The 87,716-nt window shown below is 44.9% G+C and carries 79 protein-coding genes; 37 read left to right on the top strand and 42 right to left on the bottom strand.

Annotated elements, in window-relative coordinates:
* Nucleotides 1-5: 5 nt before the first annotated feature.
* Nucleotides 6-704: a polysaccharide deacetylase family protein gene (locus NIES208_RS03810; protein ID WP_084176525.1), complete on the bottom strand. Its 699-nt coding sequence runs from the start codon at nucleotides 702-704 to the stop codon at nucleotides 6-8.
* Nucleotides 705-955: 251 nt separating this feature from the next.
* On the opposite strand from NIES208_RS03810, the gene NIES208_RS03815 reads away from it, so the two are divergent.
* Both NIES208_RS03815 and NIES208_RS03820 read left to right on the top strand, forming a co-directional pair.
* The gene (locus tag NIES208_RS03815; protein ID WP_075889901.1) at nucleotides 956-1,798 is read left to right on the top strand and encodes a hypothetical protein; all 843 of its coding nucleotides are present in this window, start codon (nucleotides 956-958) and stop codon (nucleotides 1,796-1,798) included.
* A gap of 608 nt (nucleotides 1,799-2,406) precedes the next feature.
* Nucleotides 2,407-3,183, top strand: a complete 777-nt coding sequence (locus tag NIES208_RS03820; protein WP_075889903.1) for a cyclic di-GMP-binding domain-containing protein, MshE-related — start codon at nucleotides 2,407-2,409, stop codon at nucleotides 3,181-3,183.
* A 441-nt stretch (nucleotides 3,184-3,624) separates the two neighbouring features.
* On the opposite strand, the gene NIES208_RS03825 is transcribed toward NIES208_RS03820, so the two are convergent.
* Complete coding sequence (locus tag NIES208_RS03825; protein WP_075889905.1) at nucleotides 3,625-4,386, bottom strand: pentapeptide repeat-containing protein; 762 nt, start codon at nucleotides 4,384-4,386, stop codon at nucleotides 3,625-3,627.
* A 237-nt stretch (nucleotides 4,387-4,623) separates the two neighbouring features.
* Here NIES208_RS03825 and sbcC point away from each other — a divergent pair, with 237 nt between their 5' ends.
* Nucleotides 4,624-7,650, top strand: coding sequence for an exonuclease subunit SbcC (sbcC, locus tag NIES208_RS03830; RefSeq protein WP_075889907.1), 3,027 nt, complete (start codon nucleotides 4,624-4,626; stop codon nucleotides 7,648-7,650).
* Nucleotides 7,651-7,657: 7 nt separating this feature from the next.
* Here the strand turns inward: sbcC and NIES208_RS03835 are convergent, their stop codons facing one another.
* On the bottom strand, nucleotides 7,658-8,956 hold the full coding sequence (locus NIES208_RS03835; RefSeq protein WP_075889909.1) for a sensor histidine kinase: 1,299 nt from the start codon (nucleotides 8,954-8,956) through the stop codon (nucleotides 7,658-7,660).
* Between the two features lie 303 nt (nucleotides 8,957-9,259).
* Here NIES208_RS03835 and NIES208_RS03840 point away from each other — a divergent pair, with 303 nt between their 5' ends.
* Complete coding sequence (locus tag NIES208_RS03840) at nucleotides 9,260-9,592, top strand: DUF3155 domain-containing protein (protein ID WP_075889911.1); 333 nt, start codon at nucleotides 9,260-9,262, stop codon at nucleotides 9,590-9,592.
* 221 nt (nucleotides 9,593-9,813) lie between these two features.
* Here NIES208_RS03840 and NIES208_RS03845 read toward each other — a convergent pair whose 3' ends face one another.
* The gene (locus NIES208_RS03845; protein ID WP_235641334.1) at nucleotides 9,814-10,353 is read right to left on the bottom strand and encodes a cofactor assembly of complex C subunit B; all 540 of its coding nucleotides are present in this window, start codon (nucleotides 10,351-10,353) and stop codon (nucleotides 9,814-9,816) included.
* Between the two features lie 96 nt (nucleotides 10,354-10,449).
* Here NIES208_RS03845 and NIES208_RS03850 point away from each other — a divergent pair, with 96 nt between their 5' ends.
* The 4 genes from NIES208_RS03850 to queG all read left to right on the top strand — a co-directional run bounded on the left by NIES208_RS03850 (nucleotide 10,450) and on the right by queG (nucleotide 14,324).
* Nucleotides 10,450-11,160 carry a response regulator transcription factor gene (locus tag NIES208_RS03850; RefSeq protein WP_075889915.1) on the top strand — a complete coding sequence of 237 codons (711 nt, stop codon included), beginning with the start codon at nucleotides 10,450-10,452 and terminating at the stop codon, nucleotides 11,158-11,160.
* Between the two features lie 102 nt (nucleotides 11,161-11,262).
* Nucleotides 11,263-12,909: a SpoIIE family protein phosphatase gene (locus NIES208_RS03855; protein WP_075889917.1), complete on the top strand. Its 1,647-nt coding sequence runs from the start codon at nucleotides 11,263-11,265 to the stop codon at nucleotides 12,907-12,909.
* Nucleotides 12,910-12,912: 3 nt separating this feature from the next.
* Nucleotides 12,913-13,353: an ATP-binding protein gene (locus NIES208_RS03860; protein ID WP_075889919.1), complete on the top strand. Its 441-nt coding sequence runs from the start codon at nucleotides 12,913-12,915 to the stop codon at nucleotides 13,351-13,353.
* Nucleotides 13,354-13,364: 11 nt separating this feature from the next.
* The gene (gene queG / locus NIES208_RS03865; protein WP_075890088.1) at nucleotides 13,365-14,324 is read left to right on the top strand and encodes a tRNA epoxyqueuosine(34) reductase QueG; all 960 of its coding nucleotides are present in this window, start codon (nucleotides 13,365-13,367) and stop codon (nucleotides 14,322-14,324) included.
* Nucleotides 14,325-14,371: 47 nt separating this feature from the next.
* On the opposite strand, the gene tsf is transcribed toward queG, so the two are convergent.
* The 4 genes from tsf to NIES208_RS03885 all read right to left on the bottom strand — a co-directional run bounded on the left by tsf (nucleotide 14,372) and on the right by NIES208_RS03885 (nucleotide 17,449).
* Nucleotides 14,372-15,028 carry a translation elongation factor Ts gene (tsf, locus tag NIES208_RS03870; RefSeq protein WP_075889921.1) on the bottom strand — a complete coding sequence of 219 codons (657 nt, stop codon included), beginning with the start codon at nucleotides 15,026-15,028 and terminating at the stop codon, nucleotides 14,372-14,374.
* Between the two features lie 57 nt (nucleotides 15,029-15,085).
* A complete protein-coding gene (gene rpsB / locus NIES208_RS03875) occupies nucleotides 15,086-15,877 on the bottom strand; it encodes a 30S ribosomal protein S2 (protein ID WP_075889923.1) in 792 nt (263 codons plus the stop codon).
* A 272-nt stretch (nucleotides 15,878-16,149) separates the two neighbouring features.
* A complete protein-coding gene (locus NIES208_RS03880; protein ID WP_075889925.1) occupies nucleotides 16,150-16,845 on the bottom strand; it encodes a M41 family metallopeptidase in 696 nt (231 codons plus the stop codon).
* Nucleotides 16,846-16,855: 10 nt separating this feature from the next.
* The gene (locus NIES208_RS03885; RefSeq protein WP_075889927.1) at nucleotides 16,856-17,449 is read right to left on the bottom strand and encodes a molybdenum cofactor guanylyltransferase; all 594 of its coding nucleotides are present in this window, start codon (nucleotides 17,447-17,449) and stop codon (nucleotides 16,856-16,858) included.
* 161 nt (nucleotides 17,450-17,610) lie between these two features.
* On the opposite strand from NIES208_RS03885, the gene NIES208_RS18480 reads away from it, so the two are divergent.
* From NIES208_RS18480 to NIES208_RS03905, 5 genes are all read left to right on the top strand, one after another.
* On the top strand, nucleotides 17,611-18,036 hold the full coding sequence (locus NIES208_RS18480; RefSeq protein ID WP_139324980.1) for a hypothetical protein: 426 nt from the start codon (nucleotides 17,611-17,613) through the stop codon (nucleotides 18,034-18,036).
* Complete coding sequence (locus NIES208_RS03890) at nucleotides 17,969-18,682, top strand: ABC transporter ATP-binding protein (protein ID WP_075889929.1); 714 nt, start codon at nucleotides 17,969-17,971, stop codon at nucleotides 18,680-18,682. Before NIES208_RS18480 ends, NIES208_RS03890 begins: the two co-directional genes overlap by 68 nt.
* 256 nt (nucleotides 18,683-18,938) lie before the next feature.
* Complete coding sequence (locus NIES208_RS03895; RefSeq protein WP_075889931.1) at nucleotides 18,939-20,207, top strand: hypothetical protein; 1,269 nt, start codon at nucleotides 18,939-18,941, stop codon at nucleotides 20,205-20,207.
* Nucleotides 20,208-20,351: 144 nt separating this feature from the next.
* Nucleotides 20,352-20,828 (top strand): SufE family protein, encoded by a 477-nt coding sequence (locus tag NIES208_RS03900; RefSeq protein ID WP_075889933.1) that lies wholly within the window; start codon nucleotides 20,352-20,354, stop codon nucleotides 20,826-20,828.
* Between the two features lie 76 nt (nucleotides 20,829-20,904).
* The gene (locus NIES208_RS03905; RefSeq protein ID WP_075889935.1) at nucleotides 20,905-21,411 is read left to right on the top strand and encodes a hypothetical protein; all 507 of its coding nucleotides are present in this window, start codon (nucleotides 20,905-20,907) and stop codon (nucleotides 21,409-21,411) included.
* 123 nt (nucleotides 21,412-21,534) lie between these two features.
* Here NIES208_RS03905 and NIES208_RS03910 read toward each other — a convergent pair whose 3' ends face one another.
* The 3 genes from NIES208_RS03910 to NIES208_RS03920 all read right to left on the bottom strand — a co-directional run bounded on the left by NIES208_RS03910 (nucleotide 21,535) and on the right by NIES208_RS03920 (nucleotide 24,595).
* The gene (locus NIES208_RS03910; RefSeq protein ID WP_075889937.1) at nucleotides 21,535-22,587 is read right to left on the bottom strand and encodes an Mrp/NBP35 family ATP-binding protein; all 1,053 of its coding nucleotides are present in this window, start codon (nucleotides 22,585-22,587) and stop codon (nucleotides 21,535-21,537) included.
* A gap of 53 nt (nucleotides 22,588-22,640) precedes the next feature.
* A complete protein-coding gene (gene crtR / locus NIES208_RS03915) occupies nucleotides 22,641-23,531 on the bottom strand; it encodes a beta-carotene hydroxylase (protein WP_075889939.1) in 891 nt (296 codons plus the stop codon).
* A 263-nt stretch (nucleotides 23,532-23,794) separates the two neighbouring features.
* Nucleotides 23,795-24,595 (bottom strand): glutathione S-transferase, encoded by an 801-nt coding sequence (locus NIES208_RS03920; RefSeq protein ID WP_075889941.1) that lies wholly within the window; start codon nucleotides 24,593-24,595, stop codon nucleotides 23,795-23,797.
* A 114-nt stretch (nucleotides 24,596-24,709) separates the two neighbouring features.
* Here NIES208_RS03920 and NIES208_RS03925 point away from each other — a divergent pair, with 114 nt between their 5' ends.
* Complete coding sequence (locus tag NIES208_RS03925) at nucleotides 24,710-25,072, top strand: single-stranded DNA-binding protein (protein ID WP_075889943.1); 363 nt, start codon at nucleotides 24,710-24,712, stop codon at nucleotides 25,070-25,072.
* Between the two features lie 401 nt (nucleotides 25,073-25,473).
* Nucleotides 25,474-27,204 (top strand): diflavin flavoprotein, encoded by a 1,731-nt coding sequence (locus tag NIES208_RS03935; RefSeq protein ID WP_075889947.1) that lies wholly within the window; start codon nucleotides 25,474-25,476, stop codon nucleotides 27,202-27,204.
* A 16-nt stretch (nucleotides 27,205-27,220) separates the two neighbouring features.
* On the opposite strand, the gene NIES208_RS03940 is transcribed toward NIES208_RS03935, so the two are convergent.
* The gene (locus NIES208_RS03940) at nucleotides 27,221-28,324 is read right to left on the bottom strand and encodes a N2,N2-dimethylguanosine tRNA methyltransferase (protein WP_075889949.1); all 1,104 of its coding nucleotides are present in this window, start codon (nucleotides 28,322-28,324) and stop codon (nucleotides 27,221-27,223) included.
* Entirely contained in the window at nucleotides 28,321-29,826 is a 1,506-nt protein-coding gene (locus tag NIES208_RS03945; protein ID WP_075889951.1) for a M16 family metallopeptidase, read from the bottom strand. Before NIES208_RS03945 ends, NIES208_RS03940 begins: the two co-directional genes overlap by 4 nt.
* A gap of 134 nt (nucleotides 29,827-29,960) precedes the next feature.
* On the opposite strand from NIES208_RS03945, the gene NIES208_RS18850 reads away from it, so the two are divergent.
* Together NIES208_RS18850 and NIES208_RS19590 are read left to right on the top strand one after the other, a co-directional pair.
* Nucleotides 29,961-30,134 carry a hypothetical protein gene (locus NIES208_RS18850; protein WP_171971711.1) on the top strand — a complete coding sequence of 58 codons (174 nt, stop codon included), beginning with the start codon at nucleotides 29,961-29,963 and terminating at the stop codon, nucleotides 30,132-30,134.
* A 23-nt stretch (nucleotides 30,135-30,157) separates the two neighbouring features.
* On the top strand, nucleotides 30,158-30,292 hold the full coding sequence (locus NIES208_RS19590; RefSeq protein WP_282956279.1) for a hypothetical protein: 135 nt from the start codon (nucleotides 30,158-30,160) through the stop codon (nucleotides 30,290-30,292).
* A 156-nt stretch (nucleotides 30,293-30,448) separates the two neighbouring features.
* On the opposite strand, the gene NIES208_RS19595 is transcribed toward NIES208_RS19590, so the two are convergent.
* The 6 genes from NIES208_RS19595 to NIES208_RS03965 all read right to left on the bottom strand — a co-directional run bounded on the left by NIES208_RS19595 (nucleotide 30,449) and on the right by NIES208_RS03965 (nucleotide 34,566).
* Nucleotides 30,449-30,571 (bottom strand): hypothetical protein, encoded by a 123-nt coding sequence (locus tag NIES208_RS19595; RefSeq protein WP_282956280.1) that lies wholly within the window; start codon nucleotides 30,569-30,571, stop codon nucleotides 30,449-30,451.
* Between the two features lie 255 nt (nucleotides 30,572-30,826).
* The gene (locus tag NIES208_RS03950; protein WP_225875242.1) at nucleotides 30,827-32,182 is read right to left on the bottom strand and encodes an ABC transporter ATP-binding protein; all 1,356 of its coding nucleotides are present in this window, start codon (nucleotides 32,180-32,182) and stop codon (nucleotides 30,827-30,829) included.
* Between the two features lie 15 nt (nucleotides 32,183-32,197).
* A complete protein-coding gene (locus NIES208_RS19320) occupies nucleotides 32,198-32,650 on the bottom strand; it encodes a hypothetical protein (protein WP_225875243.1) in 453 nt (150 codons plus the stop codon).
* Between the two features lie 249 nt (nucleotides 32,651-32,899).
* Nucleotides 32,900-33,535: a phosphoribosylanthranilate isomerase gene (locus tag NIES208_RS03955; protein WP_075889953.1), complete on the bottom strand. Its 636-nt coding sequence runs from the start codon at nucleotides 33,533-33,535 to the stop codon at nucleotides 32,900-32,902.
* Nucleotides 33,536-33,674: 139 nt separating this feature from the next.
* Entirely contained in the window at nucleotides 33,675-34,061 is a 387-nt protein-coding gene (locus tag NIES208_RS03960) for an alr0857 family protein (RefSeq protein ID WP_075889955.1), read from the bottom strand.
* 202 nt (nucleotides 34,062-34,263) lie between these two features.
* Entirely contained in the window at nucleotides 34,264-34,566 is a 303-nt protein-coding gene (locus NIES208_RS03965) for a hypothetical protein (protein WP_139324981.1), read from the bottom strand.
* Nucleotides 34,567-34,648: 82 nt separating this feature from the next.
* Here NIES208_RS03965 and NIES208_RS03970 point away from each other — a divergent pair, with 82 nt between their 5' ends.
* Nucleotides 34,649-34,981, top strand: a complete 333-nt coding sequence (locus NIES208_RS03970; protein ID WP_075889959.1) for a ribbon-helix-helix domain-containing protein — start codon at nucleotides 34,649-34,651, stop codon at nucleotides 34,979-34,981.
* Nucleotides 34,982-35,156: 175 nt separating this feature from the next.
* Here the strand turns inward: NIES208_RS03970 and NIES208_RS03975 are convergent, their stop codons facing one another.
* The 3 genes from NIES208_RS03975 to NIES208_RS03985 form a co-directional block, all read right to left on the bottom strand.
* Nucleotides 35,157-35,930 carry an alpha/beta hydrolase gene (locus NIES208_RS03975; protein WP_225875244.1) on the bottom strand — a complete coding sequence of 258 codons (774 nt, stop codon included), beginning with the start codon at nucleotides 35,928-35,930 and terminating at the stop codon, nucleotides 35,157-35,159.
* Between the two features lie 131 nt (nucleotides 35,931-36,061).
* Entirely contained in the window at nucleotides 36,062-36,301 is a 240-nt protein-coding gene (gene sipA, locus NIES208_RS03980) for a regulatory protein SipA (RefSeq protein ID WP_075890090.1), read from the bottom strand.
* 151 nt (nucleotides 36,302-36,452) lie between these two features.
* Nucleotides 36,453-38,615 carry a lytic transglycosylase domain-containing protein gene (locus NIES208_RS03985; RefSeq protein ID WP_075889963.1) on the bottom strand — a complete coding sequence of 721 codons (2,163 nt, stop codon included), beginning with the start codon at nucleotides 38,613-38,615 and terminating at the stop codon, nucleotides 36,453-36,455.
* A 354-nt stretch (nucleotides 38,616-38,969) separates the two neighbouring features.
* Here NIES208_RS03985 and NIES208_RS18485 point away from each other — a divergent pair, with 354 nt between their 5' ends.
* On the top strand, nucleotides 38,970-39,212 hold the full coding sequence (locus tag NIES208_RS18485; RefSeq protein WP_139324982.1) for a hypothetical protein: 243 nt from the start codon (nucleotides 38,970-38,972) through the stop codon (nucleotides 39,210-39,212).
* 37 nt (nucleotides 39,213-39,249) lie between these two features.
* On the opposite strand, the gene NIES208_RS03995 is transcribed toward NIES208_RS18485, so the two are convergent.
* A complete protein-coding gene (locus NIES208_RS03995; protein WP_139324983.1) occupies nucleotides 39,250-39,444 on the bottom strand; it encodes a hypothetical protein in 195 nt (64 codons plus the stop codon).
* 353 nt (nucleotides 39,445-39,797) lie between these two features.
* Here NIES208_RS03995 and NIES208_RS04000 point away from each other — a divergent pair, with 353 nt between their 5' ends.
* Complete coding sequence (locus NIES208_RS04000) at nucleotides 39,798-40,775, top strand: protochlorophyllide reductase (protein WP_075889969.1); 978 nt, start codon at nucleotides 39,798-39,800, stop codon at nucleotides 40,773-40,775.
* A 363-nt stretch (nucleotides 40,776-41,138) separates the two neighbouring features.
* Here the strand turns inward: NIES208_RS04000 and NIES208_RS04005 are convergent, their stop codons facing one another.
* Nucleotides 41,139-42,134, bottom strand: a complete 996-nt coding sequence (locus NIES208_RS04005; protein WP_075889971.1) for an SPFH domain-containing protein — start codon at nucleotides 42,132-42,134, stop codon at nucleotides 41,139-41,141.
* 361 nt (nucleotides 42,135-42,495) lie between these two features.
* Here NIES208_RS04005 and rnc point away from each other — a divergent pair, with 361 nt between their 5' ends.
* A complete protein-coding gene (gene rnc, locus NIES208_RS04010) occupies nucleotides 42,496-43,218 on the top strand; it encodes a ribonuclease III (RefSeq protein ID WP_075889973.1) in 723 nt (240 codons plus the stop codon).
* Nucleotides 43,219-43,239: 21 nt separating this feature from the next.
* On the opposite strand, the gene NIES208_RS04015 is transcribed toward rnc, so the two are convergent.
* From NIES208_RS04015 to NIES208_RS04050, 8 genes are all read right to left on the bottom strand, one after another.
* Nucleotides 43,240-45,663: an ATP-binding protein gene (locus NIES208_RS04015; RefSeq protein ID WP_075889975.1), complete on the bottom strand. Its 2,424-nt coding sequence runs from the start codon at nucleotides 45,661-45,663 to the stop codon at nucleotides 43,240-43,242.
* Complete coding sequence (locus tag NIES208_RS04020; RefSeq protein ID WP_075889977.1) at nucleotides 45,663-46,649, bottom strand: phosphate/phosphite/phosphonate ABC transporter substrate-binding protein; 987 nt, start codon at nucleotides 46,647-46,649, stop codon at nucleotides 45,663-45,665. Before NIES208_RS04020 ends, NIES208_RS04015 begins: the two co-directional genes overlap by 1 nt.
* A 24-nt stretch (nucleotides 46,650-46,673) precedes the next feature.
* Nucleotides 46,674-48,419 carry a putative bifunctional diguanylate cyclase/phosphodiesterase gene (locus NIES208_RS04025; RefSeq protein ID WP_075889979.1) on the bottom strand — a complete coding sequence of 582 codons (1,746 nt, stop codon included), beginning with the start codon at nucleotides 48,417-48,419 and terminating at the stop codon, nucleotides 46,674-46,676.
* 65 nt (nucleotides 48,420-48,484) lie between these two features.
* Entirely contained in the window at nucleotides 48,485-50,104 is a 1,620-nt protein-coding gene (locus NIES208_RS04030) for a hybrid sensor histidine kinase/response regulator (RefSeq protein WP_075889981.1), read from the bottom strand.
* 442 nt (nucleotides 50,105-50,546) lie between these two features.
* The gene (locus tag NIES208_RS04035) at nucleotides 50,547-51,347 is read right to left on the bottom strand and encodes an MOSC domain-containing protein (protein ID WP_075890092.1); all 801 of its coding nucleotides are present in this window, start codon (nucleotides 51,345-51,347) and stop codon (nucleotides 50,547-50,549) included.
* Between the two features lie 106 nt (nucleotides 51,348-51,453).
* A complete protein-coding gene (locus NIES208_RS04040; protein ID WP_075889983.1) occupies nucleotides 51,454-52,131 on the bottom strand; it encodes a Mo-dependent nitrogenase C-terminal domain-containing protein in 678 nt (225 codons plus the stop codon).
* 109 nt (nucleotides 52,132-52,240) lie between these two features.
* Nucleotides 52,241-52,525 (bottom strand): DUF427 domain-containing protein, encoded by a 285-nt coding sequence (locus NIES208_RS04045; RefSeq protein WP_075889985.1) that lies wholly within the window; start codon nucleotides 52,523-52,525, stop codon nucleotides 52,241-52,243.
* A gap of 88 nt (nucleotides 52,526-52,613) precedes the next feature.
* Entirely contained in the window at nucleotides 52,614-53,777 is a 1,164-nt protein-coding gene (locus NIES208_RS04050) for a C-type lectin domain-containing protein (protein WP_084176527.1), read from the bottom strand.
* Between the two features lie 236 nt (nucleotides 53,778-54,013).
* Here NIES208_RS04050 and NIES208_RS04055 point away from each other — a divergent pair, with 236 nt between their 5' ends.
* The 7 genes from NIES208_RS04055 (at nucleotide 54,014) to NIES208_RS04085 (ending at nucleotide 63,164) form a co-directional block, all read left to right on the top strand.
* Nucleotides 54,014-56,332 (top strand): hybrid sensor histidine kinase/response regulator, encoded by a 2,319-nt coding sequence (locus tag NIES208_RS04055; protein ID WP_075889989.1) that lies wholly within the window; start codon nucleotides 54,014-54,016, stop codon nucleotides 56,330-56,332.
* A gap of 631 nt (nucleotides 56,333-56,963) precedes the next feature.
* Nucleotides 56,964-57,917: a prolyl aminopeptidase gene (pip, locus tag NIES208_RS04060; RefSeq protein WP_075889991.1), complete on the top strand. Its 954-nt coding sequence runs from the start codon at nucleotides 56,964-56,966 to the stop codon at nucleotides 57,915-57,917.
* A 60-nt stretch (nucleotides 57,918-57,977) separates the two neighbouring features.
* Nucleotides 57,978-58,568 (top strand): precorrin-6Y C5,15-methyltransferase subunit CbiT, encoded by a 591-nt coding sequence (cbiT, locus tag NIES208_RS04065; RefSeq protein WP_075889993.1) that lies wholly within the window; start codon nucleotides 57,978-57,980, stop codon nucleotides 58,566-58,568.
* A 99-nt stretch (nucleotides 58,569-58,667) separates the two neighbouring features.
* Nucleotides 58,668-60,305, top strand: a complete 1,638-nt coding sequence (locus NIES208_RS04070) for an ABC transporter permease (protein WP_075889995.1) — start codon at nucleotides 58,668-58,670, stop codon at nucleotides 60,303-60,305.
* An 89-nt stretch (nucleotides 60,306-60,394) separates the two neighbouring features.
* Nucleotides 60,395-62,458 (top strand): DNA phosphorothioation-associated putative methyltransferase, encoded by a 2,064-nt coding sequence (locus tag NIES208_RS04075; RefSeq protein ID WP_075889997.1) that lies wholly within the window; start codon nucleotides 60,395-60,397, stop codon nucleotides 62,456-62,458.
* 63 nt (nucleotides 62,459-62,521) lie between these two features.
* The gene (locus NIES208_RS04080; protein WP_075889999.1) at nucleotides 62,522-62,827 is read left to right on the top strand and encodes a nucleotidyltransferase family protein; all 306 of its coding nucleotides are present in this window, start codon (nucleotides 62,522-62,524) and stop codon (nucleotides 62,825-62,827) included.
* A complete protein-coding gene (locus NIES208_RS04085) occupies nucleotides 62,814-63,164 on the top strand; it encodes a HepT-like ribonuclease domain-containing protein (protein WP_075890001.1) in 351 nt (116 codons plus the stop codon). The genes NIES208_RS04080 and NIES208_RS04085 overlap by 14 nt, the downstream gene beginning before the upstream one ends.
* 174 nt (nucleotides 63,165-63,338) lie before the next feature.
* Here NIES208_RS04085 and NIES208_RS04090 read toward each other — a convergent pair whose 3' ends face one another.
* From NIES208_RS04090 to NIES208_RS04100, 3 genes are all read right to left on the bottom strand, one after another.
* Nucleotides 63,339-63,713, bottom strand: a complete 375-nt coding sequence (locus tag NIES208_RS04090; RefSeq protein ID WP_075890003.1) for a putative toxin-antitoxin system toxin component, PIN family — start codon at nucleotides 63,711-63,713, stop codon at nucleotides 63,339-63,341.
* Nucleotides 63,706-63,930, bottom strand: coding sequence for a type II toxin-antitoxin system VapB15 family antitoxin (gene vap15, locus NIES208_RS04095; RefSeq protein ID WP_075890005.1), 225 nt, complete (start codon nucleotides 63,928-63,930; stop codon nucleotides 63,706-63,708). The genes NIES208_RS04090 and vap15 overlap by 8 nt, the downstream gene beginning before the upstream one ends.
* 65 nt (nucleotides 63,931-63,995) lie before the next feature.
* A complete protein-coding gene (locus NIES208_RS04100; RefSeq protein WP_075890007.1) occupies nucleotides 63,996-64,355 on the bottom strand; it encodes a hypothetical protein in 360 nt (119 codons plus the stop codon).
* A gap of 43 nt (nucleotides 64,356-64,398) precedes the next feature.
* On the opposite strand from NIES208_RS04100, the gene NIES208_RS04105 reads away from it, so the two are divergent.
* Nucleotides 64,399-65,379, top strand: a complete 981-nt coding sequence (locus tag NIES208_RS04105; RefSeq protein ID WP_075890009.1) for an HNH endonuclease — start codon at nucleotides 64,399-64,401, stop codon at nucleotides 65,377-65,379.
* Here NIES208_RS04105 and NIES208_RS04110 read toward each other — a convergent pair.
* On the bottom strand, nucleotides 65,365-65,598 hold the full coding sequence (locus NIES208_RS04110) for a helix-turn-helix domain-containing protein (RefSeq protein ID WP_075890094.1): 234 nt from the start codon (nucleotides 65,596-65,598) through the stop codon (nucleotides 65,365-65,367). The genes NIES208_RS04105 and NIES208_RS04110 overlap by 15 nt on opposite strands.
* A 101-nt stretch (nucleotides 65,599-65,699) precedes the next feature.
* On the opposite strand from NIES208_RS04110, the gene NIES208_RS04115 reads away from it, so the two are divergent.
* The 5 genes from NIES208_RS04115 to NIES208_RS04135 all read left to right on the top strand — a co-directional run bounded on the left by NIES208_RS04115 (nucleotide 65,700) and on the right by NIES208_RS04135 (nucleotide 72,573).
* The gene (locus tag NIES208_RS04115; protein WP_075890011.1) at nucleotides 65,700-66,674 is read left to right on the top strand and encodes a hypothetical protein; all 975 of its coding nucleotides are present in this window, start codon (nucleotides 65,700-65,702) and stop codon (nucleotides 66,672-66,674) included.
* A complete protein-coding gene (gene dndC, locus NIES208_RS04120; protein ID WP_075890013.1) occupies nucleotides 66,671-68,251 on the top strand; it encodes a DNA phosphorothioation system sulfurtransferase DndC in 1,581 nt (526 codons plus the stop codon). The genes NIES208_RS04115 and dndC overlap by 4 nt, the downstream gene beginning before the upstream one ends.
* Before the next feature lie 30 nt (nucleotides 68,252-68,281).
* A complete protein-coding gene (gene dndD / locus NIES208_RS04125) occupies nucleotides 68,282-70,273 on the top strand; it encodes a DNA sulfur modification protein DndD (RefSeq protein ID WP_075890015.1) in 1,992 nt (663 codons plus the stop codon).
* Nucleotides 70,274-70,282: 9 nt separating this feature from the next.
* Entirely contained in the window at nucleotides 70,283-70,663 is a 381-nt protein-coding gene (gene dndE, locus NIES208_RS04130) for a DNA sulfur modification protein DndE (RefSeq protein ID WP_075890017.1), read from the top strand.
* Nucleotides 70,664-70,845: 182 nt separating this feature from the next.
* The gene (locus NIES208_RS04135) at nucleotides 70,846-72,573 is read left to right on the top strand and encodes a succinate dehydrogenase/fumarate reductase flavoprotein subunit (RefSeq protein ID WP_075890019.1); all 1,728 of its coding nucleotides are present in this window, start codon (nucleotides 70,846-70,848) and stop codon (nucleotides 72,571-72,573) included.
* Nucleotides 72,574-72,643: 70 nt separating this feature from the next.
* Here NIES208_RS04135 and NIES208_RS04140 read toward each other — a convergent pair whose 3' ends face one another.
* Nucleotides 72,644-74,443, bottom strand: a complete 1,800-nt coding sequence (locus NIES208_RS04140; RefSeq protein ID WP_075890021.1) for a phosphodiester glycosidase family protein — start codon at nucleotides 74,441-74,443, stop codon at nucleotides 72,644-72,646.
* Nucleotides 74,444-74,892: 449 nt separating this feature from the next.
* Here NIES208_RS04140 and NIES208_RS04145 point away from each other — a divergent pair, with 449 nt between their 5' ends.
* A complete protein-coding gene (locus NIES208_RS04145) occupies nucleotides 74,893-79,518 on the top strand; it encodes a glutamate synthase-related protein (RefSeq protein WP_075890023.1) in 4,626 nt (1,541 codons plus the stop codon).
* Between the two features lie 120 nt (nucleotides 79,519-79,638).
* Here the strand turns inward: NIES208_RS04145 and NIES208_RS04150 are convergent, their stop codons facing one another.
* The gene (locus NIES208_RS04150; protein WP_075890025.1) at nucleotides 79,639-81,522 is read right to left on the bottom strand and encodes a lipoxygenase family protein; all 1,884 of its coding nucleotides are present in this window, start codon (nucleotides 81,520-81,522) and stop codon (nucleotides 79,639-79,641) included.
* A 579-nt stretch (nucleotides 81,523-82,101) separates the two neighbouring features.
* Here NIES208_RS04150 and NIES208_RS04155 point away from each other — a divergent pair.
* Entirely contained in the window at nucleotides 82,102-82,785 is a 684-nt protein-coding gene (locus NIES208_RS04155) for an FkbM family methyltransferase (RefSeq protein ID WP_084176528.1), read from the top strand.
* Nucleotides 82,786-83,302: 517 nt separating this feature from the next.
* On the opposite strand, the gene NIES208_RS04160 is transcribed toward NIES208_RS04155, so the two are convergent.
* The 4 genes from NIES208_RS04160 to NIES208_RS18855 form a co-directional block, all read right to left on the bottom strand.
* Nucleotides 83,303-84,013 carry a sulfotransferase family protein gene (locus NIES208_RS04160; RefSeq protein WP_075890029.1) on the bottom strand — a complete coding sequence of 237 codons (711 nt, stop codon included), beginning with the start codon at nucleotides 84,011-84,013 and terminating at the stop codon, nucleotides 83,303-83,305.
* 127 nt (nucleotides 84,014-84,140) lie between these two features.
* Nucleotides 84,141-85,298 (bottom strand): DUF2827 family protein, encoded by a 1,158-nt coding sequence (locus tag NIES208_RS04165; RefSeq protein ID WP_075890031.1) that lies wholly within the window; start codon nucleotides 85,296-85,298, stop codon nucleotides 84,141-84,143.
* A 152-nt stretch (nucleotides 85,299-85,450) separates the two neighbouring features.
* Nucleotides 85,451-86,602 carry a DUF2827 family protein gene (locus NIES208_RS04170; RefSeq protein WP_075890033.1) on the bottom strand — a complete coding sequence of 384 codons (1,152 nt, stop codon included), beginning with the start codon at nucleotides 86,600-86,602 and terminating at the stop codon, nucleotides 85,451-85,453.
* 449 nt (nucleotides 86,603-87,051) lie between these two features.
* Nucleotides 87,052-87,333, bottom strand: a complete 282-nt coding sequence (locus NIES208_RS18855) for a YadA-like family protein (RefSeq protein WP_075890035.1) — start codon at nucleotides 87,331-87,333, stop codon at nucleotides 87,052-87,054.
* 163 nt (nucleotides 87,334-87,496) lie between these two features.
* Here NIES208_RS18855 and NIES208_RS18860 point away from each other — a divergent pair.
* Nucleotides 87,497-87,716: hypothetical protein (locus tag NIES208_RS18860; RefSeq protein WP_171971712.1), on the top strand; the 220-nt coding region annotated here is incomplete at its 3' end.

Genomic DNA, 87,716 nt, shown 5'->3' on the forward strand with positions numbered 1-87,716 from the left:
CTGGGTTAGTAATGGAACCATCGTTTCAACGACATTGCTTTTACTACTTCAGCATACTCATTCCCGGAGAGCCGAATTTTTGCGGTTCTTTTCCCTCTCTCTCCACCGTCATGCAAGACAACAATTGACCCCGGACAAACATTCCATAAAATGTGATTTACCGCAAAATTCACTGACCGAATATGCGTGTCATAGGGAAACACATCCCCAAGGGCGATCGCCAAACCCTGTTTTTTCGCCGTTTTGATCATCTGGCGACTGTACCAACCCGATGCCGGACGAAACCATCGCACAGGCGCAAACTTCGAGATGATTTTTTGAGCTGCTAATAAATTCGTTTCAAACTCTGCTGCACTGAGGAAAATACTCGGTCGATCCTCCATCATGTGATTGCCCAGCTCATGACCTGCAGCGGCGATCGCCTCCACAATATCCTCATTATTTTTAACCTGATCCGCAATGATAAAAAATGTCGCTTTCACATGATGTTTTGCCAAAACCTCAAGGATTAATGGCGTGGTTTCACGGTCTGGCACATCATCAATCGTCAGGGCGATCGCCTTTTCATTTGTATTCACAAAATAAACAACCCCCCACGAAACCGACTGAATGATTCGCAATAACCACCGCGGCTGCGCCCACAAAATTCCAGCAATAAATAAAAGAATCCCAAAACTCAAAAAAGCCAGTATTACCCAACTCATCACAATCACCTTTATAGTTCAACAGCATTATGAATCTTGGAAAAACAAAAAGGCGATCGCCCCTCCACGCCATATCCCCTAAAAAATCCAACTAAAGCACTAGCTATTTCCACCTCAAGTTTGTAGAAAAGTCCCAACACTACGAATAAAATAAACAAGTGTTATCTGCTACGTAGCATTTTTGATTAGAGCAATCCCTTGATGTAGCAGCACCAAATTGTTTTACTACGGACGAGATCCCCTGTGAGGATATGAGCGCATCACCCGAAGAATCCAAAAACGACGCAAACGAGTCTTACGAAATAAACAATAACCAAACAACCGAGAACCAAGCCCCCGACAATCTACAAGACGCGGGGGAACCCATACAGCCAGTTTATTTCCCACCAGAGCCGATCATCGAACCAAAGACCCCCCAAACACCGCCCCCAGAAACAACTCCAACAATCATTCGCGCAACCGAAACCAGCCAGAACAACGACGACAATATCGGAAATATTTTATCCAACGTCATTACTCCCTCTTTCCTCGGCGGTGTTGGTGCAGTTGGTCTGATCGCCATTGGTTTAAATGCCCCTCGCAAACAGGTACAGATCACCCCAGAAGACGGCACGACGACCGTCTCCCAAGATTATTTACCCTCTGTAAACCTAGGAGTGGGAACAGAATTCTTTTTGTATAGTTGCATCGTCGTCATGCTAGCAACCTTAATCGGCTCCACGGGTGTTTTATCTTTAAATGGTGTACCGAAAAAAGAAGAGCGAGCCAAAACATGGCAAATCGGCATTATCTGCGCATTATTCTTCCCCACTGCGATTTCTGCCATCATCCAAAATCAATTTTTAGGAGGTCAGCAAGCCTCGGTCGAAACTTTAATTGCCGAGCAGGAAGAAAATTTAGTCCTGCAAAATGCGACCATTGAAGAGATTCAACTAGAACTTCAGCAAGCCCACCGGCAGTTGCGTCTCAGCACAGAAATTATTGCTGCACCAGAACTGTATTCTTTTCCCCAACAAAATCTTGTCATTGGCAACCAGCAGTCGATCGCCGAACTTGATCGCTTACGGATTGAGCTAGAAGAAATGAAAAAGTAACCTATAGTAACCGAACAAATAAATAATAAATGAACGGCGTTATAAATTCGCCACCATCTAATGCATCACTATCTAATTTGTCACTATCGAAAAACCCATTCACAAGGATGATATTTCCGTAGTCACTGGTGGATATGTCTTGCTTAATAAAATACCAATTCGTAAAATAAATTGTGCGCCACCTTAAGACTGCTTTAATTTGTCCCGCCCAGTTTAACGAAGGCTCACACACGCATGGGAATGAATCTAACGGTACACATTACTAGGACGGCGATCGCCCCCCTCATGCAAACTTATAGATTTAAACTCACAAACCCAAACTCACAAACCCAAACTCACAAACCCAAACTCATAAATTTCACAAAAAACATAAAAGATAAATTCTTGTATTAACCAAAATTTGAATTGCTAGGATCTGCTTTTAAAATAATGATATGCCCATGTTAGGCTAACCATGAACAAAAATTTCAGGGTCATATTGTTAGGTTTGGTAGCATGGCAAAAAATAGACAATAAGATCTACCATTACGGCAATCTCAGGTTCAGGATTTCCGAAACTTAATAACAACCTAGATTTTGGCGATCGCTCAAACGCAAATATTCTACCTATGAGCAACGTTACAGACACATTAATTAAAGCGGGACTGCTCAATGAAGTGCAGGTACAAGTTGCTCTGCATGACCAAACGCTCCATCCCGACATGCGCATCAGTGAGATTTTAGCGTTACGGGGTTGGATTGCCGAAGAAACAGTGGATTTCTTTGACCTCGTCTGGGCGATGCGCATTAAACAGACAGAGCGACAACCCATTGGCCAATATTTCATCGAAGCGAGATTAATTACCGAAGCACAGGTAGATGATGTCCTCGCTGAACAAAAAATCAGTAATTTGCGTTTCGGTGAAGTCGCTATCTTGAAGGGTTATCTCAAGGAAGAAACGGTTCGTTTTTTTGTGCAACATCTTTTCCCAGAAAATCTCAAGGTTAAAAAAGTTTCACCTTTATCACGCATTACCCAGTCCACCCATAGTCAAGCGCAACGGCGTACGATAACGAATGAGGACACCATGCAGCAGACGGAGGGAGCCGTAGCCGAAACGAAGCAGCAATATCAGCAGCAGCGTCCGCGACCTTTTCCTCCTAAGCCAGCCAAGCGCAAACTTGCGACCCGCAATTTACTTAATCGACTCAAACAGCAGGTACAAAGCAAAATTACGGAAGTGAATAAGTCCATCCAGACTCCTGAAACGCCTCAAAAATCTAGTAATCGACCTGCGCCACGCCCTAAAAAACCGGCTCTTCCCGATAACTCGTTTTCGACATCTTTTGATTTGTCTGATGCGGATGATTTAGATACCGATGATTTGGATCTCGATAATTTGTAGTCCGGATTTTTTGGTCATGTCTTAGGGATGAGTGGGTGCTTTACGCTTCAAATTTGGGTCTTAGGTTTAACGTGAGTTTTGCTTAAGCATGCTCGGAAGTACGACGCGGTGAATGGGAGAGCGAAAGATCGGGAGATGTTTCTATGCAAACAATCCTCGCTTTCAAAAAATGCAAATTTTCGTTGCTTCCCCGTGTCTCTCCCTCTCCGTGTCTCCTTTTCTCTAAAGAATTTTGGCTACATTCTTATCCATAACTGACGTTAGGTTTAGGTCAACTCGTAGTGATGGCCAAGGCTAGGGAGATTAGTACAAAGGTCTTGGGGTTCAAAAGTCAGGGATTTTTCCTAAGGTTTTGTTTACGTTGCGAGAGTTGCAGCAATCCTCAAGTTTTTAGTTCTAAGCTTATTGGCTTTGACGATGGCTTTGGCGATGATGGGAGTCTTAGAAGAAGAGTCGTAGCAACATTGTTGTAATGGTGCCGACGACATTGCCAAAGCTGTTACCGGAGCCTGTGTCTGGGTTGAGGGCGAGTTCTATTTGTTCGGTGAGGCGATCGCTGGCCTCGACACCGACGGTGGAGCCACTGGCGGCAAATAGGGTACGGGCAAAGTTTACATCTTGTTGTGCTCGATAATAGTCTTTGAGCTTGAAGTTGGCGATCGCCCGTGAGAGATAAATAGCACCATTGTCGGGGGCGAATTTAGCAGCCTGATTGTAGTAGGCGATCGCCATGCGGTGGTTACTACTTTCTGACTCGATAAAACCCCATTGGTAAAGGCGTTCAGCGGATGTCGTAGAATCCATCAGACCCACAGCACGGGTAATGTAATAGGTATTTAAAGAAGTATTTTTAAAGTTAGCGCCAGCAAGATAAGCACCCCGTAGATCTGCGCCGTCGAGATTTGCGCCTTCGAGGTTTGCTCCGGCTAAATTTGCCCCAGCGAGGGAAGCTCCAGTCAGATCTGCGCCGCTAAGGTTTGCCATGCTGAGGTCGGCACGACTGAGATTGGCCTGCCGTAAATCTGAGCCACTGATGTCTGCGCCCCCTAATTTGGCATTGACCAGACCTGTAGAAATAAGGCTACAGTTGTTGCACCGTCTGGTGGACAGGAGTTGGCTGAGATGGGTTAGGTTCTCCGCTCGGGTCACAGGGGCGATCGCCAACATACCGATTAGGGAAGAGAGAAGTAGGGATTTTTTCATAGCAATCTCAAGGAATGTGACCTAGGCATCGTAGACGGTATCGCTGTTAAAAACGTTTCCAAAACAGCACAATGCTTTCGCTCATCATAGCAGTCGTTTTTCATCGTCTTCTAAATTGCCCAAAACTCATTAGGTTTCAGTGCATTACAGAGGCTGATGCTACGCCAAGATCGAGATAACATAGAGCTTTGAGCGTGACGATAGACGCTTCCACGCAACGACCCAGGCGATCGCTTCATGACTCCCCTTAAACTGACCCTCCAAAATTTCCTAAGTTATCGTGATGCCACGCTAGATTTTACCGGCTTTCACACCGCTTGTATTTGTGGCGTTAACGGTGCGGGCAAATCCTCATTATTAGAAGCTGTCACCTGGGCGATCTGGGGCAAAAGTCGTGTGGGTTCAGCAGACGATGTGATCCATAGTGGCGAAACCGATGTGCGGGTGGATTTTGAGTTTGAAAACAATCAACAAATTTACAAAATTATTCGGATGCGATCGCGGGGTAAAGCGGCAGCATTGCAATTTCAGGTGCGCTCCGAGTCTGGGAATTTTAAAGCGCTCTCCACTAAAGGCATTAAGGATACAGAAGAGTTTATCGAGCGGGAATTAAAGCTTGATTACGATACCTTTGTGAATTCCGCCTATTTGCGTCAGGGAAGAGCCGACGAGTTCATGTTGGCAAAACCTGCTAAACGTAAGGAAATTTTGGGTAATCTCCTGAAATTAGAGCAATACGAAACCCTTTCCCAGCAGGCAAAGGAGCGGGCAAAGGAATTTAAAATCCAAGGGGATGTCCTCGAACAAAGCCTCGAACCCAAGCAGATCAAGCTAGCGACGAGACCATCGGTAGAAACGGAGCTGGAAAATGCCAATCAGGCGATCGCCCAACTAAAAACCCAGCAGGAACAAACCCGCAACAAACTCAAAGAACTCCAAAAAATTGCCCATCAGCGGCAGACATGGAAGCAGCAACTCTCGTTGCAACAGCAGGATTTACAACGGCGTGAGGCAGAGCTAGCCAGATTAGGTCAAGATTTAGGGCGATCGCAGGCAGAATTAACGAACAATCAAGCTTTACTCGACCAAGCTGAAACGATTAATCAACAATTTGACCATTGGCAAGCTTTGCAAACCGCAGAAGATGCCTTCGCTGCCAAATTTCGCCAGTACCAAGAACTCCAGCAGCAATATCAACAAACGGAGCAACAGCTCCAGCAACAGGAAGGCACGTTGCAAATTAATATTCGGCGGACGCAGGCACGCTTAGAGGATTTAGGGCAGCGACAACGCGAAGAAGAAAAAATCATTGCTGAAGCACCAAAAATTGAAAAAGCTCTCGTTTCACTGGAAAAAGCGCGGGTAGAGTTAAATCGCCTCGATAGTTTGCAACACCAAGTTTCGCCGTTATTACAGCGCCGTTTAACCCTTGAGAACCAAATCGTGCAAGCCTCAGAAAAACTCAAAGTTCGCCTAGAGTCTTTATCCAATGACCGGGAAAATCTGGGTCAGCAAATTGCCCAAATCCCCGAACAGCGGGAAAAGTTGCAACATTTAGACGCGCAACTGGTGGAGCTGGACAAAAAGAAAACCTACCAGGATCGCGTCCGTAACAAGCGTTTAGAGCAGGCACAACTAAAAGAGCGGTTGCAAGCGAGTCAGCAAAATTGCCACCAGCAGCTAGAGGAATTGCAACAAAAACTCAGTCTGCTACAAACGCCAGATGCCACCTGTCCCCTCTGCGATCAAGATCTTGACCATAACCATCGCGAGCATGTCATCCAGAAGACTCAGGACAAGCAAACGGCCACTGAAGCCGAAATTTGGCGGTTAAAAGAACAACTTTTGCGGTGTGATCAAGATTTAAGCAAGTTTGAAACTGAGCTGGGCGAACTAAAAATTGAGCTGGATAATTACGCTGCTTGTGAACAGCAATTTTTCAAAATTGAGGCGGAGCTAGAGCGGAACAACAATATTCAAAAAACCCTGCAAAGCCTAGAAGTCGAAATCAATCAACTAGGGCGATCGCTGAACCTTGAGGCCTATGCCGAGGATTTGCGGGCAGAACTGAGTGAAGTTAAAACTCAATTAGAAACTCTGCGCTACGACGAACGGAGCCATGCGATCGCCCGCGAAGATGAAAAAAAATGGCGCTGGGCAGAAATCCGTAAAAGCAAAATTGATGATGCCACCCACCGCCTAGCAAAAATTCAGCAGCAACAACCGGAATTGCAAGCACAACTCCAGCAAACGGAACAAGAGTTAGCGCAACTGCGTGCCCATTCCCCTCTGCAAACGCAACTAGAACACATTGCTGCCCAGATTACCGCCCTCGATTACAACCCAGAACAGCACCAAGCCTTAACCCAACAAATTCGTAATGCCCAAGTGTGGCAACTGCGTCACCAAGAACTACAGCAGGCGATCGCCCGCCACCCTCAACTAGAAACGCGCCTTGCAGAACTCCAACAAGCCCAACAAGCTTGTCACAAAGATTTCGAGCACATCGAAACGCAAATACAAACAACACGAGAGGCGATCGCCAAATTTGCGGATCATGGTAGTGAAATCGAACAGTTGGAAGCCCAAATCCAGCACCGCCGCCAAGAACTTGATCATTTATTGGCTCACCAAGGTCAACTGCAACAATCCCTACAACAACTCCAAACCCTTGCCGATGAATACGAAGACAGCAAACTAGAACTCGCCGAAATTCGCCGTCAACACCGCATCTATAAAGAGCTAGGCAGCGCTTTCGGGAAAAATGGCATTCAAACTTTATTAATTGAAAATGCCCTCCCGCAATTGGAAGCAGAAACCAATCAAATCCTGTCGCGCCTGACGGGTAATCAGTTTCATGTGCAATTTCTCACCCAAAAAGCTCGCAAAGGAACCCGCAAAAAAATCACGTCGAAAATGATTGATACCCTCGATATCGTCATCGCCGATGCACGGGGAACTCGCCCCTACGAAACCTATTCCGGTGGCGAAGCTTTTCGGATTAATTTTTCCATTCGCCTCGCCCTCGCCAAACTCCTAGCCCAACGCTCTGGCATGGCATTACAAATGTTAGTCATCGACGAAGGTTTTGGCACACAAGATGCCGAAGGTTGCGCCCGACTCATTGCAGCCATCAATGCGATCGCCGACGATTTTGCCTGTATTCTCGCCGTGACTCACATTCCCCAATTTAAAGAAGCCTTCCAGAGCCGCATCGAAGTCTTTAAAAGTAAACAAGGCTCCCTCCTTCGCATCAGCAACTAAACGTTAATTAACTGGCAGCTTTAAGCCACAACGTAAAGGTACTGCCCGGCAGTTCATCTGTTGTGGGTAATCCTAAACAGGGACTATCTACCTCTAAATCCCCATCCATTTTGTGGACGAATTCTGCGGCGATCGCCAAGCCCAGACCCGTGCCCGGAATTTCACTTTCAGCCTGCACACCACGGTAGTGCCGCTCAAAGATCTGATCTAAATCCTGAGCCGGAATCCCGTAGCCAGTATCATGTACAGACAATTGCACCGCCTCACCCATCCGCTGTAACTGCAACAGAATCACACCATTGGAAGGCGTATATTTAATGGCATTTTCAACAAGATTTGAAATCACCTCCGTTAGCGCCTGGGCATTACCCCACACTTGAAACACATCCGAGGCAATGGCTGTCTGTAAAGTGATATTCTGCTCAGCGGCGATCGCCGCCATGGACTCAATAATGGGTTGGAGGAGCTGTACAAGGTCAATCATCGTCAGCGGAATCGACTGCGCCAAATTTAAAGTGCCAGTCTTTGCCATAGACCCAGAGGACAACTTATCCGGTGGTAAAGCCAAAAGCGAACCCGACGGCAACCTTTGAATTTGCGCATCAAGGAAATTAACCTCCTCCCCAAACTGATGCAACATGTCCTTCAGGCGATCGCTCTCCCGCACCACTCCCGCCGCCGCCGCATAATTACGATCATCCATCTCTAGGCGCTTGAGCAATAATTTTCCGAACGTACCAATGGCCATGGTGGGATTTCGCAGTTGGTGCAATAAATCATGGAAATGCTCCTGCTCCACCTCCTGTAAATGTCGCTGTTGCGTTAGCTGCTGGGTTGTCCAACTTTTTTGCTGATCGATTACACAAGCCCAGCTCAAACTTTTCGTAATCATCTCAATCTGAGCAATTTCCGGCGATCGCCAACCACGATCCGCACGTCCCGTCGCCAAAATCCCTAAAATCAAATCCTCATGCAATAACGGAAACGCCGTGGAAGAATCCGTGATCGCCTCAGTCCTCTCTGGCGCAAACCCCGTACCTGCCAGCTCCCCCGCCGTCAATGTTTGATCAATAAGAGTCGCCACATCATTGGTGCCAGCAAACACCGTTTCATGATCAGCCTTCAAGACACGCTCCGGATAAGAACTCACCACCTGCAACTCTATTTCTTGATCATTGTGGTTGGGCTGCGCCAAATACAACACACTCCAGTCCGCACCCAAACTCATTGTCAACAGCTGAAGCTGTTGCTGACAAAGGGCTGTAAACTCGACACCCACCGGCAATAATTGGGGAAATGTGGTCATAGGCGATCGCCGAAAATCTATCCAATCGTAATCAGTTGCGAATTACATCATAATTCGGACTTATCTTTTTCCGCATCCAACACAATTGATGCAGATCGCAGAGAAACTTAACATTCTATTTATACCCTGCACCAAAACTCCATGGTGTCGGACAAGCAAGCAAAACCCCTACCATATAAATGTCACTTTTTTACGACTTTTTTCAAATTTAACTTGCTTTTAAAAATTGTTCCGGATATACTTTGCTCGAAATTCTGTGACCTTTGTTACAGTCGAATTTAAGCAAGACTAGGAGGTATCGGGTTGGCAAGAAAACGTAAACGTAAAAGTCGCCGTCGTCAGGAAGGAAGAAAGATTCTAGAGAGTGTCCCTCAGTACAATATCGAGAGTGGCGAAGACAAACCAGTAACCGCAGCACGCAAACACATTGCGGCTAACGGCATTGTTCCCCCCGCCGTTGTCATTGTCAAACGTAACGAGCACACCACAGACCGCTATTTTTGGGCGGAAAAAGGATTATTTGGTGCCCAGTACGTTGAGGAGAATCATTTCCTATTCCCCAGTCTGCGAGTGCTTTGTAATACCGACGACAACGAAGTATCTGAAGCCAAAGTCGCAGCTTCCAGCAAAGCCTAAGTCAGGGCATTGTTCATTTATCTTTCACTATTTTTTTATTGCATTTCCCTGTAAGTACCCACCCATGACCCAGATTCAGTGACATAAATCTGGTCAGGGAATATTTCCCAGAGAACGCAAACAAAAAGAAACCCTTGGTAAAGCAATCCTAGTTGTATAAACTAGGATTTTTTATTGTGCCGGCAAACAATTACTCCGCGGAGTAGGAAAAACAACATTGCCTAGGCTTCATGCAGGCGATAAGGCACAACTTGACGCAGGAGAATCAGCTCATCACGGTGGGCTGTCACAAGGATGCGTTGGGTCGGTGTCTCTGTAATGGGTGTTTCTTTTGTAATTTGTAAAACAACCTTTTCCATTTTGCCAGCCCGTTTCCAATAGAAGAAGCCCGCAGCCGGTGCCAATAGGGTAATACCAAGAAAACCAAATCCGACCGGGGGATATAGCAAGGCCAAAACCAAGGCCACACAGGTTAGACCTAGAGCTGTCAATAGCGAGAGAAAGACGGCGAGAAATCCACTGGGCGGGACAAAACCTTGATAGGTAACGACATTATTCACGCCATCTATATCTGTAATTTGATAGGCGCGTTTTTCAAAATAGGTTTGGAGTCTTTCAAAGACTGATTCTTCCGGCTCCGTCGCGATAAACTCCATTTGTTCGGTACGGTCTTTTAGGGAGGCGCGAATAAAGAAAAACAGACCAACCATGAGTAGGAGGGTCAACATTAGGGTTGAAGTAATTGCAGATTGTTCAAGCACGGTTTTCAGGAAAAATCACGACAAGATCCGTCTAAGGTATCCCTATCAATGTATATCGATCATGTTATATTTTGGGGAAATAGTTCTGATATACCCATGGGAAAAATTCGCGTTGTTTTAGTCGAAGATCATGATCTAACACGGATTGGTTTGCGGACATCTCTGATGCAATGTGCTGATATTGAGCTATTGGCAGAAGCGAACAATGGTGCTGATGGGCTGAAGTTGTTACGTGATTTAAAACCGGATTTGGCGATCGTTGATATTGGTTTGCCAGAGCTTGATGGGGTTGAAGTGACGCGACAGCTTAAGGAAGAATTAGAAAAAAGCCCTGGTGGTAGCGATACAACTAAAATTTTGATTTTGACTTTGCAAGATGATCGCGAAGCGGTGTTGGCGGCCTTTGCGGCGGGTGCGGATTCGTACTGTATGAAGGATGTCACTTTTGATCATCTCGTGGAAGCGGTGAAAACGACTTATTCGGGTAATAGTTGGATCGACCCGGCGATCGCCCGCATTGTCCTCAATCAAGTACAACTGCCCGGTAACGGCACGGAAGCAACCATTGCCATTCAGGCAACATCCCCTGAGGATCAGCAGCTGCTGGAAAGTTCACCATTGACGGAGCGGGAACTGGAAGTTTTACAGCTCATTGTTGATGGCTGTAGTAATTCAGAAATTGCAGAACGTTTGTTTATTACTGTCGGTACTGTGAAAACCCATGTTCGTAATATCTTGAACAAACTTTGTGCCGATGACCGTACCCAAGCCGCGGTTAGGGCGCTACGTTCTGGCTTAGTTGGTTAATTTATTTAGTCGGTTTATTCATTTTGTGAGAAGAAAGATACGATTGGTAGCAAAGGAAAGTGACTAAGACTTGATGCGATCAATTGTTAAGATTTGGAATCTATGAGCGTCTCGAATACCAATAAACTTAAATTAATGGTCGTAGACGACGAAACCGACAATCTTGATCTGCTGTATCGTACTTTTCGTCGCGAATTTAAGGTTTACCGTGCCACCAGTGCTTTAAAAGCTCTAGAGGTTCTAGAGCAAGAAGGGGAGATGGCGATTATCATCTCGGATCAGCGCATGCCTGTCATGAATGGCACTGAGTTTCTCAGTCGCACGGTGGAGACTTATCCTGATACGATTCGGATTTTACTGACTGGTTATACGGATGTTGAGGATCTCGTTGGCGCGATCAACTCCGGCAAGGTATTTAAGTACATTACGAAGCCTTGGAAGCCCGATGATTTGATGTCAACGATTCATCAGGCGGCAGAGACTTATGAGGTCGTGAAGCAGCGCACAAATCAGCTGGAACGCTCATTGCGGCAAGAAGAGCTGGTTAATTCTTTAATTCGAGCAATTCGGGAATCGTTAGATTATGAAAGTACGCTACAAACGATTGTGGCAAGACTTAGTGAAAGTTTTGGTGCTGATTATGGTGTTCTCTATCCAGTGATGGAAGGTCAACCGCCTCAATTGTCGCCAGAAAAGTTTGCCCACCCCCAGCCAGAGCCGCCTTTAGATGAAGATACTGGCTTAACGGAAAAAGCGTTATCTAGTGGCGATCGCCAACTAGAATTATGCGTGACGGATCAGTCGTGGTTACAACTGGCAGTACCGCTGATTTGGAAGCAGAAAACCTACGCAGTCCTCACCTTTTGGCACAATATCGAAAAGCAACCTTGGACTGATAATGATCTCCAACTTCTCAATGCCGTCATTGAACAGTCGGCTCTGGCGATCGCCCAAGCCAAGCTATACCAAAAAATTCAGCAACAAACCCAGCAGATCCACCGCGAACTAGAAGTTGCCCGCCAGATCCAACATAATCTTTTACCCCAAACCCTCCCCAAATCCGATGTCGCAAAAGTGCAAGGCTATTGCCTACCCGCACGCCAAGTCGGGGGAGACTTCTTTGAAGCCTGTCAAGACAACCATGGTAACCTTTGGCTAGCCGTTGGTGATGTTTCCGGCAAAGGGGTTCCCGCTGCCCTATTTATGGCGAGCGCCCTATCAACCCTACGGCAGCAACTGAATCAAACAACGCCCCCTGCCCCAGAACAAATTTTGGCGAATCTCAATCGGGCAATGGCAGATGATTTATTTAATAGCAACTGTTTTATTACAATGGTCGTGGCTTGCTACCAAGCAGAAACACAAAAACTGATCTACGCCAACGCTGGGCACATTTATCCGATGCTATGGTCTCACCAAGAGCTTTCTTCTGATAGCCAACCCACCTATCTCAAACGGCGGGGCATTCCCATCGGTATTTTGCCGGAATGGCAGGCAGAAGCTGGTGTCCTCAATTTACGACCCCACGATGTTTTATTGATTACGAGTGATGGCATTACAGAAGCGACGGTCACGAAGCCAGAACTCCGCCAAGAGCGTAATAATATGCTCAATCAAGAAGGTCTATGGCGTTTAATCCAGCAAAATCCTGAGCATTTTGATCTGTATGAGCTGCTCGAACGATTTAATGAATCGACCTACACTGAGCAGGAAGACGACCAAACCATTATTTCTTTGGAGGTCATGTAAGGTATGCGTACTGAACTCCAAATTCCTAGTGATTTAAAATTTTTGACTGTCGTTGAGACATGGCTTTTAGATTGTCTACAGGCAGAATTAGGCGATCGCATTGATTGGACAAAACAATCAAATCGCCTTCGCCTTGCCCTTGTGGAAGCCTACTCTAATGTGGTGCGCCACGCCCATAAGGAACAGCCAGAAGTTCCTATTTTGCTACGTTTAGAACTCAAAGGTGAAGATTGCACCCTAGAGATTTGGGATTCTGGCAACGGTTTTGATTTATCGACCTATCTACCTCCAGAGCCGGGGACTTGTCAGGAGGGCGGCTACGGTTGGTTAATTATGAAACGGTTAATGGATCGGGTGGAATATCAGCTCCAAGTGAATGGCAAAAATTGCTTAAAGCTGGAAACGCGTTTGCCGTCAAAAGGCAGTGATGCGGCAGGCAAGTGAAAAGGAATGCGATTGATAAACAGACCCAACGGATTAAGGCGCAAGGGTTGGCGTTGGGATTTCATAAAATTGGGATTGCGGCGATCGCCCCGGTCGATACAGAAAATCTAGAACGCCTCAACCGTTGGTTAGACAAAGGTTTCCAAGCAGACATGGCGTGGATGGCTAGCCCAAAACGACAGGACATCCGTCGATGTTTACCTGAAGTGAAATCAGTCATTGCGGTCGCATTAAACTACTACACCGATCATCAACATTCAGCAGATCCGGCGATCGCCAAAATTTCTCGCTACGGCTGGGGGCGTGATTATCACCGCGTTTTAACGAAGCGCCTCAAGGCTTTTTGCCATTGGCTCAGTATTGAATTTCCAGCAGATCAACACCGCTTTTATGTCGATACAGGACCCGTTCAAGACAAAATTTGGGCGGAGCGAGCGGGCTTAGGTTGGCAGGCAAAAAATAGCAATGTCATTACCCGTGAATATGGCAGTTGGGTCTTTCTGGGGGAAATTTTAACGACCCTAGAATTAACGCCCGATAAACCCCACACAAACCATTGTGGCACTTGCACCCGCTGCCTTGACGCTTGTCCGACGGGGGCGATCGCCAAACCCTATGTGGTAGATGCCAACCGCTGCATTGCCTACCACACCATCGAAAATCGCGCCGAAGATCTCCCCGAAACCATCAAACCTCATCTGCAAAATTGGGTAGCAGGCTGTGATATTTGCCAAGATGTCTGTCCATGGAACCAGCGTTTTGCCAAAGAAACAGACATTCCAGATTTCCAACCCTACCCGAAAAACTTAGCCCCAAAACTTACTGAGTTAGCCGAGATAACCGACGAAGAATGGGGCGATCGCCTGATTGGTTCAGCACTGCGACGCATCAAACCCTCAATGTGGCGACGTAACGCCAAAGCAAACCTTGAAGCCCAACAAAAAACCTCCCCCAGAGATGGAGAAGGCTAAATATATTTCAATTAATAGAATGTTGAATTAATAACTCGATTGGCAAGTTACTTACCCATTTGAGCTGCAACTTCAGCCGCAAAATCCTCTTCCTTTTTCTCGATTCCTTCACCAAGCACAAAGCGTTGGAAACGACGAATTTGGATATTTTCACCAATAGTTGCAATCGTGTTCTTAACAAGCTCACCCACCGTAAGATTTTGATCACGAATATAGGGTTGATCCAACAAAGAAAGCTCTTTAAGACGCTTGGCAATACGACCCTCAACAATCTTTTCCTTGATGTTTTCAGGCTTACCATCGAGGTCATCACGACCCATTTCGATTTCGCGCTCTTTATCAGCAATCTCAGCAGGAATGTCTTCAACCTTTACATATTGAACATTAGGACATGCCGCAATTTGCATCGCAATGCCCTTCGCTAGATCCTTGAAGATATCACCACGAGCAACAAAGTCAGTCTCGCAGTTCACTTCAACAATGACACCGATGCTACCACCAGTGTGGATATAGCTCTCAATTAAGCCCTCAGCAGCAACACGACCTGCCTTTTTCTCAGCAGAGGTAATGCCCTTCTGACGAAGCCACTCGATTGACTTAGAGACATCGCCATCAGTTTCTGATAGAGCTTTTTTACAGTCCATCATGCCTGCGCCAGTTTTATCGCGCAGTTCTTTTACAAGCTTTGCAGAAATTTTTGCCATTTGCTGTTTACCAAAAAATGTTGGGGCAATCCAAAAGGATATTACGCTGATTTGAAATTATTCTTCACTGGAAGTATCAGCAACTTCTTCAGTAACTTCTGCTGGAGTCTCAGCGATTTCTTCGATGGCTTCATCGAATTCCTCGTAGGTCTCATCCTGTACAGGCTGACCATGACGGCCGGTGTAAATTGCATCAGCAAGCTTACCAACGATCAATTTAATGGAACGAATCGCGTCGTCGTTTGCGGGAATGGGCAAATCAACGGTTTGGGGATCACAGTTTGTATCTAGCAAAGATACAATCGGGATGTTGAGTTTACGGCATTCTTGAATCGCATTGTGCTCACGACGTTGGTCGATAACAACAACGATGTCAGGAATCTTGCGCATATTTTTGATGCCGCCAAGGTACTTCTGGAGCTTGTCGAGTTCACGACGGAGCATGGAAGCTTCTTTCTTGGGACGACGGTCAAGGTTACCGCTATCTTGGAGGGCTTCTAGTTCTTTGAGGCGCTCAACACGGGTTTTAATTGTTTCCCAGTTGGTGAGCATACCACCAAGCCAACGTTGGTTAATGTAGAAGGCTCCGCAGCGCTTCGCTTCTTGGGCAATGATGCCTGCTGCTTGACGCTTGGTACCGACGAATAAAACACGTTTGCCGCTTTCGGAAGCTTTTTGCATGTATGCATAGGCTTCTTCAACGAGCTGGGCGGTTTGAACGAGGTCAATGATGTGTACGCCGTTACGGGAAGTGTAGATGTATGGGGACATCTTAGGGTTCCAACGACGGGTCTGGTGGCCGAAGTGAACACCGGATTCTAATAGTTCTGCAAGAGAAACTACGGGCATATTCTTTTAACTCCTTTTCGGGTTAAACCTCCATCTGGGGACATTTCTTTGGCGAAACACCCGAAGGATCCCAGATGTGCGTTTTTTTAGACAACTTTAAAAGGGTAGCATAATCGATTCATGATTCTTTCTCTTTTTATGGCGATTTTATGGCATCGTCTTGTGACATCTCCGAGTAATATTCGGAATGATTAATTAAGAATGGTTTTGAGATGATGCCAATTTGAATGGCGCAATTTTAAATATTTAAATACTTATAATACTTGTAGGGTTTATGGGGCGATCTCCTCTAGTTCGGAAGAGGTTTCGCTAATGACTTGATAGCATTCTTCTAGGGATTTACGTGCCGCCATTGCCTGAACGAGGTTTTGATAACTTGCTTGATTACGCTCTAGCAAATTTGTCGCCTGTAATGTTGCCCATTTTTCCCGCTGCTCGTGGACGGTAGAAGGGACACCAGCTTTGACAAGCATCTGCCGCAATTGTCGTCGATCTTCAAAGCCACCTTGATCTTGCTCGAATACTAAGTTTTCGGCGGCGATCCCAGCCATTAAAGTTGTGCTAACCCGTTCTACTAAAAGATTAATTTGCTGCTTTTTTTGTAGGGACTTTTCAATCGTTTCGAGGTCAAAGTTTACGCCCCCCAAACCGCCTTGGCCTTGTTTGATGGCTTCCCAAGGGGTCAAGCTATAGCCAGTAATGGGAATTCCCAGTAGGTAGCCAGCTAAAAAGTGTCCTGCCTCGTGCTGAATAACGCGTTTACGCTCTGCTTCTGGGGTGAATAAATCGAGAAAAACCATCATGCCCCGCCCTTGCAATTGAAAGGTATCTACGGATGCAATGCCCATAATGAAAACGGTGATGCCTGCTGGCACAAAGGGTGAAATGTGGAAAATGCCACCAAGGAGGCTTGTCATGGTCATCAAAAATACGCCAATGGCAATGAGATTTAGGGCAGTTTGTTGCATGGGAAAGCGTTTAAGACTGGGCTTTCAGGGTAGCGAAATCTTCTGGGGTGTTGCAATTAAACAGCATATTTTTTGTGTCTAAGGTCAGCTCGTAAATGTTTTCGGTGATGAGCCATTTCTGAAAGGAGCGATCGCCTGTTTCTTGATATTTTTCTAATGATTTCGCCACTGTGCCGCGATAGAAACCGCATAACGGCTCATAAAATCCCGCTGTATTTTTGACCAATGCAACATCATAGGTTTTTGGAATTTGAGGGAGCTGCTGCGCCCATTTTTGCAACTGTTCAAGTTGTAGATAGGGTAAATCACAGGCTAATAATAAAACCCAATTATTGGTTGGTTTGGTCTTAAGAAATTCCGTAAAGGCCACTAAGCCGCCTTGTTGCTGGGTATCGTCACACCATCGGATTTTTTTAGAAAATAAATAGTCATATTCTTGCCGCCACGGAGTGTTTATCCAAACAGTGTGGGAAAGTGGGGCGGCGATCGCCACCGTTTTTTCGAGTAATGGCACATCGTTAACCATGAGCAAGGCTTTATCCCGACCCATACGACGGCTTTGTCCACCCGCCAAAATCAAACTTGTTATTTTAGAGCTTGTCATCAGAAATATTATTTATTTAAGTTTTGCCTAATCTGGGTCTATTTAATTTGTTATTGGTAGCGTTACAGAGCGGTTAATATCATGCAATTTTTCATTGGCATTGTCCTCATTTTTCGGTGCGCCTCCTGCACCATCACCAAAATGTAATTTTTACCAAAGGTATGGTTTTTATTAAAGGAATTCTTTGGGAGAGTTGGTCGCCAATTTCCCAGCACTTTAACGGCGATCGCCCCATGTGCGAATTGGATTGCTTTCGTTTGCTAACATCAGAGGTAAATTCAACAGAAGCTGCCACCCATAGTGGTGTAACAGGCTCTAATTCCCTAGTAAATGCCTTGTCGGTGTCTAATCTCGCCCAAGCGAGCATGCTCCATCGGAAAACGGTAAAAACACTGCGATACAGACAAAAGCCATTGGTGGAAAAAGTCACTTGCATCGGGGCAGTGGCCAACTCGATACAATATCTTTATAGCCAAACTTTGCTTCTTTACTCGGTAGCCGACTGGGCGATCGCCACCCATGATAAAAATCCAAGACCTTTTCAAAATCTATGGCTCCGGAGAAACCACAGTTTACGCTCTCCGTAATCTCAATATCACCATTGCCACCGGGGAATATTGCTCAATTATGGGAGCTTCTGGTTCCGGCAAATCGACGCTAATGAATATTATTGGCTGCCTTGACCAACCGACATCAGGTAGTTATTTCCTGAATAATGAAAATGTTGCCACCCTCAGCGATCGCCAACTCGCCCTCATCCGCAACCAAAATATCGGCTTTGTTTTCCAGCAATTTCATCTATTGCCCCAAATGAGCGCCCTCGAAAACGTTATCCTGCCGATGATTTATGGCAATGTCCCTAGCCAAGAACGTCGAGATCGTGCCGTTGCAGCCCTTACCAAGGTAGGCCTCGCAAATCGCCTCCATAACCGACCGAATCAGCTTTCCGGTGGACAACAACAGCGCGTGGCGATCGCCCGGGCGATCGTCAATGAACCCTTACTTCTCCTCGCCGATGAACCAACAGGCGCATTAGACTCCCGTACAACCCACGAAATCCTCGAACTTTTTGGAGAACTCCACAACACAGGCATGGGAGTTGTGATGGTTACCCACGAAAACGAAGTTGCAGTGCAAACAAAACGTATTATTTGGCTCAAGGACGGTGAAATCCAATACTCCAATCTCACCCCCGACGAACTGCGAGACGTTGCCCTTGCCCAAACCTTCTAGCCCAGAAGCGAAAACCATTTCGACACAAATGAAGAACAGGATCATCGCACACTTAATCAATCACGAAAATAAACAGGCACTTCTCAGAATCCTTTGTACAATCGTAAAATAGCTTTAGAATTCAAGAAATTACCGGAAAAACTGACAAAAAACAGTTAAAATTTGTCGAATTTTTTTCCATCCCTTGATACACTTCAAGCAGCCTATCCTCTTAAATCTTTAGTCTGTGTCGCCTCACGTCTAGATTCACGAAACTATGAGCCACCAAAATCCCGATTCACAACAGCCGAATCCCCTCGAAACCGAGGCTTTTTTAGAAGACACCTCTTCCCAAACTATTGATGTCTCCGCAACGGCTGCTGGCTCCGAATCTGATGCTATAGCCTCTGATGACATAACCATAGAAAATTCCAACAACACGGCGATCGCCCCCCCAAGCCCCGATCTCGACATCGAAAACGACGGCTTTTTGCTAGCCCGTAAACTCAGACAACACAATCGCGAACTTGTAAAAACCGTTGTCCAGCTCGAACAAGCCCTCGCCGAATCCCAAGAACGACTACAGACACAAATTGCCCGCTCTCGTAACGCCGACAACCTCCTTGACCAGCAAGCCGATAACCTCACAGGTAACCAAAGTGAAATCGACCGTCTTACCCAAGATCTACAATTAGCAAAAGCAGACGTTCGTGAGCACCGCAACATGATGAACGAACTCAATCAGACTTTAAAAAGAAGCCAAACCCAACTGGCTCAAGTCGAGCGTGAATGCACATTACTACGGGAATCCTACGACGAACAGCAGCAAAAATTAGTCGCCGCAGAGCAAGAAATCCACGACCTACAAGCCCGCCTCCAACGCCAACAACGCTACGCCATTCAATACAAAACAGCCTTAGAAAAACAAGGGGTAAAAGTCGAAGACATCACCAATCCCCCCATTACCAAGACCCCCATCCCAAAGGTCAGTCGCATCAAACCTTGGTCTGAGCAAACATTACAACCCAAGCCTTCATTTTCCTCTAGTACTCCCACCGTAAATCTCGACGAAATGGAGTCCGTCGAGATGGCAACCGAAGAGCTCCCAGCAGAACCGATTAAAGCAGAGCCGATTCAAAACGAACGAGAGACCTCACCGAATGTAGAACAGTCTTCACTTGTCTTGCCACCGGATGTAAACGAAGATTTAGAACAACAACTCAAAGCCCTAGAAGCTGAAATGGCAGTAATGTCCCAAGAGGCAGCGACTCCGCCACAGACAAACAATTTACCTAAAGATATTTTGCAATTTCCCCAGTTCCAAGACATGCCCCAGCAAAATATTTCACCTAATATTTCACCTAGAATCAGTAGCCCATCACCAGTATCGTCCACCATCCAGCGACCAACACAACAGATGGCCAGTGCATCCTTGCCAAAACCGGCACAACAAAAAAATTGGCCTTCTCCCACCTTAAACCCCCTACGTACAGCAAAGAAGCGTGCATCCCTTGCTGCTGTTGAGTTACCCTCCTTTAGTCGCTAAATATAGTCGCTAAATAATAGTTTTATTCGGCGTTGTTCCGTCTTAAATTTACCTTCTCGGTGTTCCCTACCATGGCGATCGCCGAGTTTTTTTTGTCACAATACTACGTAGAATAGTTATCATTTGACTCTCACTATTGTCGCTATGTCATCAGCTTTACCTGCAAATCTTGCCAAAATCGTTAGTCGTTTTAAACGCAAAACCGATCCCAAGCAAAAATATCAACAGCTATTGTGGTATGCCAACAAGCTTGAGCCGATGCCAGAAGCAGATAAAAATCCCAACAACAAAGTGCATGGATGTGTGTCCCAAGTCTTTATTACCGCCGACTATGCCAACGATAAAGTCACTTACCATGGCGATTCCGATGCCCAGTTAGTGAAAGGATTAGTTGGCCTTTTGATCAACGGCCTCAACGGCCTTTCTCCAGCAGAAATTATTGCAGTTAAGCCAGACTTCATTGAGGAGACAGGTTTGAGCGTTAGCTTAACGCCGTCCCGTGCCAATGGCTTTCTCAATATTTTAAAAATGATGCAAAAAAAAGCCAATGGATTTGCCGTCGCGACAAACACCGACGAAACACCTGCAAATGCAGCGGAGACAAACTTCTCAAATGTTTAGCAATATACTTAAATGAGAAGATTTTTGATATCATTTACACAAAGTAATGTTGTTTGTTGAAAATTAATTTAAATTTATGGCACTCTTCGGATTATTTGGCGGCAATAAAAACGAACCCCAAAAAGGCGACTTCTTCCTTGACTTTGAAGAAGCTCAAACCTTGGGCGATACCGAGTATATGAAACAGCCTAAGACAATCAAGCGCACATTCCCTAAGATCAAGGGACAAGAGGGGAAAACTATCATTTCCCAGGTTTCCTCGGACAAAATGCGCAATGTAGATCCCAACCAAGTTCCTTCTCGTTCTACATCCTCTAGCAGTTCCTTCTCTTCTAGCTTTGGCAGCGCTAGCTCTTTTTCGTCCTCTAGTAGCTTCGGTAGCACTTCTTCCTCTAGCTTTAGTTCATCAACTCCTGCTCCTAAGCCTGCAGCTCCTGCTCCCACTGTCCAAGAAACAAAGGCACCTGAGCCTGTAGTAGAAGAAAAGAAATTTGAGCCTCCAGCACCGGCACCTAAAGCTTCTAATCAAGTGGATACCAGTATGGATATGTTCCGCAGCATGGCGAAAAAGATTAAGCGTTAATTTTGGCTCAAATCAAGTTGAACCTTAAAAACAATTAAGTAAAATTTCCGTCTATGGAAATATGAGAAGGGAAGAGCCACATGGCTCTTTCTTTTTTTCGAATACCTGTGTGTGATGTGAGTTTTAGGCGACGGCTACAACAGAAACTTTAGCGGCGATCGCCTCAGCGATAGAAACTAAGGCTTTTGCAGAAGCAGACTCCGGCTGAGCTACAACAATTGGTTGGCCGTTATCTCCACCTTCACGCAGGGCAATCTCTAGAGGCACACAGCCCAGTAGGGGTACATCTAATTCTTTTGCAGTCTTTTCGCCGCCACCAGAACCAAACAAATCGTATTGCTTCTCCGGCATATCAGGTGGAATAAAATAGCTCATATTCTCGACAATACCAAGGAGATTCACCCCCATCTGCTGGAACATCTTCAGACCACGGCGAGAATCCAATAACGAGACGGTTTGGGGCGTTGTCACAATAATCGCTCCCGCCATCGGTACAGCCTGAGCCATGGTCAACTGAGCATCACCTGTGCCGGGGGGCATATCAACCAATAAATAATCCAATTCACCCCAATTGACTTGATACAAAAACTGCCGCACCATGCTGTTGATCATTGGGCCGCGCCACATCACAGGCTGGTCAGGGTCGATCAAAAATGCCATCGAAACAAACTTTACGCCATGGTTAAACTCTGGCTGTAAAACATCTTGTCCGCCACTTTTATCCACTTTTAGCTCGACTTCACCGACACCCATCATATTGGGGACATTCGGCCCATAGATATCGGCATCTAAAAGACCAACCTTTGCACCGCTCTGGGCAAGGGCGATCGCCACATTAACAGCAACACTGCTCTTCCCGACACCACCTTTACCACTAGAAATCGCAATAATATTTTGGACATCCTCAATACCCTGGGGACTCGGCAGCGGCTTAGGAATCGCGACTACTTCAATCTCTACGGTGTCAACCCCCTCAAGCGCCATTACAGCCTTTTTACAATCTTCTACAATCAAATCCTTAACCATCCCCGTAGAGGTGGTTAAAGCAAGGGTAAAAGCAATATTGCGACCGTCAATGGCGATATCCCGCACCTTACCCGCTTCCACCAAGCCTTGCTTGCGTTCGGCATCTTTTACAGGTTTTAGAGCATCAAGAACTGCTTGAGAATCAATCATAGTATTAGCGGCAATAGGAAAATAAAGAGAAAAGTCAATGGCGGAAAAATCAATTATTTAGCATCAGATTTCGAGTGAAAACGAATGCCCACAAAAATATCGTAAAGGAATCCAAGAAAATCTTTGCCCTTCAAAAGACCAAGGGATTGGGGAGATTCTTTTTGGTCGAGGAGGGGCTTAATGTGATAGTAAGCAGGCTGGTATTTATACCAAGGAATGGAAGGCCAAAGGTGATGGACGAGGTGATAGTTTTGACCCAAAATGAGTAGATTAAGGAGCTTACTGGGATAAACACGTGCATTTTTCCAGCGATCGCGCTCCTCAAAGGGACGATGGGGTAAATAATCAAAAAACAAACCCAAGGCAATACCGACAACCAATGCCGGTACAAACCAAAAATTCATGATGTACCCAATAAAACCGTAATGAATACCGAGATACACAATGATGCCAAGAAAGGCGCGACTGAGAAACCATTCGAGGAGTTCATAGTTTTTCCAAAGACGACGCCTAAAGAAAAAGAATTCATGGTAGAAAAAGCGAGCAGCAATCATCCATAGTGGGCCACCGGTAGACACAAAATGGTCGGGATCATTTTCAGGATCATTAACGTGGGCATGGTGTTGGAGATGAACCCTAGTAAAAACAGGAAACGCAAATCCCAACATCAAGGCACTGGCATGGCCTAAAACAGTGTTAACGGCACGATTACTGTGGGCGGCGCGGTGGGAAGCATCATGGATAACCGTTCCAGCTAAGTGCAAGGCTAAAACATTTTCACAAAAGCAAACCCAATCGTACCAACCCCAAACCCAATATCCGCACACAGATGTAGCGATCAAAACCACGGCGATGATAACCATCCACACGTTTGGGTTCATACCGCTGGGTGGGCGTAGATACTCCTTTGACATTCTGAGTGATGACGTAGCCGCCGCCGTCATAACTGTCTATGCTCCTTACTTAAAATGCTCAATTTTTTTTGATTCTTGCGTAGTTTACAATACTTAAGCCTATTTCATAAAGCTTGATGTCTGAGATACACTGGTGTCATTTTATGGTACAGCCTTGAGGATATGGGTATTTCAATATATTTTTCCCTCTGCGATAGGAATCGGGAAGGTAGGGCGATCGCCCTACCTATGATGACAAAAGTGCAATCTTCAACAACTTTATTTGCTAGATTCAGTCCGGGGTTATGGTTCCCCTAATCAATCTCGATCGTCATGGGTGAATCATTATCAGATTTTGTTTGACTGCTGCCACCAGATTGCTGACGGAAATCTAAGTAAAGGCGATCGCGCCACTCAAAGAAAGGCGCATATTCAGCATTATCTCCGAGCCCTGGAATCCCTTTACCCTTGAGATATTCAGGAATATCAAGGTAGTCACCACCGGGGAACTTGAGCAGGATACTCAGAGCCGCCACGCTAAAATCTGCCAGAGTCGGCTGCTCACCCAGTAAGTAAGGTTGATTTTGCACAATTGCAGTTAGGGCTTCCAAATCCTGCTTTAGACCCCGTTGGGCATATTTAACAGCATCGCCACCCAGACCAACACCAGAGCCAAAAAAGTCCAGAACATCACCGGGAACAGCGCCTAAAAGATTTTTGAAAAAACCGGGGACTTCCTTTGGCAAAATAGAAGTTCGAAAATTTGGATTTTGATTTAACGCACCAACAAAAGCTGTACGACCTTTTAAACCGATCGATTCATCAGCCCATTCTTCCATAATGAGACATTGGGCACGCTGGATCGAATCAACGGGCACAATGGGTTTCGCGGGGAATTTACGATCAAGATAAAAAGCAATTTCTGTAGAATCACTAATTACAGTGTCACCATCCTTGAGCACAGGCACTTGGCGCTGGCCGGACATCTTGTAGAGATCTAATTGGCCGATACCGGGAGTAACTTCAATTTTTTTGTACTCTAGACCTTTGTAATCGAGAATAAGACGAATTTTTTCGGAAAATTGCGACAGTTCGAACTGATATAGCTCTAGCATTGTGACTCGACTTTGTTGTAGGTAAATCAATCACACCATACAAAAGTTCTTCAGAAATTGCTACGGATAACTGTGGCAGAATAAGGGGAGATCATTCGTACAAAAATATCAGTTATGAGCATCAATATCGTCAATTTAGTGGGCAGAGTCGGGACTGATCCTGAGGTTCGCTATTTTGAATCAGGAACAGTTCTCTGTACTCTGACACTGGCAGTCAATCGCCCTACGAGCCGTGACGATAAGCCAGACTGGTTTAATTTGGAGATGTGGGGCAAAACAGCAGAGTTGGCTGCTAATTATGTAAAAAAGGGTCGTCAAATTGCCGTGCAAGGATACCTAAAAATAGAGACGTTTACGAATCGCAACGGTTATGAATGTTCTCGTCCGGTAATTCGGGTGAATCGTTTTGAGTTTCTAGGTTCTCGCCGTGATGTTGATCCGAATGCGGTAGGGAATTACGAAGGACATGAGTTTTAGGGGTTAGGTCGGTTTTCCAATGGTGGGCGATCGCCTATCGTGATCGATGTATGGCGACCGACTGACTGACAACCTCAGAGATGAAAAATCTCCAAGCATCATCAAGATTAGACGCTCAGAGACTTCGGCAACAATTTCTTTCTTAGGGGTTATTATGCCGGATCTTCCGGCGAAGTGTGATGGGTGGTACAGCCCCTTAACCCCCCCTACTCAAAATGTTTTGGGATTCTTTGGAGGGAAAATTTGGGCGGCATGGTCGTCAGGCTCGTGGGACAGTGCCGGTAAAAAAATGTGCGTTATTAGCACTTAATGAAATGAGTTTTCCTAGTTTTGGGAGATGGCGATCGCCGAGCGTCTTCTGCAATACTGGGAGGTGATGTATTGATGACCTCAGCAGAACTATGGCAGTTGAAACAAGACCTAGAGATGTGCAGCCTTACCCGCTAAGTGCTGATACGCTTGTGCTGCGATCGCGGACATGGGATCGCCTCAAGTTTGAAATCGAATATGGTCTGCAAAAGGGAACAACTGCCAATAGTTATTTGATTCGAGGTGAAAAACGGGCGCTCATCGACCCACCGGGGGAATCGTTTCAAGGGGTTTTTATTGATGCTCTACAGGAACGTTTTGATCTACGAACATTGGATTATATTATCCTCGGCCACACGAATCCCAACCGCTGCGCCACTTTAAAGGCGTTACTTGAGCTTGCCCCCCAAGCAACTGTTGTCTGTTCGAATCCGGCGGCGATCGCCCTACAGGATCTCCTTAAGGATGAAAATCCCACAGTCCAGATCGTCAAAAAAGGAGACACCTTAGATTTAGGGCAAGGACACAACCTTGAATTCACCCTAACGCCGACACCGCGTTTCCCTGGGCATCTTTGTACCTTTGACCCAAAAACGGCAATCCTTTTCACTGACAAATTTTTTGGGGCCCATGTTTGTGGCGATCAAGTATTAGACGAAGGCTGGCAGGTTTACGAAGAAGACCGTCGCTATTATTTTGATTGCATCCATGCAACATCTATCCGACAAACCCTTTTGGCATTGGGAAAAATTTCCGAAAAGCCTGCGACCATCTTCGCCACGGGTCATGGTCCCCTTGTGCGTTACAGCCGTCAAGAACTTTTAAATAACTACCAAATTTGGGCAGAACAACAAAAAAATGACATTTCCGTTGCCCTAATTTACGCCTCAGCTTACGGCAATACGGCGACCGTCGCCCAAGCCCTTGCCCGCGGTATCTCAAAAGCTGGCGTGATGGTGGAAACTTTTAATGCTGAACATGCTGAACCAGAAGAAATCAAAACGGCGATCGCCAACTGTAGCGGCTTCATTATGGGCTCCCCCACCCTCGGTGGCCATGCCCCAACACAAATCCAGACTGCCCTCGGTATCGTGCTAGCCAACGCGGAAAAAACTAAACTAGCTGGCGTATTCGGTTCCTTTGGTTGGAGTGGCGAGGCAATCGATTTGCTAGAAGGCAAATTTAAAGATGCAGGCTACCAGCTAGGATTTGAACCCATTCGCGTCAAATTCAAACCGACAGAAGTCACCATTAAAACCTGCGAAGAAACCGGTACAGACTTTGCCCAATCCCTAAAAAAAGCCGCCAAACGCCGTAAGCCCAAGGAAAATGTCGCCTCCACTTCCCAAACCGCAAATCTCGAACAAGCCCTCGGTCGCATTGTCGGTTCCCTATGTGTGATCACAACCAAGCAAGAGGAATTATCCGGCGCAATGTTGGCTTCGTGGGTCTCCCAGGCAACCTTCAATCCCCCCGGCTTCACGGTGGCTGTCGCCAAAGAACGGGCGATCGAATCGCTTATGCACAATGGCTCTAATTTTGTGATCAATGTCTTGCAGGAGGGTAATCACATCGGCTTAATGAAACATTTCCTGAAGCCCTTTGAGCCGGGGGAAGATCGGTTTGCAGACATCGAAACCACCGAGGCAGAAAATGGTTGCCAAATTCTTTCTGAAGCGCTCGCTTATCTTGAATGCACGGTAGCAAACCGGATGGAATGTGGCGATCATTGGGTTATTTATGCCACCACGGATAAGGGTAAATTGCTTCAGGACAACGGCATCACAGCGATTCACCATCGCAAGTCTGGCACACATTATTAAGCAAAAAATCAAAAATTTAGCTGGCAAGGGAACGGGCGATCGCCACAACCTCTTGCATTGAAGCATTAGTCTTGATAGCTTGCGCTTGAATGTGGGTACGACTCGCGTCAAAATCTTTGTTTTGCAACGCCGCCAGTAAATTATCGATTGGCGGTATGTCCAATTTGCCACGATAGCCAATTTCCTTTAGTGGGAAAAAATAAGGCGGTAAGTTATTTTCCCATTGCATTGTCACGAGTAATTTCGCAACATCTTGCCATTGCCATAGATTTGCCAGCTCGATCATCTTGGCGAGGAAATCGTCATTATGAAGTTTGCCGAGCCACAACGCTCCGCTCAGGGTTAGTGGTAGCTGATCATGGGGACAAGCCGCTTGGGATAACTTTTTCCAAGTTGGCAAATGATAATTACCGCAATGGTGACAATAGCCAAGAAAGCCATAGTTGCGTTCTGTCAAAATTGGCTTGCGGGTTAGCCGCGCCATTATCCGACAGGTATCACCCCAGAAAAACGAAAAAATTGGCTCAATCCCCAAATCCCTCCGGGCAGCTTGTTGCACTAAATTGCCCAGCAGTAACCGCAATCCTTGCTCTTGGACAGATGGGTGGGAGCGAATATAAGCGCCATATTGTCGTAAAGCTCGCTGGGGTTCTCTGCCACTATAGGTTCTGCCGTCGGTGCTAGTGAGATACATCAAACCACCAATTTTTGTGACATCGAGCGCATCAGCCACAAACTGCGAACCCGACCCAAAGGCATCAATATCCACAACATCATAGCGATCGCCAGCCAAAGCTCTCGCCATGCAGAGATGATGAACATTAAGCGAACTCACCGCCGCTTGTGCTGGTAAGAGCGTCGCCAAATTGGTGCTTAGCGTTTCATATAAATCGGGATTTCCTTCATTCGCCCAAACCCAATCCGCCTTCGCCTCATGGCAATAGCGCAGCGATCGCACCCCCGTTGCCGATAGTCCGTCGAGAACTCGCAAAGAACCTGTTTCAGCTTGATATATTGCCGCCGCTAAAACACCGAGATCCCGAACAATACGACTTTTAGGACGGTAAAACCCTGCCCCTACTTTGAAAGAGACAGAGCGTTCTCTTTGTCGCTGGTTCACTCAGTTTCAGGAGCTTCAGGAATCGTGACATCTAGTTCTGTCACCTCAGAGTAAAGCTCACTTAAAGGCGGATCGATTTCTGCGGCGTTACCCACCACCAAAACCGTCAAATCTTCAGGTCTTAGGTAAGTTTGAGCCACACGCTGCACATCCTCAATGGTGGTTGCTTTTACGCCCTGTTGGTACTGGAAAATGAAATCCTCAGGGTAGTCGTAGTACTCATATCGCATTAAACGCGAGAGGGTTTGACCGGGATCTTGGAAATTAAACACGAAGGAATTTAGAATTGATTCCTTGGCATTCGATAGTTCTTCTTCGGTAATGGGTGTTTCACGAATCTTGTTTATTTCTGCTTTGAGAGATTGCAGAAAAGGAATTGTTGCATCGGAGCGGGTTGAGCCTCCTGAAATGAAGACACCGTCATAATCGTAGCGGGGACTCCAAACGCCGTAGACCGAGTAAGCAAGACCTTGGCGGGAACGAATTTCATTAAATAGTCTTCCCCCGAAACCGCTAATCACACCATTCATTACTCTTAGCTGGGGATAATCTGGACTATCCAGTTGTCCCCCTTGATGTCCGACTAAAATACTGCTCTGGGTAAGTTGGGGCTGGTTAACGAGGAAGGCTTGGCCTAGGGCTGCGGTGGGGGCAACGTTGGGCGGTGTTAGGTCTGGGGTCGTCGTCGGATTTTCCCAACGCCCAAAATTTTCTTCGATCATCGCCTTGGTGGCCGCCACATCGATATCGCCGACAATACCGAGAATCATCTGGTCTGGACGGATGTAGGTATCGTAGAATTCGACTAAATCTTCACGGTCAATGTTGGCAAGGGTGCTGTATTCAACGGTACGGGCATAGGGGCTGTCTTCACCGTAAATGAGTTTGTTAAATTCCCGGGAGGCGATCGCATCCGGTTGATCATTGCGGCGGGCAATACCCCCTCTGGTTTGCTGTTTGGCAAGATCAAGTTTGTCCTGGGGAAAAGCTGGTTGTTGCAGCACTTCTGCAAATAGGTCAAAAACCAGATCAAAGTCTTCTTTTAGGGCGCTAAAACCAGCGCTACCAGAACTACCGCCAATGCCTGTTTCAATGCTGGCGGCGCGTTGCTCTAGGATCTCGTTTAGCTCATCGGCTGGATGTTCTGTTGTTCCACCGCTACGCATTACTATGCCGGTAATTCCGGCTAAACCGACATGGTCGGCTGGTTCGTACCGTGACCCTGTGCGAATGATGGCGGAACCACTGACTAGGGGTAATTTGTGATCCTCCATTAGATAAATCACCATGCCATTGGCGAGTTCGTAGCGTTCATATTCTGGCAGGGTAATTTCAGGGAGTGGCGGAAATTCTAGCTCGTCATAGTTCTTTGGGGTGAGGGCGATCGCCTGACCGTACCCCCCGACAGTTGCCAAGGTTATCCCTATACAAAACATCATGACACTGCGCCGCCAAACTAATTTCAAAAGACGACGAGGTTGAGCAAACCAAAAATTTTTCATAGGGAAATTTTCAGACAAGGTGGAGGGCTAGATTCATTTTAGAGATTTTAGCAGGAGAGTCTTTGTCTTTGCTGGACTTGCAATGGTATTCCTGATTCTAAAGTTTTGGGCGGTCAAGAACTCATGTTTTAACGATGGTGGCTAATGGCTATGGAGAATTTGGGCGATCGCCACTTTCTTCTCTCACCGGTAAATCGTGGCTCAAAATCATGGTGCAAAATAATAACCTTCACCAAGCTTTAAGCATGAACATCTTATTTTTACGGAGAGCAGCGAGAGAAATTTTGCTCGTTAGACTAAAACCATAAAGTCTCTGGATTGTAGGGAGATAGTGCTGTCCATAAAAACGGTGACAACCTACAGCCTAGAAAGCCCGCCCCTACAAAATGGCGATCGCCTCAGTCGGATGGCATTTGAACGATGTGATACTGCGATGCCACAACTCAAAAAAAGCAAAGTTGACTGATTGGTTGGTTTCGCTTAAAAAATGATAGATATATCAAACTAGAAGCCGATGCAGTAGGCATAATTTATTCTGAGATTTTCCCAAAATCGTGCTTAGATACGACAGTTTTTTTTCACAGGAAATAGGGCTCAGGCAAGGCCGTAACTGCAAGCTACTTTATCGCCATAATTCAGTAAGGCGATCGCCGATATTTTTTAGTAAATCCAGTAAAATAAAATTGCCATAACTGGAAATCATGTTGGTGTTTACAATAGAAACCCAAATCGTAAGGACAACCACAATAAGCTTTGTAATATTTCGATTTTATATCGTTAAACCAAGATAATAAAGCTGTGAACCATAGCAAGTCGCCCAATTTTTTTTAACCTTATCGATGGGGACTCTCAATATAGCCATCTTGGCAATAAGTTAACCCCCCCTAAAGATTTTTCACTCACCAGTCAGCGGATGTCTGCTGCTGTAATTTTAGATTTTATTATCATTAGCTTAGTAGATGAAAACTCATTATATGCCACTTGTTTTTAGCATTATTTTCTAAATATAACTACTCTTTTGGCGGCTAAACATTAGATGATAAATGCCGTTTTGCTCCATCAATTCATCATGACTACCCATCTCTACAATTTCGCCATGTTCCATCACCACAATACGGTCAGCCATTTTCGCTAAGGCTAGGCGATGACTAACGACAACGCTCATTCTTCCCGCCGCAATTTTTCGAAAAATCTGGTAAATTTCATGTTCATTTTTCGGGTCGAGGGCTGCAGTCGGTTCATCGAAAATTAGTAAGTTTGCCGACGATATTCGCATCAAAGCACGGGCGATCGCCACCCGCTGCCATTGACCACCCGACAAATCTGTACCATCTTTCAACTGCTTACCGAGGGGAGTATCCAGACCCTCACCAAGACTTTTTGAAAGGTATTCCAAACCAGCATTTTCAAGGGCTTGTAACACCGAAGACTCTTCTGCTTCTTGGGTAACATCACCCCAACCGACATTTTCCCGTAGCGAGGCGGGGAAGCGGGCATAATCTTGCATGACCACCGCAATTTTGGAACGTAATTCATCCAGCTCTAGAGAGCGAAAATCTGTTTTTCCCCAATAAATTGAGCCTGCACTGGGGTCATAGAGCCGACATAATAGTTTTGCTAATGTTGTTTTGCCTGCCCCATTTTCTCCCACCAATGCCACCATTTCTCCCGGCTTAATAGTGAGATTAATATTTTTTAAAGTGGGGCGATCGCCTCCCGGATAAACAAACGATAAATCTTCAATATGAAGCGGTGAATTCTCTGACCTTATCTCGATTTTTTGCTGTCCAGAAACAAGCTGCGGTTCTAGATCGAGTAACTGAAAAATAGGAGCCGTTGCCAATGCCACATCATAAACATCACCTAAAGTCGCAATCATAATAAAAAGGCTACGACGCACCTGCAAAATAATGCCTGTATAGAGCGCTAAATCGCCAAGGCTAAAAATACCGCGCAATACCCCCAGTACCACATATACATAGCAAAATGCTGCCCCCAAACCGCCAATCAATGCCCAAATTAGAACGCTAAATGCTTCACCATTTCTAACTTTCATCATCCGCATAAATACGGCATCAAAAAGCCTTTGCCACCGCTCAATCATGATGCCTTGCAACGAGAACAGGCGTAATTCCTTTGCGTAGTTTTCCCCTTTAATTAAATTGGCATAAATCTCCATTTCACGGGTTAAGCTAGCTTGGGTTTTTTCGACTTTCCAGCTCTTACGACTATACTTAATTTCCACATGGAAAGAGGGTGCACCAAAGACAATTAAAACAAGGGGAACCCACCAAGCAATGGAAACGGTAATGGCGACTGAAGGCACAAATAGAAAAATGCCAACTAACGCAAACATGACAATAGATGAAAGTCATTTTAATCTTTCTTCGCCTGTTTCTGTTAGTTTTAAAAGATTGAGTAAATCGGGATTTTCAAATAGGGCAATATCATCAAAAAATGTAATTTTCCTCAGGATTTTGCCGCGCACATGACCCCGTACTCGATCCCGCATGGCATGGTTAATGGGGTTACGAATGGCATCGAGGGAATCAACAAAAAGATTTAGGCAAACAACCGCCACCATACTCCACAATAAAACGGGGTTCGCCAACATTACTTGAAAGGCTTCGGCCTGGGTGCGATCGCCTAATAAAACAGTGGCTTCATCGATGACAATTTTGCTGAGAAATAATGATACCGAAGGGCCAACACCATTAATTAAATTAAAAAAAATAAGACGGCTTAACTCTTTTGGCGCAGCACGTAACACCATCAATAAGCTACGCCGCAAGGTTTCGGATGGTGATAATTTTTGCGGTTTCATGAATTACGGGTCGATCGCCAAAAATAGTAGGGACATCTAAACGAAGATAGTGCTAGTGTTCTGCTATTTCCATGCTAAGTCACGACAAAATATCTAATAACCCTATTCATAAATCTTGTTTGTGAAAATCACCGCTGTCTCTAATAGACTCTGTAGGGACTTAACCTGTTAAACCCCTACGAAATAATGGTTTTGGGCTATGTGGGTATCTCGTTTTTTATCAAAAATATGCCTTACGAGGCGATCGCCCTACGCATTGAAGGCAGCAAGTTGAGCCATAAGTGCGGCGACTTGATCCATGTTTTTCAGACCCGGCGAATCTTCCACACCACTAGACAAATCGATGCCGTCTGGCTGCAACTGGGTTAAAGCTTGCTGGATATTATCGGGTTTTAAACCGCCTGCAAGTAACCACGGAATATTTGGTTTAAACGCCTGTAAATCTTCCCAGTTAATGGTGTGGCCTGTGCCGCCTAATTGTTCGGGGTGGTAGGCATCGAGTAACAGGACATCGACGACAGTTTCGTAATCTTTAGCGGTTTCAAGGGTGCGGCGATCGCGGACTCGGAGGGCTTTAATGAGTTCTAAATTAGGTAAAAGTTGACGGACTTGTTGGCAAAATTCGGGGGATTCATCACTGTGCAGTTGAATTGTACTGAGACCAGAGTCTTGGGCAATTTCAGCAATTTCTTCAGGGGTTTGATGCGCAAAAACACCGACTTTTCCTGTAGCGTCCGGCAATGCTGCGGCAATGGGCTGAATGTTTTCAGGGGTGATGTAACGGGGGGATTTTTTGACGCAAATAAAACCGATATCCGTTGCGCCCATCGCGGCGATCGCCACCGCCTGATCCACCCGCGTTAAACCACAAATTTTTAGTCGCATAAGCCTCTACATCCTTTAAACAGATCTTTTTGTAGAGGTTTAACAGGCTAAACCCCTACGAAATAAAAGAAAAAACCTATTCCAGAGGATAGACTTTTTTAGTCGAAACAGGCGATAGTTCACAACGATTTGGCAAATATTACTCTTCCCGCACAGGTGCAGAGTTTTGACTGGCTTGCCAAACTTTTTCTAGTAACAATTCTGGGCGATCGCCGAGCTTACAGATAAATGTACCGCTGCAATCGCCTTCATCGTTAGTTACCCAATGACCCTTGAGGCTAACTTCGGAATACTCCGCATCACAAACCGCGATGTCGAGAATATCGTCACAGTCACCCTTGATCTCGACCAGCTCTGCCAATAACGGCAAATCTTTTAAAACCAAAAAAGCAGCACTGCTCGGCTCCAGATAAAAATTTTGGGTTGTCCGTAATGCTAAAACAGCACGATCTCGAATCCAAGTTTCCACAGACTGAGTTAAACGCTCTAATCGAAAGGACTCATCGGTATAGATCAACTTCAACATGATCACGCTCTCCGGTGATGTAATAAAAAATCAATAAACTAAAAACACAACTCAAACGGCACAACCAAAGGGGTTTGCCCAACGCTTCGCTACCCTCTGCATCAATAATCAATGGGGGCGATCGCCATAAAAAAACCGCCTCTTAATCTCAGAAGCGGAAGGATCATTGTTCAAACACCCATGAATGGTGATGGACTGTGGCTCAGAATATGAGTCGGAGCCTTCCGCCGATTAAACTGCTGATTAAATTAGAGAAAAAGCCAAAACAAAGATGAATTGCGACATAAATGGGTTTACATGGCTGAATTTCGTCAAATTCACTAAAACATGACTGGTCGCGATCTAAGGTCGAATTCCCCTCTGGTAGACTCCAATGCTGGATCGGATTTTCCGCAAGGATTGTCATCGGTTCGAAGCCAAGAACCCTATTGCTATCCACCATCAGGCGATCGCCCACGCGCTGTGCGAATTGTCTGAAACGTTGTTGGGTGGATTGATACAACAAGGGTCTTACCTCCTTGAAAATGCCTTATACTTGCTATGCTACACTTGCACTACATAAAAGTCTAGTTTAGGAGAGAATTTTTATGCGCACTGCGACACAGGCCAAAACTTCAACGACGGATATGGAGGTTACCAGTATTCGTCTAGAACGGACGCTTAAGGAAAAGCTAAAGGATCTATCGGGAAACCAAGGTTATCAGTCCCTTATTCGTGACATCCTCTGGAACTATGTTAACCAAAAGTCCGGAGATTATCGCCCCAAATTTACCCCGACTGATATTCGCGCCACTGTTCAGGCGATCGCCCAGAAAGATGAAAGCTGTGTCTTAACGGGCAAACTTATTCAAGCTGGCGATGACATGTTCCTTGGTTTTACGATTCACGGTGATTTGGTTCCCCTCAGTCAAATCCCCTAGCCGCATCTAAAAAACATTCAAATATTTTTACAAGCAGACAAAGAGTCATACATTTTCAGAGGGACTCTTTGTCTGTTTTGTTATTTGTTTAAAAAGACGGTAATTTCAGTGCAATATTGTAGGGATTTAACATGTTAAACCCCTACGGTTAAATGGTTTTACCAACTCTGGCGTTCTACGGTGCGAGGGTAGCAGAAGTTTGAGAAATCGCAAATTCTTTAAAAGCCAAAATTGCTTTGTCATAAGATTGCCCAGCAGTTTTTGCCACATCATTATGTCCAGCCTCAGGCACAAGAAATAATTGCTTTGGGGCGATCGCCGAATTGTAGAGAGTTTGACCCATGGCGGCGGGAATTACATCATCTTCGATGCCATGAATAAACAATGTGGGGATGGTAATCTCAGGAATCTTACTCAGGGATTCAAAGCGTTGATGTAGCAGCAAATTCACCGGCATCAAGGAATATTTCCCAGAGTAGGTCGCCACATCGGACATGGAGGTAAAGGTTCCTTCTGTGATCAGCCCCGCAGCCGGATTATTTTTTACCAGTTCGATGGCGATCGCCCCGCCAAGGGAATGACCATAGACAAAAATTTGGTCTGGCGCAAAGCCTTGGGTTTCAAGGAGATAGTCATACATGACTTGGGCATCTTCGTAGACCTGACTTTCATCGGGAAATTTACCACCGCTGAGACCATAGCCGCGGTAGTCCATTAACAAAACAGAAAAACCCATGTCCACAAAACGTTTGGCGTGGAAAAGATTTTCACCGACGTTATAGCTATTGCCATGCAAAAATAACAACGCTTTACCGTTACTATTCGCCTGAGAAGGGAGCCACCAACCGTGAATCTGGACAGAATTTTTAACGGGTAACCAGACTTCTTGATGGTCTAGGGCATAGGCAGTCGGAAAATTTTCAAGGGTTTTAGTCGGCCTAAAAATCATGCGATTTTGACACACGATGAGAAAAAGGCATAGTACAAAATAAATGCCGGAAATACTGCCCAATCCAACAAGTAGCCATTTTAAAAGGGTTTTTCTAAAAGGACGATGTTGCACGCTTATGTGGCTCATACCTATTCATCAGCTTCCATCAGGTGACTTTTGACTAATTCGAAATATTTTTCTTCTAGTAAAAAAGAACCCCGCTCAAATTTTATCGCCCAATAGTCTCCCGGCCGGCGATCGCGCACAGTGCCGATATCACCGACGGCAATCAAATCAGCGGGTCTGAGCATGGGCATGGGGTCAGCCGTTTTCAAGTAGGGTGGCAATTGTGTCACTTTGATCTTCGAGCCAGCGAAAAAATTACTCATTGCTCCATTCTGTAATCTAAATTGGCGTTTATCATTGTATCGACTTGCTACTTTTTCCATGGGACAAGGCGATCGCCCATTTATTCTTTTCAGCCCTTGAATTCACCTCAGGTTAAGGGGTTTGGGCTTTTGTTCCATGGGCTAATATGTGTTAGAAAACGTTTGCTTCCTTGAGTTTTTTCTGTAAGTCAGGATCATAGAGTCGCTTATAGTTCCAGTAGTTTGCAAAGACAGCCTCAACGTAGCCTTTGGTTTCATTAAACGGAATTTGCTCCACAAAAAAGTCTGGGTCACTCGTATCGAAGCGGCGCACCCATTTCGCCACATTACCGGGCCCCGCATTGTAGCTGGCGATCGCCAACATGGAATTATCATCATATTCGCGGTGGGTATAGCGGAGATACCATGTCCCAAACTGGATATTGTCTTCAGGATTATTGAGGGAATATTCCGTATCGTCAATCTGGTCGGCGATCCACTCCCCGGTGGCGGGCATCACCTGCATCAAACCCGTTGCGCCAACGGGCGATTGGATTTCTTTTTCAAAGCGCGACTCTTGACGCATCAGAGACACCACCAAAAGAGGATTGAGTTCATTGTCAGCGGAATGTTTAAGAATCTGATCCGCGTAGGGAAATGGAAAGAGGGCATACCAATAATCAGGCCGTTGCCGTAGCTCTAACCACGCTTGGCGATCGCCCGGCTCATCCCGTTGACTCAAGCCCCAAATGGTATTGATACCCTTCAGATAGCGACCTTGGGTAAGTTTTAAGAGGCCAGCTGTAAACTCTTCTTCAATGGTTAACTCTGGCTTGGCGGCCAACTCCATCTGGATTTCATTCCATGCATCAAAATCTTGGCCTAAACGATACAGCTCCTGAAATGTTTCGGAGCCAGCAGGCGGTAATGGTCTCGTTTTCGGGATCGCAAGGTTTGGCTGCAAATCGCGCACTGACGTAAAATTGCCCACATCCCAACCGAGCTGGACGGCCGATCGCCATGCATAGTAGGACTCAGGATAATCGGCGATGACGGTATTAAATGCTTGTTCTGCTTCCTCAGGCCGATTGAGACGTTCTGCCCATTTCCCAATCCAAAACACAGATTCGGCTGCTAAAGAATGGCTGGGAGTATTGACGGCGATCGGTTGCGCCCACTCCCAAGCTCGATCAAAACGGCCTTCCTTAGCGTAGCGCTCGGCCTGTTGCCAACGATATTCGCTAGTTGCCCCATGGCTTTTAAAACCATTGAGCGCCATTTTTCGCGCCTGGTCGGCAGATTGAGCACTGCCTAATTTTTCGAGAATATTGGCTTTACTGAATAGGGCTTCGGGGGCTTCTTCGGGAAATTTTTGGTAAGCCTGATCTAGATAAGCGAGAGCTTCGGTATCTTTGACTAAGGTTGCCAAACGACGTAGGCCTAAACCGGTTTCTTCGGCATCGGGAAATTTTTCAATGAGTGTGCGGTAGGCGCGGCGAGCGTTACGTTCTTCATTGCTAATGTGAAAACCCCGCGCCACACGGTAGAGATTACGGGAAGTTGTGGGGGCTTTTTCGTAGGCTTTTGCGGCTTGACCATAGTCCCAACTGTCCCAGAAGCTATCACCGATCGCCTCCCAAACCTCTGGTGTGAGCTGATCACTGTAATTATTTACTAATCTTTCTCGTACTGTACCAATATCTGAAGCATCGGCATCGTATAGTAACCGGGAAACTAAGAGCTTGAGCTGGTCGGGATTGTTGTCTAGCTGGGCACGGATGAGGGCTTGGGTGCGGGGATGGGCTGGATACTGGGCGATCGCCTGTTCGATATATTTGTCGTCATACTGGCTGAGACGATACAGCGCTTCGGCGGCGGCAGGACTTTCTGGATAACGCTTTAAAACTTGCTGCCATGTGGATTGGGCAGCGGCGGGATCATTACTCAGTTCGTGGGCACGTCCGCGTTTAATGAAAATATGGGGTGCAAGAACTGGATAATCTTTTTCTAAATTTTCTAGCTGTTCTAGGGCGGCTCCCCCTTCATAGGCTTCGAGGTGCGCCATGGCCAAAAGATAGCGGGCGCGGCTTTGGTCTAAAAGGTTGTCTCCTGACGCGGCGATCGCCTGTAGATCAGCTTGGCGAGACTCCGGCTCAGTATCAGCCAGCTCAAGTACTGCCGATGGAGAATTCGGGTCAATGTTTGCAGGATTGGCAGACTCCTTGGGCGACCAATTACGACCCTTTGTCGCGAGAATACTGACACCGAGTAATCCCGTTAAACATAAGCCGATAATGAAGGTCGGTGACCTGTAGTTGACAGAAACCCGTTTCATCTGAGCTGCCTCTAATAATCACGAATTTGATCATAGGCGATCGCCAGCCACTTCAGCCGTTGTTCAGCGTACTTTCCAGTAAAGTTAAGTGATTCATCGTGCATTTTTTACATTGCATCTCCATGGAAGCACGTAATTCATTATTTTTAAGGCCTTTCCCCCATCAGAGTGCTGGATTTGCACCTCAAATTTGATGACATCTACAACAAAACAACCATAGAGATTTCAGGAAAATTTTGGCCTAGAATTTTGGCAGAATCATAGTCTAATTTCTGATGTGTCTAACCCATCACTCGTTAAGATTGCCCTAACAACTGCCGCTGCAACGTCACTTCACTTTTTTTTGACAACATCATGAAACAAGCCCCTTTCTTTGCCACCCTCGTCAACGGTGCTTCCCTTGTGCTTCTTGGCATCTGGGGATATCTCGATAGTGGTTCTCCCACGGCATTTATTCCAGTCGGTCTTGGCCTTGGCTTTTTTGTGCTTTCTCCGGGGGTCAAAAGTTACAACAAGGCGATCCGCCCATATTGTTGCGTTCCTTGCTTTAGTCACCTTAGCCGCTTTAATTCCACCTTTTTGGCGGGCGCTCAGTAACGGTAGCGGCGCAGGAATGTTACGCATTGGCATGATGCTACTTACAACCGCAGTGGCGTTGGGATTTTACGTCAAAAGCTTTATCGATGCCCGGCGATCGCGACATAACACACCCGAAGCCTAGTTGAGCCGAGTGCAAGTTAGACAGAGCCTGTGATGGTGAACCGATGATGGGGAGATTAGAAGATTTCTTCAGCTCAATAATTTCAGTATTAATGAAAACAATGGCCATATTATCGTGTCCCCTTTTACGCCTTTGTCTCCGCGTCTCCCTTTCTCCGCGTCTCCCTTTCTCCATGACCGAATGTCTCGCTTTGTAACAACTTTTCGCCTGAGCACTGGCTTTGTAAAGGAACCAGCAACATTGAGTCATAAATATTCAAAGTCTTAAAACTAATGACATTGGCAAGTCTAAAGATGGGCGATCGCCTGACAAATTAAGCCTTTGCCGATTTTTTTTCATTTCGTTTGTCCGTTGCGATTTTCAGGAATTCTGTCACGACAGCAACACCCTAGAACTTAAGAGCAAACTCGAATAGTAAAATCAGCAACTAACGCGATAAATTCCAGCCGAAACAGACAATCATGAGCGAACAGCAAAAAACAGCGATCATTACCGGAGCATCCTCCGGCGTCGGTCTATACGGTGCTAAGTCCCTCGCCGATAAAGGTTGGCATGTAATCATGGCGTGCCGTAACCTCGAAAAGACCGAAAAAGTTGCCAAAGAAGTTGGTATTCCCGAAGAGAGTCGAACCATCATCCACCTCGACCTCGCCGACTTTGATAGCGTGCGTCAATTTGTAAAAGATTTTCGAGCAACAGGTAAGGTGCTCTATTCCCTCGTCTGTAATGCCGCCGTTTATTTGCCCCTAGAAAAAGAGCCACAGCGCAATAAAGACGGTTACGAAATTTCTGTGGCAACCAACCACCTCGGCCATTTTTTGCTGTGTAACTTGATGTTGGAGGATCTAAAAAATTCTCCCGCAGACGATAAGCGTCTCGTCATTCTAGGGACAGTAACGGCAAACCCGAAGGAAGTCGGTGGCAAAATTCCCATTCCTGCGCCCCCGGATCTCGGTGACCTTCAGGGGATGGCAGCAGGCTTTAAGCCTCCTGTGGCAATGATTGATGGCAAAATCTTTAAGCCCGGAAAAGCCTACAAGGACAGCAAACTATGCAATATTCTCACCATGCGTGAATTGCACAATCGCTTTCATAAAGAGACAGGTATTGTATTCAATTCTTTCTACCCTGGGTGTGTTGCTGAGACGGGTTTATTCCGCAATCATTATGGTTTATTCCGCACAATTTTCCCTTGGTTCCAAAAGAACATTACGGGCGGCTACGTCACCGAAGAAGTGGCTGGGGAACGTCTCGCCAAGGTTGTGGCAGATCCCGGTTTTGATGTATCTGGTGTCTACTGGAGCTGGGGCAACCGTCAACAAGAGGGACGTGAAGCCTTTATGCAAGAAGTTTCGGATGAGGCTCTTGATGATAATAAAGCTGATGTTTTGTGGGATCTCAGCGAAAAGCTCGTCGGGCTTGCCGGAGTGCCTGCCTAATCATTTGTAGTTTGTTGAAGCACTAAACAAGTTTTACCTTCCATCATTCTCCTCGACTTTTGTTGGGGAGTTTTTTTTAGGTGGTTAGATTAATGATTCGGCGATCGCCGTTCTTCGAGGCCAGCCATGTCACTAATGGCATTGGACTATTCATTAAAGAATAAATTTTGCCAATCTATCGAGGCTTTTTTCTTAATTTCAAACTTGGAAATTGCCTTCGGCGATCGCATCATTTTTGCACCTTCCCAAAAAACCTTGAACATATCCCCATTAATTTACTGACACGAAAAAGTCCCCCTGACTCACTAGAGGGACTTAAAGGAATATCAAAATACCCCAAAAAAATCTAAAAACCAAACACCCTTAAGAATGGCGATCCAACTTACCGAGACCAGCCTTGAGCGAAGCCATATCGCCATTGCCATTCCCAATGACAGACTTAACACCCTCAAGGGTAGACATCATGCTATTGGGGTCGAGGAACATAACCTTACTACTGTCACTCGTACCAATCTTTTGACCCATCTGGAGATATTCCTGAGCCAAAATAAACTGCAACGCTTCCTGAGCACCGGGATTGTTTTGTAGTTGCTGGGACACAATTTGCGTAGCCTGAGCTGTCGCCTGCGCCCGCAGAATTGCCTCTTGACGTTCCGCTTCTGCTCGCAGAAGAATAGCTTCTTTTTGTGCTTCCGCCTCAAGAATTGCCGCTTTTTTTTCTGCTTCTGCTTCAAGAACATTGGATTGAGCGCGACCTTGGGCGGAGTTGATCGCCGATTGCCGTTCACCTTCAGAAGTCAAAATAGACGCTCGTTTTTGCCGTTCTGCCGCCATTTGGAGTTCCATCGAATCCTGCACAGCTTTAGAGGGCATAATGTCGCGCAATTCCACACGGGTTACTTTGACACCCCAAGGGTCGGTAGAAATATCCAGCTCACGGAGAAGTAATTCATTAATCTCTGTGCGGGCAGTGAAAGTTTCGTCGAGTTCGAGCTTACCCATCTCGGAGCGAATCTGGGTCAAAACAAGGTTCACCATCGCCGACTGGAGATTTTCCACCTTGTAGTAAGCCTTATACATATCGACGATGCGCCAGTACACAACCGCGTCCACACTAATGGAAACGTTATCGCGGGTGATACAAGACTGGGCGGGAACATCAAGGACTTTTTCGCGGGTAGTCTCGTGATAAACGACCTTATCAATAAAAGGCGTGACAAAATTCAGGCCGGGGCCAAGGGTTTTTTTGTAACTGCCGAGGCTTTCGATTAAATATTGATTTTTTTCGTTAACGATCTTGACGGAGCCAAACACGCCAAAGCCGCCAAATGCAAGAAGGACAAATATTAAAGGGTTCATTGTTACCTGCCTCTATTTTTCTGGAAATGATAAGCAGTTGAGTATTTACTTTCAGCCTAACGTAGGTTTTTTAGCTGAGTGGATTCTGTAATTGAATCGTTATCTTTCACTTCAATTGGCGATCGCCCTATTCCTAAAATCCCAAGAATTGAGCTCCCCGAAAGTAAGATGCGTGGAGGCAGCAATAAATTGAGACTTATTACCCATGTGCTCATGTCTGCTGTAACGCATTTTTTTAGCTCAATGATCATTGTTTACCGGATTCAAAATTGATGGGTGTTGCTCGCCATTGATTATGGTAGCGACGTTCTAAGGCAGGAGAATATTGTTATGGTGTAAAAGTTCAAATTCCTAATTTGTAATGGCACAGCTCCCTCCCCAACGACAAAAAAGTTTAGTGCGGCTAATGGAGCGACTAGGATTTTCAGACCATGCCCAGATTCGGTGGGATTTGTTAGATTTAGCTTTAACTCATCCGAGCATTTCCCCTGACCGAAACTATGAGCAACTGGAGTTTATTGGCGATGCCGTTGTCCGTTTAGCAGCCTCGGAAGTGCTTTATGCCCAATATCCCGATGAGCCTGTGGGGGAGTTTGCTGCTATTCGCTCTATTTTGGTCAGCGATCGCACCTTGGCAGAGTTTGCGGAGAGCTACAATTTTCAAAAGTTTTTGCTCTACCATGGCCACTACGAAAATGCGGGTCTCATTTCACTGTTGGCAGATGCTTTTGAGGCGACTCTCGGAGCTTTATTCCTTTCGACAAATGACCTATCGTTGGTACATCCCTGGCTGGATGAACCTTTAAAAGCTAAAGCTGCTGAAATTAAACGCGATCCTGCCCGCCAAAACTATAAAGATGCTCTACAGGTGTGGACACAGAGCGAACATCACACCTTACCGACCTATCGGGTCAAAAAAAATCTCCAGTCAAAAAGTGAGGAAGATTTCTTTTTCGCTGAAGTGTGGCTCAATGAAACGTTGCTAGCGTCAGGGTTAGGGCGGTCAAAAAAAGCTGCCCAACAAGCTGCTGCCCGCCAAGCCTACGAAAGGGCGATCGCCGAAACACCACAGCCGAAACATTAAGGTTTTTGTTTTTTGGGCTGTTTAGGATGCTGCAGATAAGGTTTCTCGTTTCTGTTTTAGCTCTTTAACAACCTGGGCATACATAGCCTGAATGGTGGGTTCTAATGTCTGCGCTAGGGCAAAATTTTCGGCCTTGGCGTATTTCTCCATCATCTGGCATTGTTCACTCAGTTGCTGTGCTCCAAGGTAACGACTAGAGCCTTTTAACGCATGGACAGCGAAATTTAAGTCCTGTGCTGATTGGTCGGCGATCGCCTGACTCATTTTCACCATGTGCTTCTGGCTATCTTCAAGGTAATTGACCACCATGTCATCAATTAAGCCATAACTATCAACACCCGCCATCTCCAGCAAACTTTGCCACATTGACTCGTCGATTATCGATTGGGCTTGTTCTAAAGGCGCTTCCTCAGGAAGTCTAGAGTCTGTTGCCCTTACCGTCTTCCCCGGAGCGACCCTCCCAAGGGCATTATATTTTACGAGATCTGCTTCTAGATCCGGGTTGGCGGCGATCGCCACCCTTGAAACCAGCGGACATTCCAATAGAGCCTTCGCCAGATCCTTACTCTGCACAGGCTTCGCAATAAAATCATTCATCCCCGCCGTCAAACAAGCCTTCTTCTGTTCAGGCATCGCATTGGCCGTCATCGCAACAATCCAAGGTTTTTCCAGAGAATTACCCTCCTCACGGATACGCCTCGTTGCCGTAATACCATCCATTTCAGGCATATGCCAATCCATAAAAATCACATCATAGCTTTGTCTTGCTAACGCCTCAATCGCCTCTTGACCATTACCAACCGTATCAATGCGATAACCCAAACGCGCAAACATCAGAGCAGCCACCTGACAATTCACTTGGATATCCTCCGCCAACAGGATTTTGAGAGGCACTTTTAGCTCCTTTAAAATCCCCTCCGCATTACGCAACCCCGATGAAGAAATAACATCCGGTTCCGGCATGGGAATTTCATCCGGAGTCGGCTCATCAAGGGGCAATAAAACCGTGAATTTACTCCCCAGACCCTCTTCACTCACAAGGGAAATTTCACCACCCATAATTTCGCAAATACGCTTACAGATGACCAGACCAAGACCCGTGCCACCATAACGCCGAGTCACAGAATTATCCGCTTGGGTAAAGGCCTCAAACACATCGTCCTGCTTATCCTTAGGAATCCCAACCCCTGTATCTTTTACAGAAATTTGTAAATAGGGTTCATCTTCACGTTCGACAAAATCACACCTCAATGTCACGCTACCAAGATTCGTAAATTTGATGGCATTACTCAGTAGATTCAGTAAAATTTGCCGCACCCGGGTGATGTCACCTTTAATATATTTCGGTAAATTTTGATCAATAGAGTGATCCAACTGCAAATGCTTACGACTAGCCTGCACCCCAATGATACTCATCGTTTCGTAGATACAACGGTGTAAATCAAAGGTTTGGATTTCTAGCTCAAGGCGGTTCGCTTCAATTTTCGAGAAGTCGAGAATTTCATTAATAATGGTCAGGAGATTGTCACCGCTATGACGGATGGTATCGGCAAATTGATACTGCTCATCATCAAGCTTTGTATCCATCAACAAACTACTCATGCCAATGATGGCATTCATTGGGGTTCGAATCTCATGGCTCATTGTGGCGAGAAATTCACTTTTTGCCCTAGTCCCCGCTAAAGCTTCATCGCGCGCCTCCGTTAAACCGGCAAGGGTTTCTTGCAGTTGGTCGGCCATTTTGTTGAAGGCGGCCACCATTTTGCCAAACTCGTCAACATGCAATTCTGGAATCCTTTGATCGAGGTTGCCTTCGCTTAGTTCAAGGGCAAATTCATTTAATGATTTGATGGGCGATCGCACAAAACGACTAAAGAGAAGATAGGTCAAAAAAGCAAGTAACGCACTAACGCTGATGGAGATAAAAATCATCGAAATGACACCACGCCGTATTTGAGCATCAATGATGGCCGTGCTATAACCGAGGCGAATTTCCCCGAGAAGAACATCCGCCGCAATAATGGGTTGCCGAATTTCATAGATATTTGGTCGTTGCTGCAACCGTTCTAAAAACACCAGAATATTTTGGTGGTTAATGGTTTGCTCGTTGGTGAGTTGCGCAACAATAGGTTTTTCTTGGTTGAGATAACGGGTCAGTGCCGTTTGATTCGCGTCGAGTACGACACTGTAAAGAATCTCATCATCGACGCTAGCTTGGCGCATTAGGCGCTCTAAAGTCAAAAAATCAGCATCTAAAATTGCCTCGGGACTCACTCCCCCCAAAAACGCCGCTTCATCTAACACCTTTTGTTCTAAGGCTCGGTATTGGGATCGCCCAGACCAATAAATCGATCCTAAACCAAATAATAGTTGCACAACCAAGACGAAACCGCTGGTCATGGTGAGGTATTTTAGGGTTAGATTTTCGCGAAACTTTTCAAACATTATGATTCTGGTGCAGACTTGACATCCCAAGTTTTCAGTTCCAGTCTTTCAATTAGTTGGTCTAGTGCGCCATAGTCAACGGCAGGCTCAAAAGATTCGATACCAATGGCAGTGAGGGCTGGATGATCCGATGGTACGTTGAGTAATGCTTCCTGTACCGAATTCTTTAGATCTTGATCAACATGGGGAAGCGCGGCGATCGGCCACTCAGGGTATAGAGCCGTTGTATGTTCGTAGAAAAAACCATCATTAATGGGTTCTAAAACCCTTAATTCATCCTTACTTGCAATTAAACCGGTGCGCACCATTTTTTCCAGTTGACCGGTACGAATAAAACCAAAATCAAGGGTGCCATTTAAAACTCCCAACACGATGTTGTCTTGGGACTTGTTTTCTGTAAACGACGCAAAATCTGCATAGGGATCAATGCCACGCTCTAGCAAATGAAACACCTGAAACGTACAACCGGCAGCAGCCGTCTGGAAATTCACACAGGCACCACGCTTGCCTCGCAAATCTTCTAGGGTTTCAATATCGCTCTCTGCTTCCACGACAATTAACCCACTAAATTGTGTCCCTGTTCGGGGACGAGAATGGGTCACAAGAAACTCTGTACCATGCAAACGCCTCACCTGCACAGCGGACAAGGGATTGGTCGTCGTAAAGTCAATGGCCTTTTGGGCAACTTTTGAAAACTGGGTGTCTTGGGTTAGGGATACTAGCTCAAATTCTTGGTCTAAGGTTGTTTCAAGATATTCGACTAAGGGACTATAACGTTGATTCACTGATACGGCACTGTCGATACTCAGGATACCGAGTTTAATTGTTTTTTCCTCTGACAAAGTTGGTGTTGGTATTACTTCTTCTGATGGCTGAGAAATGGGTGCTTCAATGTTGTTTTGCAGCGGTTGGCAAGCAGAAAGTATGGGTAGGGCGATCGCCACAAAAACAGAAAATATAGCACACTGATTCGTCGAAAAATCCATAAAACCCCAACTAAGATCTAGAAACTAAGAAGGCAAAAAATTAGAGTCAAAAAATGCTTGATCAAAAGCACTTGCAGGCAGTGGCTTAGAAAATAAATAACCTTGGCCATGATCGCAATGATACTGTTTTAAGACAGCAAGTTCTGACTTGGTTTCTACCCCTTCGGCGATCAGTTCGTACCCTAACTCAGAAGCCGCAGAAATAATATTTTTAATGATAATGCTATTAACTTTATTATTGTGAATATCGCTCACAAAAGATCGGTCAATCTTGAGAATATTCCAAGGAATAATACGGGCATAGTTTAGAGAAGAATAGCCCGTCCCAAAATCATCCATGGCAATACGGCAACCCAGACGCTGTAGAGAATTTAGCTTCATCATAATTTGCTTGAAATCTCGAATCAAAATAGATTCTGTTACTTCAATATCAAGATTAGATGGGGAAAAATCATAGCTAATCAAGGTTTTAACAACATCATGGCAGATATTTGGGCTATATAGTTGTTTGCTCGAAAAATTAACGGCTAGATGTAAATCCGGTTGATATTTTTTTTGCCACTGACTGACATCTTTAATTGCCGTTTCCAATATGAAAAAGCCAATATCATTAATAAGACCAGTTTGCTCAGCGATATTAATAAAATCCAATGGCGAAACCATACCAAGTTCAGGATGATCCCAACGGGCTAAAGCTTCTACACCAATAATTTTGCCTGTTTTTAAATTAATACTGGGCTGATAGTACACTGCTATTTGCTTCCGTTTAATGGCATAGTGAAGTTCACTTTCAAGAAATGCTTGTTTCTTAGAACCCAAGCTAAATGTTAAAGAATAAAATCGATATTTTACATTGGAAACATTCGTGATTGTTTCTAGGGCATTACGGCTTTTTTGGATCAGATCATTGATGCTATAACCATCACGCCCATAAATGCTAATCCCTAATTTAGGTTGTAAGAAATATTCGTTATTTCCAATCATAAAAGACCGTTCAAATAACTGGATCATTGATGTGGCGATCGCAATAATTTCGGGACGCTTTTCCTGTGGCGGTAACACAACCACAAATTCGGTATCATTTAGCATGACTAGACAATTATCGTCATGTAAGAAATCACTAATTCGATCGGCGATCGCCTTAAGTAAACTTTGGTAAGCATCCAGATTTATACTTTTCCTGATTGTGTCTGTTCGCTCAACCCTTAAGACAAAAAACGGTAGTATGACATTATTTGTATTGCGATCAAAACGAAGCTTTTCATACTCACAAACTAATAATTTAAAATTGTCTTCCAAATAAAGTAAATTCGGCAAACCTGTAACAGGATCAAACCTTTTATTATCCGAGTATTCAACCTCTATCTTTTGTAGTTGCTCTTGATAATGTTTTTGAAAAGCACGCTGTTTTTCTAAACGACTAGTCACAGCATCCAGAAGCTCAATACGTGTAAATGGTTTAGTCAAATAATCATCCGCACCAAGAGTCATCCCTTCACGAATATCATCCTTACTACCCTTTGCTGTAACAAAAATAAATGGCGCAAAATAATTAGGCGCTTTTTCCTTCAAGACCCGCAACATTTCATGGCCGTCCATTTCTGGCATTAAAATATCACATAAAATCAAATCAGGTTTTTCCGACAAAGCTATATCTAGACCCTGTAAACCATTCTCTGCCACTAAGACATCATGATCTTCGAGTTTTAATAAGCGTGCTACATTCTTACGAATTTTTGCATCATCTTCAACAACCAGTATTTTCACCATGGCAATGCAGTCCTTTTGTGTCTACAAATAAGTAAATCAAGTGAGTAAATTAACCAATAAATCGACTACGCTTCTTTAGCAGAGATTGGTAATAAAAAATCAAAACAAGTGCCCACACCCGATTCACTCACAAAACTAATCTTGCCTCCATGTAAATCAATACAGTGCTTCACAATATTTAAACCTAAGCCTGTTCCCGGAATATCATGGGTATTTTTTCCCCGCCGGAATGAATCAAAGACATAGGGCTGATCCTCAAGTGGAATACTTTCACCTTCGTCTTTTATTCTAAAATTAATACAGTCATTTTTCTCGGAAATTTCAACTTCTATTCTAGAGTTTTCTGGCGAGTATTTCATTGCGTTACTAACGATATTTGTAAAAATTAATTGTAGTAATTTGGGATCTAGTCTGTACTCTTTGTCAGAATGAATATTATCGGTTTTTAGCTCTACTTTGTGATGTTTGTTAATGCGTTTTTTTATCTGTTGCAATAGCTCTTTAATTCTGTCCACCACTTGAATTTCTTCAGGGTTAAACTGCATTCGCCCCGCTTCTGCTTTACTGACTAATAAAACATCATTCATTAAATTACGCATCAGCATCGCCGAATCATAAATCTGAGCCAAATATTCTTGCTGCTCTTCGTGAGTTAGCTTATCCCAATATACTTGCAATAATTCAGTAGAACTAAGTATTCCAGTTAATGGTGTACGAAATTCGTGGGAGGCGGTGGAAACAAAGCGTGACTGCAACTCTGATACTTGTCTCTCTTTTTCAAGGGCTGCCAGCATGCGTTCTTCTGCTTCTTTGCGCTTAGTTATATCTCTAAAAATTCCCCTTGTTGCGACAAATTTATTGCCATTAAAATGACAGTTAATATTTCCTTCTACATAAATGTGGTTACCGTATTTACCGACAAATAAAACTTCTACGCTTTGTTGTGGCAGACCTTGCATTAATTTACTAAATACGACTTGACAGTGTTGATGGTATGAAGGATGAACAATATCAAGAAAATGTAAATCTTCTAGGTCTTCTTGGGTATATTCTAATGTTTCTAACCAACATTGGTTGGCATAAATGAAACGACCTTCTTGATCTACGCTATGGATTAAATCATTGGCACGGTCAAAGAAATCGCGTAATTCTTTTTCTTTTTCTTCAACGATCGCCAGGGCTTTTTTATTTTCTTCAATTTTTTGAGAGAGGGCAAGGTTACTTTGTTGTAGTTTCTTAGTCTGTTCTTTGATTTTTTTTGACTGTTGATGCAGCTCCACAAAAGCGCTTACTTTAGAGCGTAAAACCTGTGGATGAATATTACGATCTAAATAGTCTACTGCGCCATTTTCATAGCCTTGAAAAACAAAGGTATTGTCGGTGGCAGAGCCAGTCAGAAAGATAATTGGAATGTAATCTTCTATTTGTAATTCTTGGATTTTTTGGACGACTTCAAAACCATCCATAATTGGCATATGGATGTCTAGGATGACAAGGGCAACGTTTGTTGAATCTTTTTTGAGACAATCAATAGCTTGTTGTCCTGATGTGAGGCTAATAATTTTATGATGTAAGCTACTCAAAATGATTTCGAGTGCTTTTAGATTTGTTCGTTCGTCATCAACAAGAATAATTTTAATGTCTTGCTGATTAGTGGTGGTGGAAGATAAGGATGATTCATCCATTGTTTAGGGGTTGTGGCAAAGCCATGTCTAGGAAAATAAGGTTAGGGGGGAGAAAGAACTGAAAGGCTTTGGCGGTGCTAAGTATCTTTGCTTAAGGGGGTCGCACAGTAAATGTGGTGCAATTAATTGTAGTTTGTCTTTTGTTATTTTGAGCGTTTTCAACTTGTTAAAAGTTTTTTTTTAGTAAGCACTCATGTAGTGAATCTTATGATTTTTGTTGATATGTGAGTGTAAGCTAAGTTTTTTTTAAATTACTTGTATGGTTTCATTTATATTATATTTTTTTAAGTTAGCATTGCTGGATGATTTTCGGGATCGGCGAAACATCGCAATTCGGATATTGGTCTTGCTGGTAACATTTTAAGTTGCCTGGTCTATTCTTCAGTCAAATGTCTTAGTTTGTTTGGTTTCTTGTTGATTTCAGGTCAAAGTTTCAGTTTTTTTAGAGGATTATCTGTTCTCCGATTGTCAGTGAGCCAATATCTTTTGGCATTAAATTAATACCGAATAAAATGCCTTGATTGGGCTGGTAACGAAATTGACGTAGGGTGCGGAGCGGTTCTTGGGTGGTGCTGCGATCGCCACTTTTCTGATCGGTTGTGATCACAACACAGCGTTCACAGGGTTTGGCGACAACAAATTCTAATTCATTAATTTTAAAGGTTTGCCAATGGTCTTCGGCGAAGGGGCGATCGCCTGTAACGACGAGGTTGGGGCGAAAGCGATCCATGGGAATTTGTTGGTCGCTAATTCTTGTATTTAGTTCGCCCAAAGAGGCTGTATTAGTTAGGAGAAGGGGATAGCCATCGGCAAAGCTTATGGGCTGATTTTCCCAGAGGGCATACTCTGGATTGATGGGGCGTATTTGCTCGGAAGCTTGGCGCACTAGACGGCAAGGGACATCGAGAATCTGACGAAACCATGCGGCGGCCAAATCACCTTGGTCTATGGCTTTTGTTTGGGAACGCCACACGGTTACTGGTATTAGATGGCCTTGTTGGTGCGTTGCAATTTGTAGCGGTTGTTGCTGTTCGAAGTTTAATGTTAAATAATCATTGTTGAGTTTTGTTTGCACCTTTGCTAGCTGGGGATGGGTGCGTTGGGTCATAAATTTGCCTGTTTGGTCGACAATCATCCACTGGCGATCGCCGGCCAACCCTTTATGGGTGACTTGGGCTTTGGTCAATGAAATGCCCTGACAAGATTTGACTGGATAGATCCATAATTCAGCAATGGTAGTCACGGGAAATTTCTCCGCAAAATCATGATGGATATTTCCGATATTTCCTTGTTTATCGCCTGTTTCCCTAGAATTTTGCCAGCGATAAATCGACTGTGACAAACTGATTTTAAATAAAATCAGAAATATCTTCACCACAATCATCGGCAAGGTAAGACAACGACCGAAAACGTAATCCCACTAGCTGCTCGTACAGCGGGTTTAGTTTGCACATGGGGGGGATATGCACGATCTTCTTGCCAAATAGCTTGATGTTGCGCTCAAAGGGACATTGGGGCGGAATCATTTTACAGATGAAGCGAGCTACTCGGGGGTCATCCACATCCATTTCATCTAGCCAATTTCGGACTGGTTTGAGGGCATCGATATGCACCTCTTCTTGGGGTTCTTCTTTTGTGCAGGTTTCGGGGTCATAAAGGGTTTGTTCGAGGCTGTGGAGGGCGCTCATATTCACCCCAAGCGCTTTGCCAAATGCTTTAATCTCGTCGGCTTCGACCACAGAATAAACTCCATCGGCGATCGCCATCATGACGGCAGTGCGGAGGAAATTTTCGCGGGTTACTTGTTCGTCACCCAATTCTATCGTCAGCTCTTCAGGGCTAATCACAGTCAGTTCGCCAATCTCTTCATGGGGAACTAATGCGTCTTTCGTTAATTGGGAAATAAGCTGTTGCTCTTCAGGATCAAAGTCACCATCAGCCCAAGCAATGGTGAGCAAGCCCCGTAACCAAGCGGTGATTTGGCGATCGCTGTAGGACATCGTTGCAACTGCAGGAATATCAGCCATTATTTCGCTAACTCTATCTATACTTTCTTTTATTTTAAAGAATTTGGCGATCGCCTTGGGGCACGACCGAAAATGTTAACGATAGCCCCCCATTGCAGTATTTTCGTGCTTACGACTCCACCTTAACGCCACGCCAAAAAGCCACATAGCCCTTGATGTTATTTGCTTTTTCCTTCGGCTCAGGATAGTACCAAGCCGCATCTTTATTTTGCTCACCATCCACCTCAACGGTGTAGTAGCTCGCTTGCCCTTTCCAGAAACAACTGGTGTGGGTCTCACTAGATTTGAAATATTCAGACTTGATCGTATCCGGTGGGAAATAATAATTTCCCTCAACGATTTCGCAGTTGTCACTTTCGGCGATGACGGTGCCGTTCCAGATTGCTTTTGCCATAGGGATAAATTTTAAAGACGCAAAACGCCAACATCGAAAAACTTTTACTCTTTCGAATTTTACTGTGATTCCCGTTGTTCTGCCGTGACTACCGGACTAGAGTCGGCACAGTGCGAGAGGGTAAGCCATTGTCATCGTCGTCGTCTTCTTCTTCTGGCTCAGTCGTTGTTGCCTCTTCAGTTGTCGTCTCTTCCATTGCTTCGCTGGTTTCTGCATCTGTCGTTTCGGAGGTCTCGCCATCCGCTTCAGGTTCGCCATCAACGGCCTCTGGCGTTGGCTCAACTCCAGATGGTGCGGGTTCCTGGGGATCTACGGCTGGCACGTCAAGATCCTCTGGGAATGTTGCCTCGGCGGACACTTCCACAATGCCTCGCAACTGGACGCGGTCTTGGCTCTGGTCAGTCCACACACCGCCGGAACCGAGGGTTCCACCCAAGGCGATCGCCCCATAATCTTCCTCTAGACCTTCTGGAGAAAGATTGTTTGGCTCTGCAAAGGCGAAATTTGTGTAGGTGACAGGATCGCCATTAATCCAGACAAACTCTCCTTCTGTGGCGATATCACTTAAACCAATCCAAAAGCCTGCGGTGGGTTGCGGTTGATTATTCACTAGGCCACTGGAAGGGACAAGGCCATCTCCAAAAACATCGAGGAGCCAATTTTGCTCGGCTTGGTCATTGATCACGACGAGGGAGCCACCGAGGGCGGCGGCTTCAGATTGTGCCTCTGCCCATGTGCCAATACCTGTAAGGAGATAACGGTTTCCTGTGTCAGGGTTTGTCACAAATAAAGCTAAACGATCATCGAGGGGCTCGTCTGCTGTGATGTCTGGTTCTGCTTCGACAATCGGTAGCGCTTCGTCGAACAGCAATAGGCTTTTGGACTCTGGGTAATAAACGCTCCAGATTTCTGGGTCTGGGTATGTTGTCCATTCCCGCCGCGACACACGCAATTTCAATACGGGGGCGATCGCCGCACTCCGTTGTCCGAGGACTGTGACCTGTGCCTCCGTCCGCAGTAAATCTTGATCAAATAATGACTGTACCCTGACGGCCGCATTCGCTTCCGCCCGCGCAATAAATACTTTGTAGGATTCCTCTTCTGAAGGTTCGAGTAGAATCTCCGACTTAATCGTTGTCTGGGCGATCGCCTCCGGAGTAGACACAACCATCAAACCAGTCCATTGGACTGCCGTTGCCGCTAACAAAAGCGAGAAGAAAGAACGAGTACGGCCAGAAAGTTTTACAACCATGATTCACATCCAGAAATGGATAACAATTAAAAAGTAGTAGAGGCAACAAGGTAAATTACATTACAAAAAATTATGTGATATGTTGCTATTCGTGTCATCAAGATGATGAATAACCCCGTTACAGCCGTATCGCCATCCCTTCTCTTTAAGAAAAGCTTACAGTCTGAATCGAACAACGGGAATTGCAGCCATCCTAGAAGATATTGCTGCTGGAAGAACATTTGCACAACCTCTTCATGAACCTGACTGCATTGACCCCCGACATCGCTTGGATTGTTCCCCAGTCTGAGATGCAAGCCTTTTGCCAACTTTGGCACCAGTTCGGCCAGACAGCAAATCGTATTTACCTTAACGAAGATCTCTTGGCCACAGCGGGAATCTTTTTGCAATACGATATTTTTCGTCTCCTCGTCGATGCTGAATTTACAGCGATACTGTGGGGCAATTACTCTGCTGAATTTCAGCAAGGCACGGCAGACAATGAAGATGCCGACGGCTGTGAAATGGCGGTTTCCTTTGCGCCAGCACTCGTCTCTGACCTCCTCGCCAGTTTTGAAGCCCAAGGGGTTAAGTTGCCCCAGCTCAAAAAATTACGTAAGTTTCCGTTGCCTGCGGTGTCGCAACTGCCCAGTGAGTTGACTTTGGCGTTGATGAATATTGGGCGATCGCCGAACCAGATCCAGTCCCAAACTGGCCATGGCCCCAGCATGACCAACCGTCCCCTCGATCTACTATTAAATAATCGCCTTGAGCAGGAACGTATTCTCAATAATGTCACCCATCGCATCTACCAAAACAAAGATTTGATGGTGACGGTACGCCTTGCCCTAGAGCAAGTGCAAAAATTACTTCGAGTTGATCGATTGTTGGTTTACCAGTTTGATGTGACAGCAGAAGGGCAAAATCTTGAAGCAGAGCAACAGTCTTTAAATCGTGTCACCTTTGAAGTCCTTAACGATAATTCGATTCCGTCTCTAAATCATTACGCAGAGTCACTACCCGCCGATCTGCGATCGCAACTTGTTGAGTATTACCAAGACAGACATCACCTTGCCGTTAGTAATACCAGCGAAAATGCACGCTTCGAGCTCTGTCCACCACAATTTAAAAATATCCATAATGTCGAACCGCCCCAATCAGTCCTAGCCTTGCCATTAATGGTCGAAAATCAGTTGTGGGGATTATTGATCGCCCATCAATGTAAAACCCAACGACGGTGGCGGAAAAATGAGATTTCTTTTCTCTATCACGTCGCAGACTATTTGGCGATCGCCGTCTTGCAGGCCCGTTCCTACCAACAGCTACAAGAACAAAAAGTCAGCCTAGAGACCCTCGCCCAGCAGCGCGCCAAGGAGCTAGAAGATGCCCTACTATCAGCCCAAGTCGCTAGCCAATCCAAGCGGGAATTTATTCATATCGTAAGCCACGAACTCCTGACCCCCCTCACCTCAATCATTGGCCTATCCAATACCCTCAGCTATTGGTCAACGGCGGAGAATGGCAATAAATTTTCGGCAGAAAAACAGCAAAGCTATCTACAAAGTATCCACACCAGCGGTGTCAAACTCAGAAATCTATTGCAGGATATTCTAGATTTTTCCCAAACAGAAGCCGCCCGCTCAGTCCTTGATCTACAGGAATTTTCCCTAAAACAATTGTGCTACTCGGTGATCAACTCATTTCAGGATATGGCACAACGTCAAGGGTTAACCCTCACTTTCACCAATCGCCTTGAACCCGAACAGGAAAGTTTTTGCGCAGATCTACAACGCATTGACAAAATTTTGACCCACCTCTTAGCCAATGCCATTAAATTCACCTCCCATGGTGGCGAGGTCACCTTTACCATTTGGCGGGAAGGCGAGGGTGATGTGCTTTTCCAAGTGAAGGATACGGGTATTGGTATTGCGCCCCAGCAAATGCCCCTATTGTTTGAAAAATTTCAGCAGCTAGAACCATCCATTAGCCGGAGCCATGATGGTGCGGGCTTTGGGTTGGCCTTAGTCAAACAATTGGTAGAAATCCACCAAGGTCAAATCCATGTCACGTCAACGCCAAAAAAGGGGTCTATTTTCACGGTACGTATCCCCTGTCAGAGCAAATATGCTGGTGTTTCAGAACGGACGATCCCCAATGGCACCATGGGCGGCACGATTGTTGTCGTTTCCCAAGATGAGGAAGCGGCGACGCTCATTTGCGATTTGCTGACGGCCGCAAACTACCAGGTTATTTGGCTCATTGATAGTGCGATCGCCCTTGGACAGGTCACGATTTTACAGCCGAGTTTAGTGTTATTAGACGCAGAGCAGGCTCAGGAAAATGTGGAAAAAATTATGGGCAAGTTGCAGCATTCGCCCCAAACCCAACAAATTCCAGTGTTACTTGTGGGCGATCGCCTCACCCAACGCAATTGGCGACAGCTCCAGAAACACGGCTTCCGGGATCGTATCGAAAAGCCCGTTGACAGCGAATCATTGATCAACCTTGTGAACTATCACATTAAAAGTCGCACAAGGGTTTTGACAAATACTCCACAGGAAATGCCCCAGAGCTAAGGGATCATATTCTGTACAGATAGAGAGAGCAAAATCACACATTGCGTGAAACAAAATGACAGACACCAACGGCGCGATGGAAATAAGGCTTATTAATGTGAGTTTTGCTTAAGCATGTTCGGAAGTACGACGCGGTGAATGGGAGAGCGAGAGATCGGGAGATCAGGAGATGTTTCTATGCAAACAATCCTCGCTTTCAAAAAATGCAAATTTTCGTTGCTTCCCCGTGTCTTTCCCTCTCCGTGTCTCCTTTTCTCTAAAGAATTTTGGCTACATTCTTATCCATAACTGACGTTTATTAGGAATGCAACCCACGCTAGAAATTGACACTCATCCCACCAACCCTGTAGGTATGGTGAGAGACTCTTGTTCCTTAGACCCTTGACTAGACAAAGCGAACTTTGCCCCCGTTAGACCGTCTCCATAAGCATTTTTTTTGTAGCGAATGTCACAGTAAAATGAATCGTTGTATACCTATCCGTTTTTGGTCTTTGTTAAGCAGGCGAAAGTTTGATCAAGCTCCTCAATGTGGGGAGTTTTTTTGTGGTTATTTATTGCAGTCTTGTGCGATCGCCGATATTTTCAGGCAGGATGAGCATAACGATATTGTCAAAGCAGTTCGAGAAATTTTATGCGCGATTTATATCCCCCGATTCGCCCCTACAACACTGGGATGTTAAGCGTTTCCGATATCCACACCCTCTACTTTGAAGAATCAGGCAATCCGGATGGGCAGCCAGTTATTTTTATTCACGGTGGCCCCGGTGGCGGCTGTCCTCCCATTTATCGGCAACTGTTTCACCCAGACCTATGGCGCATTATTTTATTTGATCAACGGGGCGCAGGTCGTAGTACTCCCAAAGCAGAACTACGGGAAAATACCACTTGGGATCTCGTCGCGGATATTGAAACCATTCGGGAATATCTCGGTGTCGATAAATGGGTCGTGTTTGGCGGCAGTTGGGGCAGTACTTTATCTTTGGCCTACAGCGAAACCCATCCAGAGCGGTGTTTAGGTCTAATTTTGCGGGGGATTTTTATGCTCCGCCAAAAGGAAATCCACTGGTTTTATCAGCATGGTGCGAGCGAGATTTTTCCGGATGCCTGGGAAGAATTTTTGAAACCGATTCCCCCCGAAGAGCGTCATGATCTCGTCAGTGCTTACCATAAACGCCTTACCAGCGGCGATCGCCACATTCGTTTAACAGCAGCAAAAGCATGGTCAGTGTGGGAAGGCAGTACGAGCAAACTTGTGCCCTCACCCAGTAGCAAAACTAGTTTTTCTCGACCAGATTTTGCCGAAGCCTTTGCAAGAATTGAATGCCACTATTTTGTCAATAAAGGATTTTTTGATAGCGAGGATCAGCTGATTAAAAATATCGACCGCATCCGGCATTTACCCTGCGTGATCGTACAAGGACGCTACGATGTCGTTTGCCCCATGACAACAGCGTGGGAGCTCCACCGTGCTTGGCCAGAAGCTGAGTTTATTCTCATCCCCACAGCTGGGCACTCTGCTTTCGAAGCTGGCATTCAGACAGAACTACTCCATGCCACAGATAAATTTGCCAAGCTCGACCGATAAAATTTTTACGATATGGCTTGAATTCGCTAAAACCATAGGAGACATGACCTAAAAATACAGATGTGGCAATACCAAACCCCCGGCATTCCCGATAAATTATTTGAGCGTTTACCGGGGATTCCCCTGACAAAACGTGAAGCTCGATTACTCATCATTTCGGCGCTGCGCATGGAACCGGAGTCTGTGCTCTGGGATATTGGGGCGGGTACGGGAACGATTTCCATTGAGATTGCGCTGCTTTGTCCTGAGGCTCAAGTGGTTTCGGTGGAGCGAGATGAAGATGTTGCGGCACTGGTGCGTACGAATAGTCAACGGTTTAAGTGCCAAAATATTTCTGTATTTGAGGGAAATGCGCCGGAGTGTTTTGCTGATATTGCCACAAAGCCTGATCGCATTTGTTTGGGAGGTGGCAAACCAATTAAGGATCTCTTGCATAAGGCTTGGTCATTTCTCCCCACGGGTGGTCGTGCGGTGGCGATGGCGACGAATTTGGAGCAGCTTTATCAGTTGTCGGAAGGGTTTGCGGAGTTGCAGGCGCGCAATGTGGAGGTGGTGCAGGCAGCGATTAATCGTTTGGAAACCCAAGGCATGCGGCAGGTGTTTGCGGCGGTTGATCCGATGTTTATTCTCAGTGGTGAAAAGATTGATTAATTTCAGCGTGCTAAAACGGCGATCGCCACCTGTAGCTATTGCGTGGAGAGAGGGCTTCATTTCACAATAGGATATTGAGAATTTTTCCGGTTAAACCTTTTGAAACGTCTACAGCTAAATTTCTGGACTCCTGTCACTCTGGCGATCGCCGCATTGATTGCGACCCCTATTTTATTTGTATTAAGCAGCGTCTTTACAGACTCAGGAGAAGTCTGGAGACACCTTGTGGAAACGGTTTTAGGGCGGTATATCCTAAATTCTTTGTGGTTGATGCTAGGCGTTGGCTTCGGCGTAACGGTTGTGGGGGTGACGGCGGCTTGGCTAGTGACCATGTGTCGCTTTTGGGGGAAAAGATTTTGGGAAGTGGTTCTACTTTTGCCCCTAGCAGCTCCGGCCTATTTGCTCGCCTATGTTTATACAGATTTGCTGGATTATTACGGTTGGGTGCAGCGAACCCTCCGGGACATTTTTGGGTGGTCATCGGCACAGGACTATTGGTTTCCGGCAGTGCGGTCTCTACCCGGCGCAATCATTATGTTAGTTTTGGTGCTTTACCCTTACGTTTATTTGTTAGCACGGGTTTCTTTTCTAGAACAATCTGCTACTACAGTCGAAGCGAGTCGAACCCTTGGATGCACTCCTTGGCAAAGTTTTTGGGCGATCGCCTTACCTTTAGCGCGTCCGGCAGTGACAGCAGGTTTAGCTTTAGCGTTAATGGAAACCCTCAATGATTTTGGGACAGTACAATTTTTTGGGGTCGAAACTTTTACGACGGGAATTTATCGGACATGGTTTGGCCTCGGTGAACCCCAAGCCGCAGCACAACTGGCAGCGACACTCATGATTTTTATTGCGGCTCTGCTCCTCCTCGAAAAGTGGTCGCGGCAACAGGCGAAATATTATCAAACCAGTAACAATTACTCTGCCCCAAATTTGTACCAACTCCCACGGTGGCGATCGCTCCTCGCTAATCTTTTTTGTTTTATCCCTGTTTTTTTTGGGTTTATTTTGCCGATTGGGGTACTGCTGGAAATGGCGTTTAATCGTCCCCAGTCAAGATTTAAGTTGCAGTTTGGGGAATTTGCCCAGCATAGTTTTGTCTTAGCCACTCTCACTGCATTCCTCGCTGTGGCGATCGCCATTATCCTCGCCTATGGTCAACGGCTCAACCAAAGTTTAGTGATACGCTTCGGTATTCGCGTCGCAGCTTTAGGCTATGCAATTCCCGGCTCAGTGATTGCAGTCGGTATCCTGATCCCCATCGGTAAACTCGATAATGCGATCGCCAACTTTTTTAAAGCACAATTTGATATTTCCACAGGGCTACTACTGAGCGGCACAGTCGTTGCCCTCATCTTTGCCTATCTCGTGCGTTTTCTGGCAGTGTCCTTTGGCGCAGTGGAAACCAGCCTCGGCAAAATCAAACCAACCCTCGACGACGCATCCCGCAGCCTTGGCTATTCCCCCATAAAAACCCTCATTCAAGTCCATACCCCCCTAATGTGGAGTGGTCTACTCACAGCCGCAATGCTCGTTTTTGTCGATGTCATGAAAGAGCTGCCAGCCACCCTCGTGATTCGCCCCTTTAATTTTGATACCCTCGCCGTAAAGGTTTACCAATATGCTTCCGATGAAAGACTTGTGGAGGCTTCTGTCCCTGCCCTTGCCATCTTGGGTGTCGGTTTAATTCCTGTGATTTTTCTCAGTTGGCAAATTTCCCACAGCCGCACTGAATAAATGATTTCAGTCACCTTTATAGTTCGGAATTCACCGATGATTTATTAGCTTATTATGAATGCATCATTTTGTAATTTTTTCTGCTATTTATGACTAAAGAGCTATTGAACATTAAAACGGTTTGTTCTCTTTGTCATAATCTTAGCTTTGGAAAAAAACTTCCACAGGCTTTATATATTCACATTTCTGCTTTAGGAAGATTACCAAAACTTTTGAAAGACTACGAGGCGATCACCCGTTCTCTGCTCCCCGATCAAACTTTCCCCATTGTCCTAATCAAGTTCAACACCAGCGAACCCAAAATTTCCTATCTCGATTACTCTGACTTTAACGAAGATCCTCACCCCGCTTTAAAACAGAGCATTCAAGTTAATTTAGAACTCTCCAGCCATCAATTGCGCCATTATGGTGAAAACCCGCCAATTTTGCATCGTAAAGAAACTTTCGTTTGTCCAGATTATCCCCACTATCAAACCTTTGCCGAACTGACTGAAGCAGAAGAAAAATTAGGTTTGCTCGCCGATTCTCGTAATATTGGGCATCGGCAACAGTGGGAAGAGAAACTCCAACATTTTCGAGTCAGAATTAAAGACCATCAACTGATCGAGATTAAAAACACTGAAGGTAAATCTCCCAAGATAGATCGCCACAAAGCTGCCATTATTCGCCGCCAGATGTCTCGTCCCGTGCGATCGCTGTTTGAGGCAAATTTAGTGCATGAGGGCATGAGCTTTTTTGACTATGGTTGTGGTCATGGTGAGGATCTCAAATTCGTTGCAGAAAAAGGGTTCACAGCTCAAGGTTGGGATCCGTTTTATCAACCCGATAATGAACTAATCGCAGCGGATATTGTGAATCTCGGCTATGTGATCAATGTGGTCGAGAAGCCAGTAGAACGGCGGGAAGCACTGGTTAATGCTTGGGGACTGACGCAAAAAATCTTGGTGGTTTCGGCACAGGTTTTGATCGCTGATGGGGGTTATGGTCAGGTTGCCTATGGTGATGGGGTGATTACCAGTCGCAATACTTTTCAGAAATATTATGACCAAGAAGAATTAAAACTCTATATCGATCAGGTGTTGGGAGTTGATGCAGTTCCGGTGGCTTTGGGCATTTACTTTGTGTTTCGGGATGAGTCCCAAGCGGAAACATTCCGGGCTTCTCGATTTCGCTCAAGGGCAACCACACCGAGAATTCGTCTGTCGATTAAACGGTTTGAGGATTATCAAGAACTGCTGCAACCCTTGATGAACTTTATTACGGAGCGGGGGCGATTACCAAAGAAAAATGAGTTGCCTGAAGAAGGAGATATTTGTGCTGAATTTAGAACTTTAACCCGTGCTTTTAAAGTCATTGAAGAGGCAACAGATGCAGCAGAATGGGAAAGCATTACGGAGCAAAGACGCTCTGATATTCAAATTTATTTGGCTTTGTCTAAGTTCGCAAAACGTCCGAAGTTCAGTCAGTTAAATGACACCTTAAAAACTGATATAAAAGTACTTTTTGGAACCTATAAACAGGCTTGTTTACTATCGGATATGATGCTGTTTAGTTTGGGAGATTTGCAGAATTTAGCGGATATTGCCCAACAGAGTGACATTGGGATTTGTTCCAGTAAAGCGTTATTAGTTCATATCAGTGCTCTTGAACAGCTTGATCCAATGTTGCGACTGTATGAAGGGTGTGCGAGTCGAACAGTGGGGCGATTAGAGAATGTAAGTTTGGTGCGGTTTTACCTCCGTGAGCCGAAGATTGCTTATATTTCCTGTGACAATTTTGATAAAGATCCTCACCCCCGTTGGCAAATGGCGATGCAGATTGGTTTGCAGAATCTGAAGGTGCGTTACAAGGAATATGATTCTGATTTTGCGCCTGTTGTCCAACGCAAGGATCGCCTTGTGGGTCAGGATTATTCCCTATACGAAAAGTTTGCGAAGTTATCCCAACAGGAAGAGGATTGGGGTTTGTTTGATGATTGGTCTGAGATTCAGCTCTGGTCGGGTTGGCAAAAGGTGCTCAGGGAAACTGGGGTTGAGTTTAATGGTTCTCGGTTGCAATGGCGTAAGGATGCTAATCCCTATCAACAAAAAATTGTGAAGTCGCGGATTCGTGCGAGACAACGGCAACGACAGAAGTATAAGAAGGGTAATTAGGCGATCGCCTTCCCCATAAATTCTCAGCTAGCATAACAATTAGATGATTTCACCTCAGAATTTGTGTACCTAACTCTGCCCATCACGATCAATCAAGAATCTCTAGAAGAATATTGTCTTCGCCATCACATTCAGCGACTAGCTGTATTTGGTTCTGCGTTGCGGGATGATTTTACGAAGGAGAGTGATTTGGATTTACTCGTCGAATTTCAAGATAGTCATACGCCGGGATGGGAAATTGTGACGATCGCCGATGAGCTAAGTACATTGTTTGGGCGCAGGGTAGATCTCAGAACATCAATGGATCTCAGCCGCTATTTTCGTCAAGAAGTCGAACAGGAGGCGATCGCCATTTATGAGCAAGATTGATGACCTGACGCGCTTGAAACACATCAGAGATGCTTCAGAACGCATTATCCAATTCACAGAAGGGCGCAGTCGCAGTGATTTAGATACGGATGAAATGCTTGCTTTAGCTTTGGTTCGGTTAGTTGAGATTATTGGTGAAGCGGCAAATCATATATCTCCAGATTGTCAGGGCAATTACTCTAATATTCCTTGGCGACAAATGATCGGGATGAGAAATCGATTAGTCCATGCTTATTTTGATGTGGATTTAGATATTCTTTGGGTTGTCGTTTCTCGGAATATCCCAACTGTATTGGGTCAAATCACGACAGTCCTTGCAATGCTGGAGAATCAATAAAGAAATAATCGCCTTTCTCAGAAATTTTGGAGATGCTGGAGGATGTCGGCTTTGGCGATCGCCACTATTGGTGATGTGCCAGTCTGCTTCTGAGCTAGCCAATGGATAAAGTCCTGTTTCTGGTTAAATTTTTCAGGGGGCGATCGTCGTCCGTTGGGTTGTCGGTGAGGTAACTTACAGATCGCGTTGCAAGGCTACAAACTGTTGGTAAGTGACAATTTTGGTCATTTCAATTTCTTTCAGAACAAGTAGATCTTGATCTCCTGTGATCAAAAAATCGGCTTTTGGATCTCGGCATAGCTTCACTTGTGATGTGGGTTCAATGATTTCGCTGATACTTTTTAGAAAACTCAAGAGGGTCTCAACATTGGCTTGAGAAAAGTATTTTTGGAGTTTGGGTCTCTGGGTAACGGCAGTAAGTTCTTCTAAAAGTGCGGCTGAGAAAATCGGGGTGTTCTCAGCTTGAATCAATAGGTCTTTGAGGGACTGTGAGTTTTTACCAATGAGAAAACTAATCCACAGGTTTGTGTCGATGATGACTCTAGCCATGATGGTAGTTGGTAGCACGCACGGCTTCAACTTCGGCGGTGATCTCTTCTAGGGTCAGTTCATCGGTTTGAAATGCAGCCATTAGGTTTTCGAGTTGCTGGGTGCGGCGTTCTGTTTCGAGTTCTTGTCTGATTTGTTCTTTTTCCGTGGCGGGTAGTTGGCGGACAAGGGAGAGAATTTGCTCGAAGGTGAGGGGCAATTGATAGAGGCTCTGCATTGTCTATCCTGCGGAAAGTTTTACTGCTTCCATCATAGGTGAGGGATTTGGAAGTTGTCTCTCATCTACCCTCTCAGAAATTTTGCAAGTGTTGAAAGATTTCGGCTTTGGCGATCGCCGCTATTGGTGATGTGCCAGTCTGCGCTGGGGCTACCGATGAGGGCGGCGGTGCTCTGCTGGGCTAACCAATGGATAAAGCCTTGTCTGTGGCGGAATTTTTTTAGGGGGCGATCAAAGGGGTTTGGCTTGTCTGTGATGTAGGGTTGCCCGCCGTAAAAGTGACAGTAATAATAGCAGTCTTCTTCTTTTAACCACGTCAACTCTACGCCGCAATAATCTCGATGATTCTGAGTAATGTCCCAGTATCGCTCTAAATATGCCGCCACTTTCTCTGCCAATTCATCGCCGATTTTTTCGTTATCCATCTTTTCGACTAGGTAAAATGGTCTTAGTGTGAAGCGTGTAAAAATGACCAAAGATGTAGCCTACTACCAGCAAAAGTTTAAAAAGCTACGGGTTGATCGTTCGCGGGGGACTGCACCCCATCAGCCCATCATGTTGTTGTCGGTGATTGAGCAAATTGAACAAAAGCACATCACGGTGAATCGCATCCATCCTAATGCCAGTTTAATCGCCACCTTCTCGAAATACTGGAGTTATCTGGCTGGGGAAAATCACCGCAATAGTATGCACTTGCCGTTTTTCTATCTAAAGAGTAGTAAGTTTTGGCATCTGAAGGTAAAGGCGGGTTTGGAAACGGTGATCAAGGGTTTTAAGCCAAAAAGTGTGAATACGCTAACGGCTTTGATTGATTATGCTTACCTCGATCCTGAGCTTTTCGCATTGCTACAAAGGACGGGCGATCGCCATGTTTTGATTATGACGTTGCTGGATGAGTGGTTCCCTAATAAACAGGAACAAATCCAAAGGTTATTTCAAAAGGATGCGTTTAAAGAGTTTCAGGATCGTTTGCGGGAGTCAGGCGGCAGGATTTATAAGATTGATGACAATGAAGTCAAAGATGAAAATATAAGCATTGTTCGAGATGAAGCATTTAAAAAGAATGTTGTTGCAAACTACAATTATCAATGCTGTTTTTGCGGCTTAAGAATTTTGGATCTGAAGGGTCAAAGAATTGTCGATGGGGCGCATATTAAACGTTTTTCAGAATTTCATGATGATCGTTTTGATAATGGCTTATCCCTCTGCAAAAATCATCACTGGGCTTTCGACCGAGGGTGGTTCACTCTTGACGATACATACCGCATTATTGTTAGTAATCACATTGACGAAATTTCTCCCAACAATAAAGGGATCAAGGACTTTGCAGGAGAAAAAATCACTTTGCCATATGAAAGAATTTACAACCCTAGAACTGACGCTTTAGAGTGGCATTTTGATAAAGTTTTTCAGAAAGGTAAACATCAAAGTCCGTCACTTTTTTATTAATTTCCCAAGGTATAAATCAATAAATTTTTGAGCAGCATCAGGATTGATTTTATTTAAAGCCTTAACTATCTCTGCAACGGTTTCGGCGGTGGGATCGATTTGCTCATGGAACCAGCGGAAAACTTTTGATCTACCAATACCCAAAACAGTCGCCAGCTTATTTTGACTAATCTGGTGCTCTTCAAGCGTCTGTCGTAAGGCTTTTCCTGCTCTTCCCATAGCCCCGATCTTGGCAGAGGAGCAGATCACCGTAAATGTTCCCTTTTTTGGGTACACTGCGCTATTATTGAGGCATGTCCCCATATATGGATACATGATTAATGAGCCTTGAGCAGCTTGAAAAATTATGCGTTATTTGTGGAAGTAAGCTTTCTCGCCATTTGCCCCACTATGGTCAGCGAAAAGTCTGCGGCAATCTTGAATGTACTCGTCAAAAAAATCTGGCTTTAGCGCGGTCAAATGATCGCAAGCGACGGAAGAGGCAAAGGCGGCAAGAGGCAACACAGGGTAAGGGATTGATTCCTTGTGCGGTGTGCGGCGAAAGATTTGAGCTTATTCAACATACGCACCTACGGCGGCATGATCTGACGATGGATGATTACAAGCGGCTATATCCCGATCATCCTTTGATGTCTAATGCCATGTTGGAAAAACGTGGTTTAGGTTCAATTAATCAATCGAGATATTTAACTTATGACGGCAAACCGATGGATGAAAAGTTTCATCATTTTATGGTTGGGGTCATGCTGGGTGATGGGTCTTTAGAAAAGCGTCCTAACAAGAAAAATGCAAGGTATGCAGAGGGCGGAAATAATCAGGCTTACTTGAGGTGGAAATATAATTTTTTACGTCAGTATTTGCCCTGTACTTTTACCGAAAAGCTTTCTGCTCCACATTCTAAAAGTGGTAAACGATATTTGGGATGGTGGATCAAAAGTGGTGTACATCCAGACCTAACTCAGATTCACAAGCTTTTTTATCCCAATGGCAAGAAACGGCTAAATCATATGTATTTAGCACGATACTTCAATGCTTTTTCGCTGGCTATCTGGGTTTGTGATGATGGGTATATTCAAGCAGATAGCTCACGATCTTTTCTACATACGCAATCTTTCAGTAAATCTGAAACTGAATGGCTTTCATCTCTATTACAAATTGATTTCAAACTAAAAAGCATAATTCTCTTTAACCAAAAGAATCAGCCTTTTATCCGTTTTTCTCGAAGTTCAACGACCCGTTTAAAAAAGATTATTGCTCAGTTTGAAATTCCGGGCATGGAGTACAAATATCAATGAGTATTCGCTCTTTACATTCGCTGTTTGAAGACATCGAAGGGTTGAAAAATGAGATTCAAGAACTTTACCAAAATGATGATGTACCTTGGCTTGTAGGCTGGTCTGGGGGAAAAGACAGCTCTTGTGTTTTGCAATTGGTTTGGGGGGCGATCGCCGAGTTGCCAGTAGAGCAAAGGCAGAAAAAGATCCATGTCATCACCACAGATACCAGAGTAGAAAACCCCATCGTTGCCGAGTGGGTGAAACTCTCCCAGAACCGCATGCGCCAAGCCGCAGCAGAACAACAAATGCCTATCGAACCCCACCTGCTGCAACCCATTGTCAAAGAAACCTTTTGGGTAAACCTGATCGGCAAAGGCTACCCAGCTCCCCGTAATAAATTTCGCTGGTGTACCGAACGCCTGAAGATTAATCCTGCTAACCGCTTCATCCGCGATACCGTCCGCGAACATGGCGAAACAATTTTAGTATTGGGAACCCGTAAAGCTGAAAGCGCCAAACGCGCCGCCACCATGGCAAAACACGCAGAAAAACGTGTACGCGATCGCCTGTCCCCCAATGCCAGCTTGCCCAACTCCTTGATCTATAGCCCCATTGAAGACTGGACAAACGACGAAGTCTGGATTTACCTCAACCAATACCCGAACCCATGGGGACATGACAACAGCGAACTATTTACCCTCTACCAAGGCGCAACCGCCGATAACGAATGCCCCCTCGTCATCGATACCAGTACCCCCAGTTGTGGCGACTCCCGCTTTGGCTGCTGGGTTTGCACCATGGTCGATCAAGACAAATCTATGACCGCCATGATCCTCAACGACGACGACAAAGCATGGATGGAACCCCTCCTCGATATCCGTAATGAACTCGACGTAAAAAACGATAAAGATCGCCGAGATTTCCGCAGAATTTGGGGCGGTGTACAAATCTTTGAGCGTAGACAAGACGACGGAACCACCAAACCAGCGCCTATTCCTGGCCCCTACACCAAACAATGGCGCGAACATTGGCTGAGACGAGTATTAAGTACCCAGACCGAACTCCGACGCACCGCCCCCGAACCCATGGGCAACATCACCCTGATCGACCTCGAAGAACTCCACGCGATCCGCAAAATTTGGCTCGAAGAAAAACATGAATTCGACGATAGCCTACCCCGCATCTACCAAGAAACTACTGGCGAACCCTTCCCCATCCCCGCCGGAGACAGTAGTCTGCTGGGTTCCGAAGAATGGGATCTTCTCACCGAGATTTGCCAAGACGACCCCATGCACCTCGAACTCATGGCAAGCCTCCTCGATACAGAGCGGCAATACCGCACCATGAGCAAACGTATTGGCATATTTGATGCTTTGGAAAAATGCTTTGATAGCAGTTCCCGCACAGAGGAAGAGGCGATCGCCCATGCCCAGCGCAGATATAAAGCCAAAAACTCCCTCAACGACCCCGAAGAACTCAAGCGAATCCTGCAAGAAAACGAACCTGACCAACTCGATCTAACCAGCGTTAAGCCTCAAGCAGAATCCACACCATCAAGCAGTTTTGCCGAAGCCAAATTTGGTAAACGCAAATAATACGCCACGGCGATCGCCTCTAGCCTTTTTATGATTTTCAAAACGCTCATTCTCGAAAATTTCGGCCCCTATAGCGGCAGACAAACCCTCGACCTCAGCCCCACCGAAACCAGCCCCATTATCCTCATTGGTGGCATGAACGGCGGCGGCAAAACGACCCTTATGGATTCCCTTCGACTGGTACTTTACGGACAACGCGCCCAATGTTCTAGCCGTGGTTCTATGGCCTATAGCGACTTTCTGGAACAGTGTATTAATCGCGCCAGTGCCGAGGGAGAAACCACTGCCGTCGAACTCATTTTTCGCCATTCCATCACCGGCGCACCCACCGAGTACCATATCCGCCGTAGTTGGCAAAACGTCCCTAAACCCAAAGAAAACCTCGAAATTTTTATCCGTAATATTGTCGAAGGCGAACCCATTTCCCTACCCGATCCCGCCCTTGCCAAAATGTGGGATGAACGCATCGAAGAACTTTTACCCCTCGGCATTTCAAACTTGTTTCTCTTTGACGGCGAACAAATTAAAGAACTAGCAGAACAGGACAACCCACCACCCGAAGTGGTCAATGCGATCCAATCTTTACTAGGCTTAGAACTGAGCGATCGCCTTTCTTTAGACCTTAAAATTTTAAAAGACCGTAAAGCAAAAGCCCTTGCCAACAAAACTGAATTACAGGACTTTGAAACCCTCGAAAAACGATTTGCCGAGCAGGATGATCAACGCAAAATCATCAAACAAAAACTGAGCGATTTGCAAAATAAAGTAGATGTCGCCAAAAAAAATGCCAGTGAATTATTAGATATTTTTAAAATGCGGGGTGGTGAAATCACCGCAGAGCGCACCAAACTCGAAACCGAAAAACAACAGCTCCAGCAAAAACTTGACAGCGATCGCCAAGCATTACGTACCCTTGCTGCCCAAGCTTTACCCCTCAGCCTAATTCAGCCCCTTTTAAACCGTGCCCAAACCCAAGCCCAAGCAGAATTAGAATCCCAGCAAGCAGAACTGACGAGCCAGATTTTAGGCGATCGCAACCAAAAACTTTTAGACTTTGCCAAGGCAAAAAAATTCCCCGCAGCAAAACTCAAACAACTTGAAAACTTCCTACAAATCGAATTAGAACAGATTCAAATCCAAGCCGATGTGGATATTCCAAAACTGGGTATTGATGCCGAAAGTTTAAGCTATTTAAAATTGATTGCAAGTCAACTTTTACCCGACCAAATTCACCGTGCTCAACAATTAAAAAAACAAATTCAAGATACATTACTCAATATCGATGCAGGCGATCGCCAACTTGCCGCTGCTGCCCCACCCGAAGAATTTGATCAACTCGCCCAACAGGTAGACGAAGCCAACCAAAAAGTGATCAAGTTACAAACTGAGTATCAAACCACTGAACAAGAACTAGCCCAGCTCACGGCCATCGTCGAAGACACCAAACAAAAGCTCAGTCAGTACGGCAAAAAAATTTTTGAGCGGCAGAACAATGAACATACGATACAGGCAATTGACCGCGTCCAAACCACCCTAAAAACATTTCGTCAACAACTCAAAATTCGCAAAATAGATCACCTTGAATCCGCCGTTACCGAATGCTTTCGTTATCTCATCCGTAAAGCCGATTTCGTAGGACGTATCACCATTGATATCGAAACCTTTGCCCTCCACCTCTATGATGCCCAAGGTCAGCCTCTACCTAAAAATCGTTTATCCGCTGGGGAAAAACAACTGCTCGCAACCGCTCTGTTATGGGGTCTGGCTCGCGTGTCCGGTCGTAATTTACCCGTCGCTATCGATACCCCCTTAGGACGTTTAGATTCTTCCCATCGTAAAAATCTTTTAGAACGATATTTCCCGACAGCAAGCCACCAAGTACTATTGCTTTCCACTGATACCGAAATTGGACAAAAAGAAGCAAAACAATTGGGAGATAGTGGGGCGATCGCCAGTGAATATCTCCTCGAATACGACATCTCCACCTGCCAAACCACTATCAAATCCGGCTATTTCTGGTAAACAAAAAATATGGAAACTCCTATCCAACGCATTCAACTCTCTCAGACCGCAAAAGATCAACTGATTAAACTTAAGCGCGTCACCAAAATCGATCAGTGGAATATTTTGTGTCGCTGGGCGCTGTGCCGTTCCCTCGCCGAAGATCATCCACCTGCTGATGTGCCCATTCCCACCGATAGCAATGTTGAAATGACTTGGCATACCTTCGGGGGTGACATGGCAGATGTCCTTTTACTTGCCCTCACTCAATGGTGCATCGAACAAAATCTCTCTACTGAAAAAGAGGCGATCGCCCACCAGTTGCGTTTGCATATTCATCGTGGCATTGGGTATTTAGCGGGAGATCCAAACCTCAAAAGCGTCGAAAAGTTAATATCAATATCAACGTAGGAAGGAATAATAGCGCTCTCCTAAATTCCATGGGTGTCATAGTCAAATTACGAGAAGTTTTATAAAAAATATGACAAGCAAATACAAAATATGACAGGCAAATACAAAATATGACAGGCGATCGCCGATCGCCCAGTCTTTGCAACAACAATAGAGTTAATCTCTCCGAAATCTAAGAGCCGATGTTGCAGCACGACGTAATTATTGTTGGCGGTGGACTTGCGGGTTGCCGCGCCGCCCTAGAAATCAAGCGCACAGATCCGAATATTGATGTGGGTCTCATCGCCAAAACCCACCCCATTCGTTCCCACTCCGTTGCAGCTCAGGGGGGCATTGCGGCCAGCCTCAAAAATGTTGACCCCGCAGATAGCTGGGAAGCCCATGCCTTCGACACAGTCAAGGGTTCGGACTATTTAGCCGATCAAGATGCGGTAGAGATTTTAACGAAAGAAGCGCCAGAGGTGATTATTGACCTTGAACATATGGGGGTGCTTTTTTCCCGCCTTGAAGATGGCAAAATTGCCCAGCGTGCCTTTGGGGGACATTCCCATAAACGCACTTGCTATGCCGCAGACAAAACGGGTCATGCGATTCTCCATGAACTGGTCATGAACCTCCGCCGCAATGGGGTCAAAATTTACGACGAATGGTACGTCATGAACCTCATTTTTGAGGACAATCAGGCTAAAGGTCTGGTCATGCTCCACATTGAAACGGGCAAGCTGGAAGTCGTTCTCGCTAAGGCGGTGATGTTTGCGACGGGCGGCTATGGTCGGGTATTTAATACGACTTCCAATGATTTTGCGTCTACGGGTGACGGTCTCGCGATGACAGCGGCGGTGGGTTTACCGCTAGAAGATATGGAGTTTGTGCAATTCCATCCGACGGGATTGTTTCCCGTGGGTGTACTGATTTCTGAGGCGGTACGGGGGGAAGGGGCTTATCTACGCAATAGTGACGGCGATCGCTTTATGGAGAAGTATGCGCCGAAGCAAATGGAGCTTGCCCCACGGGATATTACCTCACGAGCCATTACCTTAGAAATTCGGGCAGGTCGCGGCATCCATAAAGATGGCAGTGCCGGCGGCAATTTTGTCCATCTGGATCTGACTCATATGGGCAAAGAAAAAATTATGAGTAAAGTGCCGTTTTGTTGGGAAGAGGCGGAGCGATTGGTGGGGATTGATGCGGTGGTGGAACCGATGCCCGTGCGTCCCACTGCTCACTATTCCATGGGCGGCATCCCGGTGAATACGGATGGTCGGGTGCGCAAAAATGGTACCGAGCTAACCGAGGGATTCTTTGCGGCGGGAGAATGTGCCTGTGTGTCGGTGCATGGTGCGAATCGTTTGGGTAGTAATTCTTTGCTTGAATGTATTGTCTATGGTCGTCGCGTTGGTAGCAAAATTGCGGAATATGTCGGCGATCGCCCGCTCCCGGCGATTAACGAAACCCAATACTTACAAGCCGCCCAAGAACGCATCCAAAAACTCATGGAGCAAACTGGCACAACCAGAATTAGCGACCTAAGACAAAGATTTCAAGACACCATGAGCGAGCATTGCGGCGTATTTCGTACCGATGAAATTATGTCCGAAGGAATTCAAGAAATTCAATCTTTAACAGCAGAATATAATGATGTTTTTCTTGATGATAAGTCTACCCACTGGAATACAGAACTGATCGAAGCGATGGAGTTGCAAAGTATCCTCAAGGTTGGAGAAGCGATTCTTACGTCTGCCTACAAACGCCAAGAAAGTCGTGGTGCCCATTCGCGGGAAGATTTCCCCACACGCGATGATGAAAAGTACTTAGGTCATACCCTCAGTTTTTGCTCGGACGATGGTGTCACCATTGAATATATGCCTGTGGTGATTGATCGTTTTGAACCAAAGGAACGGAAATATTAAGCCCAAAGCCAAGACATCTGATAGGCTTCAAAGCCCATACCAATCTTGCCGGCCACCACTATATTGGGCATTATTCTGCGATAAACAGTCCAATGCCATTATTCACGCGGCCAACTGTAGATGAATGGCGATCGCCTACATCTCCCCCCAGCACCAAGGCCGATGAACCACCACCATCAAGATTAAGCGCATCTACAGCTCCTAGACGCATCAAAATATCAGACCATTCCCGCAGCGTTGCCCCAGAGCTTTCTGCCGCTGTGCCATGGACTGTCGCCAACAGAATTTTGCCGTCTCGGGTTCTGGCGATCGCGCTCCGAGAGGCGGACTGAATATTAAACCACTTACTAAATTGTTCCGACTCACCATTGAGGACAACGCGACCATTTTGAATGAGCAGCGGCCCCGCTCCCATCACCTGTGGGAATGACTCAAAGTTCGGAGGATTTAGCACTTCATAACGTTGGAAGGTTGTACCTTCAGGCAATTTGTCTGCGCCACTGCGGAACGACCGAAACACCATTAAATAGCCCTTCTCAGGAATAAGGTAACGGTCAGCACCAGCTTTTCCTGCATTTTTTCGGTGGGTAATGATCTCTGAACTACCGTTGCTATCCACCGTCAAAATCACTTCGTTATCGACCGCCGTTTGGTAATAATCGCCCCATGCTTTTGTATAGCGGGATACGCCAGCTTTGACATAGCCACTATTGAGAAAATCAACGGTCAACCGCTGACCATTGTCGGCAACGATATCCTCCCGCAAACTAAAGCGATCAAATTGCCAATTACCCTTGTTATCCCAGGCCACTGCGCCACGGTTCAAAATTGGACTAGAGCGCCATTCGCCATCGGTGCGCACAGCTCCCAATGGAAACTGATTATTACGATTGAAAAAACCTGCATTAATGCCGGCGATCGCCCCACTACTTTGCACTTGGGTAAGCATCGGCGCAAGACCCACAATCGTTTGGTCAGACAGGGAAATCGGCTTAAGCTGAAACTGATTTTGAGTCGGGTCAATTTCCAGCCAAGTAACCGCAAAACCACCGTTATTTTTACCCGGTAAGACAACATTATTTTGTCGCCACGTCACCCCCGGCAACCACGCAATATTTCGAGCAGGACGTATATCTCGACTGAGATCAATCACGAGACGCGATGGATTTGCCAAACTAAACACGCGCATCTGCGGGGCGATCGCCTCCGGAAAACTCAAGAACGTTGCATTACCCTCATGGGTGAGCTCAAAGGGAAAAGAGGGCTGGGAAAATAAACCCTGTTGCTTAGCCTGCAACCCCAACAAATAATCACTAGAATTCCCCTGAATGCGAATTTTATTGGGCATTACCTGTCGCCAAACCACCGGACGATCCACATCAAGCACAATGCGCTTGCCCCATGTTTGATGCCCCACGCGAACGGCTGTAATGCCGGCTTGGGGTGTCTCTAAAACCAGCTCATTACCCTGTCGTTGCCATTGCCAGCCCGCCGTTTTTGCTAGCTCAGTAATGTCAAGATATCTATATGGATTAGAAAAATAAATGGGCAGGCGATCGCCCACTCCGAACCACTCAATGGGCTGCTCTGTTGTGCTGGTGGTGTCCAGTAATTTCACCCCCAGACTTTTCTCTAGATTGAGAGATTCGATACCTAATTTTGTCTCACCATTTTCTGACCAAACCGCCCACTGCCCCCGCAAGTTTTGACCATTGACCCTGAGGCGATCGCCTTCAAATTCCATCATTTGCGGCGCTGCGGCGATCGCCGATTTTTGCCCCAGCCGTACCCCTTCCGACGAAAACCGAACCTCCGGCGCTCCAAACAAAACCAAACTACTCATTAACAATCCCAGCCACCCTTTACTCATATGCCGCACCTAGGTTATCCACCAATCTATGACCTTCTACCGCAAGAAGGGTTCCATTTAATATCTTCTTCCACCCTGATATACTTGATTCCCCTGAGTTTACCTATTGTTAAAACACTTTTTTTCCTATAATGTGCCTAAAATGTTTTTTTGATGGCGACTTGATCAAGCTATCCCTTGAAAGAATTTGCATAGGGTGGCGATTGACTAGCAGAAAAAGTGTTCACTAGGGTCAATATCAGAATTTGAACCGTGGCAAAATATGGTTCGCTTATGCTTGACTATTTCAGAAATACGATTATCTTAAATGAGGCTTTAGCGTAGCGTTCCTTAACTTTTAGTATTGATCCCAGTCTAAAGGTTTCAACAACAATTATTCGCCAAAACTCCATCTTGCGCGTATTGCCCAAGGGCTTTTTAACAAACTCCTACCTATGGATCGAGACATAATGAATCAGCACCATAACTCCTCAACTCACAATACTTCAGAAGAAAAGTACTACACCGGTCCCCGTTGGCTTGTGGAAGAGCGGGATGCCTGTGGTGTCGGTTTTTTAGCCTATAAAGATGGTCGCAAAACCCACAAACTTGTCGAGCAAACTTTAACGGCTCTCGGCTGTATGGAACACCGGGGTGGCTGTACCGCTGACCGTGTATCGGGTGATGGTGCTGGTGTAATGACAGCTTTACCCCACGAACTGTTTGCAGAGTGGTTCCAAGCCCAGGGGATTGAGCAGCCAGCACCCGAATCCTATGGTGTGGGGATGGTATTTTTACCCCCGGAGGTGACAGCCCAGCAAAAGGCCAAAGCAATTGTTGAAAAAAGTTTAGGCGATCGCCACTTCAAGATTCTCGGTTGGCGTGAAGTACCCGTTGCCCCTGAGACTCTGGGGACTCAAGCTCGCGAAAATCAGCCCTATATGGCTCAGGTTTTTGTCACTTCAGAGCAAGGTTTAACTGGCGATGCTCTAGATAAGGAACTCTACATCGTTCGTTCGACTATTGGTAAGCACCTCACCGATGTCTTTTATGTTTGTACCTTGTCCTGCCGCACGATTGTCTATAAGGGTATGGTGCAGTCCGAAGTTCTTGGGCAGTTCTACAAAGATTTAAAGAATCCCCTCTATAAGAGTGAATTTGCGGTTTACCACCGTCGCTTTAGTACGAATACAATGCCGAAATGGCCTTTAGCGCACCCCATGCGTCTACTCGGCCACAATGGTGAGATTAATACCCTCATCGGTAATATCAACTGGATGAAGGCACGGGAAAATATCCTTGAAATTCCCGGCTGGGACAAGGCAGAAATTGAAGCGCTCCACCCCATTGTTAATGTTGAAAACAGTGACTCTTTTAATCTTGACAGCGCCATGGAGATGCTGGTGCGGGCTGGGCGATCGCCGATGGAAGCGGCCATGATCCTTGTGCCTGAGGCCTATCAAAATCAACCAAATCTTGCCGAACACCCCGAAATCACAGATTTTTATGACTATTACGCAGGTCTCCAAGAGCCTTGGGATGGTCCCGCCCTCTTAGTTTTCAGCGATGGTAAAACCGTTGGTGCCAGCTTAGATCGGAATGGTTTACGTCCCGCTCGCTACTGCGTCACAAAAGATGGCTATATTTTAGTTTCCTCCGAGGCAGGCGTTGTCGATGTTTTAGATGAAGAAATTGTAGAGAAAGGTCGTCTTGGTCCCGGTCAAATGGTGGCCGTTGATTTCCAGACCCAAGAAGTGCTCAAAAATTGGGACATTAAAAAGCGCGTGGCCCAAGAAAAACCCTATGGTCAGTGGCTCAAGGAAAATCGTGAGACCCTAGAAACTCAGCCCTTTAACGGCGATCGCACTGAGCCTAAAGAAGATCTCCTTCGTCTACAAACAGCCTTTGGTTATACCGCTGAAGATGTGGACATGATCATTAACGCGATGGCAGAAATGGCGAAGGAACCAACTTTCTGTATGGGTGACGATATTCCCCTTGCAGTGCTTTCCGATAAACCACGTTTACTATTTGATTACTTTAAGCAGCGCTTTGCTCAGGTCACAAATCCCCCCATTGACCCCCTCCGCGAGAAGCTGGTCATGTCCCTTAATATGTATCTGGGTGAGCGGGGTAGCTTGTTAACGGCTGATGCAAAAGATGCCAATGTTATCAAAATCAATAGCCCTGTTCTCAATGAAGCTGAACTCGCAAAAGTTGTTAGTAGCTCCCTTAAATCAGTAACGCTTAGCACAACCTACGCGATCGCCTCAGGGCCCAGCGGCTTAAAGACAGCACTGGGTGAATTGTGTTCAGCCGCCGAAGAAGCCGTTAAGTCTGGCGCAAAAATTATTGTGCTCAGCGATCGCGCTAATGGCACAGTCAGTAAAGAACAAAGCTTTATTCCACCTCTATTGGCAACTGGTGCAGTGCACCACCACTTAATTGATGTGGGTCTCCGCTTAAGTGCCTCAATCGTTGTGGAAACAGCCCAGTGTTGGAGTACCCATCACTTTGCTTGTTTGGTCGGTTATGGCGCGTCGGCAGTTTGTCCTTACCTCGCCCTTGAGTCTGTCCGCCACTGGTGGCACAATCCCAAGACTCAAAAGCAGATGGAGAAGGAACAAATTCCTGTTATTACAATTGAGAAAGCACAGGAAAATTATCGCTACGCCATTGAAGCCGGTCTCCTAAAGATTTTGTCTAAGATGGGCATTTCTCTGTTGCAGTCCTACCACGGTGCACAAATTTTTGAAGCCCTTGGTCTGGGCATGGAAGTGATTAATACAGCTTTTGCGGGTACAACTTCCCGTGTTGGCGGAATGACTCTCAACGATTTGGCACAGGAAGGCATTGCATTCCACAGTCGCGCTTTCCCTGAATTGTCCGTCACGAAGCTCGCTAACTACGGTTTTGTCAACTACCGCAAAGGCGGCGAATATCATATGAATTCGCCTGAGATGACTAAGGCACTCCACAAAGCGGTTGCAGCCTATAACAATACCGATAAGACTGAAGCTTACGATCACTACGATGTTTATCAGAAATATCAGAGCGATCGCCCAGCTACCGCATTACGGGATTTACTCGATTTCGAAAGCGATCGCCCCTCCATTGACATTAGTGAAGTGGAGTCCATTGAGGATATCGTGAAGCGCTTCTGTACTGGCGGGATGTCCCTCGGTTCTCTGTCTCGTGAAGCCCACGAAACTTTGGCGATCGCCATGAACCGTCTAGGCGCGAAATCCAACTCCGGCGAAGGTGGCGAAGACCCAGTACGTTTTAAAGTCCTTGACGATGTCGATGGAACAGGTGACTCCCCCACATTGCCCCACCTCCACGGTTTGCGTAATGGTGATACGGCTAGCTCCGCCATCAAACAAGTGGCCTCCGGTCGTTTTGGTGTGACCCCTGAATACTTAATGAGTGGTCGCCAGATCGAAATTAAGATGGCACAGGGGGCAAAGCCCGGCGAAGGCGGACAGCTTCCCGGCAAAAAAGTTAGTGAATACATCGCAATGCTGCGGAACTCCAAGCCCGGCGTAACCCTCATTTCTCCCCCTCCCCACCACGACATTTACTCCATTGAAGATTTGGCTCAGCTCATTTATGACCTGCACCAAATTAATCCCAGTGCTGGTGTTTCTGTGAAGTTGGTAGCTGAAATTGGGATCGGCACGATCGCCGCAGGTGTTGCAAAAGCCAATGCCGATGTGATTATGATTTCCGGCCATGATGGTGGCACAGGCGCATCACCCCTCAGCTCCATTAAGCACGCTGGTTGCCCTTGGGAGCTGGGTGTTACGGAAGTCCATAAAACCCTCATGGATAACCAGTTGCGCGATCGTGTCATCCTTCGTACAGACGGCGGCCTCAAAACCGGTTGGGATGTCGTGATGGCAGCAGTCATGGGCGCAGAAGAATATGGCTTCGGTTCCATTGCCATGATTGCTGAAGGTTGCATTATGGCGCGGGTTTGTCATACAAACCAATGTCCCGTTGGTGTGGCAACCCAACAAGAACGTCTCCGTAAACGCTTTAAGGGAGTTCCCGGTGATGTTGTGAACTTCTTCTATTTTGTCGCAGAAGAAATTCGCTCGATTTTGGCAAAACTTGGTTATAAGAGCCTCAATGAGGTAATTGGCCGTGCCGATCTTTTGAAGCCTCGCACTAACGCTAAACTCACAAAAACAGCTGGTTTAGTTTTAGATTGTTTAACTAATTTGCCTGATACTCGTACAAATCGTGAGTGGCTCGACCATGGTGGCATTCACAGTAACGGTCCAGTTCTTGATGATGAAATCTTGGCGGATGAAGCCGTTCAGAAAGCAATTCGTGAGCAAGGTGCTCTAACCAAAGAAATTGCAATTATTAATACTGACCGTTCTGTCGGCGCGCGGGTGTCGGGTTTCATTGCGAAGCAGTACGGTAACGAAGGCTTTGAAGGTGAGCTGAACTTCAACTTTAAGGGATCTGCTGGTCAGAGCTTCGGTGCTTTCAATCTCCTTGGTATGACAATGCACCTTGAAGGAGAATCCAACGATTACGTCGGCAAAGGTATGAATGGTGGCGAAATTATTATCGTTCCTAGCGAAAAATCTCAGTTCGCTGCGGCAGATAACGTCATTATCGGTAATACCTGTTTGTATGGTGCGACAGGCGGTACGCTTTATGCCAATGGCCGTGCGGGTGAGCGCTTTGCGGTACGGAACTCTAAAGGTAAGGCTGTCGTTGAAGGCACGGGAGACCACTGCTGTGAATACATGACTGGTGGTGTGATTGTTGTGCTGGGTGAAGTCGGTCGTAATGTCGGTGCAGGTATGACTGGTGGTCTCACCTACATCCTTGACCCTGAAAATACGCTGCCTGCGAAGATGAACACTGAAATCGTCGAGATTCAACGAGTTGGTACTGCAGCCGGTGAAAAGGAGCTTAAGGATCTGATTACGGCTCACGCGGAAAAGACAGGTAGTGCTAAAGCAAAAGCGATTTTGGCAGACTGGGCAACTTACCTACCTCAATTCTGGCAGGTTGTACCGCCTTCTGAAGCCGATCGCCCTGAAGTTGTAGAGCAAAAAGAGCTTGCATCTGTATAAACTTCTTTCGTTCTGCATTATTTAGGCCATAAAAAATAAACATCCCCACTCAGTTTTGACTCGGTGGGGATTTACTTTTGGAGCTATGAGGCGGCGATCGCCCCACAACACATTCAGCGATTAGATATTGATACTCTGGGGAATAAGACTAGGGAGTAAATATTCATAGGTTGGGCGATCGCCATTACGCTTGTGGATAATCATCTCAATTTCCTCGAGTCGCCCTTGAAATTGCCGCAGCGGCTTTTGAATTTTCGGGTCACCAAGATGCTTTTTGTCATACTGCCCTAACTGCGTGAAGTGAACAGACCCAAGTAAATGACACAGTTTTAATTGCTCCTGAGCCTGAGAAATTGGCGGCAGCAAATCAAGATAATCCTGTTCTGCCGTCTGATCACCCAGATTATCAAGGGGAGCATAGCCCGCAGTCGGCATACCCGGCGCAAAACTCATCAAACCCTTCTGCGGAAAATTTACCGCCGCATGTTGGGCACTCACCGTAAAAATAATGAGCGTCACTGCATCGATCAGGTACGACAACGTTTTGATATCACCATCTTCACCAAAGTCCACCACTCGCCCACCCTTATAGGAAATGAGTTCCTTTGCCCAAGCTTGTAGCGCCTGATCACGCTGCACAGCACTATCGCCCGGATAATAAGTCTTCAAGTAAGCCTTAACCCAGTTATAAATCGCCTCCCAAATCAATAAAGCATCATCACGATAGGGATAAACCGGTAATGCCTCCGTATCATCAACACCGCGCGCAGCCAATTGATCCGGCAACATAGCACGATTAAAACCATAGGTTTGCACACCCAGCACCGCAAACAAACGGGCATTATCAATAGTTGTCGCCAAAATTTTATCAACACCACCCCCCTTGTAAATCAATTTCGCCTGCGCAGAATCATTGATCGCCAACATCCCTAAAAAATGGGGCGTTAGTAATTTAAACAAAGGATGATTTTCTGGCAATTGTCTATGGGTGGCGATCACAAACGGCCCCATAAACAAATGAGTCCGCCCTAAATGAGTAACCGCCTCATGGAAATTCGCATCCGCAACCTGTACCGCCGTTTTCGCACAGAGCCAAGCATACCGATTAGACTTCGGCGTGAGAATCGGATACTCCTTCGGTTTTTGACCCAACTGAATCGCAACAGGCCTCAAATCACGTTTCCCAGCATCTGCCTTTGGTACAGCAAACAACGCTAACGGCGCATAAAGATATTTCTGATCCGTCGGAAAAGAACCATTAACCGCACCATCCAAAATCTCATAATCACACAAAAATAATCGACCCTCCGCCCTTGCCGCAGCAAGAGAATCCCCCTCTCCCATCACCGCTTGATAATGAGCCTCCGTCACAGGAAAACGAGGATCAGGTTCCGTGATTTTTTCGAGCATAACCGCATTAGGTCCCGCCACCCTCATATAAGCAAAACTTTCATCCGTTTGATACTCATAAGCAATCTCCGGTAAATCAATCGTGGCAAAAAGCCTCTCAAAATCTGTACTCGATAGACAACGACCATCCTTACCGTCAACGGTAAGTTGCTCCATCACATTTGCAGCAAAATCCTCTAGAAAATCTCTACTAACAGTTTTAATAGCATCCCGCATCACCTCTTCAACATCCACAACATCCGTCGTAATTTCACCCCAAATAATTCGAGGCAGAAACCTCGCACCTTGCAGCAAGACACGCACTTTGGACAACCCTTTCTGTTCCCCAAAAGTTTCCTTTAACCTAGCAATCAAAAAAGCCCGTACATCATTCGCTGCACCAGCCTTCCCTTGATCACCATAAGTCACAATTATTTTATTAACCAAAAGCTGATAACCCACCTTCGCCACCATCAACTTCCAAGGTATTGACCATTTTTCGCTTTCCGGCAAGGTATCGACCATTGCCACTGGAGGAATGTGACTATAGTTATACTTATACTTTTCTTGCTTTTCGATTAAGCCTAGATTTTGGGAGCCTGATGTTGCGGTCATGTTTTTGCCTAAAGGAATTCAGCATTTTAGCCACAGTATAATCAGTTTTTTTGCTATAGGCCTAAGTTTTGCGGGACTGAAATAATGTTTTTTGCTCAATATTGTTTTGCATAAAACATTGTTTTTTCATCTTCAAAAGATATAGCTTAGAGTTTATTTAGGTGGCTAAAATCAAAAAAACTTAGATTACATATAGTCAAAAAAAAGCGCATGGATCCTCGTCAAAAAATGTAATATCGTCATTGTTTAAAGACCTTGATGAATATATTATGTACACGTGTGATTTTTTACTCTAACTGAATATGTAAAACCAAGAAAAATCAGCTCTTGCAAATCTGGATCTCGTAAATTCTAAAATTGTACAGAAAAAACAAGGTAAAAGCTTATACCGTTTTTGATATATCTTTGCGACTATTAAGAGAAACAGTTCATGTGTCACAAATAGAAGAGATTCGCCATTTAAGTTTGATCCTTGTGTAATGGAATCTGATAAAAACCTCATATTATATATGATGTCATTCACTGTATTCTTTATACTATTTACATTAATGAGCTCATAAATATTTTGGAGGATATCTTATGACTACTACTTTTCTCTCGGAAATAAAGAGCACAATGCAAATGACCGAGCCTGTTACTTTTTTTGATGTAGGGGCAAATGTAGGTCAAACAATTGAACAGATGCGTAGTATTTTTCCACAAGTTACTATTTATGCTTTCGAGCCAGCTTTGCCAGTTTTTACATTTGTTGCTGAAAAAAATAAAAATGATAAAAACCTGAGTATCCATCAAATTGCTCTCGGTTGTCATGAAGGAACAGAAACATTTCTCTCTGATTGTAGCGCTAGCGCTGGTAACCGTATTATTAAAAATCAAACAATTACTGAACCTACTGAAACAGTAAGTGTTCTGACTGGAGATACCTTTTGCCAAGAACATAAGATTGAGCAGATAGATTTTTTGAAAATTGATACAGAAGGCTACAATATCGATGTCCTAGGTGGCTTCGTAAACATGCTTCGAGCGCAAAAAATCAAATATATTCAGGTTGAATGCACGACCAATCTCGATAATCATTTCCACGTGCACTTAGAACGCTTTATTCACTTTTTACATCCTTTTGGATATCGTCTATTTGGTTTGTATGAGTTTAATCGCCAGATATATGTAACTCAGCAAAAACTTAATGGCATTTGGTTTTGTAACGCTGTTTTTGTAACAGAAATTGAAAACCCGAAATTGCGGACTGACGGTAAAAATTAAATTCTCAGCTTCCATATCATCCGAACTACATCCTAAGTTCAATAAGTATGTTTCATCATACAGGTAAGCTCAAGTGAATCAATTTGCTCTCCAATTAACTTTAGGCTTGTCTTGGCTTACATCTTGTTAAAAAAAACAGTGTGGAAGACTAAGAGGATACCTGAGAAGTCTATATTCTTTATAAATATTGCGTAATTTATACTAGTTTAATCATCCAAAATTCTTGTTTTCGTATGCAATTCATTTCGACAAATGTTACGAGCAGAACTTTTTTAGATATCTCTTAAAACAGATACCATTAGTTAACATTAGGTTTACATTTCATTACTACAGTTGTTAGTTTCACCTAAATTCGGGTACTAATTGTCACTTTCTAATTCTAATATAGCCACTTATAATTGTATTGCTCCATCACAGTTTATTTCAAAGTAAAAAATGATTGATCATTAGAAGTTACTGCTGTAACAAGAGTCACTTCTTATACTTGTAATCACTTTCAATATTTACTGTGTAGTAATTAGTTCTTCGGATAAAAATAGTCTAAAACTGATTTATCTATCTGACTATCTATCATTTCAATAATATCTCTTGTTATCTCTGCTAAAGGTTTTTTATGAGATGCTGGAGCTTTGGAAGGCTCAGGAGGATACTCCGCCCAATGACGATAAATCGTATTTCCAATACGACGTTCTACGAATTTCAGCGTCCATGTATCTCCACCATGCATATATTCGGTAATGGCTTTAGGCACAGTCGGCTCTGGTAGCCACTGATATAGACGCTTAAGCACAGATAACTGATCTTGTTTGAAATCTTCATATCGAATAATCATCCCGTAAGGTACTAACTCCATAAATTTTTGATAGCTAGCATACTTTTGATTCCACATATCTAGTACATTGGCATAATCTTCAATAGGATATTTCAGAAAGTCTTTAAAGCCATATCTATGAATCAACGCATCGTAATCACAGTATGGCCGGCGATGCATTGCAGCAGCCCATTCATAAGGATGACGTACAGTAATAAGAAATAAAGTATTTAGAACTAATGGCTCGCTCTGAAGCTCTTTTACTGAAGGAGCTTTTCTATGCTTCCAACCCAAAAAATCATAATATCGATAGTCTAAATTAAAGTTTTGAATGATGAGTTTAGCTATTATATTTGTCGCAGTATGACGCTCACCAAAAATTTTAAATTGAGTAATTGAGCTTTTATCTTGAAACATTATAATGACATAAACATAAAGAATTTATTCAGAAATCAAACTTACTAACCAGTGCAAGTTTATGAAAATATAGCAACATTTCAACTCAAATTAGATGTCAATTAATACAATATCAACGTAAAAGAAATCAAGCAATTAATTTGTTAATGATTTTTTTGTATCCATTAATATTCCTTTTGTTGCTTACGCTGAATTTATTCAGCGCTTTTGCTGCTTGCTTAGCATATTCTTCAAGGCGAGAGTCATGATTTTCCAGAGCCTCTTTCAAAGCCTCAGCGCCTTTCTTAACATCGAAATTAGGATAGTAATATCCGTATTCTTTGAGTGTATCTGAATTATGTATGAGCGGAATATTATAGTAGAGCGCATCTAAATAAAGATAATTTAATGAGCATAGATGCTGGTGACTAACAATGAAATCACAATCAAAATGAAGAATATCTGGAACCGCAAAGCGAGCTTCCGAAGTGAACAAAGACTTTCCCTCAAAATAGTTGAACAAGTGCTGAAAGGCCTGTCTTTCCCGAAGATTATTTGAACAATATATTCGAACAGTTTTGCGCTTAAGAGCTTTTTTATCCTGACTGTAGAGCGATTCTACAATACTAACTGGAATAACTGCATTTTTTACAAGATTTATATTCGCTTCTAATATCCCAATATGCTTGTCACTTTCGGGAGAATATTGAGGATCAAAATCAGGATTGTTTTTTTTCCTCAAGTTCTCAAGTTTTTGTAAAAACCATGGTTCATATATGTACGGGAGAATAGCTACGTTAGATTTTGTTAATGTTTCCACATATTCTTTATGATAAGCATGTTGGGGATTAATCCACTGCTCATCAATGATACCCGGTGCATACATAGGTAGTGCACCAACATAACGATCTTTTATATTATAGATAATATCTTCCATCAGTCCCCACATCACAATGCCGACTAATAAGTTAACAAACTTAGTAGAAAAGCGTTCTTTAATTGCTTTGATGAAATTTTCAGGTAAGTATGATTCTGCGTGAATCAGAACATCATATTGAACAGGATTATTTAGTTTGGGGTCTAAGGCTTTTAGCTCTACTAAAGGAGTATCGTCGTTTAACTGATTCTGATTCTGAATAGACTCATCTAAACAACTATCGGAAACAAGAACGTAAGAAACTTCATACTCTGGGATAGAGCGAAGCAAAGAAACAAGATAATAAGTGTTTTGTTCTAACCCAGAATTGAATTTTGTATTTAATCCCTGATATTTAGAGACTACAAAACCAATTTTGATTTTATTCATTACATTAATACTGTGTTGAGAGAACGACAAATAATTTTTGAAGCTAATTATCTAATTAAAAAATATAAATAACTAATATATGTGCTTGCAACTAGTCTAAATCAATTCATTATTATTTTTGATGATTTTCAAGGCTAATACTCTGTAAGAAATCATTTAGCGAGAAGTGAGCGAATAAGATTTTTATATCCGTCAATATTTTGTTGATTTCTCGTACTAAACTGATATAAGGCTTTTTTCGCCGAGCTATCATATGCCTCAATATAAGAATTATGATTTTCTAATGCATTCTTCAAAGCTTGAGCACCTTTTCTGATATCAAAATCAGGATAATAGTACCCATAATCTTTAAGCATATCAGAGTTATGAATAAGAGGAATATTGTAATAAAGCGCATCAAGATAAAGGTAGTTTAATTCATTCGAATGCTGATGACTAATAATGAAATCGCAATTGTAGTGAAGAATATCTACTATAGTAAAACGAGGGTTAGCAGTAAATAGTGATTTGCTTTTAAAATATCCAAATAATCGTTGGAAAGATCGATGCTTAACCAAATGGTCAGCTCCATAAATTAACACGGCTCTCTCTTCGAACAACTCTTTATTAATGCAGTAAAGTTGCTCTATGATACATGCTGGTATTACTGCGTTTTTCGTGACACTAATATTGGGTTCTAGTATTCCAATATTTTTCCTTGTACTAGTACAGTAATAAGACGAAAAATTAGAGTTTTGTTCTTTTCGTGAATTCTCTAATTTCTGTAAAAACCAGGGCTCGTATAAATAAGGGATAATCATTACTGGAGATTTGGTTAGAGTCTCAAGAAATGTTTTCTGATAAAAGTAGTGAGGACTTGTCCATAGTTCATCCATAATACCAGATTCATAAGTCGGTATCGCAGAAGCATTGCGATTATGAATAATGGCTTCCATGAATCCCCACATTGTATTTCCAGCAAAAAAAGTGACAAATTTTGTTGGGAAACGTGATCGTATTGCCTTAATAAAATGCTCTGGTAGATACGATTCTATATGTATCAAAACATCATATATAACTGGCTCTTCCAGTGTTGGGTCTAAACTATTAAGTTCAACTAAAGGTGTATCATCTTGTAATTCTCGTTGGTTTTTGAGAGACTCTTCCAAGCAATTGTCTGAGACTAATACGTATGAGATCTCATATTCAGCAATTGAACGAAATAAGGCAACTAAGTAATAAGTATTTTGTTCTAATCCATTAGTGAATTTTGTTTGGATACCTTTATATTTAGGTATAACAAAACCAATTTTAATTTTACTCATAAATAAATTACTGTACTGAAACTTGTAAATATAAAATACTGTACTGGCTAAATAACAGTAAGTAAGTAATTTAATTGATTAAACATTGCAGAAATCCTCTGAGATGAAAAAGATTAGAGTGAAGACTTTGGATAGAAAAAATCGCCTTTTCCAAGATCTAACCTAGAATCTCTCTTTATTTGGTTTTTTGAATTTAGTTTTTGGGAGCTTTATTGTTTAAAGTTCAAATCTTCTCTCTATTAAAAATCATCAATTAGATTTGTAAATTTTAAAATCAGAACTGATTAGTCAGGAAAAAACACTGGTCTACGATAGATTGATTTTGGTTAATGTGAAGAGATTAGAACTAGGAAAATGGAGAAAAAGCCTGCAATTGTAAATTTTAGATTAGATAATCATCATCTAAATTATTTGATCTACAGGCTTTTTAATCGATATTTGTCAGATATCTACCATTGGATAGACAAACCAGCAGCAGCACCAAAAGTATCTTTGTTCAAACCAAATCCAATACCAGTGTTGAAAATCACTTGAGTGCCAGGACTATTGGGATCTGTAAATGAGAACGTTCCACTAATAGCAATTGATTGTTGGTTTTTAAAGGTACCGAATGCAACGCCAACTCCGTAACGCTTACCAGGAGCTAGTCCTTTAGTAAGACTAGATAAGGCAAGTGCAATTGCAATACCAGAACTGTTTTCTTCGATTTCATCAAACGCTTCATTGATCAAAGCACGATTTTCAGCAATGTTTGCACTGTTAGTGGCAATGTTGCTGCTATTCGTACTGATATTAGTACTGTTAGTGGCAATGTTGCTGCTATTCGTACTGATATTAGTACTGTTAGTGGCAATGTTGCTGCTATTCGTACTGATATTAGTACTGTTAGTGGCAATGTTGCTGCTGTTCGCTGTGATGTTTGTACTGAGTGCCGTAATGTTCGAGCTATTAGCGGTGATGTTCGAAGAATTCGCTGTGATGTTCGAAGAATTGGCCGTGATGTTCGAGCTATTAGCCGTGATGTTCGAAGAATTGGCCGTGATGTTCGAGCTATTAGCCGTGATGTTCGAAGAGTTGGCCGTAATATTCGAGCTATTAGCCGTGATGTTCGAAG

The organism is [Limnothrix rosea] IAM M-220, from assembly GCF_001904615.1.
Taxonomy (GTDB): Bacteria; Cyanobacteriota; Cyanobacteriia; order Cyanobacteriales; family MRBY01; genus MRBY01.

Coding starts and splice junctions, on each gene's coding strand:
- NIES208_RS03810 (WP_084176525.1), bottom strand. CDS start 704: ATGAGTTGGGTAATACTGGCTTTTTTGAGTTTTGGGATTCTTTTATTT.
- NIES208_RS03815 (WP_075889901.1), top strand. CDS start 956: ATGAGCGCATCACCCGAAGAATCCAAAAACGACGCAAACGAGTCTTAC.
- NIES208_RS03820 (WP_075889903.1), top strand. CDS start 2,407: ATGAGCAACGTTACAGACACATTAATTAAAGCGGGACTGCTCAATGAA.
- NIES208_RS03825 (WP_075889905.1), bottom strand. CDS start 4,386: ATGAAAAAATCCCTACTTCTCTCTTCCCTAATCGGTATGTTGGCGATC.
- sbcC (WP_075889907.1), top strand. CDS start 4,624: ATGACTCCCCTTAAACTGACCCTCCAAAATTTCCTAAGTTATCGTGAT.
- NIES208_RS03835 (WP_075889909.1), bottom strand. CDS start 8,956: ATGACCACATTTCCCCAATTATTGCCGGTGGGTGTCGAGTTTACAGCC.
- NIES208_RS03850 (WP_075889915.1), top strand. CDS start 10,450: ATGGGAAAAATTCGCGTTGTTTTAGTCGAAGATCATGATCTAACACGG.
- NIES208_RS03855 (WP_075889917.1), top strand. CDS start 11,263: ATGAGCGTCTCGAATACCAATAAACTTAAATTAATGGTCGTAGACGAC.
- NIES208_RS03860 (WP_075889919.1), top strand. CDS start 12,913: ATGCGTACTGAACTCCAAATTCCTAGTGATTTAAAATTTTTGACTGTC.
- tsf (WP_075889921.1), bottom strand. CDS start 15,028: ATGGCAAAAATTTCTGCAAAGCTTGTAAAAGAACTGCGCGATAAAACT.
- rpsB (WP_075889923.1), bottom strand. CDS start 15,877: ATGCCCGTAGTTTCTCTTGCAGAACTATTAGAATCCGGTGTTCACTTC.
- NIES208_RS03880 (WP_075889925.1), bottom strand. CDS start 16,845: ATGCAACAAACTGCCCTAAATCTCATTGCCATTGGCGTATTTTTGATG.
- NIES208_RS03885 (WP_075889927.1), bottom strand. CDS start 17,449: ATGACAAGCTCTAAAATAACAAGTTTGATTTTGGCGGGTGGACAAAGC.
- NIES208_RS18480 (WP_139324980.1), top strand. CDS start 17,611: ATGGTTTTTATTAAAGGAATTCTTTGGGAGAGTTGGTCGCCAATTTCC.
- NIES208_RS03890 (WP_075889929.1), top strand. CDS start 17,969: ATGATAAAAATCCAAGACCTTTTCAAAATCTATGGCTCCGGAGAAACC.
- NIES208_RS03895 (WP_075889931.1), top strand. CDS start 18,939: ATGAGCCACCAAAATCCCGATTCACAACAGCCGAATCCCCTCGAAACC.
- NIES208_RS03900 (WP_075889933.1), top strand. CDS start 20,352: ATGTCATCAGCTTTACCTGCAAATCTTGCCAAAATCGTTAGTCGTTTT.
- NIES208_RS03905 (WP_075889935.1), top strand. CDS start 20,905: ATGGCACTCTTCGGATTATTTGGCGGCAATAAAAACGAACCCCAAAAA.
- NIES208_RS03910 (WP_075889937.1), bottom strand. CDS start 22,587: ATGATTGATTCTCAAGCAGTTCTTGATGCTCTAAAACCTGTAAAAGAT.
- crtR (WP_075889939.1), bottom strand. CDS start 23,531: ATGACGGCGGCGGCTACGTCATCACTCAGAATGTCAAAGGAGTATCTA.
- NIES208_RS03920 (WP_075889941.1), bottom strand. CDS start 24,595: ATGCTAGAGCTATATCAGTTCGAACTGTCGCAATTTTCCGAAAAAATT.
- NIES208_RS03925 (WP_075889943.1), top strand. CDS start 24,710: ATGAGCATCAATATCGTCAATTTAGTGGGCAGAGTCGGGACTGATCCT.
- NIES208_RS03935 (WP_075889947.1), top strand. CDS start 25,474: ATGGCAGTTGAAACAAGACCTAGAGATGTGCAGCCTTACCCGCTAAGT.
- NIES208_RS03945 (WP_075889951.1), bottom strand. CDS start 29,826: ATGAAAAATTTTTGGTTTGCTCAACCTCGTCGTCTTTTGAAATTAGTT.
- NIES208_RS18850 (WP_171971711.1), top strand. CDS start 29,961: ATGGTGGCTAATGGCTATGGAGAATTTGGGCGATCGCCACTTTCTTCT.
- NIES208_RS03950 (WP_225875242.1), bottom strand. CDS start 32,182: ATGTTTGCGTTAGTTGGCATTTTTCTATTTGTGCCTTCAGTCGCCATT.
- NIES208_RS19320 (WP_225875243.1), bottom strand. CDS start 32,650: ATGAAACCGCAAAAATTATCACCATCCGAAACCTTGCGGCGTAGCTTA.
- NIES208_RS03955 (WP_075889953.1), bottom strand. CDS start 33,535: ATGCGACTAAAAATTTGTGGTTTAACGCGGGTGGATCAGGCGGTGGCG.
- NIES208_RS03960 (WP_075889955.1), bottom strand. CDS start 34,061: ATGTTGAAGTTGATCTATACCGATGAGTCCTTTCGATTAGAGCGTTTA.
- NIES208_RS03970 (WP_075889959.1), top strand. CDS start 34,649: ATGCGCACTGCGACACAGGCCAAAACTTCAACGACGGATATGGAGGTT.
- NIES208_RS03975 (WP_225875244.1), bottom strand. CDS start 35,930: ATGATTTTTAGGCCGACTAAAACCCTTGAAAATTTTCCGACTGCCTAT.
- sipA (WP_075890090.1), bottom strand. CDS start 36,301: ATGAGTAATTTTTTCGCTGGCTCGAAGATCAAAGTGACACAATTGCCA.
- NIES208_RS03985 (WP_075889963.1), bottom strand. CDS start 38,615: ATGAAACGGGTTTCTGTCAACTACAGGTCACCGACCTTCATTATCGGC.
- NIES208_RS18485 (WP_139324982.1), top strand. CDS start 38,970: ATGAAACAAGCCCCTTTCTTTGCCACCCTCGTCAACGGTGCTTCCCTT.
- NIES208_RS03995 (WP_139324983.1), bottom strand. CDS start 39,444: ATGGCCATTGTTTTCATTAATACTGAAATTATTGAGCTGAAGAAATCT.
- NIES208_RS04000 (WP_075889969.1), top strand. CDS start 39,798: ATGAGCGAACAGCAAAAAACAGCGATCATTACCGGAGCATCCTCCGGC.
- NIES208_RS04005 (WP_075889971.1), bottom strand. CDS start 42,134: ATGAACCCTTTAATATTTGTCCTTCTTGCATTTGGCGGCTTTGGCGTG.
- rnc (WP_075889973.1), top strand. CDS start 42,496: ATGGCACAGCTCCCTCCCCAACGACAAAAAAGTTTAGTGCGGCTAATG.
- NIES208_RS04015 (WP_075889975.1), bottom strand. CDS start 45,663: ATGTTTGAAAAGTTTCGCGAAAATCTAACCCTAAAATACCTCACCATG.
- NIES208_RS04020 (WP_075889977.1), bottom strand. CDS start 46,649: ATGGATTTTTCGACGAATCAGTGTGCTATATTTTCTGTTTTTGTGGCG.
- NIES208_RS04025 (WP_075889979.1), bottom strand. CDS start 48,419: ATGGTGAAAATACTGGTTGTTGAAGATGATGCAAAAATTCGTAAGAAT.
- NIES208_RS04030 (WP_075889981.1), bottom strand. CDS start 50,104: ATGGATGAATCATCCTTATCTTCCACCACCACTAATCAGCAAGACATT.
- NIES208_RS04040 (WP_075889983.1), bottom strand. CDS start 52,131: ATGGCTGATATTCCTGCAGTTGCAACGATGTCCTACAGCGATCGCCAA.
- NIES208_RS04045 (WP_075889985.1), bottom strand. CDS start 52,525: ATGGCAAAAGCAATCTGGAACGGCACCGTCATCGCCGAAAGTGACAAC.
- NIES208_RS04050 (WP_084176527.1), bottom strand. CDS start 53,777: ATGGTTGTAAAACTTTCTGGCCGTACTCGTTCTTTCTTCTCGCTTTTG.
- NIES208_RS04055 (WP_075889989.1), top strand. CDS start 54,014: ATGAACCTGACTGCATTGACCCCCGACATCGCTTGGATTGTTCCCCAG.
- pip (WP_075889991.1), top strand. CDS start 56,964: ATGCGCGATTTATATCCCCCGATTCGCCCCTACAACACTGGGATGTTA.
- cbiT (WP_075889993.1), top strand. CDS start 57,978: ATGTGGCAATACCAAACCCCCGGCATTCCCGATAAATTATTTGAGCGT.
- NIES208_RS04075 (WP_075889997.1), top strand. CDS start 60,395: ATGACTAAAGAGCTATTGAACATTAAAACGGTTTGTTCTCTTTGTCAT.
- NIES208_RS04085 (WP_075890001.1), top strand. CDS start 62,814: ATGAGCAAGATTGATGACCTGACGCGCTTGAAACACATCAGAGATGCT.
- NIES208_RS04090 (WP_075890003.1), bottom strand. CDS start 63,713: ATGGCTAGAGTCATCATCGACACAAACCTGTGGATTAGTTTTCTCATT.
- vap15 (WP_075890005.1), bottom strand. CDS start 63,930: ATGCAGAGCCTCTATCAATTGCCCCTCACCTTCGAGCAAATTCTCTCC.
- NIES208_RS04100 (WP_075890007.1), bottom strand. CDS start 64,355: ATGGATAACGAAAAAATCGGCGATGAATTGGCAGAGAAAGTGGCGGCA.
- NIES208_RS04105 (WP_075890009.1), top strand. CDS start 64,399: ATGACCAAAGATGTAGCCTACTACCAGCAAAAGTTTAAAAAGCTACGG.
- NIES208_RS04110 (WP_075890094.1), bottom strand. CDS start 65,598: ATGGGAAGAGCAGGAAAAGCCTTACGACAGACGCTTGAAGAGCACCAG.
- NIES208_RS04115 (WP_075890011.1), top strand. CDS start 65,700: ATGAGCCTTGAGCAGCTTGAAAAATTATGCGTTATTTGTGGAAGTAAG.
- dndC (WP_075890013.1), top strand. CDS start 66,671: ATGAGTATTCGCTCTTTACATTCGCTGTTTGAAGACATCGAAGGGTTG.
- dndD (WP_075890015.1), top strand. CDS start 68,282: ATGATTTTCAAAACGCTCATTCTCGAAAATTTCGGCCCCTATAGCGGC.
- dndE (WP_075890017.1), top strand. CDS start 70,283: ATGGAAACTCCTATCCAACGCATTCAACTCTCTCAGACCGCAAAAGAT.
- NIES208_RS04135 (WP_075890019.1), top strand. CDS start 70,846: ATGTTGCAGCACGACGTAATTATTGTTGGCGGTGGACTTGCGGGTTGC.
- NIES208_RS04140 (WP_075890021.1), bottom strand. CDS start 74,443: ATGAGTAAAGGGTGGCTGGGATTGTTAATGAGTAGTTTGGTTTTGTTT.
- NIES208_RS04145 (WP_075890023.1), top strand. CDS start 74,893: ATGAATCAGCACCATAACTCCTCAACTCACAATACTTCAGAAGAAAAG.
- NIES208_RS04150 (WP_075890025.1), bottom strand. CDS start 81,522: ATGACCGCAACATCAGGCTCCCAAAATCTAGGCTTAATCGAAAAGCAA.
- NIES208_RS04155 (WP_084176528.1), top strand. CDS start 82,102: ATGACTACTACTTTTCTCTCGGAAATAAAGAGCACAATGCAAATGACC.
- NIES208_RS04160 (WP_075890029.1), bottom strand. CDS start 84,013: ATGTTTCAAGATAAAAGCTCAATTACTCAATTTAAAATTTTTGGTGAG.
- NIES208_RS04165 (WP_075890031.1), bottom strand. CDS start 85,298: ATGAATAAAATCAAAATTGGTTTTGTAGTCTCTAAATATCAGGGATTA.
- NIES208_RS04170 (WP_075890033.1), bottom strand. CDS start 86,602: ATGAGTAAAATTAAAATTGGTTTTGTTATACCTAAATATAAAGGTATC.